We start from the raw sequence: 115,343 nt of genomic DNA on the forward strand, positions 1-115,343 counted from the left end.
CAAGCCCAGAGATATGTAACCGGCCAGCTCGCCCCGGTCGAACAGCCACAAGTCGCGTATCCCCTTCTCCTGCAATAATCTGCGATTGTCGCGCCCCGCCTCGATATTCGCCGCTCTGGGGTAAAGCAGCCAATAACCGTCTGCAACGCCGACTGAACGGTTCACCAGTGTTGTCTGTGGAACCTTGCGCGCAATACCCTCCTGGGCTATCCGGGCGTTCATATCCGTAACAAAGGGTCCGACCAGCCAGCAGCCCGGAGCATGCACCGGCGGCGCCGGCTGCACGTTCGCCGCTGCGATTACCGCCTGTGTGGGTTGCTGCAACGATATTTTCAGCTTTGCGCCTTTCGCCGGCGTTATCGGAGCAGGCGCGGGCATGAGTTGTTCGGCCGGCAGCGGAGGCTGTTCTGCCTGGGGTGGCGGTACTTCCGACAGCAGCTTGATATGTTCGGTCGCATTCGGCAGGTCCAACGCGATGTGCCGGACGCCGTCTTCGCTGTGTTGCGAGCGCACTTCCCACACGTAGAACGCAATATTGGCCGTCAACAATATAAAGAAAATTACTCTCATGTCGCATCCGATACGGCTATCGACAATCCCATCAACACCAGATTCGGTTCCAGACGATGCGGGAGGTTCAATCCGGCAGCGATATGCGGCGCATCGCCTCCGGTCAGAAACAGCGCGCAGTCACGTCCGTATTGTTGCATGAAATGCTCGATCAGTCCTATAGCGGCTCCCGATACCCCCGCGGCTATCGCGTCGGCAGTGGTTTTGCCCGGCCCTTGATGGCTGCCATGATGCGCCATCGACAGTCTGTCGGCGCCCTGGGCCAGCGCCGTCCTCATCATGTTCAGACCGGGTGCGATGACTCCGCCTCGATGCTTTCCGTCCGCATCCAGCCAATCCAGCGTAATCGCGGTTCCGCAATCGGCCACGCATGCCGGACTTGCCGGTGACAGACGGTGCGCCGCAAGCAGGCCCAGCCAGCGGTCGACGCCCAATGCGGAAGGGTCTTCATAGCCGTTGATAACGCCCGACATTTGTTTGCACGCGCTAATCCTGCGCACTTCGAGCCGCCAGCGCTCCGCTACCCAGGCGATGACGGCGTCATCTATCCGTCTCGCGGCTACACTGGCCAGCGCGACTGCCGACGGACGCGCCAGCTCGCCCCAATGACGATCCAGCAGTGCGTGCGAGAACGGCAATCGGGCGGGTATTGCTTTGCCGGCTTCTATCTGTTGCCCTTCCCGCGCAAAGCCCCATTTGATGCGGCTGTTGCCCGCATCCAGTAACAGTATCCGGTCAGCCGTCATGTTGTCCATTCATGCGCAGCGACACTTCGCCGGAGGCGAAGTGTCGCTGCCCGTCCGCCCCGCAGTCGAGAATCAGCAAACCGTCTGCTGAAATCCCGGCGACTCGCCCGGAAATGGAGCGGTCGCCCTGATAAAGCTGCACGGTTTCTCCGTGGTAATGGTGGTACGCCTGCCATTCGTCGCGCAACCCCTGCAATCCGGATACGCCGTACCCGCACAGCAGCGGCAATAATTCATTCAGCGCCGCCGCGAGCAAACGGTTTCTATCCGGCTGAGCGCCGCCGGTGATTTCGGCCAGATCCGCCCAGGGTTGATCGATTTCATGTCCTTGTGCCTGCGCCATTTGCAAGTTCAGACCGATACCGATTACGCACGCCTGCCGCCCATGCACTTCGCCGGATACATCCAGCAGGATGCCGCCCAGCTTGCGCCGCCGCCAGATAATGTCGTTCGGCCATTTGAGTCCCGCATCCGTCACCCCTAATCCGCGCAATGCGCGGATAATGGCGACGCCCACCGCCAGACTCAGACCGCTTAGCGCGGCATGATCGGCAAAATGCCACAGCACGGAAAAACAGAGACTGCCGCCCGGCGAAGACAGCCACGAGCGCCCCATGCGTCCCCGCCCGGCGCGCTGAAATTCCGCCGTCGCGACGGTACCCGTCGCCGCTCCCGCGCGCGCGCTTGCCGCGAGATAGGTATTGGTGGAATCGAGCGCGTCGTGACACTCGATAGCCGATAGCAGCGTAAGGGCATCCGCTTGCAGCGCCGCCCGAACCTGGTCCGCATCCAGCAAATCGAAGCGATGCGCCAAACGGTAGCCTTTGCGCGGAAGCGCGTTGATTTCAAGCCCCAGCGCCCGCAGGTCGTGCGCCAGCGCCCAGATCGCGGAGCGCGTAACCGCCATGGTTTTCGCCAGCTGTTCGCCGGAATGGAATCGGCCGTCGCCGAGATGCCGCAACAGGGTTTTATGGTTGGCGTTAAAACAAAAAGAGGCGCCGGATTTCATGGAGCTGCCCTGTACCGACTATTTACCGGTTGCGCGTTTATCGAGCTCGCGCAACTGCGTCAGCTTGTCGGCGATTTTGCTTTCCAGCCCGCGCGGTACGGGCTGATACCAGCCGGGTTCGTCCAGGTCGTCCGGAAAATAGGTTTCTCCCGCGGCATAGGCGTTCGGCTCGTCGTGCGCATAACGGTAAGCGTGCCCGTAGCCCAATTCCTTCATCAAGCGCGTGGGCGCATTTCGAAGATGTACCGGCACCGGACGCGAGCGATCCTGTTTCACGAAGGCCGAGGCCTGATTGTAGGCCATGTAACCGGCATTGCTTTTCGCCGCCACCGCCAGATAAATAGTCGCCTGCGCCAGCGCCAGTTCGCCTTCGGGAGAACCCAGGCGCTCGTAGGTTGCCGCCGCGTCGTTGGCGATCTGCATCGCCCTGGGGTCCGCCAAACCGATATCTTCCCATGCCATGCGCACGATGCGGCGCGCCAGGTAGCGCGGATCGGCGCCGCCGTCGAGCATGCGCGTCAGCCAGTATAGCGCGGCATCGGGGTGCGAACCGCGCACCGATTTGTGCAGAGCGGAAATCTGGTCGTAGAAATTATCGCCGCCCTTGTCGAAGCGGCGGCTGTTCAAGGTCAGCGCATTGTCGAGAAAGGCGGCATTGATGGTGTCGATTTCGCTGGCCTCGGCTGCGGCCTCCACCTGTTCCAGCAGATTTAAAAAGCGTCTGGCGTCGCCGTCGGCATAGCCGATCAGCGTGTCGAGCGCCGCCTCGTCAAAATCAAGGTGCGCCAGCGTGGATTGATGCGCGCGTTCGAACAGCGCTTTAAGATCGGATTCGTCCAGCGGCTTCAGCACATAAACCTGGGCGCGCGACAACAGCGCCGCGTTGACTTCGAACGACGGATTTTCCGTGGTGGCGCCGACAAACACCACGCGCCCGGATTCCACGTAGGGCAGCAGCGCATCCTGCTGCGCTTTGTTGAAACGATGTATCTCGTCGATAAACAGCAGCGTGGAGCGGCCCTGTTCCTCGAAGTTCAGTCTGGCCTGCTCCATGGACTGGCGGATATCCTTGACGCCGGAAAAAACCGCCGAAAGCGCGATAAACTCGGTATTGAAGCTTTGCGCCATCAAGCGCGCCAGCGTGGTTTTCCCAACTCCGGGCGGCCCCCACAGTATCATCGAGTGCGCTTTGCCGGCATCGAAAGCCAGTTTCAGCGGCTTGCCCGCGCCGAGCAGATGACGCTGGCCGATCACCTCGTCCAGTACGGACGGACGCAAGGCTTCGGCCAGCGGCGCCGCCGGCTCTGCGGAAAAAATACCGGGAGCAGCGCTCCTGTCATTTGTCATCGAAAACGTCCACGCCCGCCGGCGGCTTGAATTCGAACAGAGCCGGATTCAGTTTCTGCCCCAGCTGCAGATGCGAGAAATAAATGCGCGTCAGCTGGCCGAAATTGTCGCTAAGTTCCATGCCGGATAATTGATCGTCTTCCAGTCCGATCAATACCTGCTTGAAACCGTTGTCTTCATCCCTGGGCGTCAGCTTGATCCAGTAAACGCCGTCTTCCAGCCCCTGGCTTTCTATCGTGAAGTTTTTATCCAGCGCGACATTGCCGCTGAGCAGCAACGCCGGCGTGGAGCCGATCGCGGAGTTGAGCTTTTTCGCGGTGACCTGCGCCAGATCCTCGTCGTAGAACCAGACCTTGTTGCCGCCGGATACGATCTGCTGCCGGTAAGGGGTTTGATAGTCCCAGCGAAATTTACCGGGCCTTTGCAGGTAAAACACCCCGGAAGACTTCATGCCTTCATCGCCTTTTTCATTGATTACGATCTGGGAAAAGTCGGCCTGCAGACTGCCTGCACGCGCCAGAAACGCATGCAGGCGGTCTACCGGCGTCTGACCGGCTGACGACGCCTGTCGGGGCGCATCGTGCATTTGAGGCTGCGCTTTGTGATCTGCCGGTTTTTTGGCTGCGGCTGATGCCGCATGCGTGGACGTATCGCTCTTGTGCGCCTGTCCCTTGTTATCCGGCTGTTTATTGTCAGCGGCTAATGCCGCATGGGTCAACAGCCCCAAAATACCGGCTAATACGATGACACGGTTTTTTTTCATTTCAGATCCTTGCTCAAGCGTTCGGCAACGCCGGTATAAGTGCGCGGCGTCAAGGCCAGCAGGCTATCCCTGGCCGCGGGCGGCAGCCCCAGGTTTTCGATAAAACGGCGCATCGCTTCCGGTTCCAGACGTTGCCCGCGCGTCAGCTCCTTGAGCTTTTCGTAGGGTTTCTCGATGCCGTGGCGGCGCATCACCGTCTGTATCGGTTCCGCCAGCACTTCCCAGTTGGCGTCGAGATCGGCCTCCAGCGCAGCGCTGTTGATCTGCAGCTTCGACAGGCCTTTCAGCGTGGACTGCAGCGCTATCAGCGTATGCGCCAGTCCGACGCCGATATTGCGCAGCACGGTGGAATCGGTCAAATCGCGCTGCCAGCGCGAAAGCGGCAGTTTCGCCGCCAGATGTCCCATCAGCGCATTGGCGACGCCCAGATTGCCTTCCGAGTTTTCGAAGTCGATCGGGTTGACCTTGTGCGGCATCGTCGACGAGCCGACCTCTCCGGCCACCGTCTTTTGCCGGAAAAAGCCCAGCGAGATATAACCCCACACATCTCGGTCGAAATCCAGCAACACCGTGTTGAAACGCGACAAGGCATGAAAAAACTCCGCCAAACCGTCGTGCGGTTCTATCTGGGTGGTAAAGGGATTGAACACCAGCCCGAGCGATTTCACGAAACGCTGCGCAAAAGCGGGCCAATCCACATCCGGGTAGGCAACCGCGTGCGCATTGTAATTGCCGACAGCACCATTGATTTTGCCGGGTAATTCCACGGCGGCCAGACGCTCAAGCTGCCGTTGCAGGCGAGCGGCGACGTTGGCAAACTCCTTGCCGACCGTGGTCGGCGTGGCGGGCTGGCCGTGCGTGCGCGACAGCATCGCTTGACCGGCATAAGCATGCGCCTGGCTGGTGACGGCTTCGATCAGCTTCGCCATTTCCGGCAGCAGCACGCGGTCGCGAGCCGATTGCAACATCAGGCTGTACGACAGGTTGTTGATGTCCTCGGATGTGCAGGCAAAATGGATAAACTCGCCTACCGCCGCCAGTTCCGGCGTCCCGGCGATTTGTTCCTTCAGAAAATACTCGACGGCCTTGACGTCGTGATTAGTGGTGGCTTCTATGGTCTTGATGCGCTGTGCGTGCGTTTCTGAAAAGCCGGTGACGATCTTGTCAAGAAACGCTCCGGCCTCCGCCGAGAATGCCGGAACTTCGGGGATGCCCGGCTCTTCCGACAGCGCAATCAGCCAGCGGACTTCAACCAGCACCCGATAATGCATTAAACCAAATTCGCTCAGCAGAGGCCTGAGCGCATCGACCTTGGCGGCGTAGCGTCCGTCGACGGGAGAAAGACTGAGTAGGGACATCGTGTCAACTATATGCTTCGCAAAAGCACCAGTTTAACCGGTCATGACGAAAATGCCACCCCCTATCATGCAACCGTTTGCCATGACCGGCTTCCCTCACCCCGCCTCTCCCAGAAGGAGAGGCGGGGCAGGCGTTCGCTTCGCGACTTGCACGGTAAAGGAAACGGCGCGGTTCGGTATCCGTTGTCGAACGCCGCCGCCAATGATGCGGAGGTTCATCCGTATTGCGGCCCTCGCGCCGGGTTTTATTTCAATTGGAAAACGGAAACCAGATTGCGCAAGTTGCGCGCCTGATGTTCCAGCGTTTCGGCCGCTCCGGCGGCTTCTTCGACCAGCGCCGCATTTTGCTGGGTTACCGCGTCCATCTGCGAAATTGCCAGATTGATCTGGTCGATACCGGAGCTTTGCTCTGCGGAAGCTGCGGAAATTTCAGACATGATATCGGTAACCCTGCGCACCGAAGTCACGATTTCATTCATGGTATGCCCGGCATCTTCCACCTGCCGGTGACCGCTCTCCACTTTTTCAACCGAATCGGATATCAGCTGCTTGATTTCCTTCGCCGCTTCCGCGGAACGCTGGGCGAGGCTGCGCACTTCGCTGGCGACTACGGCAAAGCCGCGCCCTTGCTCGCCGGCGCGTGCGGCTTCCACTGCGGCGTTCAAGGCCAATATATTGGTCTGGAACGCCAGACTATCTATTACGCCGATGATGTCGACCACCTTGTTCGAGCTTGCCTGGATCGAGTTCATGGTGCTTACGACTTCGCCCACCACTGCTCCGCCTTTGAGCGCAACGGCGGAAGTCTCCATCGCCAGCTGATTGGCCAGTCTGGCATTGTCGGCGTTTTGCTTTACAGTCGAGGCCAGCTGTTCCATGCTGGATGCGGTCTGCTCCAGACTGGCCGCGTGCTGCTCGGTGCGTTGCGACAAGTCCAGGTTGCCGGTGGCAATTTCCACGGCGGAATTGTGTATAGTGTTAACGGAGTCGTTCACATCGCTTATCATTGATGATAAGTTATCGCGGGTTGAGTTGATGCTGTTGGCGGTTTTGCCGAACAACCCCGGATAGTGTTTGTCGATGCGTTGCGTCAGATCGCCTTGCGCCAGCGCGTCTGCAAGACGCGCGACATCGCTCAATCCTTCGTCGGCGGTCCGGCACAGCCGATTCAACAGCTCCGCCAGCGTTTTGGCGTAGCCTTGCCTGCCGGTTTCATCAATGCGGGAGCTGAAGTCGCCGATTACCGTGGCCTCTACGACTTTGCGCACATCATCGATTATCATTTGCAAATTATTCCGCATCGCCGACATTTCGGCCAGGATACTGCCGTTGTCGTCGGCGCGAACCGGGACATGCGATTCCAGGTCGCCGGCGGCGATACGCGATGCGGCCATCACCGCTTCGTCGGGATTGCCGCCGATTTTATCCAGCAGGCCGGCATTGAGCAGGTTAAGCGACTCGCTGATTTCCAGCTCGAAACCGTATTTTCCGGACAAATCGATTTGTTGCGTGAAGTCGCCCCGCACCGCCTGCCCGACATAGTTGCGTATGTCGAATATGACCTGGAGCTTTTCCTGCACCGTTTTTATCGAAGCGAGCAGGCTGCTGTTGTCTCCGGGTTTTAATTCGATCGTGGTCGATAAGTTGCCGTTGGCGATTTGCCGGGTAATTTCCGTCGCATGATAAGGGTCGCCCCCCAGCCGTTGAAACAGCAGGCGGAGAATCATGATGCCGACGAAGGCACCGACTATCGATCCGAGCACGGACAGCGTGCTGATAACATAAGAGTTTACAGAAATAGAGGCGTCGGTATCCTCTATGCTTTGTTTGACGTGATCAGTGATATGCTGCTTGAGCGCTCCGGCGCTTTTCTCGTATTCGTGCTGTATGGCGCGAAAATCCACGGCCAGATACTGCAGCGCGTCCTCTTTTTTAGCCGGATTTTTTGCCAGGGCGATAAAGTGTTCCAGCGCCGCGGTGTAGTTTGTTTGAGTTGCCGTCAAATTATTGAAAAGCTGCCGTCCACCGTCGGTATACAGCGACTTGTCCAGCTCGGCTGTGGCGTTCGCGATAATTTTCTGTGATTCGGCAATATCGTTATATTGCTTTGCGATCTGCGTTTCATCCTTCAGCAGCAAGGCGCTACGCACGCATTTTGAGTTGTTTCCCAGACTTATCAACAGGTTGTTTATATTCTCGAACTGCTGGAATCTGCGTCCCGCCAGATCGGCAACATGACTGTTGATGTCGTTCAGTAAATACACAGCAAGGGCTCCGACACTGATCAGTAAAACCAGTAACAATCCTATGGCCAGCTGCAGCTGCTTTTTAATCGACAGATCCGAAAAACGCATAGTTAATTCCACTCGTTCCATTTGGGGCTCAAAAATGGAATTATATGAATGGATTATTATTATTTTATGTATTTGTCAGGGGAGGGGCAGTTTTAATTCTTCGGCAGGCTCAGCCTGCGCTGCGGTCGAGCAAATGAGCGCTGCTGCGATGCTGAACGCTGACAATGCCAAAGTGACCGACGACGTGGTCGCCAACACTGCCAGGGAAGCGGAATAAGGCGACCGGCGTCAACCAGGTCAACAGTTTTTGGCAACCATTCAGCTAATGGAACCTGCGCGAGTTTCCGGCGGAAAAATTTTGTTTGTAGGAGCGGGCTTTAGCCCGCGATCGGTCTGCCATTCGCGGGCTAAAACCCGCTCCTAACACAGACAGGAAACGGTAATTGAATAGTTACCAAATATCTTTAAATTTGACGGCATGGCTCTGGAATGAAGGCCCCGGTTGCCGCGTCATTCGCTTCTGCGCGGGTCGAACGCATCGCGCACGCTGTCGGCGAAAATATTGGCCGACAGCACCAGTACGAACATAAACAGCAGCGCCGCGCTCAGCGACCACCAGACCACCGGTTCGCGCGCCAGTTCAAGGCGCGCGCTGTTGATCATATTGCCCCAGCTCTGCATGGTGGGGTCGACGCCGATGCTGACATAGGACAGCACGGCTTCCGCAAGAACCAGCGAACTGAAGTCCAGCACCACGGAAATCAGCACCAGATGAAAAACGTTCGGCAGTATATGCCGGAACAGGATGCCTGACCGGCTGACGCCGAGCACGCGCGCCGCCTGCACATACTCCATCTCGCGCAGCTTCAGGGTTTCGGCGCGCAGCAGGCGGCAGAGCCCGGTCCAGCTGGTCATGCCCAGAATCAGGCACAGAAACAGCAGGCGGAAATCCGCTCGTAAGGCAAGACTGGTAAACGCATCCTCATGGCGCGCCATGTAGGACTGCATCAACAGCATGGAGGCCGCGATCAGCAGCACGCCCGGTATCGAATTGAGCGTGCTGTATAGATACTGGATGACGTCGTCCACCCAGCCGCGAAAATATCCGGCCATGATGCCGAGCAGCAGCGCCAGCGGCAGCGTGGCGAGCGTGGTCAGCGTGCCGATCAGCAAACCGGTGCGTATGCTTTTAACGCTTTGATAGAGCACATCCTCGCCGACCTTGTCGGTGCCGAATACATGATAGTGAGCGCTCAGCTCGCCGATGACGCCGCTGACTGCGCACAGCAGCAGCAGCGTACCGATAATCGCCGTCGGCTGCCGTTTGCGCAACAGGCCGGTTAATGCTGCGAGCGCCAGCAGACCTACCCCCAAACCCTGGAGCAACCCCCGGAACCCGGACCGTAACAGGTCGGACGCCAGCTCCTGCTCCGGGTTGACCAGGTGCGCGCCGCCATACTGTAGCCGCGCGTGGATGCGATGCGGAACGCCGGCGGCGTCGCGTATGCTTTCGCGCGACCAGGCTTGCGTTGCAAACGGAGCGGAATAAGTCTTTTCGACATGGGTGCGCATCGGCGTCGTCCACCAGTCCAGCACGCTCAACGCTTCGCCCGCATGGGTGTTGCCGGAGGGTTGCCGTTCGTCCGTGGGGTAAAAATGGATCGAATCGAGCAACGCGAGAAATAAAAAAAACAGCAGCACTACCAGGGAAATCAACGCCGGGGTGCTGTTGGCCACCTTTTGCCAGGGGCGGCGCAAATGTTCGCGGCTGCGCATGCGCCATGCCGCCGCCCCGAGCATCAGCAGCACCAGAAAAAACAGGGCATCGGTCCAGAATAGAGTGGGCATGGCTAGATGTTGCGGATAGCGGAATGATATATGATGCGCTGTGCTTGACGCGGAAACAGTTTTTCAAACATAGGAGCGCGAGAATAACCGATGCCTATTACAGCGACTCAGATTAACACTTTTATCGCGGCGGCTGCAAAAAGTATCCGCGACCACGAAAACGAAATTACCGCGCTGGATCAGGCCACAGGCGACGGCGATCATGTCTACAATCTGCAGCGCGGCTTGGCGGCCCTGGAAACGCTGGACGATGAACTGGAAGGTCTGGACTGGTCCGATGCGCTGCAAAAAATCGGCATGAACCTGATGAGCACGGTAGGCGGCGCATCGGGTTCGTTGTTCGCTACCTTGTTTATAGCGATGAGCAAGGCCTTGCGCGGCAAGGAGATGAATGCGGAGCATTTTGCCGAGGCTTTCAAGCAGAGCGTCGATGCGGTCAGAAAGCGCGGTAAAGCCGATGCGGGAGACAAGACCATGCTGGATGTGCTGATTCCGGTGGCGGCGGTTTTGCAGGAAGCGGCGCGCGAAGCCGCCGGCTTGACCGAAACGCTCCAGCGCGTCGAACAGGCTGCGGAAAAAGGCTGCGAGTCCACGCGCGATATGATCGCGAGCCGCGGGCGCGCCGCTTTCCTGGGCGAGCGCTCGCGCGGACATCTCGATCCGGGCGCCCGCAGCAGTCAGGCGATAATCGCGGCGGTTTGCGCCGCGCTGTCTGCTTTACAGACGGGAGCCCGGCTCAGTTGACAACAACGCGAACCATTAAATGGCGGGCAGGCGTCATGCCGTCAGGTTTTTTTTTTGGCTTTGACGAATTGTCCCGTTATCGGACGTCCGGATTCCATCCTGATTGCCACATCGTGGAACTCTGGCGTGTCGAATCCGTATTTGTTTAACAAACAGGCCAAATAACTTTGGCCATGGCTGTATCTGCCGCTCGTATTTAATTGATATGTTTTCGCTCCGGATGTTTCATCCAGTTTTTCAGTGCTGAAAAAAAACCAGCCATCCGCTTGCAGACTTCTGGAAATCAGCGAAAAAACAGGTTCGAGACCGCCAAAGTAAACGAAGGTGTCGGTACAGAGAATTAAATCATACTGATCTTTCGACTGCTCCAGAAAGTCACTTATTTCCGATTGATGCAGCCGGCCGTAAAGATTTTTTTCGCGTGCCAGACTCAGCATGCCCTGGCTGATATCGACACCTACCAGCGTGCTGGAAACCGGTTTCAAACTGGCGCCATTCAAGCCGGTACCGCAACCCAGATCCAGTGAGCGCTTGCTGTTTGCCGGAAAATTCAACAGCGCCAGTTCGGACCGAACCCGTTGCGGAATGCTGTATTTCAATCTTTCCAGGGTCGAATCGAAGCTGGGCGCGAACTCATCGAAAGTAGTTTCCAGATACCGGTCGGAACAGCGCTCCGGAATTTGATGCAGCGCATGGGTTGCCAGCAGATGAGCTGCTGTCGGGTTGTCCGGCTCATCTTTCAGCCAGTTTTGAAGCAGAACGACCGCTTCCTGAGTGCGCCCAAGTCCGTGATAGGCATGGATTAAGCGGATTCTGGAGGCGGGCTCCACCGGCTCTGTGGTCAGTCCGCAAAAGTTGAAATAATTGGCTTCCTCGAACCGCTCCTGCCCGAGATAAAGCACGGACAGCAAATAATAGGCGTCTGCGCACGCCGGATTCAGTTGCGTTGCCGACAGGTAACACTGCTCGGCTTTCGCCGGTTCGGCTGTTTTTTCAAAAACGGAGCCCAGGTTGGTCCAGCAGTAATAATTGCGGGGATTAAGCGTCAGAGCTTGTTGAAATGCGGCAATCGCGTCGGCGTATTTTTGCTGCTTCACCAATACAATGCCGAAATTGAAGTGCCATTCGGCGCGCGTGGCGTCCAGCCGGATCGATTCGGCGATCAATGCGGTGGCTTCGACGATATCGCCGCTCTGCTGCAATAAAAAGCCCAGGTAATATCTGGGTTCGGCTGCATCGGGGCGAGCGGCGATGATGGCCCGGTAGCGTTGCTCGGCATCCGCATGCTTTCCGTCAACATGCAACTGCATTGCGGATTTCATCGCCTCGTCCAATGACGGGTACATAACGGGAGATATCTCAGGCGCTACGGCAGTGTTGGAGGGCATGCGTGTCCATTATCGCAAGCGGCGTACCGGACAATCAGCAATTCCAGCGTAACGCGGCGGTATGCACCGGCGCATCCCAAAGCCGCGTCATTTCATCATCCAGCAGCGTCAGCGTGATCGAACAGCCGCTCATGTCGAGCGAGGTGGTGAAGTTGCCGACCAGCGAGCGGGTGACGGAAACGCCGCGCTGATCCCAGAACAGGCGCGCGAGATCGTAAATCAGGTACAGCTCCAGCAACGGCGTAGCTCCCAAGCCGTTGATGTGCAGCAAGGCTCGCTGGCCCTGGGCGGGTTTCAGTGCATCGTCTATGGTGCTTGCCAAGCGCTCGACGATATTGCCGGCTGTGGTCAGCGCGATGCGCTCGCGCCCTTTTTCGCCATGGATGCCGACGCCCAGCTCCAGCTCGTCGTCGGCCAGCTCGAAGCTGGGACGGCCGAGCGCCGGAACGGTGCAGCTTTTCAGGGCCACGCCCATCGATGCCGTCGCCTTGACTACGCGTTCGCCCAGCATTCGGCACTCCTCAAGCGTCATGCCCGATTCCGCAGCCGCGCCGACAATTTTTTCGACGATAGTTGTGCCGGCGACGCCACGCCTTCCGCTGCTGCTGTGTTCCGGTATGGAAACGTCGTCATCGACCAGGATGCCGGCGTTAGGGATATCCAGCATTTCCGCCGCCATCTCGAAGTTCATTACATCGCCGGCGTAATTTTTGACGATGAACAGAATGCCGCCGCCCTGATCGACCGCCTGCGCCGCCGCCAGCATTTGATCCGGGGTCGGGGAGGTAAAAATCTGTCCGGGACAGGCGGCGTCGAGCATGCCGTGTCCGACGAAACCGCTGTGCAAAGGTTCGTGTCCCGAACCGCCGCCGGAAATCAGCGCGACCTTGCCGGGCTGCGCGGGCGCGGTGCGGCAGACGAAGCGCGGCGCCGGATTCAGCCGGACGATATCGGCGTGCGCCAGTGCAAAGCCCCGCAGACTCTCATCCAGCAAGGTATCGACGCTATTGATGAATTTTTTCATGATACAGCCTCATTCCCATAACCATGCCGCGCCTCGCACGCCGCTGGAATCGCCGTGCGTCGGCGCGACCAGCCGCGTATCCACGCGATCCGAAAAAACAAAATCGCCCCAGTAATGCGGTACATTCTGGTACAGCCGCGCCAGTTTGGACAGTCCCCCGCCCAGCACGATCACGTCGGGGTCGAGGATATTGATTACATGCGCCAGCGCGCGCGCCAGACGCTCTTCGTATTGTTGCAGCAGAGTTTCACAGGCGGCGTCTTCTTGAAGCGCGTTTTCCGCGATGGCCGCGGCATCGAAATTGAAACCGGTAGCGGATGCACAGGCGCGGCTCAGACCGGGGCCGGACAGAAAGGTTTCGATGCAACCAGACCTGCCGCAGTAGCAGGACGGCCCCGGACGCTCATCGTCGCGCGGCCACGGCAGCGGGTTATGTCCCCACTCGCCTGCAATCGCGTTCGGCCCGCTCAGCGGTCTGCCGTTGACGATGATGCCGCCGCCGACGCCGGTCCCCAGTATCACGCCGAACACCGTATCCGCCCCGCTTGCCGCGCCGTCCACCGCCTCGGACAGTGCAAAGCAATCGGCATCGTTGGCGATGCGCACCTGACGATGAAGCAGCATTTCCAGATCATAATGTATCGGTTTACCGTTCAGACAGGTCGAATTGGAATTCTTCAGACTGCCGTTGACCCTGGAAAAAGCGCCGGGCGTGCCGATGCCGACTTGCCGGATAGCGCCGACGATTTGTTCGGCGTTTTCGATCAGATCGCGAATTGCAATCAAGGTCGCGCGATAGTCGCCCTGCGGCGTAGCCACGCGCCGGCGAAACAAAGCGTTGCCGTCACCGTTCAGCGCCAGTAACTCAATCTTGGTTCCGCCCAGGTCGATGCCGCATTTGATAGTCATGGTGATATCGGATAGAAATAGTTTCGGGTTGGTCAGGCCGCAACGCGGTGAACGCTCAAGGTCTCGCGGCGGTTTTCCAAACGCCGCAAGTCGTAAGCAGCCTGATGCGCGAGCCAGCTTTCCGCACTTTTTCCGAATGCCAGCTCCAGACGTAGCGCCATTTCTGCGCTCACGCCGGATTTACCGTTCACCGGTTCTGAAACCGTCTTGCGTGTAACTTTCGACTGCGCGGCGGCATCTTTAATTGTCAGGTTCAAAGGGGTGAGCCACAATTCAAGCAGGATTTCCCCTGGATGGGGCGGGTTGTTCATGCGCATGACGCGCCTCCGTTGATGGTAGTCCGGATAATCGACAACGTAAGCGTCTCCGGCTTCGAAACGAAAAACAACGCGCCGGTAGGCCTGAACTGTCAGCGCCCAAAGCCCATTCCTGTCGCCTTTCAGTGGATGAAGATGCAAGCCTGGAGCGTCTATGACCTCCACGCACATCGCCTTGTCGATCAAGGACACGGCATGCCGTGTCCCTACTGCGCGAAGGATTTTATCATGGAAGTCGAGTGTAACCCTGAACGGAAAATCCTTCTGAAGCAGTTTACTAATCAGGAGTCATAAAGAGGCCTCTTCATGGCTGCCGCCCGAATCCCCGGAAAAACAGCGACCAATATCGTTCTTTGAGGCGAATACGTTCTGCAAACGGCCAAGCCCGCCGCCTAAAAACCGAAGTTTTTACGGACAGGCATGGGCAAAAACGACTTCGAAGAGTAGTATTCCATTAAAGAAACAACGCATTCTGTGGTCAAAATTCATATGGCAACAGCGAATCCTATCGTTCTGACTCAATTCCGCGCCGCGCTTGACGGTCTGTACGGCAATCGGGTCGAGCGCGTGGTGTTGTATGGGTCACGGGCACGAGGCGATGCGCAAGACGATTCCGATTACGATGTGGCCGTGTTTCTGAAAGACCTTAACGACCGATGGGAGGAAGCCGACAAAATCGCTCTTGCTGCCATGGATATTTTCGATGAAACGGGCGCCCTGATCCATGCCATGCCTTACAGTGAAGGTGCTTACCAAGAGCGTACCCCCCTAATGCACGAGGTCAGGCGGGAAGGGGTTGATCTTTGACACCGGAAGCCGATCGCTTTCTTCGGAAAGCGCGGGAACATCTGAATCGTGCCGACATCATGCTTGGCGTTGACCTCCACGAGGATGCAGGGCGCGCGCGGCCTGCCTTGCCGGTTTTCATGCGGCGCAAGCCCTGATCTTTAAAAAGATAGGCAAAGTATTAAAGACCCATCACGGCGTTCAATCGGAATTTTTACGTCTGACAAAAGACGACACGCGATGGCGTTCCGATCTTCGTGTTTTTCTATCGCAAGCCTACAACCTCAAGGCCATCGCAGATTACGAGGAAGGCGAAGACTTGCCTTTGTTCGCCGCACGTTCTGTGGCAGCCAGCAAAACAGCCGCCCTCTTCGTTGATTGCATCGCCGGATTACTCTGCGATGGTGCTTAGGCGTGTATCGGCCGCTACGGCTTAGGACATGGCAGAAAATAACTTCCCGAATTTACAACATCCCCCGTTCGCCCTGAGCTTGTCGAAGGGCTCTCCAGCCGCATTCGCGGCGCTACGCCCACGAACGGGAAGTTATTTATGACCATATCCTTAAAGCTGACTTCTGTCTAAAACCGAGAAGCATTCCGTTCGTCCTGAGGCTGGCGTAGGACTTAATCAGCGTTTCCTTGGGTGTTTTCCTTGAAAGATTATCCCGGAATGACGGGATAAAGAAGGGACTGGTATTCCGGTATGTTTCTTCCTGAAAAGGAAGGATTAAAAGTCGAAGTCGTTTAACGCGTTTCGGCAACCTCTTTGAGCGCCTGCGGACATTGTTCGGCGATTCTGATCAGCGTTTTGGCTGCGCCGGACGGTTCGCGTCGGCCTTGTTCCCACTGTTCCAGCGTGCGTCTGGAGACGCCCAACAGCGCGGCGAATTCGGTTTGGGATAATCCGCTTTTCAAGCGGGCGCGAGCCGCGCTGGTCAAGGTCGTTACTGTATAGGTTGTTACGTTGCCTTGCTCTATGTCTGCGATGGATGCCTCCAGTTCGGCATTCAAATCCCTGTCCGCTTCCCAGGCTTTAATGGTTTTTCCGGTTAATTTCGGCATGGATGCTCTCTGTCAGTCGTTTGAGTATTTGCGGCTGGATATTGTCGGCGACATTTTTGCTGTACAGGGTCAGTAACCAGATTTGTCCGATGACGTCAACGTAGTAATAAATAACGCGCAGGCCTCCGCGTTTGCCCATGCCGGGGCGCGACCAGCGCAGTTTGCGTGCGCCGCCCGTTCCGGGAATGATGTCGCCTGTTTCCGGCGCACTGATCAGCGTTTGTTGCAATTCGCGAAATGCGTCATCGGACAAATATATTTCGCGTGCTTTGCTGAAAAAGGGCAGTTCGATAAAAGTTAAGCTGAATATATTATGCGTCAATGGCGTATATCCTTCAAGCCGAGAGTCGAAGAAAACTGCGGGTAAGAGTACCCGCAGTCAGCCCCGCTGAAGCGGGGAACATGTCAGTGCTGAGTCTCCATTGGAAGAGCAACCTGGTTCATCCCCGTTACGGGGAACTTTTATATGATAACATCGAGCATTGAGTCTCGACAATTATTGAATCCCCATTGGAAGATCAACCCTTTTAATTGTGTTGCGTTAAGCCTAAGTCCCCGCTATGATGTCGCCACTCATCACACTGCGAGGCGGAATCTATGGAAAAATTTGTGCGGCTCATTGCTTGGTTTCAGTCTGTGACTGTCAATAACGGCGTATACGGGTTGTTCGCAATGAGCCTGCTTGCGTTGATTCTGGCGCTGAGTCTGAGTCTAGTGCTGGTAATCAAATTATGATTGATCGAGTGTCGCTGACGCGCTCCGCGACCGGCCAATTTAAGTATACCTGTCAAAGTTGACAGGTATCGTGGCAGCTTGAAGTGCATTACCCTTACCCGGTTAAGCGCTCAGCAGACGATTGAGTGACCGAGATCAACAATATGGATAAAGGGAATGACGTATCAAGACCGCGCGTATTTTTACTACTGGGGTAAGGCTGATCCAGTTTGCCGGCTCGAACAAAAATGGCACCCACTTGCCTATCACTGCCTGGATGTGGCTGCTGTGGGCGTGGCGTATCTTGAGAAGTCTTCTCTACTTAAATCCTGCTGTGAGTTATTGAACTGTTCGGAACCGGCATTTTGGTCATGGTCGGCCTTTTTCCTGTCCTTGCACGACTTGGGCAAATTTAGCGAGGCGTTTCAGGCTCAGCGGCCGGATTTGATTCTGGAACTGCAAAAACGAGAACCGCACCCGAGCAAAATATACAGCGAGCGCCACGATTCTCTGGGCTTTTGGTTATGGGATGAGTATCTTGTTGATGAGGTGTTACTGAAAATAGGCATTGACGATACGCGTAGCACTCAGCGCGGCCTTAAGTGCTGGCTGTTGGCGGTAACCGGGCATCATGGTATGCCGCCGAAACCAAGCGGCAATGCAGACAGTTTTTTTCGCAGGGAAGACAAGCAAGCTGCAGCCGACTTTGTGCAAGCGATGGCGGAGTTGTTACTCACAAAAGAAGCACGGTGTATTCCTTCCAGTCAGAATTTTAAAACAGCCGGCGAAATGCTGTCGTGGTGGTTTGCGGGAGTCACGGTACTGGCCGACTGGCTCGGTTCGAATATCCGGTTTTTTCCCTATAGAAACCAGCCAACGGATTTGGAGCAATACTGGAAATATGCGCAAGGTCAGGCCACTGAAGCATTGGCCCATGCCGGGGTTTCACCCTCCGCTATCGAAAAAGGGCGTTCTCTCAATGATTTGTTTCGGAAGATTCAAGACGCATCGCCATTACAGCAATGGGCAGTCTCGGTAGAAATTCCGCAAGCCCCGCAAATTTATTTGCTGGAAGATGTGACAGGAGCCGGGAAAACCGAAGCCGCGATGATGCTGGCTTATCGGTTGATGGAGCAAGGCTTCGCGGAAGGCTTTTTTATTGGCTTGCCGACGATGGCGACAGCCAATGCCATGTACAAGCGCGTGGCCGAGGTCTATCAAAAGCTCTTTGCCGACAAAACCCATTTAGTGCTCGCGCACGGTCATAAAAAACTGGTGGAAGACTTCGCCGCATCAATCTTACCCCCTGATACCCCCGAACAGGATCGTGCGCAGCTTGATGAAACCGCTTCGGCACGTTGCAGTGCGTGGCTGGCTGACCATAGCAAACGTGCATTGCTGGCATCAGCCGGAATAGGAACCATCGACCAGGCTCTGCTGGCTGTTTTGCACAGCAAACACCAGTCACTCCGCCTGTTGGGCTTGTTCAACAAGGTGCTGATAGTCGATGAGGTACATGCCTGCGATGCCTATATGCAAGGCGTGCTGGAAGTATTGCTGGAGTTCCATGCGCGCACTAACGGCCCGGTGATTTTATTGTCAGCCACATTGCCCAGTCGCATGAAACAAGCCTTGCTCAACGCCTATGCCAAAGGGCGCAATCAAGTCTCCGCGCCTGCGTTGCAGTCAGCGGCCTACCCGCTGGCGACATGCTGGCATGAGGGGCAAACCCTATTACGGGAGGATGCCCTGGCATCCCGCTCCTGCGTTTCCCGCACAGTGCAGGTACATTACGAAGCCGATGACAAAAAGGTTTTTGCGCACATCATTACAGCATTGCAACAAGGACTATGCGTGGGATGGATACGCAATACCGTAGCCGATGCGATGACCGCCTACCAGCGCCTATCCCAAACAATTTCGCCCGAAAAAATAACGCTGTTTCATGCACGTTTTGCGCTGGCGGATCGATTGGGCAAAGAAGAGCAAGTGCTTTCGTTTTTTGGTGAAAACAGTCAACAGCAGGATCGGCAAGGACGCTTGATGATCGCCACCCAGGTTGCAGAGCAATCCCTGGACGTGGATTTCGATGTGCTGATTACCGACCTTGCACCGATAGACCGTATCCTGCAACGGGCGGGACGTTTACAGCGTCATGTACGCGATGTGCAAGGCAATCGGCTGATTGCAGCGGATGCCAGGGATGAGCGGTCGGCCCCCTGTCTTTGGGTCTATGCTCCCGTCTGGACGGAACAGCCAAAGTCAGACTGGTACAGTGCCGTATTCGAAAAAGCGCAATATGTTTATGGTCATCATGGGCAACTGTGGCTAACGGCAAAGGCGTTACAGAAAGGCAGCTTCACCATGCCGGTTGATGCCCGAAATCTGATTGAGGCCGTGTTTTCGGAAACAGAAATACTGCCCGTATCCCTCACGAAAAGCGCCTTGAAAGCAGAAGGGCAAGAAAGGTCCGAAGCCAGTTTGGCGCAGCTCAACACTTTGAAAATCGTCGGGGGTTACCAGCGCGGCGAAATTAACGACTGGTGGAGCGAAGCCAAAACACCCTCCCGCCTGGGCGAAGAAACGATGGAAGTCATGCTGGCAAAATGGGCCGATGGCGTGTTGCAGCCTTGGGCGGAAGGCGTGTGGACATACAGCATGGTAAAAGTTGCTGCCCGATGGCTGGCAAAGGTAGATCCTCCAGCCGATGAGAAGCAAAAAGCGGCTTATTTACATTTGCAGCAGACCTTGCCCAGCCAAGGTAAATGGTGTGTGTTGCTGCCATTGACGCAGCGTGCGGATGGCGTGTGGGAAGGTCAGGCGTGGACAGCCGGAAAGGAAAAATCGGAGAAAAAGCCGGAGCTTCTAAGCTGGCTTTACGATACGGATTTTGGTTTGCGGCTGGCGGAAGCTCAAAACGGAGAGGCGGAAGAATGAATTTACTGGAAGAAAAATGGTTGCCTGTTCGTCGCAGCTCAGGGCAAGTGGACTGGATCGCGCCGCATCAAATCAGCGAGCCGGATATTGTGGCATTTGCAGCCAATCGGGCCGACTTCAACGGCGCACTGGCGCAATTGATGATCGGTTTGCTGCAAACCACCACGCCGATTGATGACGAAGATGTTTGGGACGGCTTTCTGGATAAACCGCCTACGACTGAAGTCCTGCAAAAATGGTTTGAACCTGCTGCCGAAGCGTTTTTGCTGAATGGCGAAGGTGCGCGATTTATGCAGGATTTTAGCTTGACCGCAGCAGAAGGTGCGGAATGCACGATAGATGCGCTATTGATTGACGCTGCCGGTGGTTCGGCGATCGATAAAAACACTGACCACTTTGTCAAACGTGACACCATCAAGGCAATGTGTCCGCATTGTGTGGCGGCGGCTTTATTCACCTTGCAAACGAATGCGCCGGCAGGCGGCGCTGGACATCGCACCAGTTTACGCGGCGGCGGCCCTTTGACTACGCTGCTGGTTGCTACGCCATCACACTGCTTATGGCAGGATTTATGGCTCAATATCAAACCGCAACGAAATTTCCTGCAACAGGGTGGCGATGCGCAAAAAACGGCAAAGCACTTTACCTTTCCGTGGTTGGCAGACATCAACCGGATACAACCCGCAGGCGGTGAAACGCAACCGCTGCAAGTGCATCCTCATCATGTGTTTTGGGCGATGCCGCGCCGCATTCGTGTTGATTTCACAGAGGTACAAACGGGGCAGTGCGACGTCTGCAAACGCGATTCGACACAACTGGTGCATCGTTATGTCACCAAACCACAGGGCTTGAATTACAAAGGCGTATGGCGGCATCCGTTTTCACCCTATTACGAAATCAAGGGCGACTGGTTACCTATGCATCCTCAACCGGGCGGCTTTAGTTATAAAAACTGGCTGGCGTGGGTGCTGGGGGTAAAGCAAGGGAAGAAATCAGTTCAAGCCGCCGGTATCGTTAATTATTTTTTGCAAGAGCGAAAAAAATATCAAAAGTCAGGTCAGTTCAGGCTTTGGGTGTTTGGCTATGATATGGACAATATGAAACCCCGTTGCTGGTACGAAACCACCTTTCCTTTGTATGGCTTGGCAGAGGCCAAGCGAGCCACCCAGATTCAAAATCTTATCGCCAATAGAATCGAAGCCGCAGAACAAGCCGTTTTTTATGTGCGGCAAGCGGTCAAGCAGGCATGGTTTGGCGAGAGCGATCTGCGTGGCGATTTAAGTTTTGTGGATAAAGCATTTTGGGATGGCACGGAACCTGATTTTTATCGACAGCTAGAACACCTAATGAGTCAGGCGCGTACTGAATCCGGCATTGATCTGGATGATGACAAGTTCATTATCGCCGTAGGCGAAACGTGGCTCAAAGTGCTGACCCAATGTGCGACGAAATTGTTTGATGTGGATATTGTCGGCGCAGGCCCTATCGATCAGCAAGACCCGCGCCGTATTGCCGAGGCCTATAACGGGTTGCAAAGAAATTTAAAGGGCGATGCAATAAAAATCATCCTGCGTTTGCCTGTGAGCGAAAAGAAAAACAAGAACGCTAAATCAACCGCCAAGCAACAAGTTCAATCGTCACCGTAGAAGGAAAAATAATGGAAGATAAAAAATCAACGCCGATCGAAGTTATTTTTGCCAAACCGTTATTTAATTGGTGGCAAGGTTTGGACGAAGATCGTGCCAGCCGTGCGGTGTTGCGTCGATGCGCGACGCTGGATGCCGTGACGTTAAGCGACGCTTACCAGCATTTTTATCGTTATATGGTGGCTTGTGGCTGGCCTGAAAATGCCAGTGAACGGCAGAGGGACAAGCTGGCGGCCATTGCCGGATTATTGGCGCATGTTAAAACCGAAGACACGCAACGCCTGCCGATTAAAATGTCTGAACTGGCGGGTGACAGGCCTCTGGTATCGGAACTGCGTTTCCGCGATCTGCTCAAAGTTGAAACCACCGATGAGTTGTTTGATAGTTTGCGCCGTGTGCTACCGCTGATAGACAAAAAAGCGAATATTTATCTGCTGGCTAACGACGTCTATTTTTGGGGAGACAAGATCAAAAAGGACTGGGCCTACAGCTATCGTTGGCCTGTTAAACAGTCCGCCTGATTTCACAATCATGCCCTTTACGAAATAATGCCCAAGGAGAAAAACATGTCCCGTTTTGTGCAATTACATATTCTGACCAGCTACCCGCCATCAAACCTGAACCGCGATGATACCGGTCGCCCCAAAACTGCGGTGATTGGCGACTGCACCCGTTTACGCATTTCTTCGCAAAGTCTGAAACGGGCTTGGCGTACTTCCGATATTTTTGAATCCGTGCTGAAAGGACATATTGGCACACGCACCAAAGAGAAGGGTGTCAGCGTTTATCAATCCCTGATCAAACAAGGCGTCAGCGAGAAAAATGCGCGTGAATGGGCGAAACTGATTGCCGGCCGGTTTGGCAAATTGAAGTCCGATAAAAAGACCGAAAACAACGAAGACCTGCACGTTGAACAACTGGTGCATTTCAGCCCTGAAGAAGAAAAAGCGATTGACGATCTGGTTACCCGATTGGTGGAGACAGCGACAGAGCCAACCGAGGATGATTTGAAACTGCTGCGCAAGCAGCACACCGCTGCGGATATTGCGATGTTTGGCCGTATGCTGGCTTCATCACCGGCCTTTAATACCGAAGCCGCCATACAGGTAGCGCATGCCATTACCGTACATAAAGCCGCCGTCGAAGATGACTATTTTATTGCCGTTGATGATCTCAATAGCGGCGAAGAGGACAAGGGAGCAGCGCATATTGGCGAGCTGGGTTTTGGCGCCGGCGTGTTTTATTTGTATATCTGCATTGACCGTGAACTGTTACAGAAAAACCTGGGGGACGACGCAGAGTTAACCCAAAAAGCCTTGACTGCCTTCGTGCAGGCAGTCGCCAAGGTATCGCCCACAGGTAAGCAAAACAGTTTTGCTTCGCGTGCCTATGCCGGTTTTGTGTTGGCGGAAAAAGGCGATCAGCAGCCGCGCAGTCTGGCGCAGGCTTTTCTCAAGCCGGTAAAACCCAATCCGGAAAAAGGCGAAGATACGATGACGCGCGCTATTAAAGAATTAACAAAACGGCGCGACAACTTCAATGCCGTTTATGGCGATTGCGCCGATACCGCCGTATACTTTAATGTGGAAACAGGCGAAGGAAGCCTGAGCGATATAGCCAAATTCATCGCGGAATAATCGCTATGGAAACCCTGGTTTTTCAACTGCAAGCGCCCTTGTCCTCGTGGGGCGACGTGGCCGTGGGTGAATATCGCCCTAGTGCAGAATATCCGAGCCAGTCCGCGATACAAGGCTTGTTAGGTGCCGCATTGGGCATAGTGCGCGACGACGATGCGGCACAAACCTCATTGCGTACCGGCTATCGCCTAGCTGTGGGGGTACTGAGTCAGGGGCGGTTGTTGCGCGATTACCATACTGCACAGGTTCCCGGACGTTCCGATCTAAAAAAGCGACCGCACTCGACGCGGCGAGACGAACTGTCATTACCTAAAACAGATCTCAACACCATTTTGTCGAGCCGAGATTATCGGCAGGACGCCGCCGCATTGGTGGCGGTGCAAACGGTGGCAAACGCGCCTTATTCATTAACGCAGTTAGCCGAGGCGTTAAAGAAACCCAAATTTGTGCTGTATCTGGGGCGCAAGTCATGCCCGGTTGCAGCGCCGGTTTATCCGCGCGTGTTAAGCGCACTGACCATCAACGCGGCATTTACGGAGTACCTGCAACAATTGGCTGACTTGTGGCGACAGCAATTACCGAAATATATTGAACCAAACCATTTGGCAGTACAGAAAATTGCCTGGAGCGATGATTTCGGAACGGATGACTTATCGGTCATCGGTGTGCAGCGCAATTTTAGCATCACCCGTAAAGACCAGGTGATTACGCGCCAAGGCTGGCAGTTTGCAGACCGTAACGAACATATCGCTTTGCTGATGAAGGGATAAACGTCATGTATTTTAGTGTTATAACCCCAGAAGAACGCTTGTTGCGACAAGCCGCGCATGAATTGGCGCAATCTGCCGTGCATCAATATGCCGTGCATCAATGGATATGGAAGTTTTTTCCGGGCAGCGCAGACAAGAAGCGCGATTTTATTTTTCGCCGTCATGAGCTTGACCAGATGCCGCGTTTTTATGTGGTGTCGCAACGTCCACCCACCGCATTTAGCGAAGCGTGGCAGGTACAAAGCCGCGTCTACGATCCGCAATTGCAGGAAGGGCAACGCTTGTCTTTTCAGCTCCGCGCTAATCCGGTTGTTGAACGCCCAGGCGACCCGGTTCTGGACGAGGAGGGCCAGCCGAAGAAGCGGAATTCAGGAAAGCATGCCGGTAAGATCAAGCGCAAGGTAATCCGTCATGACGTGGTGATGCAAGCCAAAAAACAGTTGCTGGCAGAACATGGATGCAGCAAAGAAGCGAGATGGTCGGACTGGGAGGACGAGATCAACAAGCCGTTGCTATATGAGTTGGTACAAAAGCATTGCGGCGAATGGCTCGACGCGGTAGCGAAAAGAAGTGGCTTTGAAATCGCGCTAACGGATGAAGAAGAACCGCAACGCAAACTGCAAGTGGATGCCTATGAACAAAGCAAGGCAGGCAAGCGCGATCATAATATTCGTTTTAGTACCGTGGATTTTTCAGGCGAGCTGATTGTGACTGATTCTGAATTATTCCATCTGGCGCTATGTAACGGATTAGGTCACGCCAAAGCCTTTGGCTGTGGACTGATGCTGGTTCGACGCGCATGATTAATACGATTGACAGATACCTTGAACAGGAGCCATCTCATGCAGGCAATCCTCACCAGTAAAGGCCAACACCCTGCCCAAACCGTTGCGGGACAGCTGCATCTTCAGTCGGGAGACCGGGTCGATTTTGTGATTGACCAGGCCGGCTGTGTGCATTTGGTACCAGTAACAATGCCCATCACTCGCCTGAAAGGCATGACGCCGCCGCCGGACAAATCGCTCAGTCTGGAAGAAATGGATAGCGCTATCGCCAGCGGGGCGAGCCGGAAATGATGGATTTGGACTGCCCGCTGTGCGGAGGAAAAAAGGCAGCCGGTACTACTTCGTTTACCGTCGATCTCGGTTTTGGCGTCGTGGTAGTAAGGCATGTACCCGCGCAGGTTTGTTCATTATGCGGGGAGGCATGGATTGAGGATGCGACTGCCGAACAGTTGGAAACGGTTGTCGAAAGTGCGCGTTTGTCTCATCAGGCCGTGAAAGTAGCGGAATTTACCGATATTGCAGCCTGATTGCCATGCTTCCGCCTTCAACGCCCATTCCGGGGAAATACTCCTGTTCTCAAACACCGACCCAAGGGTTGAGCGTCGGAACGCCGGTAGGCTCAAAATCCGCCACGTTACGCGTTACCACGACCATGCCGTGTACCAGCGCCGTCGCGGCTATCAACCCGTCGCGAAGCGGGCGCGGGTCAGGCACATGGAGCCGGGCGCTACGTTGGGCGACAGCGCTATCGACAGTCAGTATGCGACCGGCGAAGGCGGGCAAAACATGGTGATCCAGCCATGCCCTGAATACCGTTCCCTGCGACGGGTCGCGGCGCTCAGCCAGCAATATGCCAATCTCCAGCTCCTGAATGCTCATTGCGGAAAGATACAAATCGTTGGCATCTACACTGTCGGCCCAATTGGCGACGTGAACATCCGCTTTTCCCATCCGGACTTTCCTCAGTTCGGATACGACATTGGTATCGAGCACGTACATCAGGAGAGATCGGCCGCCTGTGCGGGATCGCGTAATGGCGCTATCTCAAGCTCAATGTCTTCGCTGCCGGGCAGTGCCAGCAGGTCGGCAATCTTCGTGCGTCCGCCAGTGATTTTCCTGTACTCGTCAAAGGTCAGCAGCACATGCGCCGGTTGACCTCGATCAGTGATAAATACCGGGCCGACCAGTGCGGCTTTCTTGGCTCTGCCGGTATCCTGATTAAACTCGCGGCTTGATAGCGTTGTAATGGTCATGACCACGCTTCGTATTTGTGAATAATGTTGCTACGTTACTACAATCTATACTTTCCATGCAAGAGGATGTAGGCTTATCTATATGATGCCGACTGATCGATTACCAAGGCCATTGCAATGCTCCCGCCACTGAAACCCATCCCGATGAAAGAGCGCGTCTCCCTGCTGTTTATCGAATACGGCGAAATCGACGTGCTGGACGGCGCGTTCGTGGTGATCGACAAAACCGGCGTGCGCACGCATATCCCGGTGGGCAGCGTCGCCTGTCTGATGCTGGAGCCGGGTACGCGGGTTTCGCATAAGGCGGCGGCTTTGGCGGCGCGCGTCGGCACCTTGCTGGTCTGGGTCGGCGAAGCGGGCGTGCGCTTGTATGCGTCGGGACAGCCCGGCGGAGCGCGCTCGGACCGGCTGCTGTATCAGGCCAAACTGGCGCTGGATGACGGCCTGCGCCTGAAAGTCGTGCGGAAAATGTACGCGTTGCGCTTCGGCGAAGAGCCGCCGCAACACCGTAGCGTCGAGCAGTTGCGCGGCATCGAAGGCGCGCGCGTGCGCAAAACCTACGAGCTGCTGGCGAAACGCTACGGTGTGAAATGGAAACATCGCAATTACGACGTGCAGGAATGGGACGCAGGCGATTTGCCGAACCGCTGTTTGAGTTCGGCAACGTCCTGCTTATACGGCATCACCGAAGCGGCGGTTTTGGCGGCGGGCTATGCACCTGCGGTGGGCTTTATTCATACCGGCAAACCGCTGTCCTTCGTTTACGATATCGCCGATGTTTATAAATTCGACACCGTGGTGCCGGTTGCCTTCAAAATTGCTGCCGCCGAGCCGGAAAACCCTGAGCGGGCGGTGCGTCTAGCCTGTCGCGACGTATTCCGCGAGACGCATTTGCTGAAAAAGATCATCCCCGGCATAGAGGAAATACTGGCCGCAGGCGAAATCGAACCGCCGCAAGCGCCGGAAGACGCCGTGGAGCCCGCCATTCCGAACCCCGAGAGCCTGGGCGATGCTGGTCATCGTAGTTGAAAACGCGCCGCCGCGTTTGCGCGGGCGTCTTGCGGTTTGGCTGATAGAAATCCGCGCCGGTGTTTACGTGGGCGACTTGTCGAAAAAAGTGCGGGAAATGATTTGGTCGCAAGTTGCCGGAGGATTGGAAGATGGGAACGCCGTTATGACCTGGAGCACCAACACCGAGTCAGGCTTCGATTTCGCCACGCTGGGTAAAAACCGGCGCATGCCGGTTGAGCTTGACGGCATCAAATTGGTATCGTTCCATCCGCCCGAACCGGCCGATAATCCTAAAACCTGATAAATGAATAAAAACCGTTTGGTAAAATGCATAAACGGCTCTTTAAAAAAATGCAAGTTATTGATTGATGGCGCTATTGTTTTTGCGAAATATGGGGTTTTATTCGGTAAAATCTGAAAGCGTAAAATTTTTAGTTGTGCCAATAGTTTACAATTAGTGCGTTCCCCACGCCAGTGGGGATGAACCGGCTAGTGTGGCGTTTGTTGCTGTTACCCCAAAGCGTTCCCCACGCCAGTGGGGATGAACCGCGTGTCGCCATCTTTCGTGAAACCTGCCGGGAGCGTTCCCCACGCCAGTGGGGATGAACCGTTATCCCACACTCAATGGAAAAGGCGACAGTCGCGTTCCCCACGCCAGTGGGGATGAACCGGCCGACGTGGTACACGCGATTATCGCGGCAGGGCGTTCCCCACGCCAGTGGGGATGAACCGTTATCCCACACTCAATGGAAAAGGCAAATCTAGCGTTCCCCACGCCAGTGGGGATGAACCGGCATGTCGATGTATCCGCTCGCCAGCGCCATCGCGTTCCCCACGCCAGTGGGGATGAACCGGGGCTTTATCCCAGAGACGAGAAACGAATTCAGCGTTCCCCACGCCAGTGGGGATGAACCGTCGTCGGCCCGAAGCCGGCGCGGCGTATGACGGCGTTCCCCACGCCAGTGGGGATGAACCAGAACCAGGAGGATGCCGCAGCTTATCGTTCTCGCGTTCCCCACGCCAGTGGGGATGAACCGGCTGGCAGCCGGTGAAAACGAATAGAATGCCGGCGTTCCCCACGCCAGTGGGGATGAACCGTATGGGTATGAGGTTAATAGAACTAATCCACAGCGTTCCCCACGCCAGTGGGGATGAACCGAACATACACTTCTGGTGATATTCACATCAGAAGCGTTCCCCACGCCAGTGGGGATGAACCGTCATCAATTCTACATGTGAGATCATCTAATGTGCGTTCCCCACGCCAGTGGGGATGAACCGGTTGAGGCTATCATAATGATAGCCTCCCGAAAGCGTTCCCCACGCCAGTGGGGATGAACCGAATGCCATTGAATGGTTTCAAAATACGCTTGAGCGTTCCCCACGCCAGTGGGGATGAACCGCACATGGAAAGCCGCAGGAGACCATAGAAAAAGCGTTCCCCACGCCAGTGGGGATGAACCGAAATGCGCGTGTCGCCCACCATTCAATATCAAGCGTTCCCCACGCCAGTGGGGATGAACCGACCTGATGCCTGCTCTCGCGTCCATCCCATAGGCGTTCCCCACGCCAGTGGGGATGAACCGTTGATTGCTGGCGAAATACCAGAGAAAGAGCGGCGTTCCCCACGCCAGTGGGGATGAACCGTGGCATCCGACATAAACCCAGCATCAACAGATGCGTTCCCCACGCCAGTGGGGATGAACCGCCCCTCAAGCGTTTTATTCGGGTCGAGATATAGCGTTCCCCACGCCAGTGGGGATGAACCGGATTCGCAATGAAAACTCACGATTTAATACAGGCGTTCCCCACGCCAGTGGGGATGAACCGATTCCCACGCAGCGTCAGTCCAATCAAAACTTGCGTTCCCCACGCCAGTGGGGATGAACCGGATTGCTGTCGGCGGAGGCGCTGATGGCGGCGGCGTTCCCCACGCCAGTGGGGATGAACCGCCTCCCGTTCCTGGGCAAGATCAATGCTGTCCGCGTTCCCCACGCCAGTGGGGATGAACCGTCGATGCCGGGCGTGGGCGATGCCGATGGCGGGCGTTCCCCACGCCAGTGGGGATGAACCGATCGAGCGGCTCTGTCCGCATCCAGATCCAACGCGTTCCCCACGCCAGTGGGGATGAACCGGGAGGATTGGTCATGGATGACGCACCCTATCAGCGTTCCCCACGCCAGTGGGGATGAACCGCTAACCGGCCCGTCTTGCGACGGCCCCACGCCGCGTTCCCCACGCCAGTGGGGATGAACCGATTGTCAGCCATGCCGGAAGACGCAGAGGTTAGCGTTCCCCACGCCAGTGGGGATGAACCGCAAACGGCGCGGGGTGAACTATGACCGAACAAGCGTTCCCCACGCCAGTGGGGATGAACCGCACCTCGATTTATACCAACGACCGCGATACCTGCGTTCCCCACGCCAGTGGGGATGAACCGTAATAGCACACAACCGGCATCGTATAGCCGTCGCGTTCCCCACGCCAGTGGGGATGAACCGGCGACTCTTGCTGGAGCAACAGATGAGCCTGTGCGTTCCCCACGCCAGTGGGGATGAACCGTCATCGTTTGATTAAAACCTAGTTATGGCGCTGCGTTCCCCACGCCAGTGGGGATGAACCGAGTTGAAAGAGTTGTGGCGCGGGCTAAATGAAGCGTTCCCCACGCCAGTGGGGATGAACCGCCATTGCTTCCTCTTCTGTTGGATTCTCTGGAGCGTTCCCCACGCCAGTGGGGATGAACCGAGTGTGGTTATGATTTTGTTGTTAAACTGAATGCGTTCCCCACGCCAGTGGGGATGAACCGCTGTGAATGGGATTGCGACAACACCAGCTGGAGCGTTCCCCACGCCAGTGGGGATGAACCGGTCTATGGCGGGCGCATGGGCAATTCCGGGCCGCGTTCCCCACGCCAGTGGGGATGAACCGCTTGCGCGAGTATCCACATTAATGCGCGAATCGCGTTCCCCACGCCAGTGGGGATGAACCGAACACTGACGGTGCAACGGGACGAATCGACCGGCGTTCCCCACGCCAGTGGGGATGAACCCCATAATGACCGCCCGTTAAATAGTGATCGCCCGCGTTCCCCACGCCAGTGGGGATGAACCGTTATCCTACCCCTCCGTTCGGAGTCGGTTAACGCGTTCCCCACGCCAGTGGGGATGAACCGGCGTCCGCCAGTCCGTGGGCGTGTTTTCCCAGGCGTTCCCCACGCCAGTGGGGATGAACCGCCGCACGTTCTTCATCGCGCTGGATCGTCCAGGCGTTCCCCACGCCAGTGGGGATGAACCGCTGGGATGAATCGTCATGGCACCCGATTGATCCGCGTTCCCCACGCCAGTGGGGATGAACCGGCCATTATTGATGCGGGGCGCATCAATAAAACGCGTTCCCCACGCCAGTGGGGATGAACCGGCATGGAGGCAGGATCATGCGGCGTGAAGATCGCGTTCCCCACGCCAGTGGGGATGAACCGACTGGATTTGCTGCACGCGCTGGTTTGTCAGCGCGTTCCCCACGCCAGTGGGGATGAACCGCATCCGCCCATGACGACGGTTGCGCGGATGAAGCGTTCCCCACGCCAGTGGGGATGAACCGGGTAAGAACAAGGATCAAATCAGACAATTGGTGCGTTCCCCACGCCAGTGGGGATGAACCGCCACCATGCTACCCGATATTCCCATGGGTGGAGCGTTCCCCACGCCAGTGGGGATGAACCGCATCATCTTTTCCCGGCGGCGCTTGAATAATCGCGTTCCCCACGCCAGTGGGGATGAACCGCGCAGCGCCGTTTCGGCATATCGCGTTCGCGCGCGTTCCCCACGCCAGTGGGGATGAACCGCGCAGCGCCGTTTCGGCATATCGCGTTCGCGCGCGTTCCCCACGCCAGTGGGGATGAACCGCAACCCCCTATGTTCAAACGGGATGGACGCGCGCGTTCCCCACGCCAGTGGGGATGAACCGAGCATGGAAAAGGAGAGCGTCGATGGCTCGTAGCGTTCCCCACGCCAGTGGGGATGAACCGTCGGATCACCCGGCGTTCACCGGTTTGGTGATGCGTTCCCCACGCCAGTGGGGATGAACCGGTTATGGTTTCGTCCACAATCGCGTGCAACGCGCGTTCCCCACGCCAGTGGGGATGAACCGACGCGTCCGCCATCGCTGCTACTGCGGCTCCTGCGTTCCCCACGCCAGTGGGGATGAACCGTCCGAAAAAATCTCGCGCATCTCTGGAATATCGCGTTCCCCACGCCAGTGGGGATGAACCAGCGGCGCATATGGGTTTCGAACTCGCGGTAACGCGTTCCCCACGCCAGTGGGGATGAACCGTTGACGAGCAGATTGCGGAACTGCACCGCCAAGCGTTCCCCACGCCAGTGGGGATGAACCGGGTTCAGCCATTACGTTCCTCTGTTGTGCAGCGCGTTCCCCACGCCAGTGGGGATGAACCGACGTATAGACAATCATATGCCCAATGTCAAAAGCGTTCCCCACGCCAGTGGGGATGAACCGACAGGGCAGCAAGCGCCCTGTCCTTCTACTTCGCGTTCCCCACGCCAGTGGGGATGAACCGCTACAGATGCGGTAAGAAATATTTTGTCTCAAGCGTTCCCCACGCCAGTGGGGATGAACCGGAGAAAACATGGTTACTGAAACTCAACGTAAAGCGTTCCCCACGCCAGTGGGGATGAACCGACCATCGACAAACTTTATGCGACCGTTCAGAAGCGTTCCCCACGCCAATGGGGATGAACCGGCTAACCGGAACCTGAGACGGGTCAAGGTAAGGCGTTCCCCACGCCAGTGGGGATGAACCGTATGATTGTAAGCTGTACCGCTTGTTCCAGATGCGTTCCCCACGCCAGTGGGGATGAACCGACTTGATGAGTATCGGTGAGGACTAAGCCAGGGCGTTCCCCACGCCAGTGGGGATGAACCGGCCCGTTCAGCATGAAAAACCTCATGATTATCGCGTTCCCCACGCCAGTGGGGATGAACCGCGTTCTTACCCGTTTTCGTGGTCCAGCTATGCGCGTTCCCCACGCCAGTGGGGATGAACCGCAACTGCCGCAAGAGAAAACAATAGAACTTTAGCGTTCCCCACGCCAGTGGGGATGAACCGGTGTTAGGGTCTACCGTACAGAAAGATAAGCGGCGTTCCCCACGCCAGTGGGGATGAACCGTAAAATCATATTATACAAGAGTTTAAAAATATGCGTTCCCCACGCCAGTGGGGATGAACCTGCTATGAAAATAGCCCCTACCGGAAGTATCAAGCGTTCCCCACGCCAGTGGGGATGAACCGGGTATCGGCTGCGCGAATGGCTGCTGCCTATGGCGTTCCCCACGCCAGTGGGGATGAACCGCTTCCGCATCCATGCGCGTGAAGAATGCGATGGCGTTCCCCACGCCAGTGGGGATGAACCAGAATTCGGCGCTGCGTCGGCCGTTGAGGTTGCGCGTTCCCCACGCCAGTGGGGATGAACCGGCGGATGGTGGTGACCGCGCCGCCGTTGGGCAGCGTTCCCCACGCCAGTGGGGATGAACCGGTTTCATTCCCGCCCAAGGGTGCGACGCTGCAGCGTTCCCCACGCCAGTGGGGATGAACCGCTGAACCTGCAGTTGTCAAAGCGCCTGTTGATGCGTTCCCCACGCCAGTGGGGATGAACCGTTTCAAATCAGTAGCAACAGCGCTTTATTTATGCGTTCCCCACGCCAGTGGGGATGAACCGACATCGCCATCATCGCCGCCTACATGGATCAGGCGTTCCCCATGCCAGTGGGGATGAACCGCCGGGTAATCATCGGCGGTCTGGGGCCGGTGAGCGTTCCCCACGCCAGTGGGGATGAACCGAGGTAGAAACATCGGCTAACGGAAGTATGCACGCGTTCCCCACGCCAGTGGGGATGAACCGCCCGTGGAATCGTGCAAAATTGGCCAACTGTGGCGTTCCCCACGCCAGTGGGGATGAACCGGATGATGACGATAAACAACAGCAATCGATACAGCGTTCCCCACGCCAGTGGGGATGAACCGCGACAAACACGCCGAAAAAATAGTGCTGCACGGCGTTCCCCACGCCAGTGGGGATGAACCGCAAATGGTACGCGGGCTGCTTGGATTAGTTGTGCGTTCCCCACGCCAGTGGGGATGAACCGCTGGATGGTGGTTCAGCGGCGGCGCTGATCGCGCGTTCCCCACGCCAGTGGGGATGAACCGACAGTGGCGTTCGAGTGGCTTACCGGAAGTGAGCGTTCCCCACGCCAGTGGGGATGAACCGAATATTTGAGAGTCGCGCAACTTACCAGCGGCGCGTTCCCCACGCCAGTGGGGATGAACCGCAGCAGAGGCGTTTCTCGACTCTCAAGCGTCCGCGTTCCCCACGCCAGTGGGGATGAACCGTTATCATCAGATCCAGAATCGCCCTATGACGGGCGTTCCCCACGCCAGTGGGGATGAACCGCGGCACTATCGCCCTCTATATCGGCGGTCAGCGCGTTCCCCACGCCAGTGGGGATGAACCCGGAGAACATGCCGGACGCAACCCGCATATTCTGCGTTCCCCACGCCAGTGGGGATGAACCAATTGCTTTTGTTGTATCGGCAACAATCGGAATGCGTTCCCCACGCCAGTGGGGATGAAGCGATTTGCAGCTCTGTCATGCTGTGCTCTATTCCGCGTTCCCCACGCCAGTGGGGATGAACCGGCCCAATATGGCAGTTCTAACCACCTCCGGGCGCGTTCCCCACGCCAGTGGGGATGAACCGGGCGATAGCAGCGGCGTCAGTCAAATACTCGCGCGTTCCCCACTCCAGTGGGGATGAACCGTCCAGCAAGATGTTGCGGTACTTTTTGTTGGAGTGTTCCCCACACCATGGGGATGAACCACTGTTCATCAGTGTTGCGAATCAGCTAAGGCTCAATACGGATATCAGCGGCTTGGGAGACAAGCGTTTGCAATAGCGCATGCAGTAAAGATTTTCCACGTTTCTTCATGTTATGCACAAATTCGAAAGGTTCAGTCGGCAGGCGAGACCGGCTGTTTTCTGCATACCCTGAAACTTAGCCGGTATGCTATGCGGGCGGCTTCATCTATCGTTTCGGTATTTGCGGAACCGGCCCGCGTTTTTCAATATCCCAATCAACACTTTCCAAAACATCGATTAAACGTGTCTGGTATCATCCTCTTCAGCCGATAATATCGAAACGGAGAATACGTCATGACCCGAGTTTTAGGCCTGCTGGTTGCCACCTTTATTGCTTATTTGTTGTATCACCTGTCGCGCGTTGCGACGCGCCCGGACGCTGAAAATACCGTAGCGGACGCTGTTGCGTTGCCGCCGGCAGCGAAACCGGAACCTGTCGAGCAAAGCGCGGCGGTCGAATCTCCCGTCGCGGCGAAGAAGCCGGTCCCGGCGGCGACCGTGGCTGCGGAGAAAGCGGTATTGTTGCGTAACCCGGTTGACGGGGAAACGGTATCCGCACCGGGCAATTACCGTTTTGCCAAAAAGTGGATCAAGGAAGCGCTGGTGGCGGAAGGTTTGCTCGATAAAATCTACAAGAATTCCGAACTTGGCGACGCCAATGCCCTCAAGGTAAAAGCGGCGCTGGAACAGTTCAGACAACTCGAAAAATACCGCGCCTAGCGTGGAAAAGATATAGACCATGAATCTACACGAGTATCAGGCGAAACGCCTGTTTTCAAACTATGAAATCCCGGTCCCGGACGGACTGGCCGCCGACAGCGCCGAAGCTGCCGTTGCCTCCGTGCGGAGCCTGGGCGGCGCGCAGTGGGTGATTAAAGCGCAGATCCATGCAGGCGGGCGCGGCAAGGCCGGCGGCGTCAAACTGGTCAGCGACACTGAGCTGGCGGGAGCGTTCGCCGCCGCATTGCTGGGCGCGCGTCTGGCAACGGCGCAGACCGGCGCGCAGGGACTGCCGGTTTCCACCGTGCTGATTGAAAGCGTGCATCCGATAGCGCGCGAACTGTATTTGGGCTGTCTGGTCGATCGCAGCAGCGAAAGCGTGCTGTTCATGGCGTCCGCCGAGGGCGGCGTGGATATCGAAGAAGTTGCGCGAGAAGCGCCGGAAAAAATTCTCACGCTACGCATTAACCCTGTGCTGGGCGTGCAAGGCTGGCAATGCCGGCAACTGGGTTACGATCTCGGTTTGAGCGGCGCGCAGATCGAAAGTTTCGGACGCATCCTGTCCGGGGTTTACCGGCTGTTGATCGAAAAAGATGCAAGCCAGGTCGAAATCAATCCGCTCGTTGTGACCGTGGACGGCAGATTGCTGGCGCTGGACGCCAAGATCAATCTGGACGACAACGCGTTGTTCGCTCACCCCGATCTGGCCGCGCTGCGCGACGAACAGCAGGAAGACGCCAGGGAGAATGCCGCGCGCCTGCACGGTCTCAGCTATATTACCCTGGACGGCAATATCGGCTGCATGGTCAACGGCGCAGGGCTGGCGATGGCGACGCTGGATTTGATCAAGCTCTATGGCGGCGAACCCGCCAACTTTCTCGATGTCGGCGGCGGCGCTACCCAGGAAAAAGTGGCCGAGGCGTTCAAGCTGATTTTATCCGATGCAGCGGTGCGCGCGGTGCTGGTCAATATTTTCGGCGGTATCGTGCGCTGCGATCTGATTGCGGAAGGCATTATCGCCGCGGTGCGCGAAGTGGGCGTGCGCGTGCCGGTGGTGGTGCGGCTGGAAGGCACCAATGCGCCGGAGGGCCGGACATTGCTGGCGGCGTCGGGTCTGGAAATTCTGGTGGCGGAAGGCTTGGACGAAGCCGCGCGCAAAGTGGTGGAGGTGGCGGCATGAGCATACTTGTAGACGCCGGTACACGCGTGCTGTGCCAAGGGTTTACCGGCAAACAGGCCACTTTCCATTCGCGTCAATGCCTGGATTACGGCACGTGTCTGGTAGGCGGCGTAACGCCGGGACGCGGCGGGCAGACGCATCTGGATTTGCCGGTATTCAACACCGTGCGTGACGCGGTTGACGCGACCGCCGCGACCGCCAGCATGATTTACGTGCCGCCGCCATTCGCTGCCGACGCGATAGTGGAGGCCGCCGATGCCGGTGTCAAGGTCATCGTTTGCATTACCGAAGGCATACCGATATTGCAGATGCTGCGCGTGAAGGCGGTTTTGAAGTCTTACGACAGCGTGCTGATCGGTCCCAATTGTCCGGGCGTGATCACGCCCGGACAATGCAAGATCGGCATCATGCCCGGCTTTATCCATCAGCCGGGCTGCATCGGCGTGGTGTCGCGCTCCGGCACGCTGACCTACGAAGCCGTGCATCAAACCACTCAGGCAGGTCTGGGACAAAGCACCTGCGTCGGCATCGGCGGCGACCCGATACACGGACTGGATTTTATCGATGTGCTGAGCCGCTTCGAGGACGACCCGCAGACGCGCGGCATCATCATGGTCGGCGAAATCGGCGGTCAGGCGGAGGAGGAGGCGGCCGAATATATCAAGGCGCATGTCAGCAAACCGGTAGTTGGCTATATCGCCGGAAGCAGCGCGCCGCCGGGAAAACGCATGGGTCATGCCGGCGCGATCGTTACCGGCGGCAAAGGCACGGCCAAGGGCAAATTCGCCGCGTTGCAGGCCGCCGGCGTGCATATCGTCGATACTCCGGCGAAGATGGGCAGCGCGATGGCGGCAAGGCTGCAGGAAGCGAAATGAGGCTGCGCATCGCGATTGCCCAGGTCAACCTGCTGGTCGGCGCGATAGCGGGCAACGCCGAAAAGCTGATCCGCCGGGCGCAGGAAGCCCGCGACCGTCATCAGGCCGATGTCGTGGTGTTTCCCGAACTCAGTCTGACCGGATACCCGCCCGAGGATTTGTTGCTCCGGCCCGATTTTCTCGATCAGATCGATGCGGCTTTGCAGCAGGTGGCCGCACAGACCCGCGGCATCGCCGTGGTGCTGGGCTTTCCCGAGCCGGCCGGCGACAAGCTTTATAACAGCGCTCTGGTGATACGCGCGGGCGAACGTATCTGCGTTTATCGCAAGCATGCGTTGCCGAACTATGGCGTTTTCGACGAGAAACGTTATTTTGCCGCCGGCAGCGAAGCGGCCGTATTCGAATTGCAGGGCGTTACGCTGGGTCTGACCATCTGCGAAGACGTGTGGGTGGGCGGCGTGGTGGAACAGGCCGCCGCCGCAGGTGCGCAAATCGTGCTGAATCTGAACGCGTCGCCGTTCAGCATCGGCAAGGACCGGGAGCGCGAGGATGTGGTGGCGCAGCGCGTTGAGACGGCGCAAGTTCCGGTGGTCTACGCCAATCTGGTAGGCGGACAGGACGAATTGATTTTCGACGGCGCGTCGTTTGCGATGAATGCCGACGGAACCGTGGTTTTTCGCGCGCCGGCATGCGAAGAACATTTGGGTTTGATCGATTTTGACGGACGTGCGCTGTTGCCGGGCTTTTGCGCTCCGGCATTGCCCGAGGCCGAGCTGGTTTACCGCGCGCTGGTGCTGGGCATACGCGATTATGTGGCTAAAAACGGCTTCGAGGGCGCGGTGCTGGGCTTGTCCGGCGGCATCGATTCCGCGCTGACGCTGGCGCTGGCGGTGGATGCGCTGGGCGCGGACAGGGTGATGGCGGTGCTGATGCCGTCGCGCTATACCGCCGATATCAGCATCATCGATGCGCGCCTGGAGGCCGAAGCGCTTGGCGTCGCCTATCACCAGATTCCGATCATGCCGGCAGTTGACGCATTCACGCAGATGCTGGCCCCGGTTTTTGCCGGCGCCGCGGCGGATGCCACCGAGGAAAACCTGCAGGCGCGCGCGCGCGGCGTGCTGCTGATGGCGATCTCGAACAAAACCGGACGCATGCTGCTGACCACCGGCAACAAAAGCGAAATGAGCGTCGGCTACGCCACCCTGTACGGCGACATGGCGGGCGGTTTTGCGCCGTTGAAGGATATTCCGAAGCTGCTGGTTTACCGGCTGTCCGAATACCGCAATACGCTTGCACCGGTGATTCCGCTGCGCGTGATCGAGCGTCCGCCGTCGGCGGAGCTGGCCCCGGATCAGAAGGACGAGGACTCGCTGCCGCCTTATGCGGTGCTGGACCCGATACTTGCGCTGTATATCGAAGAAGATCAATCCATCGAAGCCATCATAGCGCTCGGATTCGAACGGCGCGATGTCGAACGCGTGGTGGCGATGGTGGATCGCAACGAATACAAGCGCCGCCAGGCGCCGCCCGGAATCAAGGTGAGTCCGCGCGCATTCGGCCGCGACCGCCGCTATCCTATCACCAGCGGGTTTATTCACAAAAAAGCTTAGGCCGGATTAGCGGCTTTATCGCGCAACCCGTGGTTTGAAGATAAAGAAATACATCGCAACTACTTGACTTATACAGTTCGTCATGCGTGCATGGATTGCCGGTAACCAATCGGCAAGGACGTTGCTCCGGCGTCATGCCTTAGGTTTTGATCGGCTACGCTCAGGGCAGCAATTTTAGCTTGGGTTGGGCCCCGGGGCAGGCCGTAACCCGACATTCCGCCTTCCGCTACGCTCCAGGCTAACCCAGGCTGCATCTTTTACTAAAGATAACTATTCAATGAGTGCTTTGGAATCATGACCGAAGCGGTCGGGTTGAGGCAAGCCAGTCGAGACAGGCGGCAAGTCCATTCCCGGAAGCTCTCCGCGCCCATCCGTGGGCGCAGAAGGTATCGCCTGACTCACCTCACCGGTAACATGCTTTGATTGATGACCATTGCAATCTTTCTGATTGCAGAGAGTGATTTCAGCATATTGATGTGCCTACTGATGACGGGAACCCTGATGACGTTTCGGCAGTAGTGGCTCCACCCGGAGAGCGCCTGGTCACGTTCGGAAGAGGGACTTTCTTCAGTTGCAACGAAAAGTGTTGCGTCGAACTGACCTTTATTCATGCGATGCGCTGAGGCGCGCTCATCGCTTCGCAGCGTTTCTGCCGCCAGACACAGCAAATACTCAGGAGGAGTATTCCGAGGGACGAGCTGCTGTCTGATTGCCTCTGTCAGAATTTCTTCTATCAACTCAGAGTCCGCGGCATCCGGGTTAAATGCTAGATCGAAGTCTTCCGCGTAAGCCCGGATAATATCATGCATTTTTTCATGCGGTTGGTCAGAAATCATGTTCTTTGGCCTGTCGTCCTGATTAGGACACCCAGAGTCGAGGAGGCCGAGGAAGTTGATTTTCTGTCCCTGCATTTCAAGCTGGCAGGCGAGTGCGTGAGCGATCAAGCCGCCCGCAGAGTAGCCGATAAGATGATAGGGTCCTTGCGGCTGTAGGGATTGTATGGCTGTGAGATAAACCGAAATCATTTCATCGAAGGATTCGAAGGGTATCTCTCCGGCTTCAATGCCCCGGGATTGCAGACCATACACAGGTTGTTCCGTTTGTATGTAGTTTGCGAGATCGCAAAAGATTAAAGAATTACCAGTCGCCGGATGTATGCAGAACAGTGGGGGCTTGCATCCTGATGTTTTGATGGGCAGGATTGGCGAATAGGGTTTGTGGCCATTCGAAGTTCTAAGCAGGCGGGCAAGGGCTTCGACGGTGGGATGCTCGAACAGCGCCCGGAGCGGCAGTTCGAGAGCGGTCGCCTCGCGCACCCGTGCGATCAGGCGCATCGCCAGCAGCGAATGTCCGCCGAGGGCAAAGAAACCATCGTCGACGCCGACGGGTGACGCGCCGGTCAGTTCGGCGTAAAGCGCGGCCAGCAAGGCCTCTTTTGCATCCCTGGGCGGGCGGTAAGCCGCATCGCCCCGAATCTCCGCTTCGGGCAGGGCGCGGCTATCGAGCTTGCCGTTGGGGGTGAGCGGCAGGTGATCGATCGCGACAAAGGCGGCGGGAATCATATAGTCTGGCAGGGAGCGGGCCAGATGCGCGCGCAGCGCCGAAGCGGAGGGCGGTTCAATGCCGCCTTTGTGAACGCAATAGGCGATCAGGCGCCTGTCGCCCGGTGCGCCGTGCATGCCCTGAACCGGGCGCGCCTGTACGGTGACCTGAGCAATGGCGGGGTGAGAAGCGAGCGCGGCCTCGATCTCGCCGGGCTCGATGCGGAAGCCGCGGATCTTGACTTGAAGATCGCAGCGTCCGAGGTAATCGAGGTTGCCGTCGTCACGCCATCGGGCGAGATCGCCGCTGCGGTACATGCGGGCGCCGGGCGGGCCGAAGGGACAGGCGATGAAGCGCTCGGCGGTCAGTCCGGGGCGGTGTGCGTAGCCGCGCGCCAGGCCTGCGCCTGCGATGTAGAGTTCGCCGGGGACGCCGACCGGGACCGGGTTCAGGGCGGAATCGAGAAGATAGATCCGGGTGTTCCAGATCGGAGCGCCGACCGGTGGTGTCTGGTCGCCCTCCTCGGGCCGACACAGCCAGGCGGTGACATCAATCGCCGCCTCTGTGGGGCCATAGAGATTCCAGAGCCGGGCACTGGGTAAAACGTCATGTATCCTTTCCTTAAGCCAGCCAGTCAGCGCTTCGCCGCTGGTTACGATCTGTCTTATGCTGGGCAGGCTATTTTCATATCCCTGCTCGACAAAGACGACCAGCATGGAAGGAACAAAATGCAGGGTGGTAATGCCGAAATCGGCAATGACGCCGGCCAGATACCCGGGATCCTTATGTCCATTCGGTTTGGCGATGATGAGGCGTGCCCCGGTGAAAAGCGGTAATAAAAACTCCCAAACCGAGACATCGAAACTCCAGGGTGTTTTCTGCAAAATGCGATCTTTCGCATCAAGCGACAGTAGCTCCTGCATCCAGGCAAGGCGGTTATGGAGCGCCGCATGCGTATTGCCCACCCCCTTTGGCGCGCCGGTACTGCCCGAGGTATAGATCAGATAGGCGAGATGCTGCGGAGAGAGGGGGCGAACCCGCTCGGCCTGGGTGAGCGCCTCGGGGCTGAACTGGGCCAGCTGCGCCTGGGTCGCGGGATCGTCGAGGCACAGCGTCTGCCGGGTTGAGGCCAATCCCTCCGCCGGCGCCGCACTCTCCGGACTGTCCAGACGCGCGTGAAGAATGTCCGTTGAGGTAATGAGCAGGCGCGCCCGGCTGTCCTCGATCATGAAGGCGAGACGGTCTTTCGGGTATTCGGGATCGAGCGGCAGATAAGCCGCGCCGGCCTTGAGAACGGCGAGCAGCGCAACCACCATCTCGATCGAACGTTCGAGGGCGATGGCGACGATATCCTCGGGGCCGATGCGCAGCCGAACCAGATAGCGGGCGAGGCGGTTGGCTTTACTGTCCAGTTCCCGGTAGCCGAGCTCGCAGTCGCCGAAGACCAGGGCGACGGCCTCGGGCGAGGCGTTGACCTGCGCCTCGAACAGCGCGGGCAGGGGGGTCTCGGGCAGGTCATGGGCGGTGGCGTTGAAGTCCTGGAGAACCTGGCTGCGCGCCGGTTCTCCCAGCAGCGGCAAGGCGGCCGGCGGTAAAGCCGGTTGCTCCACCATTCCGGTGACGAGGTTGAGAAAAGCGTCACGCCAACGCAGGACGCTGTTCTCGTCAAAGAGATCGGCGTCGAACTCGAAGCCGCCGGCAATCGCGCCATCCGGCGTCGTCGCCAGGGAAAGGGTAAGATCGAACTTGGCCCGATCGGGCGAGAGCGGGAGGCACTCAACCTGCAGTCCCTCCAATGCAAAAGTTTCATCGCTCTGGTGCTGCCAGGCAAACATCGCCTGGAACAGCGGGGTGTGGGACAGCGAGCGTCCCGCCGCGAGCTCCTCGACCAGACGCTCGAAGGGCGCGTCCTGATGCGCGAGGGCATCCAGGACACGGTCCCTGACCTGGGCGATGAGGTCATCGGCGCTGAGCGTTCCCACAAGCGTGATGCGCAAGGTCAGGGTGTTGACGAAGAAACCGATCAGGTATTCCAGATCCGGCAGGGCGCGTCCGGCGACCGGGAAACCGATGACGACCTCGTCCTGGCGGGCCAGCCTTGCGAGAAGCGCGGCATAAGCGGCCATCAGCACGGCAAACAGGGTCGAGCCGTGGCGGTGGGCGCATTGTTCGAGCGCGGCGCGCAGTGGTGCGGAGCAGCGGAGCGGAATACTCCCTGCCCGGCGGGCGCGATGCGCTTCGCGGGGGCGGTCGGCGGGCAGGGAGAGCAACGCGGGTGCGCCGGTCAGACGCTCGCGCCAATGGGCAAGCTGACGATCGAGCTCGCCTGAGCCTTCGAGCCAGCGTCGCTGCCAGGCGGCATGATCGGCATAGGCAAGCGGCAGGGACGCGCAGGCCGGGGGAACGCCGCGTACGGCGGCGGCATAGCCTTCCCGCAACTCGCGCAGGATCACCCCGACCGAGACGCCATCGCCGGCGGCATGATGCAGAACGACCACCAGGACGTGCTCGCACGGGTCACAGCGGAACAGCGTGGCGCGCAGCAGGAGATCGCGGGCCAGCTCGAAGGGGCGAACTGTCTCGCGAACGATCGCGTCATGCAGCGCGGATTCGCGTTGGCCGGAATCCGGAGCGGAGAGGTCATGGACAGCGATCAGCGTCTCGGCCGGGGGTACCGGCAACAGAAGGCCGGTGGGCTGACCGTCGCGTTCGACGATAACGGTTCTGAGCGGTTCATGGCGAAGGATCAGCGTTTCGAGCGCGGCGGCCATGGCCCTGCTATCGAAAGCGCCGTGCAGGCGGAATGCGCCGGGCATGTTGTAGCGGGAAGAGGGGCCTTCAAGCCGGTCGAGTGCCCAGAGGCGCACCTGTCCGAAGGAAAGGGCGCGGTACTCGCCGTCAGCGCCTTCGCCTGGGCGAATCGGCGGACGGGCATCGCGGGCCAGGGAATCGAGGACCTTCGCGAGCGCTTCGACGGTGGGGTGCTCGAACAGCGCCCGGAGCGGCAGTTCGAGAGCGGTCGCCTCGCGCACCCGTGCGATCAGGCGCATCGCCAGCAGCGAATGTCCGCCGAGGGCAAAGAAACCATCGTCGGCGCCGACGGGTGACGCGCCGGTCAGTTCGGCGTAAAGCGCGGCCAGCAAGGCCTCTTTTGCATCCCTGGGCGGGCGGTAAGCCGCATCGCCCCGAATCTCCGCTTCGGGCAGGGCGCGGCTATCGAGCTTGCCGTTGGGGGTGAGCGGCAGGTGATCGATCGCGACAAAGGCGGCGGGAATCATATAGTCTGGCAGGGAGCGGGCCAGATGCGCGCGCAGCGCCGAAGCGGAGGGCGGTTCAATGCCGCCTTTGTGAACGCAATAGGCGATCAGGCGCCTGTCGCCCGGTGCGCCGTGCATGCCCTGAACCGGGCGCGCCTGTACGGTGACCTGAGCAATGGCGGGGTGAGAAGCGAGCGCGGCCTCGATCTCGCCGGGCTCGATGCGGAAGCCGCGGATCTTGACTTGAAGATCGCAGCGTCCGAGGTAATCGAGGTTGCCGTCGTCACGCCATCGGGCGAGATCGCCGCTGCGGTACATGCGGGCGCCGGGCGGGCCGAAGGGACAGGCGATGAAGCGCTCGGCGGTCAGTCCGGGGCGGTGTGCGTAGCCGCGCGCCAGGCCTGCGCCTGCGATGTAGACTTCGCCGGGGACGCCGACCGGGACCGGGTTCAGGGCGGAATCGAGAAGATAGATCCGGGTGTTCCAGATCGGGGAGCCGATGGTCACCGCACCAGGGTAAACGCCGCCATCCAGAACCGGATCCAGTGGCCGGCTCATTGTTGCACAAACGGTAGCCTCGGTAGGTCCGTAGGCGTTGATCATCCGTCGGCCCGCAGAAAACCTTGCAGCGAGGGAAGGCGGGCAGGTTTCGCCTGCCACGACGAGGGTTTCGATATCCCTAAAAGCTTCTGGTTCAAGAGAGCACAGAACGGCCGGCGGCAGGGTGATCACTGACGCGTTAATACTTTTTGTTATTGCCTGACTCCCCACGGCAAACAAAGCATGATTGGATTGAGGGATAATCAGGCACGCTCCAGCGTAAAGCGCAGAAAATATTTCCCAAATACTGGCATCGAAAGCCGAGGATGCAAACTGCAAAACGCGCGAGGAGGCTCCGATTCCAAGTGCTTGTTTTTGGAAGCTGATCAAATTAAGTATGCCGACATGCTGGACATACACTCCCTTTGGCGCGCCGGTGCTGCCCGAAGTATAGATCAGATAGGCGAGATGCTGCTGGGTGAGGGGGCGAACCCGCTCGGCCTGGGTGAGCGCCTCGGGGCTGAACTGGGCCAGCTGCGCCTGAGCGGAGGGATCGTCGAGGCACAGCGTCTGCCGGGTTGAGGCAAAGTCCTCCGCGGGCGCCGCACTCTCCGGACTGTCCAGACGCGCGTGAAGAATGTCCGTTGAGGTAATAAGCAGGCGCGCCCGGCTGTCCTCGATCATGAAGGCGAGACGGTCTTTCGGGTATTCGGGATCGAGCGGCAGATAAGCCGCGCCGGCCTTGAGAACGGCGAGCAGCGCAACCACCATCTCGATCGAACGTTCGAGGGCGATGGCGACGATATCCTCGGGGCCGATGCGCAGCCGAACCAGATAGCGGGCGAGGCGGTTGGCTTTACTGTCCAGTTCCCGGTAGCCGAGCTCGCAGTCGCCGAAAACCAGGGCGATGGCCTCGGGCGAGGCGTTGACCTGCGCCTCGAACAACGCGGGCAGGGGGGTCTCGGGCAGGTCATGGGCGGTGGCGTTGAAGTCCTGGAGAACCTGGCTGCGCGCCGGTTCTCCCAGCAGCGGCAAGGCGGCCGGCGGTAAAGCCGGTTGCTCCACCATTCCGGTGACGAGGTTGAGAAAAGCGTCACGCCAACGCAGGACGCTGTTCTCGTCAAAGAGATCGGCGTCGAACTCGAAGCCACCGGCAATCGCGCCATCCGGCGTCGTCGCCAGGGAAAGGGTAAGATCGAACTTGGCCCGATCGGGCGAGAGCGGGAGGCACTCAACCTGCAGTCCCTCCAATGCAAAAGTTTCATCGCTCTGGTGCTGCCAGGCAAACATCGCCTGGAACAGCGGGGTGTGGGACAGCGAGCGTCCCGCCGCGAGCTCCTCGACCAGACGCTCGAAGGGCGCGTCCTGATGCGCGAGGGCATCCAGGACACGGTCCCTGACCTGGGCGATGAGGTCATCGGCGCTGAGCGTTCCCACAAGCGTGATGCGCAAGGTCAGGGTGTTGACGAAGAAACCGATCAGGTATTCCAGATCCGGCAGGGCGCGTCCGGCGACCGGGAAACCGATGACGACCTCGTCCTGGCGGGCCAGCCTTGCGAGAAGCGCGGCATAAGCGGCCATCAGCACGGCAAACAGGGTCGAGCCGTGGCGGTGGGCGCATTGTTCGAGCGCGGCGCGCAGTGGTGCGGAGCAGCGGAGCGGAATACTCCCTGCCCGGCGGGCGCGATGCGCTTCGCGGGGGCGGTCGGCGGGCAGGGAGAGCAACGCGGGTGCGCCGGTCAGACGCTCGCGCCAATGGGCAAGCTGACGATCGAGCTCGCCTGAGCCTTCGAGCCAGCGTCGCTGCCAGGCGGCATGATCGGCATAGGCAAGCGGCAGGGACGCGCAGGCCGGGGGAACGCCGCGTACGGCGGCGGCATAGCCTTCCCGCAACTCGCGCAGGATCACCCCGACCGAGACGCCATCGCCGGCGGCATGATGCAGAACGACCACCAGGACGTGCTCGCACGGGTCACAGCGGAACAGCGTGGCGCGCAGCAGGAGATCGCGGGCCAGCTCGAAGGGGCGAACTGTCTCGCGAACGATCGCGTCATGCAGCGCGGATTCGCGTTGGCCGGAATCCGGAGCGGAGAGGTCATGGACAGCGATCAGCGTCTCGGCCGGGGGTACCGGCAACAGAAGGCCGGTGGGCTGACCGTCGCGTTCGACGATAACGGTTCTGAGCGGTTCATGGCGAAGGATCAGCGTTTCGAGCGCGGCGGCCATGGCCCTGCTATCGAAAGCGCCGTGCAGGCGGAATGCGCCGGGCATGTTGTAGCGGGAAGAGGGGCCTTCAAGCCGGTCGAGTGCCCAGAGGCGCACCTGTCCGAAGGAAAGGGCGCGGTACTCGCCGTCAGCGCCTTCGCCTGGGCGAATCGGCGGACGGGCATCGCGGGCCAGGGAATCGAGGACCTTCGCGAGCGCTTCGACGGTGGGGTGCTCGAACAGCGCCCGGAGCGGCAGTTCGAGAGCGGTCGCCTCGCGCACCCGTGCGATCAGGCGCATCGCCAGCAGCGAATGTCCGCCGAGGGCAAAGAAACCATCGTCGGCGCCGACGGGTGACGCGCCGGTCAGTTCGGCGTAAAGCGCGGCCAGCAAGGCCTCTTTTGCATCCCTGGGCGGGCGGTAAGCCGCATCGCCCCGAATCTCCGCTTCGGGCAGGGCGCGGCTATCGAGCTTGCCGTTGGGGGTGAGCGGCAGGTGATCGATCGCGACAAAGGCGGCGGGAATCATATAGTCTGGCAGGGAGCGGGCCAGATGCGCGCGCAGCGCCGAAGCGGAGGGCGGTTCAATGCCGCCTTTGTGAACGCAATAGGCGATCAGGCGCCTGTCGCCCGGTGCGCCGTGCATGCCCTGAACCGGGCGCGCCTGTACGGTGACCTGAGCAATGGCGGGGTGAGAAGCGAGCGCGGCCTCGATCTCGCCGGGCTCGATGCGGAAGCCGCGGATCTTGACTTGAAGATCGCAGCGTCCGAGGTAATCGAGGTTGCCGTCGTCACGCCATCGGGCGAGATCGCCGCTGCGGTACATGCGGGCGCCGGGCGGGCCGAAGGGACAGGCGATGAAGCGCTCGGCGGTCAGTCCGGGGCGGTGTGCGTAGCCGCGCGCCAGGCCTGCGCCTGCGATGTAGAGTTCGCCGGGGACGCCGACCGGGACCGGGTTCAGGGCGGAATCGAGAAGATAGATCCGGGTGTTCCAGATCGGGGAGCCGATGGGGACGTCGGTGCCGCCTGATTCCGCCCCGGTCGCCTCATATATAACACAGCCTACAACCGTTTCAGTGGGTCCATATTCGTTGATTAAGCGCGTATCAGGGGCATAGGTACGCCAGATATCCAGATGATTCGAATTAAGCGCTTCACCGCCAATGACCAGAACTTGAATCTGCCTCTCCAGCGTCGTTGACTCCAGTTTCTCTGCAAGTATTCCAAGATGAGCTGGAGTTACTTTGGCAAGCGATAGGTTCTGTCTTCTGGATAGAAGATCAGCCAGCTCGTCTAATTCCCGATCAGGGTCGAGGAGATAAACAGTTCTGCCGACAGCCAAGGGCAGCCAAAGGCTGGTTGCGGTGGCATCGAAACTGATGGAGGTATTGATCGGAGCGCCGGTTCCGTGTTCCGGGTGATAGAAACGAATGGCCCAGTGAACATAGTTATAGAAGCCCTCATGATGAATCGCGGAAGCCTTCGGTTTTCCGGTGCTGCCCGAAGTATAGATCAGATAGGCGAGATGCTGCGGAGAGAGGGGGCGAACCCGCTCGGCCTGGGTGAGCGCCTCGGGGCTGAGCTGGGCCAGCTGCGTCTGGGTCGCGGGATCGTCGAGGCACAGCGTCTGCCGGGTTGAGGCCAATCCCTCCGCGGGCGCCGCACTCTCCGGACTGTCCAGACGCGCGTGAAGAATGTCCGTTGAGGTAATGAGCAGGCGCGCCCGGCTGTCCGCGATCATGAAGGCGAGACGGTCTTTCGGGTATTCGGGATCGAGCGGCAGATAAGCCGCGCCGGCCTTGAGAACGGCGAGCAGCGCAACCACCATCTCGATCGAACGTTCGAGGGCGATGGCGACGATATCCTCGGGGCCGATGCGCAGCCGAACCAGATAGCGGGCGAGGCGGTTGGCTTTACTGTCCAGTTCCCGGTAGCCGAGCTCGCAGTCGCCGAAAACCAGGGCGATGGCCTCGGGCGAGGCGTTGACCTGCGCCTCGAACAGCGCGGGCAGGGGGGTCTCGGGCAGGTCATGGGCGGTGGCGTTGAAGTCCTCCAGCACCTGTTGGCGCTCCGCCGGCGTCAGGACGTTGAGCTCCGCGACGCGGGTAGCCGGGTTTGCCTCCGCCATCCGGCCCAGCAGCACCGTGAGCTGCTCGAGAATGCGGTTTGCAGTCTGCGCATCGACCCGCGAACGGTCATGACTGAGGCGCAGCCGCACGGATTTACCGGGGATCACCGTCAGTGAAAGCGGATAATGGGCGGAGTCGAAGCCGTTGACCTCACCGATCCGCAGACCTTCGGCAAAGGTTTGCAGCGTCTCATCGACCGGATAATTCTCGAAGACGTAAAGCGCCTCGAACAGCGGAGCGCCGTCGCCGATGCCGGCGAGGCGCTGCACGGTACTGAGCGGGAGATGGGCATGCGGCTCCTGTTCGGCCTGGATGAGCTGCAGCTCGCGGAGCCAGGCCGCCAGATTGTCTCCCGGGCGTAGCGAGGCGTGTAGAGGCAGGGTGCCGATATACAGCCCGACTGCCTGGTCGACGCCTTCGCGCGCGGCGTTGCGGCCGCTGCGGGTGATGCCGATAGTGATCGCGGACAGCGCATTCAACTGGCCGAGCAGGCGCATGAAGGCGCCCTGGAAAACGGTGGAAAGGGTTAAATCGTTCGCGCGGGCAAAAGCCTCCAGATCCCTGCCGAGATCGGCAGAGAGGGCGCTATGGCATTCGCCGATACCGGATAGCCGCTTGGCGGGTGCGGGGAGCGCGGCGAGGGCGCCGCCTTCGTGTACCTGGAGATGCTTTCGCCAATAGGCGCCGGCGGCATCCCGGTCCTGTTGCAGCAGCCAGGCCAGATGCCGGCGCCAGTCATAGGGCGCGGGAAGGACATCACCCCGGTACAGCGCGGCGAAGTCGGCGAACAGGATCGGCATGGACCAGCCATCAAGCAGGGCATGGTGATTGGCGATCAGCAGGGTATGGCGATCCGGTCCATGGCGGACGAGCCTGGCGCGCAGCAGGGGGCCGTGCTCGAGATCAAAGCACTCGGCCTTGTCTTCGGCGATGATACTTTCCAGTATCGCGGCCCGTTCCTCAGCGTTCCGGACCGGCAGCTCGCAGTAGCGCCAGTCCGGGCCGGTATGCGACAGCAGGCCCAGCCCCTGAACCAGGGCCTGCGCAGGCAGCGCGAGGCGGAGCACGGCGTGACGTTCGATCAGTTGCCCGAAGGCTTCCCTGAGCCGCCCGGCGTCGAGCGGGCCGCGAAGATCAAGGGCGATCTGGACATGATAGGGATCGTCCCCCCGCTCGGGGTCAAGCGCCAGACTCTCGAAGGCCAGTCCGGCCTGAAGCGGCGCCAGCGGGATGACCGCCTCGAAAGCGGGTTCGGCGGCCAGCCGGTCCAGCAGCGCCTGATCCAGCCCCGCCTGTCTTGCCAACGGGAAATCGGCCGGAATCCTGCGCTGCGCCAGGGGCGCCTGCTGACAATGCCGGCATAGCGCAGCGAGCGCGGCTTCGAAATACCGGGCCAGAGAAGCGATGGCCGCTTCGTCATGGACCTCGGGCAGATAACACCAATTAACGCAAAGCGCGCCGTCCGCATTGAGGAAAGCGTTCACGTCGATGAGATGGGTGCGCGCCCTGAGCGGATCGTCCTGACCGCCGCCCAGGTCATCCGGTGCGAAACACCAGCCTTCGGAAGCGGGAGTCTGCTCGAAGCGGCCGAGGTAGTTGAACAGAATGCCGGGCCTGGGCAGCGCCGCGAGAAGTGGCGCGGTATCGGGATTGAGGTGGCGCAGGATGCCAAAGCCCAGGCCTTTGTCGTCGGTGATGCGCAGCGCCTCCCTGATGCGGCGCAGCAGCAGACCTGCCGCCGCGCCGCCCTGGAACGCCTCGCCGAGCGAGAGGCCTGCGCAATCGAGGCGTACGGGATGCACGCTGGTGAACCAGCCCACGGTGCGGGTGAGATCGAGTCCGCTGGCCTCGTCCTCGCGGCCATGGCCTTCGCGATCCACCAGCAGCGGAGCGTAAGAGCTGAACGCTGCTCCGGCCAAATCCGGCCGCCATCGTTCGAGCGCCATGGCCAGCGCCGCGAGCAGGAAATCGTCAATGGTCGCGTCATAGACGCCCAGCGCCGCGTGCAGGCTGTAAAGGGTCGCGGCAGCCACGGAGCCGGAAAGGCATTTGGCCTTGCCAAGCGTATTCCCGATCGGATGCTCACCGGGGAGGGAAAGGCGTTCTTCACCCGGGAGCGCAGCAGCGCCGTGCAGCACGCGCTGCCAGAGCGGCAGTTCGGCCAGCCTTGCCGGGGATGAGGCTTCATGCTGCAGGTAATCGGCCCAGTCGCGAAGGGAATGCGTCCGGGACGGCAGCGGTCGTCCGGCGCACAGCAGTTCAATATCCTCCAGCAGAATACGCCAGGAAACGCCATCGACCGACAGATGATGAATGGCGAGCAGCAGCAGCGGGCGTTGCGAAGCACGGGCCACCCAGAGGGCGGCGACCATGCGTCCCGCGGCCGGATCGAGCTGTGCCGGAAGATCGCGGTAAGCGGCGCGGATAAGGGCGACGGCGTTGTCGGTGGAGGCGGCTGAGGCATCAAGCAGCGAGAACGCCGGCGCCGTGCCAGGAGGATCGAGGATCAGCGCCGGCGGTTCTCCCGCCTCTCCCGGTAAGATCCGCAGGCGCAGCGCATCGTGATGCTTGATGAGCGAAAGCAGCGCGTCCTCGACGGTGGCGGGAGAGAGGCAGGCGGGAACCTCGAGGGCGACGGCCTGGTGGAAGCGGTCGAGGTGGCCGAGTGCCAGGAACTCCCGGGCAATGGGTGTCAGCGCGACCGGTCCCGGAAGGGGCGGCAAACAGGGCGGAATCAGCTCGGAAACCGTGTCGGCGATGGCGGCGAGCGCCTCAACCTGCGGATGCTCGAAGATATCGCGAACGGTAAAGGCCAGTCCTGCACTGCGCGCCTTGCTGACCAGGCGGATGGCGGTGATGCTGTCGCCGCCGAGGGCAAAGAAACCATCGTCGGCGCCGACGGGTGACGCGCCGGTCAGTTCGGCGTAAAGCGCGGCCAGCAAGGCCTCTTTTGCATCCCTGGGCGGGCGGTAAGCCGCATCGCCCCGAATCTCCGCTTCGGGCAGGGCGCGGCTATCGAGCTTGCCGTTGGGGGTGAGCGGCAGGTGATCGATCGCGACGAAGGCGGCGGGAATCATATAGTCTGGCAGGGAGCGGGCCAGATGCGCGCGCAGCGCCGAAGCGGAGGGCGGTTCAATGCCGCCTTTGTGAACGCAATAGGCGATCAGGCGCCTGTCGCCCGATGCGCCGTGCATGCCCTGAACCGGGCGCGCCTGTACGGTGACCTGAGCAATGGCGGGGTGAGAAGCGAGCGCGGCCTCGATCTCGCCGGGCTCGATGCGGAAGCCGCGGATCTTGACTTGAAGATCGCAGCGTCCGAGGTAATCGAGGTTGCCGTCGTCACGCCATCGGGCGAGATCGCCGCTGCGGTACATGCGGGCGCCGGGCGGACCGAAAGGGCAGGCGATGAAGCGCTCGGCGGTCAGTCCGGGGCGGTGTGCGTAGCCGCGCGCCAGGCCTGCGCCTGCGATGTAGAGTTCGCCGGGGACGCCGACCGGGACCGGGTTCAGGGCGGGGTCGAGGACATAAGATTGATATCCGGGTAATGGTTTGCCTATGGAAACGATAGCGGTCGTGTTATTGCCATCAAGCTGAACACTATAACCCGTCGCATCAATCGTGGTCTCGGTAGGACCGTAAAGATTAAAGATGCGGGCATTGGGAAAGATGGACGAAACGGTCAGGGCCGTTTCAACAGAAAGCGCTTCACCGCCGACCAGTAGCTGCGTGAGGTTCGGACAAATGAACGTATCAGGAATCGATGCTGCGAAGAGGGGCGTGGCATCCAGAACGGCAATAGCATGCCGGTTTACTATGAGGACTACTTCATCGGGATTGCGTCTTTGGTTTTCATCGAAAACAATGAGTGTGTGACCGAGTAGGCCGAGGAGTAATTGCTGAATTGAAGGATCGAAACTAACACTCGTGAGCCAGGCGATGCGGCTGCCTGGTTTTAGATCAAGCCAAACAGCGAGGGTTTGGACCTTTCTGGAGATTGATCCTTGCGAGATGCCCACCCCCTTTGGCGCGCCGGTACTGCCCGAAGTATAAATCAGATAGGCGAGATGCTGCGGGGTGAGGGGGCGAACCCGCTCGGCCTGGGTGAGCGCCTCGGGGCTGAGCGGGGCCAGCTGCGCCTGAGCGGAGGGATCGTCGAGGCACAGCGTCTGCCGGGTTGAGGCCAATCCCTCCGCCGGCGCCGCACTCTCCGGACTGTCCAGACGCGCGTGAAGAATGTCCGTTGAGGTAATGAGCAGGCGCGCCCGGCTGTCCGCGATCATGAAGGCGAGACGGTCTTTCGGGTATTCGGGATCGAGCGGCAGATAAGCCGCGCCGGCCTTGAGAACGGCGAGCAGCGCAACCACCATCTCGATCGAACGTTCGAGGGCGATGGCGACGATATCCTCGGGGCCGATGCGCAGCCGAACCAGATAGCGGGCGAGGCGGTTGGCTTTACTGTCCAGTTCCCGGTAGCCGAGCTCGCAGTCGCCGAAAACCAGGGCGATGGCCTCGGGCGAGGCGTTGACCTGCGCCTCGAACAGCGCGGGCAGGGGGGTCTCGGGCAGGTCATGGGCGGTGGCGTTGAAGTCCTCCAGCACCTGTTGGCGCTCCGCCGGCGTCAGGACGTTGAGCTCCGCGACGCGGGTAGCCGGGTTTGCCTCCGCCATCCGGCCCAGCAGCACCGTGAGCTGCTCGAGAATGCGGTTTGCAGTCTGCGCATCGACCCGCGAACGGTCATGACTGAGGCGCAGCCGCACGGATTTACCGGGGATCACCGTCAGTGAAAGCGGATAATGGGCGGAGTCGAAGCCGTTGACCTCACCGATCCGCAGACCTTCGGCAAAGGTTTGCAGCGTCTCATCGACCGGATAATTCTCGAAGACGTAAAGCGCCTCGAACAGCGGAGCGCCGTCGCCGATGCCGGCGAGGCGCTGCACGGTACTGAGCGGGAGATGGGCATGCGGCTCCTGTTCGGCCTGGATGAGCTGCAGCTCGCGGAGCCAGGCCGCCAGATTGTCTCCCGGGCGTAGCGAGGCGTGTAGAGGCAGGGTGCCGATATACAGCCCGACTGCCTGGTCGACGCCTTCGCGCGCGGCGTTGCGGCCGCTGCGGGTGATGCCGATAGTGATCGCGGACAGCGCATTCAACTGGCCGAGCAGGCGCATGAAGGCGCCCTGGAAAACGGTGGAAAGGGTTAAATCGTTCGCGCGGGCAAAAGCCTCCAGATCCCTGCCGAGATCGGCAGAGAGGGCGCTATGGCATTCGCCGATACCGGATAGCCGCTTGGCGGGTGCGGGGAGCGCGGCGAGGGCGCCGCCTTCGTGTACCTGGAGATGCTTTCGCCAATAGGCGCCGGCGGCATCCCGGTCCTGTTGCAGCAGCCAGGCCAGATGCCGGCGCCAGTCATAGGGCGCGGGAAGGACATCACCCCGGTACAGCGCGGCGAAGTCGGCGAACAGGATCGGCATGGACCAGCCATCAAGCAGGGCATGGTGATTGGCGATCAGCAGGGTATGGCGATCCGGTCCATGGCGGACGAGCCTGGCGCGCAGCAGGGGGCCGTGCTCGAGATCAAAGCACTCGGCCTTGTCTTCGGCGATGATACTTTCCAGTATCGCGGCCCGTTCCTCAGCGTTCCGGACCGGCAGCTCGCAGTAGCGCCAGTCCGGGCCGGTATGCGACAGCAGGCCCAGCCCCTGAACCAGGGCCTGCGCAGGCAGCGCGAGGCGGAGCACGGCGTGACGTTCGATCAGTTGCCCGAAGGCTTCCCTGAGCCGCCCGGCGTCGAGCGGGCCGCGAAGATCAAGGGCGATCTGGACATGATAGGGATCGTCCCCCCGCTCGGGGTCAAGCGCCAGACTCTCGAAGGCCAGTCCGGCCTGAAGCGGCGCCAGCGGGATGACCGCCTCGAAAGCGGGTTCGGCGGCCAGCCGGTCCAGCAGCGCCTGATCCAGCCCCGCCTGTCTTGCCAACGGGAAATCGGCCGGAATCCTGCGCTGCGCCAGGGGCGCCTGCTGACAATGCCGGCATAGCGCAGCGAGCGCGGCTTCGAAATACCGGGCCAGAGAAGCGATGGCCGCTTCGTCATGGACCTCGGGCAGATAACACCAATTAACGCAAAGCGCGCCGTCCGCATTGAGGAAAGCGTTCACGTCGATGAGATGGGTGCGCGCCCTGAGCGGATCGTCCTGACCGCCGCCCAGGTCATCCGGTGCGAAACACCAGCCTTCGGAAGCGGGAATCTGCTCGAAGCGGCCGAGGTAGTTGAACAGAATGCCGGGCCTGGGCAGCGCCGCGAGAAGTGGCGCGGTATCGGGATTGAGGTGGCGCAGGATGCCAAAGCCCAGGCCCTTGTCGTCGGTGATGCGCAGCGCCTCCCTGATGCGGCGCAGCAGCAGACCTGCCGCCGCGCCGCCCTGGAACGCCTCGCCGAGCGAGAGGCCTGCGCAATCGAGGCGTACGGGATGCACGCTGGTGAACCAGCCCACGGTGCGGGTGAGATCGAGTCCGCTGGCCTCGTCCTCGCGGCCATGGCCTTCGCGATCCACCAGCAGCGGAGCGTAAGAGCTGAACGCTGCTCCGGCCAAATCCGGCCGCCATCGTTCGAGCGCCATGGCCAGCGCCGCGAGCAGGAAATCGTCAATGGTCGCGTCATAGACGCCCAGCGCCGCGTGCAGGCTGTAAAGGGTCGCGGCAGCCACGGAGCCGGAAAGGCATTTGGCCTTGCCAAGCGTATTCCCGATCGGATGCTCACCGGGGAGGGAAAGGCGTTCTTCACCCGGGAGCGCAGCAGCGCCGTGCAGCACGCGCTGCCAGAGCGGCAGTTCGGCCAGCCTTGCCGGGGATGAGGCTTCATGCTGCAGGTAATCGGCCCAGTCGCGAAGGGAATGCGTCCGGGACGGCAGCGGCCGTCCGGCGCACAGCAGTTCAATATCCTCCAGCAGAATACGCCAGGAAACGCCATCGACCGACAGATGATGAATGGCGAGCAGCAGCAGCGGGCGTTGCGAAGCACGGGCCACCCAGAGGGCGGCGACCATGCGTCCCGCGGCCGGATCGAGCTGTGCCGGAAGATCGCGGTAAGCGGCGCGGATAAGGGCGACGGCGTTGTCGGTGGAGGCGGCTGAGGCATCAAGCAGCGAGAACGCCGGCGCCGTGCCAGGAGGATCGAGGATCAGCGCCGGCGGTTCTCCCGCCTCTCCCGGTAAGATCCGCAGGCGCAGCGCATCGTGATGCTCGATGAGCGAAAGCAGCGCGTCCTCGACGGTGGCGGGAGAGAGGCAGGCGGGAACCTCGAGGGCGACGGCCTGGTGGAAGCGGTCGAGGTGGCCGAGTGCCAGGAACTCCCGGGCAATGGGTGTCAGCGCGACCGGTCCCGGAAGGGGCGGCAAACAGGGCGGAATCAGCTCGGAAACCGTGTCGGCGATGGCGGCGAGCGCCTCAACCTGCGGATGCTCGAAGATATCGCGAACGGTAAAGGCCAGTCCTGCACTGCGCGCCTTGCTGACCAGGCGGATGGCGGTGATGCTGTCGCCGCCGAGGGCAAAGAAACCATCGTCGGCGCCGACGGGTGACGCGCCGGTCAGTTCGGCGTAAAGCGCGGCCAGCAAGGCCTCTTTTGCATCCCTGGGCGGGCGGTAAGCCGCATCGCCCCGAATCTCCGCTTCGGGCAGGGCGCGGCTATCGAGCTTGCCGTTGGGGGTGAGCGGCAGGTGATCGATCGCGACGAAGGCGGCGGGAATCATATAGTCTGGCAGGGAGCGGGCCAGATGCGCGCGCAGCGCCGAAGCGTTGGGCGGTTCAATGCCGCCTTTGTGAACGCAATAGGCGATCAGGCGCCTGTCGCCCGGTGCGCCGTGCATGCCCTGAACCGGGCGCGCCTGTACGGTGACCTGAGCAATGGCGGGGTGAGAAGCGAGCGCGGCCTCGATCTCGCCGGGCTCGATGCGGAAGCCGCGGATCTTGACTTGAAGATCGCAGCGTCCGAGGTAATCGAGGTTGCCGTCGTCACGCCATCGGGCGAGATCGCCGCTGCGGTACATGCGGGCGCCGGGCGGACCGAAAGGGCAGGCGATGAAGCGCTCGGCGGTCAGTCCGGGGCGGTGTGCGTAGCCGCGCGCCAGGCCTGCGCCTGCGATGTAGAGTTCGCCGGGGACGCCGACCGGGACCGGGTTCAGGGCGGAATCGAGAAGATAGATCCGGGTGTTCCAGATCGGGGAGCCGATGGAAACAAAAATCGAATCTGAGTCTGCATCTTTTTCGATTATTTCATAGGCTGTACACGCTATAGTCGATTCAGTTGGACCGTATTGGTTGACAAAGCGAGTTTTTGGATTGTTTTTCCACCACAAATAAACAGCATCCTGTCGAAGCGCTTCACCACCGATGACCACCAGCTGGGCAGAAATTGCCGCCGTTTCAGATTGTATTGAACTTCCGAGGATGTCAAGGTGAACTGGATTCAGCTTGATCAAGGAATAGTTTTCCCTGGATGAAAGATTCGTCGCTAAGTTATCGAGCTCGGTCTGTGGATCAATAAGCCTGACCGAACGTCCTATAATCAGAGGGAGCCACAGACTTGTGCCTGTTGCATCAAAAGCAATGGAGGTATTGATCGGGGCCCCTCTACCACTGTCCGGCCGGTAGAAGTGGATGCCCCAAAAGAGATAATTACTTAATCCCTGATGTGTGACAGCGACCGATTTCGGCGCGCCGGTACTGCCCGAGGTATAAATCAGATAGGCGAGATGCTGCGGAGAGAGGGGGCGAACCCGCTCGGCCTGGGTGAGCGCCTCGGGGCTGAACTGGGCCAGCTGCGCCTGAGCGGAGGGATCGTCGAGGCACAGCGTCTGCCGGGTTGAGGCCAATCCCTCCGCGGGCGCCGCACTCTCCGGACTGTCCAGACGCGCGTGAAGAATGTCCGTTGAGGTAATGAGCAGGCGCGCCCGGCTGTCCTCGATCATGAAGGCGAGACGGTCTTTCGGGTATTCGGGATCGAGCGGCAGATAAGCCGCGCCGGCCTTGAGAACGGCGAGCAGCGCAACCACCATCTCGATCGAACGTTCGAGGGCGATGGCGACGATATCCTCGGGGCCGATGCGCAGCCGAACCAGATAGCGGGCGAGGCGGTTGGCTTTACTGTCCAGTTCCCGGTAGCTGAGTTCGCAGTCGCCGAAAACCAGGGCGATGGCCTCGGGCGAGGCGTTGACCTGCGCCTCGAACAGCGCGGGCAGGGGGGTCTCGGGCAGGTCATGGGCGGTGGCGTTGAAGTCCTGGAGAACCTGGCTGCGCGCCGGTTCTCCCAGCAGCGGCAAGGCGGCCGGCGGTAAAGCCGGTCGCTCCACCATTCCGGTGACGAGGTTGAGAAAAGCGTCACGCCAACGCAGGACGCTGTTCTCGTCAAAGAGATCGGCGTCGAACTCGAAGCCGCCGGCAATCGCGCCATCCGGCGTCGTCGCCAGGGAAAGGGTAAGATCGAACTTGGCCCGATCGGGCGAGAGCGGGAGGCACTCAACCTGCAGTCCCTCCAATGCAAAAGTTTCATCGCTCTGGTGCTGCCAGGCAAACATCGCCTGGAACAGCGGGGTGTGGGACAGCGAGCGTCCCGCCGCGAGCTCCTCGACCAGACGCTCGAAGGGCGCGTCCTGATGCGCGAGGGCATCCAGGACACGGTCCCTGACCTGGGCGATGAGGTCATCGGCGCTGAGCGTTCCCACAAGCGTGATGCGCAAGGTCAGGGTGTTGACGAAGAAACCGATCAGGTATTCCAGATCCGGCAGGGCGCGTCCGGCGACCGGGAAACCGATGACGACCTCGTCCTGGCGGGCCAGCCTTGCGAGAAGCGCGGCATAAGCGGCCATCAGCACGGCAAACAGGGTCGAGCCGTGGCGGTGGGCGCATTGTTCGAGCGCGGCGCGCAGTGGTGCGGAGCAGCGGAGCGGAATACTCCCTGCCCGGCGGGCGCGATGCGCTTCGCGGGGGCGGTCGGCGGGCAGGGAGAGCAACGCGGGTGCGCCGGTCAGACGCTCGCGCCAATGGGCAAGCTGACGATCGAGCTCGCCTGAGCCTTCGAGCCAGCGTCGCTGCCAGGCGGCATGATCGGCATAGGCAAGCGGCAGGGACGCGCAGGCCGGGGGAACGCCGCGTACGGCGGCGGCATAGCCTTCCCGCAACTCGCGCAGGATCACCCCGACCGAGACGCCATCGCCGGCGGCATGATGCAGAACGACCACCAGGACGTGCTCGCACGGGTCACAGCGGAACAGCGTGGCGCGCAGCAGGAGATCGCGGGCCAGCTCGAAGGGGCGAACTGTCTCGCGAACGATCGCGTCATGCAGCGCGGATTCGCGTTGGCCGGAATCCGGAGCGGAGAGGTCATGGACAGCGATCAGCGTCTCGGCCGGGGGTACCGGCAACAGAAGGCCGGTGGGCTGACCGTCGCGTTCGACGATAACGGTTCTGAGCGGTTCATGGCGAAGGATCAGCGTTTCGAGCGCGGCGGCCATGGCCCTGCTATCGAAAGCGCCGTGCAGGCGGAATGCGCCGGGCATGTTGTAGCGGGAAGAGGGGCCTTCAAGCCGGTCGAGTGCCCAGAGGCGCACCTGTCCGAAGGAAAGGGCGCGGTACTCGCCGTCAGCGCCTTCGCCTGGGCGAATCGGCGGACGGGCATCGCGGGCCAGGGAATCGAGGACCTTCGCGAGCGCTTCGACGGTGGGGTGCTCGAACAGCGCCCGGAGCGGCAGTTCGAGAGCGGTCGCCTCGCGCACCCGTGCGATCAGGCGCATCGCCAGCAGCGAATGTCCGCCGAGGGCAAAGAAACCATCGTCGGCGCCGACGGGTGACGCGCCGGTCAGTTCGGCGTAAAGCGCGGCCAGCAAGGCCTCTTTTGCATCCCTGGGCGGGCGGTAAGCCGCATCGCCCCGAATCTCCGCTTCGGGCAGGGCGCGGCTATCGAGCTTGCCGTTGGGGGTGAGCGGCAGGTGATCGATCGCGACAAAGGCGGCGGGAATCATATAGTCTGGCAGGGAGCGGGCCAGATGCGCGCGCAGCGCCGAAGCGGAGGGCGGTTCAATGCCGCCTTTGTGAACGCAATAGGCGATCAGGCGCCTGTCGCCCGGTGCGCCGTGCATGCCCTGAACCGGGCGCGCCTGTACGGTGACCTGAGCAATGGCGGGGTGAGAAGCGAGCGCGGCCTCGATCTCGCCGGGCTCGATGCGGAAGCCGCGGATCTTGACTTGAAGATCGCAGCGTCCGAGGTAATCGAGGTTGCCGTCGTCACGCCATCGGGCGAGATCGCCGCTGCGGTACATGCGGGCGCCGGGCGGACCGAAGGGGCAGGCGATGAAGCGCTCGGCGGTCAGTGCGGGGCGGTGTGCGTAGCCGCGCGCCAGGCCTGCGCCTGCGATGTAGAGTTCGCCGGGGACGCCGACCGGGACCGGGTTTAATGCTGGGTCGAGAATATAAGCACACTCATTGCCAAGCGGTTTTCCAATGATGCCAGCATCATTGCCAGAAACAACAGCGTGCTTGCTTGACCAGATTGTGGTTTCGGTCGGACCGTATACATGAGTTACGCTTCCGAAGTACAACAGCCGATCCAGAAGATGGCTGGATGCGGACTCTCCACCGATGACGATTCGAACAGGAAGGTTGAAGTCTGATTCCAACAGCGCGCTCCACATGCTTGGAGTCGCCTGCATGAAGGTGGGCTTGATTCGTCCAGCTATTTTCCTGATGGCATCCGGCGTGCGACTTTCTTCGCTTGGTAGGATATGTACAGAAGCTCCTGCTGTTAAAGGAAGAAAAATTTCCAATCCTGCAATATCGAAGGAGAGGGTTGTCAGCGCGAGTAAGCTGTCTTTAACACCCAGGTCGTTTTTAAAGGATGAAAGCAGTCCACACAAGTTGAGTTGAGTGATGCCCACCCCCTTTGGCGCGCCGGTACTGCCCGAAGTATAGATCAGATAGGCGAGATGCTGCGGGGTGAGGGGGCGAACCCGCTCGGCCTGGGTGAGCGCCTCGGGGCTGAGCTGGGCCAGCTGCGCCTGGGTCGCGGGATCGTCGAGGCACAGCGTCTGCCGGGTTGAGGCCAATCCCTCCGCCGGCGCCGCACTCTCCGGACTGTCCAGACGCGCGTGAAGAATGTCCGTTGAGGTAATGAGCAGGCGCGCCCGGCTGTCCGCGATCATGAAGGCGAGACGGTCTTTCGGGTATTCGGGATCGAGCGGCAGATAAGCCGCGCCGGCCTTGAGAACGGCGAGCAGCGCAACCACCATCTCGATCGAACGTTCGAGGGCGATGGCGACGATATCCTCGGGGCCGATGCGCAGCCGAACCAGATAGCGGGCGAGGCGGTTGGCTTTACTGTCCAGTTCCCGGTAGCCGAGCTCGCAGTCGCCGAAAACCAGGGCGATGGCCTCGGGCGAGGCGTTGACCTGCGCCTCGAACAGCGCGGGCAGGGGGGTCTCGGGCAGGTCATGGGCGGTGGCGTTGAAGTCCTCCAGCACCTGTTGGCGCTCCGCCGGCGTCAGGACGTTGAGCTCCGCGACGCGGGTAGCCGGGTTTGCCTCCGCCATCCGGCCCAGCAGCACCGTGAGCTGCTCGAGAATGCGGTTTGCAGTCTGCGCATCGACCCGCGAACGGTCATGACTGAGGCGCAGCCGCACGGATTTACCGGGGATCACCGTCAGTGAAAGCGGATAATGGGCGGAGTCGAAGCCGTTGACCTCACCGATCCGCAGACCTTCGGCAAAGGTTTGCAGCGTCTCATCGACCGGATAATTCTCGAAGACGTAAAGCGCCTCGAACAGCGGAGCGCCGTCGCCGATGCCGGCGAGGCGCTGCACGGTACTGAGCGGGAGATGGGCATGCGGCTCCTGTTCGGCCTGGATGAGCTGCAGCTCGCGGAGCCAGGCCGCCAGATTGTCTCCCGGGCGTAGCGAGGCGTGTAGAGGCAGGGTGCCGATATACAGCCCGACTGCCTGGTCGACGCCTTCGCGCGCGGCGTTGCGGCCGCTGCGGGTGATGCCGATAGTGATCGCGGACAGCGCATTCAACTGGCCGAGCAGGCGCATGAAGGCGCCCTGGAAAACGGTGGAAAGGGTTAAATCGTTCGCGCGGGCAAAAGCCTCCAGATCCCTGCCGAGATCGGCAGAGAGGGCGCTATGGCATTCGCCGATACCGGATAGCCGCTTGGCGGGTGCGGGGAGCGCGGCGAGGGCGCCGCCTTCGTGTACCTGGAGATGCTTTCGCCAATAGGCGCCGGCGGCATCCCGGTCCTGTTGCAGCAGCCAGGCCAGATGCCGGCGCCAGTCATAGGGCGCGGGAAGGACATCACCCCGGTACAGCGCGGCGAAGTCGGCGAACAGGATCGGCATGGACCAGCCATCAAGCAGGGCATGGTGATTGGCGATCAGCAGGGTATGGCGATCCGGTCCATGGCGGACGAGCCTGGCGCGCAGCAGGGGGCCGTGCTCGAGATCAAAGCACTCGGCCTTGTCTTCGGCGATGATACTTTCCAGTATCGCGGCCCGTTCCTCAGCGTTCCGGACCGGCAGCTCGCAGTAGCGCCAGTCCGGGCCGGTATGCGACAGCAGGCCCAGCCCCTGAACCAGGGCCTGCGCAGGCAGCGCGAGGCGGAGCACGGCGTGACGTTCGATCAGTTGCCCGAAGGCTTCCCTGAGCCGCCCGGCGTCGAGCGGGCCGCGAAGATCAAGGGCGATCTGGACATGATAGGGATCGTCCCCCCGCTCGGGGTCAAGCGCCAGACTCTCGAAGGCCAGTCCGGCCTGAAGCGGCGCCAGCGGGATGACCGCCTCGAAAGCGGGTTCGGCGGCCAGCCGGTCCAGCAGCGCCTGATCCAGCCCCGCCTGTCTTGCCAACGGGAAATCGGCCGGAATCCTGCGCTGCGCCAGGGGCGCCTGCTGACAATGCCGGCATAGCGCAGCGAGCGCGGCTTCGAAATACCGGGCCAGAGAAGCGATGGCCGCTTCGTCATGGACCTCGGGCAGATAACACCAATTAACGCAAAGCGCGCCGTCCGCATTGAGGAAAGCGTTCACGTCGATGAGATGGGTGCGCGCCCTGAGCGGATCGTCCTGACCGCCGCCCAGGTCATCCGGTGCGAAACACCAGCCTTCGGAAGCGGGAATCTGCTCGAAGCGGCCGAGGTAGTTGAACAGAATGCCGGGCCTGGGCAGCGCCGCGAGAAGTGGCGCGGTATCGGGATTGAGGTGGCGCAGGATGCCAAAGCCCAGGCCCTTGTCGTCGGTGATGCGCAGCGCCTCCCTGATGCGGCGCAGCAGCAGACCTGCCGCCGCGCCGCCCTGGAACGCCTCGCCGAGCGAGAGGCCTGCGCAATCGAGGCGTACGGGATGCACGCTGGTGAACCAGCCCACGGTGCGGGTGAGATCGAGTCCGCTGGCCTCGTCCTCGCGGCCATGGCCTTCGCGATCCACCAGCAGCGGAGCGTAAGAGCTGAACGCTGCTCCGGCCAAATCCGGCCGCCATCGTTCGAGCGCCATGGCCAGCGCCGCGAGCAGGAAATCGTCAATGGTCGCGTCATAGACGCCCAGCGCCGCGTGCAGGCTGTAAAGGGTCGCGGCAGCCACGGAGCCGGAAAGGCATTTGGCCTTGCCAAGCGTATTCCCGATCGGATGCTCACCGGGGAGGGAAAGGCGTTCTTCACCCGGGAGCGCAGCAGCGCCGTGCAGCACGCGCTGCCAGAGCGGCAGTTCGGCCAGCCTTGCCGGGGATGAGGCTTCATGCTGCAGGTAATCGGCCCAGTCGCGAAGGGAATGCGTCCGGGACGGCAGCGGTCGTCCGGCGCACAGCAGTTCAATATCCTCCAGCAGAATACGCCAGGAAACGCCATCGACCGACAGATGATGAATGGCGAGCAGCAGCAGCGGGCGTTGCGAAGCACGGGCCACCCAGAGGGCGGCGACCATGCGTCCCGCGGCCGGATCGAGCTGTGCCGGAAGATCGCGGTAAGCGGCGCGGATAAGGGCGACGGCGTTGTCGGTGGAGGCGGCTGAGGCATCAAGCAGCGAGAACGCCGGCGCCGTGCCTGGAGGATCGAGGATCAGCGCCGGCGGTTCTCCCGCCTCTCCCGGTAAGATCCGCAGGCGCAGCGCATCGTGATGCTTGATGAGCGAAAGCAGCGCGTCCTCGACGGTGGCGGGAGAGAGGCAGGCGGGAACCTCGAGGGCGACGGCCTGGTGGAAGCGGTCGAGGTGGCCGAGTGCCAGGAACTCCCGGGCAATGGGTGTCAGCGCGACCGGTCCCGGAAGGGGCGGCAAACAGGGCGGAATCAGCTCGGAAACCGTGTCGGCGATGGCGGCGAGCGCCTCAACCTGCGGATGCTCGAAGATATCGCGAACGGTAAAGGCCAGTCCTGCACTGCGCGCCTTGCTGACCAGGCGAATGGCGGTGATGCTGTCGCCGCCGAGGGCAAAGAAACCATCGTCGACGCCGACGGGTGACGCGCCGGTCAGTTCGGCGTAAAGCGCGGCCAGCAAGGCCTCTTTTGCATCCCTGGGCGGGCGGTAAGCCGCATCGCCCCGAATCTCCGCTTCGGGCAGGGCGCGGCTATCGAGCTTGCCGTTGGGGGTGAGCGGCAGGTGATCGATCGCGACAAAGGCGGCGGGAATCATATAGTCTGGCAGGGAGCGGGCCAGATGCGCGCGCAGCGCCGAAGCGGAGGGCGGTTCAATGCCGCCTTTGTGAACGCAATAGGCGATCAGGCGCCTGTCGCCCGGTGCGCCGTGCATGCCCTGAACCGGGCGCGCCTGTACGGTGACCTGAGCAATGGCGGGGTGAGAAGCGAGCGCGGCCTCGATCTCGCCGGGCTCGATGCGGAAGCCGCGGATCTTGACTTGAAGATCGCAGCGTCCGAGGTAATCGAGGTTGCCGTCGTCACGCCATCGGGCGAGATCGCCGCTGCGGTACATGCGGGCGCCGGGCGGACCGAAGGGACAGGCGATGAAGCGCTCGGCGGTCAGTGCGGGGCGGTGTGCGTAGCCGCGCGCCAGGCCTGCGCCTGCGATGTAGAGTTCGCCGGGGACGCCGACCGGGACCGGGTTCAGGGCGGAATCGAGAAGATAGATCCGGGTGTTCCAGATCGGGGAGCCGATGGGGACGTCGGTGCCGCCTGATTCCGCCCCGGTCGCCTCATATATAACACAGCCTACAACCGTTTCAGTGGGTCCATATTCGTTGATTAAGCGCGTATCAGGGGCATAGGTGCGCCAGATATCCAGATGATTCGAATTAAGCGCTTCACCGCCAATGACCAGAACTTGAATCTGCCTCTCCAGCGTCGTTGGCTCCAGTTTCTCTGCAAGTATTCCAAGATGAGCTGGAGTTACTTTGGCAAGCGATAGGTTCTGTCTTCTGGATAGAAGATCAGCCAGCTCGTCTAATTCCCGATCAGGGTCGAGGAGATAAACAGTTCTGCCGACAGCCAAGGGCAGCCAAAGGCTGGTTGCGGTGGCATCGAAACTGATGGAGGTATTGATCGGAGCGCCGGTTCCGTGTTCCGGGTGATAGAAACGAATGGCCCAGTGAACATAGTTATAGAAGCCTTCATGATGAATCGCGGAAGCCTTCGGTTTTCCGGTACTGCCCGAAGTATAGATCAGATAGGCGAGATGCTGCGGGGTGAGGGGGCGAACCCGCTCGGCCTGGGTGAGCGCCTCGGGGCTGAGCTGGGCCAGCTGCGCCTGGGTCGCGGGATCGTCGAGGCACAGCGTCTGCCGGGTTGAGGCAAAGTCCTCCGCCGGCGCCGCACTCTCCGGACTGTCCAGACGCGCGTGAAGAATGTCCGTTGAGGTAATGAGCAGGCGCGCCCGGCTGTCCTCGATCATGAAGGCGAGACGGTCTTTCGGGTATTCGGGATCGAGCGGCAGATAAGCCGCGCCGGCCTTGAGGACGGCGAGCAGCGCAACCACCATCTCGATCGAACGTTCGAGGGCGATGGCGACGATATCCTCGGGGCCGATGCGCAGCCGAACCAGATAGCGGGCGAGGCGGTTGGCTTTACTGTCCAGTTCCCGGTAGCCGAGTTCGCAGCCGCCGAAAACCAGGGCGATGGCCTCGGGCGAGGCGTTGACCTGCGCCTCGAACAGCGCGGGCAGGGGGGTCTCGGGCAGGTCATGGGCGGTGGCGTTGAAGTCCTCCAGCACTTTCCGATGTTCACTTTCATCCATAATCCGGAGTTCTGCCAGGTTCTTTAGGGTTGAGTCCTGCACCGTGTTTACGATGAATAGAATAAAACGGCTCAGATGACCAGCAAGGTCCGTTTCCGTGTAAAGTTCCTGGTTTCCGTTAAGATTGATGCGAAGAGATTGATCTGCCCGATCTTCATAAAACACCAGGCTGAGATCCTGTACCGGTCCATTCGAGAGATTCATGGTTCGGGTATGAATGTCGCCCATATCTCGATCCGCCTCAAACGCCATGTAGTTGACCGTAAAGGTCGCCGGATCATTAAAATCCATGAACTCACTCAGCATTTCTTCATGGCGATAGCGTTGGTGAGGCAGCACCCGCCGCATTTCCTGAGCCACCACCTGGAAGAGCTTCCGCAGGGTCATCAACGGAAAAAGCGTTAACCGGAGCGGCAGGATGTTGGATCTCATGTCGGCACACAGCTTGTCCTCCTCATTCAGACGTCCCGCAATTGGGAGATTGATCAAAATCTCCCAATGCCCCGTCATCCTCGCGTAATAAACACTGGTCAAGGCAATCATCAGGCGTGGCAGAGCGACACGATGCTGTCTGGCAATTTGCCTCAGACTGTCGACCAGGTCCTTGCCCAGGGTAAGCGTGCTACGAACGAACGATCGTCCTGCGGCAGGCCGTTGACCAGAAAGGCTTGGTCGGGCCGTAACGCCTTGAAGATAGTCCGCCCAGAAACGACGGTCTTCTTCAAAGGCAGGAGAGGCGCGATAGCTTGTTTCGGCTTGAAAAGCGTTATCCGGCAAGCACAGATCAGCTACCGCGCGCCCTTCAAGCAGCGCCTGATACGTTTCGAAAATAGCGTGCTGACAGTAACCGGTTGCGAAACCATCAAGAATGAGGTGGTGACACGATAGGTATAGAATGAAGGATTCTTTTTCTATCAGCAGCAGGGCTGAATTGAAAAGCGGTCCGGTATGAAGGTCAAAGGGTGTGGATCGCGCGCGCTCCATCCAGATGGCAGCAGCCACTTCGGGATTGGCCGCCGTGCGTAGGTCGATCTGGTCCAATCTCCAATCGGAATAGTCGTCGATCAACGCATAGGGGTGTTCATCTACGAGCGTCAGCCGGGAATGCAGGCAGGGGGCCGCTTTAACCACGCAACCGACAGCGGCAGAAAAGAGCGTTGTATTAAGCGGCCCTTCAATTCGAGTGTATTGGGCAATAGTGTAGCTGGAAGCGGAAGGATCATGCAGAAAGTGACCGACATAGATGGCTTGTTGAGCAATCGTCAGCGGTCGAAGCTGTAATGCCTGCTGATCCTTTGCGTGGTGGATAATGTCATCCATATTTTTTAGCGTCGGGTGGTGTTCCAGGAGGAAAGGCTTTCGTCCCTACCTAGTCGCTCCCTCCGTCCATCGCTTTCTGAAGGCTGATAGGCCGCATATCGAGCCAATTCGCATCGACATACGCCAGACATTCTGCCTTGGATCCCTGACAGCCGGCCGCTGCCCAGCCAGCGGGAGCAACTTGGCCTGCCGGCCAGAGAGAATGCTGGCCTTCTGCATTGATAAGCACTTTGAAAAGGTCACCGTCAATGGTGAAATCATCCGGTCGATTCTGTTTCTCAGACATGGAAAATGCTCAAGCTATCATAAGGGGTAAAGCTAAATTTAAGATTTAGATGAGAAGGGTCTTGATTTTAACGCGTCAACAACGCTGAGTAAAAAGGTAGAAGACAATCATGTTGACATGAACTTCATCAAATCCATCGCCGTCTTCGTCGTTCGCCTATTATTCCCATAGTCTTAACAAGGGAAGCCGATTATAAATTACCCTCACAAACAGGCGCGATTTTTATTCTTGATGAGTACCTCCCTCGCGGGTACCATTGAGGCATACTACCGGGAAAACCGATTTCAGGAAGCTATTTTTTAACCCTATCCTTAGTTTGCATCCCAGCCTTGCGCAGAGTTGACTGGTGACACGAGCAGATATTTCCACGCCTGTCAGGCCGATACACTTAGCTTTGCTTTCCGCTTTCAGCCTCGCACTGATTTTGTTTCTCCCGGGATGCGGGCTTAAGGGCGGTGTCTTTGACACGGTTGGACCTGATTACATTGCGCCCAGCCTTGAAAAACAGACTGAATGGGCGCTGCCTGCCGATTCAGCAACTCGGGTCGCGCATCGCGGCGCTACTTCAGACCTTCGTCGCTGGTGGCTTCAGTTTCAGGACCCGATTCTGATCCAACTGATGGATGCCGCACAAAGCGTCAACGCCAACACGCGCCTGGCGAAAGCCAGCGTCAATCAAGCTCGTGCCTCCTTTATTGATGCGAATATTATCTCTATACCCAGTCTGTCGGCTGCCAGTCGGGAAAACACTCAGGGAACATCGTATGATGAGGTACTTGACAATTTGATCACTCCCGGTACGCCTGGTGAAAACGGCTACGAATCCGTGTACGCCACAGCGGGTGGTAGCCTGCAGTCCAGTTGGGAGATAGATCTTTATGGAGGAATGTCTCGTCAGCTTGAAGCGTCTGAAAGTCAGATCCAATCGAAACTGGCGGGATGGCATGATGCCCGTGTTTCTGTCGCGGTTGAAGTAGCCAATAGCTACGCGGGTTATCGGTTTTGTGAATTGCAGCGAAATATTGAAGCGAAGGATGCAGCGTCACGGAAAGAAACTGTTCGAATGGTCGATATTCTGGTTGAGGCGGGTTTTTCCTCTCCCAGAGACGCATCCCTTTCAAGGGCAACGGCAGACGAGGGTATCCGGAACCTGGAGGTCAGAAAGGCACAGTGTGAGCAAAGCTTGAAATCGTTGGTCGAGCTTACAGGACTCAGCGATTTCGATATAAGAAAAATATTGAACAGCGAGCCCGCGAGAGAGGGGAGGATACCCACGCCCGCTCCGTTTCAGGTAGGGCGAATTCCCGCAGAGGTTTTAATGCAGAGACCCGACTTGATCATGGCTGAGAGAAACCTTGCCGAAGCCAGCGCGAAGATAGGTGTCGAACGTTCTCAACAGTACCATCGACTAACAATAATCGGCAACATCATGGCAGGGTTGGCTAATATTAACATCAGTAGCTTTAATGCAATTGGCGCCGCCTTTCATTTTGGTCCTTCATTGACCTTACCAGTATTCGAGTCCGTCAAGCGCGAGGCAAACACCGACGCGGCCATCGCGCGATATGAGGCCGCCTTGGCTGCGTTTTATGCGAGGGTGCGGCTGGCGGCAAAGGAAGTGGAGGGCGCGCTGATTCAACTGGACGCTGTAGATAAACAGCATCCTACGGCATCCTCCGCCGCCTCTCACTACAGAAAATATCTTGATTCCATGCAGGAAGCTTATCGCAAAGGCATTGCAAGCCTGATCGAAGTGGAAACATCACGGCGGTATGTTTTGGCAGCCGATCTTGCTTTAGCAAGGCTTGATCATAAAAAGGTTACTGCCTGGATTTCGTTATACCGAGCTGTCGGTGGAAGTTGGGAAGCAGGGCACAAGCGGTCTATCGATGATCACGGTCAACCAGCTGTAAATGATTAAATGCAGCGTGTCTCTCAGTCGATCTTCGAGCGTAGCGTTCACTATTTCTTCCTTTAGGCTCAACATTCCTTCATCATGTTGACATGAACTTCATCAAATCCATCGCCGTCTTCGTCGTTCGCCTATTATTCCCATAGTCTTAACAAGGGAAGCCGATTATAAATTACCCTCACAAACAGGCGCGATTTTTATTCTTGATGAGTACCTCCCTCGCGGGTACCATTGAGGCATACTACCGGGAAAACCGATTTCAGGAAGCTATTTTTTAACCCTATCCTTAGTTTGCATCCCAGCCTTGCGCAGAGTTGACTGGTGACACGAGCAGATATTTCCACGCCTGTCAGGCCGATACACTTAGCTTTGCTTTCCGCTTTCAGCCTCGCACTGATTTTGTTTCTCCCGGGATGCGGGCTTAAGGGCGGTGTCTTTGACACGGTTGGACCTGATTACATCGCGCCCAGCCTTGAAAAACAGACTGAATGGGCGCTGCCTGCCGATTCAGCAACTCGGGTCGCACATCGCGGCGCTACTTCAGACCTTCGTCGCTGGTGGCTTCAGTTTCAGGACCCGATTCTGATCCAACTGATGGATGCCGCACAAAGCGTCAACGCCAACACGCGCCTGGCGAAAGCCAGCGTCAATCAAGCTCGTGCCTCCTTTATTGATGCGAATATTATCTCTATACCCAGTCTGTCGGCTGCCAGTCGGGAAAACACTCAGGGAACATCGTATGATGAGGTACTTGACAATTTGATCACTCCCGGTACGCCTGGTGAAAACGGCTACGAATCCGTGTACGCCACAGCGGGTGGTAGCCTGCAGTCCAGTTGGGAGATAGATCTTTATGGAGGAATGTCTCGTCAGCTTGAAGCGTCGGAAAGTCAGATCCAATCGAAACTGGCGGGATGGCATGATGCCCGTGTTTCTGTCGCGGTTGAAGTAGCCAATAGCTACGCGGGTTATCGGTTTTGTGAATTGCAGCGAAATATTGAAGCGAAGGATGCAGCGTCACGGAAAGAAACTGTTCGAATGGTCGATATTCTGGTTGAGGCGGGTTTTTCCTCTCCCAGAGACGCATCCCTTTCAAGGGCAACGGCAGACGAGGGTATCCGGAACCTGGAGGTCAGAAAGGCACAGTGTGAGCAAAGCTTGAAATCGTTGGTCGAGCTTACAGGACTCAGCGATTTCGATATAAGAAAAATATTGAACAGCGAGCCCGCGAGAGAGGGGAGGATACCCACGCCCGCTCCGTTTCAGGTAGGGCGAATTCCCGCAGAGGTTTTAATGCAGAGACCCGACTTGATCATGGCTGAGAGAAACCTTGCCGAAGCCAGCGCGAAGATCGGTGTCGAACGTTCTCAACAGTACCATCGACTAACAATAATCGGCAACATCATGGCAGGATTGGCCAATGGTAAAATCCTTGGTCCTTCATTGACCTTACCAGTATTCGAGTCCGTCAAGCGCGAGGCAAACACCGACGCGGCCATCGCACGATATGAGGCTGCCTTGGCTGTGTTTTATGCCAGGGCGCGACAGGCAGTGAAGGAAGTGGAGGTCGCGTTGATTCAACTGGATGCTATAGATAAACAGCAACCCGCTGCTGCTTCCGCAGCCTCTCACTACAGAAAATACCTTGATTTCACACAGGAAGCTTATCGCAAAGGCATTGCAAGCCTGATCGAAGTCGAAACATCAAGGCGGTATGTTTTGGCAGCCGATCTTGCTTTAGCAAAGCTTGATTATGAAAAGGTTACAACCTGGATTTCGTTATACCGAGCTGTCGGTGGAAGTTGGGATGCAGGACTCAAGCGCTCTATCGATGATCACGATTATCCCGCTGTAAAAGACTAAAAACATGAGCCCAAGAGTTTCATTTAATTTAACCTGGTTTACCAAAACGTTAAAAATTCGTCTTTTGATTGGGTTGTTGATTGCGGCTTTGGCCATAGCGCTCTCACTCAGGTGGATCGTTTTTTCAAAATCAAAAAATGGAGATGAAACCGTCAATTCGGCTACCGCGCTTAGTGTACGGTCAATAAACCCCGAGCAGCGAGAGTTTTCTCTTGGGTTAAAAGCTAATGGCACTGTTGAAATATGGCAAGAGGTCATCGTCGCGACAGAGATTTCAGGCTCCAGCGTCACCAAAGTGCTGCATCATGTTGGCGATCATGTGAAAAAAGGTCAGCTCCTTCTGGTCTTTGATGATAAGTCGCTACTCTTGGAGATCGAGCAAACTCGCGCAGAGTTGGAGCAGGCAAGGCTTTCGTTACGTGATGCTGAACTTAAATCCAGAGCGGTGAAGCAGGTAAAAGAAACCGGTGCATTAAGCGAACTTAAGATTGCCGAATTGGCAATGGGAGAAAAGACGTCAAGAGTGCGAATGGCGGCTGCCAAGGCAAAGCTGGATCTCCAGTTACTTCGCTTAAAAAATACCAAAGTTGTTGCTGCGGAAGAAGGGGTCATCACACAGCAAAATGTGAAGCTTGGATCTGTCCCGTCTTTAGGAGCAGACTTGTTTCACATGATACTCAAGGGGCAGCTTGAGTGGCTAGCCGTGATTCCATCTGAAGAACTCAAGGAGATCAAGCCGGGCGTAACCGTTTTACTGAGTGCTGCGGGACTCCCTGATGTGCGTGGAACAGTACGATCCATATCTCCAGAGGTCGATAGCAAAACACGTCAGGCAACAGTTTTCGTGGATATGCCGGTTCTGTTCTCGAACGGGTATCGACCGGGAATGTTTGTGCAAGGAGAATTCCAGCTCGGTATGAAACTATCACTCGCCGTCCCGAGTGGAGCTGTATGTTCAAAAAATGGATTTCAGCATGTATATCGGCTGGATAAATACCGAGGTGATATTGCCAAGGTTACAGAGTTGCAGGTTTCAATCGGGCGACAGAGCGGAAACTATCAAGAGATCAAATCCGGTATCAATGCAGGCGATGACATTGTGGCTACCGGGGCCTGCTTCCTCGCGGATGGCGATAGCGTTAACGTTGTTGAGCCATGAATATTTCAGCCTGGAGCATCGACCGCCCCATTCCCATTATTCTTTTCTTTATCATCTTATCCTTGGGCGGCCTTATTGCGTTCGAATCGCTTGCTGTTCAGGATTATCCCGATGTCGATCTCCCAGCCATCACAATAAGCACCGCTCTGCCCGGAGCTGCCTCGGAACAGATAGAGGCGGAAGTAACAGAAAGGATAGAGAACGCAATATCAACACTCAGCGGGTTAAAGCATATAAGTTCCGTGGTTAATGACGGCAGTACCGTTACGACGGTAATCTTTCAATTGGAAAAACCTTTGGAGCAGGCTTATCAGGAGGTATCTGCCGTTGTCTCTGGTGTTCGATCCAAGCTGCCAAATGATGCTACCGATTCCAGGGTCAAAAAAATTACGAGTTCATCGCAACCGATTCTCATCTTTTCTGTGCGTTCGGAGAGCATGAGTATGGTAGAGCTTTCCTGGTTTGTTGATCACAACATCATTAACCGGATTTCGGTTTTGAATGGCGTCGAGGAAGTAAAGCGGATTGGAGGGGGCAATCGTCAGATTCATGTGGAACTCAATCCAGTTCGATTGAATGCATTAAATGTGACTGCCTCAGCAATCACACAGCGACTACGAAAAATTCAAATTGAAAGCTCCGGAGGGGTTTCTACTCTGAACGGTACGGAGCAAGTGATCCGCACGGATGGCAACGTTCATAGTCTCGATGAACTTGCTGCAATAGAAATACCATTTATCGACGGCAGGAGTTTCAGACTCGATCAATTGGCTGATATTCGGGATACAATAGAGGATAATCCCTCTATTGCTCTCCTGGATGGTAAGCCCGTCATCGCCTTTCAAATTGCAAGAAGCAAGGGCGCCGGTGTTATAGAGGTTGCCAATCAGGTCGACCAAGCGATTCGAAACCTCCGCGCTGATTTTCCGAACATTCATATCGCACGAATAACTGATTTTGTTTCCCCGGTAGAAGAGTCTTTCTCCGGCTCCGTGCGTATGTTTGTGGAAGGGACATTCCTGGTTATTTTTGTCGTATGGTTATTTCTGCGCAACTCAAGGGCGACCCTGATCTCTGCATTGGCACTACCACTGTCAGTGCTGCCTGTCTTTATCGGCATGTATTTTCTTGGGTACACCCTAAATCTTGTGACGCTTCTTGCGTTGTCTTTGGTAATCGGAATACTGGTGGATGATGCAATTGTCGAGATTGAGAATATTATTCGATATTTACGTATTGAACATTCGCCACGTACCGCTACCATCAATGCGACGCAGGAAATAGGACTTGCAGTGATTGCGACAACCTTCGCAATGATCGCTGTATTTTTCCCCACGGCCTTCATGAAGGGTATAACAGGACTCTATTTCAGACAGTTCGGTGTGACCGCAACAATTGCTGTGTTCTCATCGTTGGCGGTTGCCCGTCTTCTGACACCGATGATGTCGGCTCATTTATTGAAATTATCGCCCGAGAAGGAAACGCGACAGAATAATATAAAAATGGTTTATCTCCGGTTTGTGGAGTGGTGTCTGGATCATCGGATCTGGACTCTGGTTGGTGTTTTACTGTTTTTTTTCGGTTCGCTTTTTCTTTCTGGTTTTCTCGCCAAAGATTTCATGCCAAGAATCGAGGATCCACAGACGCAGGTTATGATCGAAATGGCTCCGGGTGCGCAGGAATCTGAAATCCTCGCGCTCTCCGAGGAGGTTCGCCAAAAAATATCCAGCATTCCAGTGGTCAAGGCGGTATTTTCCGTCATCGGTGCGCCCGTATCCAGTGAAAGCGGGCGGAATAGTATGGAGACATACCGTAAGGCCACGTTGAATGTCATTCTAGGCCCCAGTAAAGATCGTGAAAAAAGTAATGAAGAAATAGAGTCCGAAATCAGTAGGCTTCTGAGTCGGGTTCCGGGGGTCAGAATCAAGGTTGGCCCGAGGGGTTCACAACGACATGTTTTTGCCTTTCAGTTGATGAGTGCGGACCCGCATCTTCTCTCATTAACGGCACGAAAAGTTGAAGGCGAACTGAAAACCATCCCGGGTTTCGGATCAATTACTTCGACTGTTTCTGAACTAAGACCAGAGCTCTTGATCCGGCCTGATTTTGCGAAAATAGCAGACCTGGGGGTCAGCACACAGGATATTGGAGATACCTTGAGGGTCTCAACAATCGGCGATTATGAGGCGTATCTTCCCAAGCTCAATCTAGGGCAACAGCGGATTCCCATCGCCTTGATCATTAAGCCTGAATCCTTAAGTCAAATTCAGCTTGTCAAAATGCTCAGGGTACCTTCAGCCAATTCGAAGACTGGTACTGTGGAGCTAGGGCAGGTCGCGGAGGTTCGGCTCACAACAGGCGTTGGCTCAATTAACCGATTCAATTATAGCCGCGTCGCGAAGTTCGAAGTGGAGCTCATTGGCGTCGATCTCGTCGACGCTGCCGATTCTGTCGCTCGTATGCGGTCTATCCAGAGTCTGCCCAAGGGTATTACGAGATTGGATATTGGAGATGCCGAGGAGTTGAATGACCTTTTTCATGGGTTTGGTTTCGCGATGCTTGCTGGTGTGGTTGTAATTTATATTATTATGGCACTGCTATTTACCGACTTCCTACAGCCTATAACAATTCTTTCAGCCCTACCTTTATCATTTGGGGGGGGATTTATTGCCTTGCTGTTAACGGGCAAGGCACTCTCCATGCCCGCATTGATTGGGATGGTGATGCTGATAGGTATTGCAACCAAGAATTCGATTCTTTTAGTTGATTACTGTATCATATATAAAAATGGTCGTGGTGCAACGTTTCGCGAAGCCATTATAGATGCTTGCCGTCATCGGGCTACGCCCATTATCATGACATCAATTGCGATGGCGGTGGGCATGCTGCCAATTGCCATTGGAACGGGTAGTTCTGATTCTGAATTTAGAAGCCAAATGGCGATTGCAGTAATCGGAGGGTTGTTCACGTCAACGTTTCTGAGTCTGCTCGTGGTGCCCGTGGTTTATTTAACCATTGAGGATTTTCGCTCATATATCATGAGTCGCTTTCGTAAATAAATGTGACTGGTTATTAATGTTGGACAGTCCTTGCTGAAGTAATGGAATGGTCGCCCTCCCTAAGGAAGCTCTGATTAAGTGCCGTTTTTAACGGTTTCAAAATTCCAATATAATGAATATACAGTCAATAATGTTTGCGCTATGGGTTTGATCAGAGGTTCCCTGAACGGCATCGAATGTAGAAAAGTGGATAAAAAAAATAAAATCCCAAGCGGCTTGGGTTACCCATTCTACTTTCTGTGGTGCGGAGAGACCGTTTCCCTTATAGGAACTTCACTGATGAAGTTTGCCTTAGGCGTATGGGTTTACCAAAAAACCGGATCGGTTATTGATTTCTCAGCGGTGATCGTTTCAGTGGTTTTGCCCCAATTGCTTGTCATGCCGTTTACAGGAAGCATCGCTGACCGTTTTGACTTTCGTTATGTGATCATTGCGGCTGATGTCGCCACTGCACTATTGACGCTCATGCTGGCTTGGTTTTTGTGGCGCAACTTTCTTGCGATTTGGCATCTTTATGTCTTCAACATGCTGTTCTCCCTGGTCGGCGCATTTCGAATGCCTGCTTATAGCGCATCGGTGAGAAAACTCCTGTCTTTAGATAAATTGGCCCAAGCCAGTGGGTTGATGGGGATCAGTTTGAGTCTGTTGACCATGTTTGCGCCAATGGCGGCAGGAGGGCTAATGGCAGCAGTCGGTTTACCTGGAATTGTCTGTATTGACCTCATCGCCTTTTGCATAGGCTCCCTGTTTGTCCTGAAGGCGTTTTTACATTTGGATAAATATGGGAATAAGCAAGAACCAGCAGACTGTTCCTCTAAAAGCAGTACTTTTTCGGTTGCCAAGGATTTTTTTAAGCGAGAACCGATTATGTTAGGCTTGCTTTTTTATTCAATTGTTCAACAAGGTTTGATCGCACTCGTATCGACAATGATCATGCCAATGGTTCTTTCTAACTATTCTGAGAAAGATCTCGGAATCATTCTGAGCTGTGGAAGCCTTGGCGGTCTGCTTGGTGCCGCGCTGCTGACAGCCATGAGCCACATAAGCCATTTGATGATCGGTGTTCTTATAGGTGATGCCGTTTTGGCATTTTGCATCATGTTGGCTGGTATCAGCACCTCTTTTGTTTTTTACTGCGTGTGCGCTTTTGTGGCTCTTTTCGCATCAGGTTTCGCCGAGGGCTGCGGTCGCACGCTGTGGATGAAAAAAGTACCAAACCAATATCAAGGAAGAATATTTTCCATCGGGGGTGGGCTCGTGCTTTTAGTATCGGCTTTAGTCATTCTCTGCGGGGGAGTTATTGGAGAAAAGATTCTCGAACCTGCGTTCACAGAAGGCGGAGGGTTAGGAATGACTGTAGGATCGTGGATAGGAACAGGCAAGGGCCGTGGGATGGGATTCATGTTCATCGTTTGCGGGTCCGTGGGATTTTTTGTGGCCTTGAGCGCCTTTGCGACAAAATTGCGCCGGCTCGATTTTTTAGTACCCGATTCGCGATAAGCCAAAAGGGGGCTCGGCGGGTCTTGGCCGGCCACAAGCTTATGCCCGCCATAGTGTTTCTTCGGCTCGCAAGCAATCTGGCCGATTATTATGTTCTTGATACCTAGCGGCATCACCCAGAAAGCGCGATGGTTGCAATCGTTCCGTAACGCATGCGCCACACACCATTTTCCCGGCTGTGCTGGCATAAACCGTTGCCGGCGCGATAACATATCCGTCCTGGCGCCATAGCCCGAGTCTTAACATGCCTATCGTACTTCAGGAAGCCCACCATGCACTGTGACGTACTCATCGTCGGCGGCGGCCCGGCAGGGTCTACCGCCGCCGCCCTGCTTGCCGAACGCGGTTACAGCGTTACCCTGCTGGAAAAAGCCCGCCACCCGCGTTTCCATATCGGCGAATCGCTGCTGCCGGCCAATTTGCCGCTGTTCGAACGTCTCGGCGTTGCCGAACAGGTGCGGGCGATAGGCATGCGCAAGGAAGGCGCCGAATTCGTTTCTCCCGATCATGAACTGGCTCAAACTTTCCCGTTTGCCGAGGCCTGGGATAAGTCCATGCCGTTTGCCTATCAGGTCAGGCGCTCGCAACTGGATGAAATACTGATACGCAATGCGGCGCGCAAGGGCGCTGAGGTGCTGGAAGGCTGCCGGGCGCGGCGCGTCGATTTTCCCGAAAATCCCGGCGAACCGGTCGGCGTTCATGCTGAAACCGAAACGGGAGAAATGCAGCTGTGGCAAACGCGTTTCGTGATCGACGCTTCCGGGCGCGATACCTTGCTCGGCGCACAGTTCAAGGTAAAAAAGCGCAACCCGCTGCACAACAGTTCGGCTTTGTACGGTCATTTCGAAGGCGCGCGCCGTAATCCTGGGCAGGCGGAAGGGAATATCAGTATTTTCTGGTTCGAACACGGCTGGTTCTGGTTTATACCGCTCGCCGGCGGGGTGACCAGCATCGGCGCGGTTACCTGGCCTTATTACATGAAAACGCGCGCGCAGCGCTCGCCGGAACAGTTTTTTCTGGATACCGTGGCGGCCTGCCCCAAGCTGTCCGAACGCCTGAGCGAAGCGCGTCTGGTTTCCGAAGTCCATGCCACCGGCAATTACTCCTACGTTTGCGATCGCACTCATGGCGAGCGCTATTTATTGCTGGGCGACGCCTACGCCTTTATCGACCCGGTGTTTTCATCAGGGGTGATGCTGGCCATGCACAGCGCCTTTGCCGGCGCGGAGGCGGTGGCTACCTGTTTGAGCCGTCCGGAACTATCGAAACAGGCGCTCGAACAGTTCGATCGCGTGATGCGCAGGGGACCGCGTATCTTTTCTTGGTTTATTTACCGCGTATCGTCTCCGGCCATGCGCGAACTGCTGATGCAGCCGCGCAATATGTTTCGCGTCAAGGAAGCCTTGCTGTCGGTGCTGGCCGGCGATATATTCGGAAACACGCCGATCTGGGGTTCGGTGTTCGTATTCAAGTGCATCTACTATTTAAGCTTCATTGTGCACTGGAAGTCCTCTTTTGCGGCCTGGCGCATGCGCAAAAACAATATCAGGCCGGTGGAATTGCACTGAAGCCGCCTTTTCAGGGATTACAGGATGGAAAATCTCTACCTCAATGCGCAAGACTTCGCAGCCCGGCAGGCCCAGCCGTACGATAACGTGCTGGGTCTGGTCCGGTTTTCCGATCGACCGGACCCTTCCCCGTTACATCCGGACATACCGGTCCTTCATGTTCCGGCGAAACCGCTTGATGGCGGGGATGAGGTTTACAACATCTGGCGCAGCGCCGATCCGCCCAGTTACCGGCGTCAGGATGCCATCAGCTACAGCATCACGGAGTCGTTGCTATGGGGGTGCCTGAGCCTGAGCGAGACCGGCGGTTTGACGCAGACAGCGCGTTTCGCCTACGATGAAATCCTGAAGCTGCTGGCGCGGCAGGGCATGCCCCATTTTTACCGGATCTGGCACTATATTCCGGATATCAATCAATCGGAAAACGGTACCGAACGCTACCGTTTGTTCAACCAGGGCCGGCAGGCGGCATTACAGGGCGCCGGCCTGTTGGCGCGGCATAGCGCCGCGGCCAGCGCGGTCGGCATCGGCGGCGCTGCGTTGTGCATGAATTTCCTGGCCGGCAAACGGCCGCCGCTGCCTATCGAAAATCCGCGCCAGGTCAGCGCCTATCGCTATCCTCCGCGATATGGCGCCAGTCCGCCGTTGTTTTCCCGCGCCAGCCTGGTTCGTGCGGAAGGGCAAAGCACCCTGTTCATTTCCGGCACCGCCAGCATCGCCGGTCATCTCAGCCTGCATGCCGGCGATGTCCGCGCACAAACCCGCGAAACGCTGGCGAACATCGGCGCATTGCTGGACGAGGCCAATAGACTTGTTGGCGGCAAGCGTTTAAAACTTGCCGATCTCGAATTCAAAGCCTATCTGCGCCATGTCGATGACGCCGCGCTTGTTGCTGATGAGTTGCGCGGTCTGCTTGACGCTGCGGCGCGGGTACGGATGGTGCAGGCGGCGATATGCCGCCTGGAACTGCTGGTGGAAATAGAGGCCGTGGCGCGCTGGGATCCCGCAGATGATACAGCCCTTTGATCGCAGCCGTAGGGCGCGGTTCTTCAGCCGGCTGCGCGCGCGCGCGCTATTGATTTTCGGCTTGTCGACGCTGGCGATTCTTTGTCTGCTGTGGTCGATTATCGCCATTCCGTTACCGAGGGTCATGCCGATGCCGCAGGCCAGACGGCTGGGGCGCCTGGCGATTACCGGCGGGTTTCGCTGGTATATTGATGTATTGACGCGTCTGGGCGCATTCCGTTTCGATCTGAGCGAGCTTGATGCCTTGCGCCAGGCGCCGCCGTTGATAATCGCCGCCAATCATCCCTGTTTGCTCGATGCGGTGATGATCTTGTCGCGGCTGCCGAACGTAAGCTGTATCCTGAAGGCCAAACTCTGGAACAATCCGTTGTTTGGAGCGGGTGCGCGACTTGCGGGTTATATTCGCAACGATGCGCCGGTAGCCATGATAAAAGCCGCTGTTCAGGAGTTGAAAAACGGCAGCCATATGCTGGTGTTTCCGGAAGGCACCCGCACCACGCACCCGCCGCTGAATCCGCTCAAGAGCAGCACCGGTTTGATTGCGGTAAAAGCCGGCGTGCCGGTGCAAGTAGTGTTTATCGAGATCAATTCGCCGTTTTTGGGAAAAGACTGGCCGCTGTTGCGCTGTCCGTCGGTGCCGATAGTATGCCGCGTGCGCTTGGGGCGCAGGATAACGCCGCCTCATGATGTCAGAGGTTTTATGCACGATCTGGAAACCTGTTTTCAGGCGGGCTTAAGCGCGGTCGAGTCTGACGGAGGGTGCGAAACCGGCGCCCGCCTTGAAAAACATGGCGGACGGACTTAAAGCTTATGGCTCAATGCGCCGATAAGGATATGAGCGATAACTATTCGGCTGCCGTTGTATATCACTGTAGGAGCGGGCCTTAGCCTGCGAAAGAGACGGAGCGAGAGCAAAAGCCCGTTCCGGCAAAGTCGTTTCATTTTAATGATGCGTTTCCGTAGAAGGCTCTTGAGCTGAATGGTTACAATTAAAAACGCATCGTTCCGGCTGAGCGCGCCGCATGCATGATCAGAGGGGGTAATAAGTCGGTACCCAGCGTACATGGCCTGCCTTGGGCATCGCCGCAGGGATGGCTACCAGGCAGCGCCCCTGCCGACTGAAACCGGCAACGCCCTGCCAAGCCTAACCGGTCATGGCGCAAGCGTCGCCCCGTATCATGCAAACGCATGCGCCAACGCCCGGTTTCCCTCACCCAGTCTCTCCCGGCGGCAGAGGGGGTCAGATGTTCGCTTCGCGATTTGCACGGTAACGGTTTTTCTTCATACAGGGTCGATCAAGCTGAATAGTTACAGGAATTGATAATTTGATAAAACATCACCGAGAGATACAAACATGCCTCTGGTTAACCAATTAGCAGACTTTAACCGCCGGTTTTCATTCTCATGCGATGGACTGAGTTCCGGTGCTACCTTGGAAGTGGTGAGTTTTGAAGGCGAAGAATCTCTGGGCCGGCTTTACCGCTTTGAGATTTTACTGGTTTCCGCCAGCAACGATATCGACGAGCAAATGCTGTTGGGGCGGCACGCCGAATTTCAACTGAGTGACGGGGCGCCGGGGGGCGAGCCAACCCGTTATTCCGGACTTGTTACCCGCTTCGAGCAACAGCACCAGGTTACCGGCTGGACTTTTTACAAGGCTGTGCTGGAGCCTAAAATGTGGCGGCTTGGAAAATTCCATCTGACCGAGGTGTATCTGAATAAAACGCCGCGGGAACTGCTGGAAATAATTCTTGATGCAGGCGGGTTGAGCAGTAATGATTACACTTTATCCTATCTGCAGCCTGCGGCCTATCCGCAGCAGAGATTCATCTGTCAGTATCGGGAAAGCTACCTCAGTTTCTTAACGCGCTGGTGCGAGCATCTGGGCGTCTACTGGTGGTACACGCAGCAGCAGAACGGCGAGCAAATCGTGTTCGGCAACAGCTGCCTCAACCATGATCCGCATGTGGTCGGGCTGGCCTATCAACCCGCAGGCGAGCTGGACGCCGATGTACCCGGCGCGCGCCGCGTGCAGCATTTTAGTTTATCTTCGCAGCCGCTGCCCAGGCAGGTGACGGTGACGAACTACTTCTATCAGAAAGCTTCGTTGCAAATCAAGGGGACCGCCATGGTCAGCGAGCACGGCATCGGCGAAGTGAACTATTACGGCATGCATGTTGAGTCCAACGAAATTGCCCGGGAAGTCGCCAAAATCCGCGCGGAGGGTCTGATTTGCCGGGGGCGGCAATTCAGTGGAGAATCGACGGCCACCGGGTTGCGTTGCGGACATTTTCTCGAACTGTCCGGCCATTATCGCGCAAGCTTCAATCGGAAGTATCTGCTTACCGGGGTAAGCCATCGCGGCTCGCAAGCGGGCCTGCTGCTGGCGGGGTTGGGAGTGCAAACGGCTGAGCCGGAGCAGACGTTTTATCGAGCCGAGTTTTCGTCCATCCCCTCCGATGTGCAGTTCAGGCCCGAGCTTGTTCAACCGTGGCCGAGGATCGAAGGCACGCTGAACGCATTTATCGATGCGGAAGGTGATGGAAAATACGCCGAACTTAACGAGAAAGGCGAATATAAGGTGCAGCTGCCCTACTACCTAACCGAAAAAGACGCCACCAAGGCCTCCGCCTGGATACGCAAGGCCAGCCCTTACGCGGGAATGGACGATAACGGCGTGGCTCACGGCATGCATTTCCCTCTGCATAAGGGTGCTGAGGTATTGCTGTCGTTCCACAACGGCAATCCCGACAAACCGGTTATCATCGGCGCCGTCACCAACTCGCAAACGCCGAATGTGGTGACCAACGACAACCAGACGCAATCGAAGATCCGTTCTGCGGGAGGTAACGAAATCACCTTGCAGGATGAGCAGGGCAAGCAGCAAATGCTGTTCAAGACGCCGACCGGCGATACCTGGATGAGCATGGGAGCTACGGGTAAACCATCGTTATCATCGGGATTGAGGCAGGCCCAGGACAGCAATATCTCGAACCCGGAAACGGGTGGAGAGGGCGTCTGGATTAATGCGGGCAACGGCAACTTCGGTGTGACAACGGGATCGTCATCGCCTACGCAGCCGCCGGACGGCATATCGCTAACGGCTTACACGGCCAATATCACGTTGACATCTACCTTGGGCAACATAACCCTGAATACGCTGAATGGAGATATTAATCAGAATATTAAAGGGAATTCGAATACGAAAGTGGAGGGGAGTTCGTCTATATGGCGGCATTCGGATTCGACGTCATTCAATTATGGCGACACAACCTCAATTTTCGGAGGAGATAAAAATCAGGTCATGATGGGTGTGCAACTGAGTGGTTATGCAGGATTGGTGTTGAATTTATATGCGGGGCCGGCTGTGAATTTTTATGGGTTCAAGCTGGATAATTCGTTGATAAAAATGGAGAAGGTTTATGGAGCTCATCTTGAGAAGAAGGGGCTTCATTTTACGGCGGCTGCCGCCAAGCTTGCGAAAAACGAGGTGAAGTTGACTCAGGATGAGATCAAGGTTCTAAAGCAAGGCGCAAGCGTTATTAACACCAGTACCGCTGAGATAAAACAGGCAACGGCTACGATTGATGAGTGTGAAACCAGGATGGAGGATTATGCCACGGCGCTTATGCAGGGAAGTATTTCCTTTCGTGAATTTGATGTTCTAATTAATAGCCGTCAAACAGAAATAGCGCAGGCAGAAACCAAAATAGCGAATGCGCAGGCTACCTTGTCTTCCGGCACGCAAATATTCATACCCGCTTGATGAGCAGTCGATCACGCGGCGTCCAGTGATCATTTATTGGTCCGTACGGAATAGCATATAACCCGACAGGCATTTCATAAGCCGTTATATCGGCGCGTTTAGCAATTTTTGCTGCGTTACTGCGGTGGCTTCCTGTAAAATCGCAATTATTCTGGAATTTCAGCGAAGTTTGTTTGTGCTTGGGAAAACCATGGGTTGTACATTTGCCGCACTGCTGCTTTCAGCCTGCGCTCCGGCGCAGCTTAATGCGGGCGCACAGCGCATCAGGATAGTTAGCAGGGAACCGGCGCGCGCAACGAAATGAAAAACGCAGCAGCTAGGCTACGCGCCGATACCATACAGTTACTCGCTACGCGTAGCGGATTAAACTCCAGCGCAGGCGCAACCGAAAAACCCGAGCCGAGCGGTTATGTGCCGAACCGACTACGATCGCTTATAGCGGCGCGCAGCCTATAAGTGTCCGAAAAAGCAGGAAAGTTCGTTGTAACGCTATGATAGCGCAGTCACGGCTCAGGGCCGCTGTTTTTGCCGGCGTTATCCATAAAGCCAATTTCCTTAAGCGGGCCGAATATTTTTGACGATAGGTAGTTTAATGAGCAAGAAAAAAAATCTGTATGTTTTGATGGGCGCGATTTTGCTGCCGGCATGTTCTGCAATACCGCTGAATCCATCCGCGCAACATATCAGGATCGTCACCGGCGACCCTGCCGGTTGCGAATATCTGGGAGAAGTTACCGGCAACCAGGGGGATTTTTTTACCGGAGATTGGACCAGTAACGCCAACCTGGAAACCGGTGCGCGTAACGCCATGAAAAACGAAGCGGCCAGGCTGGGAGCGGATACCGTTCAAATGCTGGCTACGCGCGGAGGGCTAACTGCGGGAGGAGGTTCCATGCAACAGACCAATGTGACTTATACCGGCATGGCTTACAGGTGCAATAAAAAATAATGACCAGCAGGGTTGGGAGCGCCGAATTTGCGTTTGTTCTCGCGTTTTCCGGACATTCAGGCAGCAAGCAGCAAACAAGAGGACGCGCCGTTGCATAATCCGTTGATACTGATACCGAGCTACAATCCCGGCCGCAAGGTTTATGAAACCGTTGCCGCCGCCCGCCGTCAGCAAGTGCCGGTATGGATTGTGGTAGACGGCAGCACCGACGGAACGATCGAGACTTTGCAGTCCATGGCGACGGAAGATCCGGATCTGCGCGTTATCGTACTGCCTCGCAATCAAGGCAAGGGCGCAGCAATACTGCATGGCGCCGGATTGGCGCTGCAGGCGGGTTACACCCATGCTTTGACCATGGATTCGGATGGGCAGCATCCGGCGGATAAAATCCCCGAATTTCTGGCGGCATCCAGGGCAAACGCGGATGCGATGATACTGGGAGTTCCGGTGTTTGCTGCCGACGCCCCCGCTTTGCGCGTGCACGGCAGAAAAATTTCCAACGCCTGGGCGAATCTTGAAACCCTGGGCGTAGGCATAGGCGATTCCCTGTTCGGCTTCCGGGTTTATCCGCTGCAAGCGCTGCATGGCGTCTTATCGACGCATCGCTGGATGCGCCGATTCGATTTTGATCCCGAAGTGGTCGTACGCTTGAGCTGGCGCGGCGTGAAACCGGTTAATCTGCCCGCACAAGTGAGTTATTTCCGGCCGGAACAGGGCGGTGTTTCGCATTTTCATTATGTCAGGGACAATGTGCTGCTGACCTGGATGCATACGCGTCTGTTCCTTGAATTCCTGGTGCGTTTGCCGGTGCTGATGGCCCGGCGATTCATCAGCGGAAGCTGACGGGTTCAAGGCGCTTCAATGATAGACGATTTCTCCCGGAAAGCCGCGCTTTCTATACTCCTTGACGATGGCCTGCTTCAGACCGGCCGGTGATCTGGACAGTTTCTGGCAATCCAGCTCGCTTGCCAGATAATAGCAGGCCGCACGGGGATCGCCTGCGACATAATACTCGACGTAGCGTTTTGCTATCCGCGACCATAGCCGGACGTCGGGAAACGGGATGATTTGGCATGGTCTGCTTGGTATGCTCATATCGTCACCTCCTGATACTTTAAATAATCGTAACTATTCAGCGTCCTTTGAATTTTGTCTGGAGCCGTTAAGTTAATTCGTTCGTGGGCGCAGCGCCGCGAATGCGGCTGGAGAGCCTGTCGAACCATGAACGGATTAACTATCAAGACCGTAGGATTTTCCATTCATCCTTCGACAGGCTCAGGACGAACGGAAAATCGGGACGCTGAATAGTTACAGATAGTCAATAAATGTGCCATGCCAGCGCGGTGTTGACGCTATTGAAAACTGAAGGTAACTATTCAGCTAGCGTTGTATATCACTGCAGGAGCGGGCTGCAGCCCGCTCCTGCAAAGCTATTCCATCCGTAAGGTTGCATTGCAGTCCTGTTTAGGGAAGCGCTGATCAAGTCCTTTAAACACTCGAAGGTTGGACCTCGTAATTGCGGGAAAGTGCGCGTAGAGCAGCAAAGTGCGTTTTTTCTGCTTTCCTCCCAGCATGACGGCAAACCGGGGGTTATCGAAGTTTATTATTGCTGCGTAGTGTATTTCCGAGAATAATGGCGGAGATGATCGATTAACCAAGCCGGCTTTTTACATGATGAAGGGTACGTTATTTGTGGTGTCCGCACCTTCCGGGGCGGGTAAGACCAGTCTGGTCAATGCATTGCGCGCACGCGTGAGCGGTTTCACCGTATCGGTTTCACACACTACGCGTGCGTGCCGGCCTGGAGAAACTCATGGGCAGGATTATTACTTTGTGGAGCGCGCCGTTTTCGACGAAATGGCCGCGCGCGACGAGTTTCTGGAATATGCCCAGGTTTTCGATAATTGTTACGGCACCGCGCGCAGTTCTGTGGAAGATGCGCTGAGCAGTGGAAGCGATGTGTTATTGGAAATTGACTGGCAGGGCGCGCGTCAGGTGAAGCGGCTGATACCCGAATGCCAGTCTGTATTTATTTTGCCGCCCTCGCGGCGAGCCTTGGCGGAGCGCCTGCGCGGGCGCGGTCAGGACGGCGAGGAGGTGATTGCGCGGCGCATGCGCGACGCCGTGTCGGAAATGTCGCATTACGCGGAATACGACTACCTGATGGTGAATGACGATTTCGAAACGGCGCTGAACGAATTATGCGGCATAGTGATTGCCCGGCGTCTGCTCATTGGCCGGCAATCGGCTCAGTTGCAAGCGCTGATTGAGGAGTTGCTGGCATAGATCCGTGCATCCAATGAGCTCTGACCGGTCATGGCGCAAGCGTCGCCCTCTCGTGCAAGCGCTTACGCCACGGCCTGTTTCCCTCACCCCGCCTCTCCCATAGGGAGAGGCGATTTAGCGTTCGTCATGCGATTTGCACAGTAATGGAGTTGCAAGAAATCTTGAAGTTAAAAAAAATAAGCTGCCATCCGTTGTCAACTAACCGGTCATTGATATTGATCTGTTTGTTTCTGGCCGTCGCCGGAGCGCAGTCCGCTTACCCGGCTCCGCCGCCGGCAGCGCCTACCGCGTTATCCCTGGCGGTGGATGCCATTGCCGGCAAGAATTATACGGCGGCCTTGAAGCTGCTGACCCCGATTGCGGAGTCGGGCAATGTTGCCGCGCAAATCAATCTGGGCAACCTTTATATGAAAGGCCTGGGAACCGAGCAGGACTATGCGCAGGCCCTGCGCTGGTACCAGCGCGCCGCCGACCGCGAAGAACGTCTGGCCATGAGCAAGGTCGGCGTGCTGCATTATTACGGTCTCGGCGTGCCGCGCAACCCGCGCGAAGCCGTGTACTGGTTCGAGCGCGCGGCTGAAAAAGGCGATCCCTCCGCGCAGGCGACGCTCGGAACGCTGTATGCCCAGGGCGAGGACGGCATCAAACACGATCCCGCGCGCGCGTATTACTGGTATACCCGTGCCAGGGAAGGCGGCGACATGGAAGCGGAAACCGGGCGCAAAACCCTGGAGGAAGAGTTGACGCCGGGGCAGCGCGACGAAGCCGCGCGTCTGCTCAGTGAAGCGCACAAGCGCATCGCCGAGCAGGAAGAGCGCGAGTTCGAGGCGGCTACGGCAAAAATCCAGGTACCGGCAGTGGCGATCGATAGCCCGCAGGTGGAAGGCGACGCGAAAAAGAAATCGAAAGCGTCTCGCCGCAGAAAAAAATCGAAAGCGGACGAAGCCGTAAAGACCGGAAAGCCGGAAGCGCAGCCTCAGATCGCGCCCGCGCCGCTAACGTCAGGCTGAGCCTCCATCAACTCCCGTATCACCACCGAAGCGCAAACGCCGCCAAACGCCGCCGGAAGATAGGAAATCGTGCCGTAAGCCGATTTCTTGAAGTTCGCGCCATCGGTCATCATCAGCGATTCCCTGATCGGCGCTTCCGGCGAGAACACGGTCTTGACCCCGCGCACAATGCCGTAGGCCTTCAGCCGGTGACGCACATATTTGGCGAACGGACAGCGATAGGTTTTGGAAATATCCACCACCTGGAGCTGGGTCGGATCCAGTTTCGCGCCCGCGCCCATCGAACTGATCAGCCGCACCTTGCGCTGATGGGCGGTGCGGATAAACGTGATCTTGGGCGTGATACTGTCGATGGCGTCGACGACATAATCGTAAGGTGACGCCAAAATTTCGATACTGCGCTCCGGCGTAATGAATTCCTTGATAACGTTCAACTCCAGATCGGGATTGATCGCCAGCAGCCGCTCGGCCATCACGTCCGCTTTAGCCAGACCGTGCGTGGTCGCCAGCGCCGGCAACTGGCGGTTGCGGTTGCTGGGATCGACGACATCGCCGTCCACGATCGTCATCCTGCCGATGCCGCCCCGGCAGATGAACTCCGCCGCATAGGAACCGACGCCGCCCATGCCCACGATCAGCACATGCGCGCTTTGCAGGCGCGCCAGCCGATCTTCACCGACCAGCAATTGCGTTCGTATCAGCCAGGAGGTGTCGGCCATTATGAGAAGCGGACCGGGTAAAGGCCGATATGGTAATGGCTTCGGTTAATGCAACTGGACATGGTTTGATGGCTTCAAGCGGGAACGACTGCCTGTGCTGGTTGGTTGTGATCGGCCTGATCTTAGCAGACCAGCGCAAACTATTTACCGAAAAAAGGCCTGATCCGACAGGCATACAGGCCGTTTTTTGACTGGTGCAAAGCGAATAGCGCTTCATCGGTCAGATTGTGCCGTGCTTTTAAAAAATCAGGCAATGGTAGTCCCCGTTATCCCCAAAATGCAATGGTCGAAATCGTTTTGTGCGCTGTTCAGGTTGGAATCATTAGCTGCTTGGCTGTCAACACCGGCAGGCCAATCATCAAATGACACTTGACCCTGGCATGTCCGCGTACGTTGATTGCGGATAAAGCCGATTCGGCGTAATCCACGCCGAATCAGCGATTTTTTGGCGCGGAGAAAGTAGAGGTTTTATGTTCTTTCGGAGTAATCTGTAATTTGTCTCAAGCTAAATTCACGCATATCGGCGCCTGCGCGATGCGCCTTATGCCAGGAGACGATATTTTCCAGCGTTATAGCCAGCCGCCATCGCGGATGCCAGTTTAAACGCATTTTCGCTTTGGAGCAGTCGAGTTTAAGATAATGCGCTTCATGCGGATGTTCTGCCGTGTCCAGTACCCAGCTTGCTCCGTCGCCCCAATGCGCTGCAAGTTTTTCAACGATCCACTGTACAGGTTTTGCGTCTTCGTCACTGGGACCAAAGTTCCAGGCTTCGCCGTGGCCGCTACCTGCCTCATAGAGGCGTTGAGCGAGCAATAAGTAGCCGGAAAGCGGTTCCAGTACATGTTGCCAAGGCCGGATGGCATGGGGGTTGCGAATTACGACCGGCGTTTTTTCGGATATGGCGCGCACCATGTCGGGAATCAGGCGGTCTGAAGCCCAGTCGCCTCCGCCAATGACGTTTCCTGCTCTGGCGCTGGCGATCGCCACGCGATGTTGCCCATATCGCGATGGATCGAAAAATGACAAACGATAAGCCGCAGTGACCAATTCCGCACATCCTTTGCTGCTGCTATAAGGATCATGGCCGCCCATGGCTTCGTTTTCACGGTAACTCCACGCCCATTCGCGGTTTTCATAGCACTTGTCGCTGGTAACATTGATAACCGCGCGTACGCTGGGAGTCTGTCTGACCGCTTCGAACAAATGTACAGTTCCCATTACATTGGTTGAATAGGTTTCAACCGGGTTGGCGTATGAGTGGAGCACCAAGGGCTGTGCCGCCATATGGACAACAATTTCAGGTGCGGCCAGCTGCATGGCTGCAGTCAACTGTTCGCCGTTTCGAATATCGGCGATAATCGATTTTAAACCATCCGCAACACGCGCTGTTTCGAATAAGTTTGGTGTTGTTGTGGGCTGCAACGCATAGCCGGTAATTTCCGCCCCCAGCTTCTGCAGCCATAAGCTCAGCCAGCTACCTTTGAAACCGGTGTGCCCGGTGATAAAAATGCGTTTTTTTGCCCAGAAGTCGTTGTTGTTAGTCATATTGTTTTCTGAATTATGCCGACAGCCTTTTGGCAGGCTCCAGTTGAAGAATGGGTAAGGAATGATATATGATATTCTATTGGGCGCGATGGCGGGTGTTCAATGTTTTCCCGCCTGCCAGACCGAAACCAGACTGTAGCGAGGGGGCGCAAATGAACGATATCCCTTTTGGACGGAGCGTTATCATATTATGAAAGCTGTCATTCTGGCGGGCGGGTTAGGCACACGCATTAGCGAAGAAACAGGGGTTAGACCCAAGCCGATGATCGAAATTGGCGGTAGACCTGTCTTGTGGCATATCATGAAAATCTATTCCTCGCATGGGGTAAGCGATTTTGTAGTTTGTTGCGGCTATAAAGGCTATGTCATTAAGGAATATTTCTCCAATTACTTTCTGCATATGTCGGACGTGACGTTCGATATGGTAGAGAATACCATGCAGGTACACCACCGCAAGGCTGAATCATGGCGGGTCACCCTGGTGGATACAGGCGAATCGACGCAGACTGGTGGTCGTCTAAAGAGGGTTGAACCTTATGTAGGCGATGATGATTTTTGTATGACTTACGGTGATGGCGTTGGCGATATTGACATTGGCGCGACGCTGGAATTCCATAAAGCGCATGGCCGGTTGGCCACTGTTACGGCAACCCAACCGCCGGGCCGTTTTGGGTCTTTAGATCTGGAAGGGACTTCGGTGCATAGCTTTCTTGAAAAGCCACATGGCGATGGAGGATGGGTTAACGGTGGTTTTTTTGTGCTTTCGCCAAAAACGCTTGACCTGATCGAGGGGGATGACACAGTATGGGAGCGTGGTCCCCTGGAAGAATTGGCGCGTAAAAATCAGCTTGAGGCTTATCGTCATCATGGTTTTTGGCAGCCGATGGATACCTTGCGTGATAAGGTTCACCTGGAGGAACTTTGGGCGTCCGGCAGGGCTCCGTGGAAGATATGGTCATGATAGCTTTATATTTGGCGATATACTGAAAATTGCTGATTACCAGGCCTCATGTAATATTGAGATATGTTATTTAAATGAATAAACGTGAAAGCGAGATGCTGGACATTCTGAAAATGTTGCGGCAAGAGTATGGCGCAGTATCTGTAAAGGCTGAATTCGAGGCTGAAGGTACGCGCACAGACGAGTTATTAAGACTGATTGATCTTGCCCGTCGCGCCGACCTTAAGATAGGTTTGAAAATTGGTGGATGTGAGGCGGTCAGGGATCTGATAGAGAGTAAACAATTTGGGGTTGAGTATATTATCGCCCCGATGGTTGAAACGCCGTATGCGCTGAAAAAGTTCATAGAAGCAAAAAACAAGGTTTATACAAAAGAAAATCAGGAGCACACCGACTTTTTGTTTAACCTGGAAACGATAACCACATTCGGCTCTCTGGATGAACTGGTCAATGTCGCGAAACTACAGGGGGGAGTCAAAGGAATCGTTTTCGGTCGCGTTGACTTTGCCGGATCCAGCGGATTGGATAGATCGGCCATTGATGCGGACAATATTACCCAATATATCATTTCAACTGCGGAAGCATGTAAAGCCAGCAACCTGGACCTGGTGGTCGGTGGTGCGGTTTCAATCGATTCCCTGCCGGCGTTGAGAAAGGTTAAAAACGTACATCTGACACGCTTTGAGACGCGGAAGGTCATTTTTGTCGCAGATGCGCTCGATAACCCGGTTATGGAAAATGGACTCAAGGAAACCGTTTATTTTGAATTACTGTGGCTGAAAAATAAACGCGACTACTACGGAAGCATGCAGGGAGAAGACTCGGACCGTATCGCAATGCTTGAAACGCGGTGGAGCAACTTGAGTGCGGCATAAGCGGTGCCAAATCCAGTGACAATACATAAGTAGATGCTTGATTTTTCAGTGGCGGTTTTTGGCGCAAGCGGATCGATTGGGCAGGCCGTCTGTAAATGGCATCGTGCCAAAGGCCATCGGGTGGTAGGTATTAGCCGTGCCGGCGCGCCCACGGATCAAAGATCTGCGGGAGATTGGCTGGAGTGGGATGGCGGGGAGGATACGGAAGTTTTTTCTATTCTCGAAGGGGGTCGGCTGAATGCTGCCGTATGGGCTCAGGGCGCAAACGGCAGTGATAATATCTACAGTTTTGATCTGAAAGCACATGAAAAGATGTATGCAGCCAATGTAACCTATGTGCTTCTTAGCCTGCAGGCCTTGCTGCGACGGGACTTGCTTGGTCCTGCGGCGCGTCTTTGCATCATCAGTTCGATTTGGCAGAATATCGCCAGACAAAACAAGCTGTCCTATTGCGTTAGCAAGTCGGCTTTGCAAGGGCTGGTTCAGTCTTTGTCGATTGATCTCGGCGCCTCCGGTTACATGGTAAACGCGGTTTTACCCGGTCCGCTGGATACGCCCATGACTCGCGCGAACTTAAGCGCTGAGCAATTGCAACATCTCGAGAAGTCGACTCCACTGCTCTCGCTTCCCTGTCTGGACGATGTGTGCAATCTGGTCGGCTTTTTGTGTTCCGGAGATAATACCGGGATTACCGGGCAATTCATTGCAGCAGACCGAGGGTTTTCTTATGCGCGATTCGTTTGAGGTTTCCTCCTCTTCGGGAAACTATGCCATAGTTTCAGGCGCAGGTTTGCTGGCTGATATTGTCGAGAAAAATCCGGATGCCGTTTTTATTGTCGATGGAAAGCTGGTTCGTCATATACCGTCGCATATATCCAGAGTAGTCGTTATCGAAGCCGTTGAGGCTAATAAATCTCTGGAAGCCATGTCGAACATAATTTTGCAGCTTAGAAATTATGGGGTTAACCGCGACAGTCATTTGGTTGCAGTCGGCGGCGGCGTTATTCAGGATATTGCTACCTTTGCTGCGTCGATCTACATGCGAGGGATCACCTGGACCTATATGCCAACAACGCTGCTGGGTATGGCTGATTCCTGTATAGGCGGCAAATCATCGATAAATGTTCTGGGATATAAAAATCTGGTTGGAAACTTCTACCCGCCTGAGCAGGTATTGATCGACCTGGATTTCGTTGGGAGTCTTGATGAAGAGCAAATTGTTGGCGGTTTGTATGAGGCCGTCAAGATTTGCTATGCGCGCGGTTACAAGGCATTCCAGGAGTATCTTTCCGATGCGCCTGCGCTGCCCATCTCCTCGTTTGGCGCGCAACGTGTGGTTATGCGTGCATTACGTGCCAAAAAATGGTTTATAGAAAACGATGAGTTCGATCAGAAGGAACGGTTGCTGCTCAATTTCGGGCATACTTTTGGGCATGCGCTGGAAGCGGGTACCGGGTTTGGCGTGAGTCACGGTATAGCGGTCGGTATTGGAATGTTAATCGCTATAGAATACGCCGATCGGCGCTTGTGGCTATCTCCGCAGGGGGTGGACGCCACCCGCCAGTTAACTAACTACGTTCGAACCTTGCTTGGTGAAGGCGAAAATTGCGCTGTTAACGGCCCTGAACAGATTGATCTGGTGCTGGTGCTGGAAAAGTTCAACAATGACAAGAAACATCGCTCCGATAGCTATCGCATGGTTGTACCTCGTGGCGACGGTGCATTGGAACTGGTATCCGAACCGCGCACCGAAGCAGTGCGGATGGATATAACTGCTGTATACCGGAACGTGCTGAAGAGCATAGGCTGGGATGTTCGTTACCAGGCATATCGCGAAGCGAATACCAATCCTCCTCTCCCGCCGGGAGAGGCTGGGTGAGGGAAACCGGGCGTGGGCGCATGCGTTTGCAAGATACGGGGCGGCGCTTGCGCCATGACCGGTTAGGCTGAACCCGGTAAGTCAACCAAGCCAATGCGGAATGAGGCTGTGTCGAAGCGCGTAGGATTTATCTGATGTCGAAATGGTCGCTGGAACAAGATCTGGATGCGGTTTTCGATGCATGCGGCAGCATATGGCCGTCATTGCACGGCGCAAAACTGTTTATTACCGGAGGGACTGGTTTTATCGGTTGCTGGCTGCTGGAGAGTCTTCGCCATGCGGACCAACGCCATGGTTTGGATGCGCAGGTCACCGTCCTGACGCGGAATCCTCAGGCTTTTAAGGATAAAGCGCCACATTTGGCCAATTACCCCATGTTCGACTTTATCGCAGGCGATGTGTGTAGTTTCATTACGCCGGCCGGCGAATATACCCATCTCATTCATGCCGCTACCGACGCCAGTGCCGATCTCAACGAAAATGATCCCCGGCGCATGTTCGATACCGTAATCCAGGGTACCCGCAGATCCCTGGATTTTGCAGTGGAAAAATCGGTGGATCGCGTGCTTTTTCTGAGTTCCGGGGCTGTTTACGGTCAGCAGCCGTGGGAAATGGAGCGGGTTGCGGAAGAATGGAACGGTTCACTGTGTTGCACCGAGCCTCGCAGCGCTTATGCCGAGGGTAAGCGGGCAGCTGAGATGCTTTGCTCCATATACGCAAAACAGTTCGGCGCCAGGATAGCCATTGCCCGCATTTTTGCCCTGCTTGGTCCCTATTTATCCCTGGATATACATTTTGCCGCAGGAAACTTTATTCGCGATGCGATGCAGGGGAAACCCGTTATTGTAAATAGCAGCGGGTTGGCGTGCCGCTCTTATCTCTATGCGTCCGATCTGGTTGTCTGGCTTTTGCACATGCTGGTGCGGGCGGAGTCCGGAAAACCGTATAACGTTGGATCCGATGAGTCCGTTGCGCTTAAAGATCTGGCGCAAAGAGTGGCCTCTACGCTGGGAAATGGCGAATACGAGGTTCGGGGCGCCGTTGATACCGGATGGAACCCGGGCCGTTATGTGCCGGATACCAGTCAAATCGGCCGCGATTTAGGGCTGCACAGAACTGTCTCGCTGGATGATGCGATACTTAGAACCGCGCTTTGGCATGGTTGGAATGGGAAGTGACGAAAATGAAGTTATCTGAATTATTTGTCGAAAAAACGGGTGAGAACAGCATCGTCATCAGCAATTCCCAATTCTAGACTTATATATATAAAAGCAATAGCTTAAAGAAGCAACTTTTTGCGGGCAAACGCGGAAGTTCAATAGCGTGGCGGCGTCGGGTACGCGTTCATGCGTGAGGTCTATACCGACAAAGCGGCAGAGTATCGGCATGTCATAAAGCGCGTCTTCCGTTCCTTCGTCTGAAAAGCCGTACCGTTGCTGGATGAAATACAGCCGCAGCATCCTTTCGATCCCGATAGGCGGGCGGTCTCGCCCGGAAGCAGGATACACCGGCTGAATGGTCTCAATCAGCTCAGACCAGGGAACTACCTGATCCATCGCGTTCAAAAAAGTCTCGCGCCGCGTGATGCGGGATTTCTGCTGGAAAAGCACGTCAAGGAAAGTGGTCTGTTTCATCATGCGCCGGGTACCGTTACAGTATAATATATTGATTATTATATCATGATTAAATATTATCCATAATATATAAATGGAAATAGGCAGCGATTAAATCAGTGTTTCCTTAATTGAAAGTTAGGTTTTGGGTTTGTATATCCGAAACCAGCGGAAATGAGCTTAATAGAACACTTTGCGACACTTGAAGACCCGCGAATCGAACGTAAAAAACTCCTTGGCCTAATCGATCTGATAGTACTGAGTGTATGCGCGATCAGCAGCGGCGCAGAGTGGTGGCAAGGGATTGTGTAGACTTTGGGCATGAAAAGCTGGAATGGCTCCGCCGTTTTGTTCCGTTGAAAAGTGGGGTGCCGTCGCGAGACTGTATCGCCTATGTGTTTTCTGGAATCCCCACTGAAGATTTCCGGTCTTGTTTTATGGTGTGAGTTGAAGGCGTTAGAGAGAAAAGCGGAGGAGAAGTGATAGTGGTAGATGGCAAGACTTCGCGAGGATCGAAGGACCGCAAACAGGGGAAATCGCCCTTGCATCTGGTCAGTTCGTGGGCTTGCGCCAATCGAATGGTGCTTGGGTACGAGGCCACTACCGGGAAGTTGAACGAAATCACCGCCATTCCCAAATTGCTGGAACTACTGAAATTGAAAGGCTGCATCGTCACGATAGATGCCATGGGCTGTCAAACAGCGATTGCCAGGCAAATAATTGAACAGAAAGGTGAATATGTGTTGGGTCCCAAAGAGAACCAGCCTTTGTTGTACGAAGCGGTGGATGATTATTTCACGATTGCGCGAAACGATGGCTTCAAAAACATCAAGTATGGCTATGCCGAGGAAATAGACAAAGGGCATGGGCGAATGGAGATTCGTCGCCACTGGATTTGCGAAAACCTCAGCACCTTGCCACACCCTGAGCGCTGGGAAGGATTGCGTAACATTGGCATGGTAGAGCGGGAGTGGGAGAGGCCCGCATGAAACAGGGGCGCAACGCCTCGACAAGCTTTTTGATCGTCGATGCGCAGAGCGTCAGGAACACGGATAGCGCGCGGCATAAAGGCTACGGCGCGGGCAAAAAAGTTTCAGGCATCAAGCGGCATAGTGCCGTGGACACGCAGGATCTGCCGCATGCGATTGCGGTCAGCACGGCGGAAGTAACCGATCGCCAGGGAGCGCTGGCGGCCTTCGATCGATGTTTCTCGAATCTTCAGCAGGTGCGTAGCGTATTGGTGGATGGCGGTTACAGCGGACAACCGTTTGCCCGGGCGGTTAAAGAGAAACCGGGGGCAGCCAGGCGTAACGAGCTACATACCTTTGCGGTGATACCTCAACGCCGGATGGTTGAACGTTCATTCGCCTGGTTGGAAAAATGCCGGGGTTTATGGAAAAACTGCGAGCGCGAGTTCAATACCGGCTTGCAGTTTATCCATTTGGCCTTTCTGGCGTTATTACTGAAAAGATTATGAACAGCTTCTAAGGAGAAAGTAGATCAGCGCCGGACGTTCCGGCATCCAGACGCCTCACCCAGTAGTTGAAGGTAGCCGGCTTTGGATCATTTCGACGGCTATTTTCGACCTGATTCAAGCCGCTGGCGCGCCACTACTCGATATGACGTATCTGCTCTGCTCGCTTGTTATCCATGCTTCGACTCCCCAGAGAAAGATTAAAGAATGAAGGATGCGGTATTTTTATGTGGACGGGACGGCTGGACGTTTACCTATGAGCGGCCCTTTGACAAGCTCAGGACGAACGGGTATATAGTCAAGCTGGGAAGTTCTTTCAGCCGTATTCTAATAACTTAATGGGGTAAAGCTATGACAGACTCGACATTAGCAGGCACTTCTTTCGCTACAGTTAAGACTTTCGGTGCGGTTGGCGACGGCATTACTGACGACACATCTGCAATTGGTAGCGCGATTATAGGTTCGCCGGGCGGCGTCATATTTGCGCCGGGGACGTATCTGGTGTCCAGTAATTTGACTTTCAATCAGGGGGTGGGATTTCTCCCAAGTGCCAGCATCAAAGTTAGTTCCGGCGTCGTCATTACTTTCAACGGAGCAATCAACGCAGGAGTACAGCAGATATTCCAATTGCTTGGGACTGCCCGGATCGTAGCCGCATCTGGGTACAATAGCATTGGATACGCGGAATGGTTCGGTGCAGTTACCAGTACGGGTATGGATTGTCTGGCGGCGATTACTGCATGCTATACCACTTTTCCGCTTACTCAATTGCAGGCTGGTGGATATACATTAAGCGGAACTCTTCAATTGAATGTGAGTGGTCATAAATTGGCCGGTTATGGTCGCGACTGGAGTACAGGGGCAGGTAGCGGTACGATACTTGTAGCTAGTCACAATGGCGATGTGGTATTACTTGGCACAAATACATTCCCTGGATCAATTAACAATATGACGCAGGATTTGAGTATCCGAGACTTGGAAGTCGCAAGAGCGTTACAGCCGGTCATCGCTTCGGGGTGTGCGGGTATTCGATCTTCCTATAACTTATACGCAACGATCGACAACGTTCGCTCGGCGGAATCCATGATCGGATTCATATTCGTAGGTACAGTATCTAACCGTGTTGATAGATGCTATGCCTCTCGCACTGTGGCGGGCAGTGGTTTGGGCACTGACTCATGGAAGGGGTTCTATGTTGACGGCACCTCATCCCTTGGTGCTGCAGGCGGCAACGCTTCGATTTATTTGACCAACAATTCTGTCGGTATAGGCGCACTCACCCCTGGGCAAATGAATCCCGGTTTTCAAGGCCTAGTGCTGGATAATCAGTTTTCGGACACCTATGTTGACCGTTTTGAATCCGCAGGCGTCCCTGTCGGCGTCGCGATTTATGGCGACAGCGGATCAACCGGCTCATCATTTACGAATAATGATTGTTTCCTTGACCACCTGATTATCGATCAGTTTCTATACCAAGGCGTGTACATAACGGGAATGGCGTATAATGGGTCGATAACACTGAGTAACAGTTACTTCGCTCCGGTGAATGCGACGGGTCCCAACGCCTGCGTACAGATAGAAAGCAATTATGGGTCTGTCGGGATAGATGGGTGTCAGTATGTACTGGATAATTCTAGTGGCTGTATCGGGCTGTACGTGCATAACTCTACCAATGTTACCAGCGGTTCACGCAATGTGATTCTTGAGCCGTCTGCATATGGTATCTACTTGAATGGGGTATCTGATAGCCGTTTTTCAGATCGTATCAAATCTATCGGAAACAATGCTGTTGCCGGGGTGTGGATCACTGGCACCTCTACTCGATGCAAATTTGACTGCTCCATGAATGGGGTAGCTGGTAAAATCGGCGTAGGGTATGAGACTAATGATACCGGATCATTTAATGAATTCAATTGTTCAGGCATAAATCCGTATGTACTGACCGGAAGCTCTTCAGCTAATAAGCTCATCCTCAACGGCACTCAGATTACATCCGTAGGACCGACATTGTATGGTAATGTCGCGTCAGGTGTCATGAACTAGCCAATATCTGCAGACAGGGTGCGCGCTATCTTTTTGAGACGGAGTTATCCCCATTACACATTACAGGTTTTGTGCGGCAAAGTGTGGTTGTTATTGCGTGGTGCGATATAGTTTTTTACCAGAGGAGCGTGGGCAGGAAAGTTACATCTGTTGACCTGCCACTTGGCCTTGGTATACAGGTTGTCGTTTTGGAGCGAAATCCTCGGGGTTTCGTTGTAAAGACGTGCGGTTCGGTTGGTTGTCCCAGATTTTGTTTTATCAGGGGTGATGTTAGTAACTTCGATATACCATCGGATGAGTTTGCACTTCTCGTCCATGATTCAACTGATGCTCGCGAGAAGCTCAACGAAAAAGATCTACGGTGAATGTTTGATACCGTAATTCAGGCAACCCGCAGATCGCAGGATTTCGCGGTGGAAAAAGTGTGGGCGGGGGCCTTTCCAAATGAGATGCCTATGTATTGAGAAATGGCGAATACGAGGTTCAGGCACCTCTGGCACTGAATGAAACCCTGATCGTTAATGTGCCGGATATATCTCGAACCGGTCGTAACTTAGGACAATGCAGAACTGTCTCGCTGGACGAGGCAATACGTATAACCGCGATCAGCATGGTTGGAATGGGAATTGAGAAAATGAAACTGTCGGATTACGTAGCCCAAAAGGTGGCTTCTCATGGCATTCGCCATGTCTTCATGGTCACCGGAGGGGGGGCCATGCATCTTAACCACTCCCTGGGTACTCACCCGGAACTCGAGTGCGTGTTTAATCACCATGAGCAGGCTTGCGCTATTGCGGCAGAAGCGTATTACCGGCTTACCAACCGCTTATCGGTAGTCAATGTCACGTCGGGTCCCGGCGGCACCAACGCCATCACCGGCGTGTATGGCGCCTGGGTGGATTCCATCGGCATGCTGGTGCTGTCCGGTCAGGTAAAATGGGAAACCACCGTGCGCAGCACCGGATTACCTCTACGCCAGTTTGGCGATCAGGAACTCGACATTGAAGAACTGGTGCGCCCCGTCACCAAGTACTGCGTTATGGTAACCGACCCGCGGACGATCCGTTACCATCTGGAGAAAGCCATTTATTTAGCGGTTTCAGGGCGCCCGGGTCCTTGTTGGCTCGACATACCGTTGAATGTGCAGGGCGCTCAAATCGACCCGGAAACCCTGGCCGGTTTCGACCCGTCCGAGCTCAATGAACCTTGGCGGCAGACGGATCTCAACGCCGCCGCCGCTGAAATCCTTGAAAAGATAGCTACGGCAAAACGCCCGGTAGTCTTCGCAGGCGGCGGCGTGCGCTTGAGCGGGCGGCATGACGCCTTCATTCGACTGGTTAATAAACTGGGCATTCCAGTAGTAACGGGCTGGAACGCCCATGACGCCATTTGGGATGAGCACCCGAACTATGTGGGGCGTCCCGGCACGATCGGCGATCGCGCCGGAAACTTCGCGGTGCAGAACGCAGATGTGCTTCTTATCCTGGGGAGCCGGCTTAATATCCGGCAGGTGAGTTACAACTGGCAGTCGTTCGCGCGCGAGGCCTATAAAATATGGGTTGACATTGACCCAGTCGAACTACGGAAGCCTACGGTGAAGGCCGACCTGCCGGTGCTGGCCAGCCTGACCGATCTGTTGCCGGTACTGGCCGATCGGTTCTACGCCGGTCCCGGCCAGGAGCACAAAGCCTGGTTGGCATGGTGCAAGGAACGCCGGCAACGCTTCCCCGTGGTGCTGCCTGAATACTGGAACAACGAGCGAGTCAACCCCTACTGTTTCATTGATGTTCTGTTTGACCTGTTGCAGGAAGGGCAAACCGTGGTAGCGGGGAATGGTTCTGCGTGCGTGGTAAGTTTTCAGGCCGCCAAACTGAAGCCGGGACAGCGGCTTTGGACCAATTCCGGTTGCGCTACCATGGGTTACGATCTACCGGGAGCTATAGGCGCATGCAAGGCTGCGGACAATAAGCCCGTCGTTTGTCTTGCCGGGGATGGCAGCATCATGATGAATTTGCAGGAACTGCAAACCATCGCCGGAAACCGGCTGCCGATTAAAATATTCATCCTCAATAACAGTGGATATGTGTCAATCTTTCAGACCCATCGTAATTTTTTCGGCGGGGTGGAGGTTGGCGGCGGCCCCAGGAGCGGCGTGACTTTCCCCAATTTTGGCCGTTTGAGCGCCGCTTTCGATTTACCCTATAAACGCTGCTCGCGTCACGAGGATTTAAATCAAACAATATCGGACACCCTGGCGGTGGATGGTCCGGCGGTATGCGAGATTATATTGGACGAGAACCAGCCGTTCGCGCCCAAGCTGGGATCGAAACCGTTAGCGGATGGACGTATAATTTCACCTGCGCTTGAGGACCTCTCACCGTTTCTATCTCGTGATGAACTGCGTGATAATATGCTGATTGATTTGATGGAGGAACCATAATAATGGGGCGAAGGCGGCGGAGTCGAAGTAAGTCCGGCCGCAGAGCAGAGCTAAAAAGAAACGTAGCGGATTCGCAACGGTCGGCGCACGGAAGAAGAGTAAAACAAAATCATGGCCGGCAGCCAAAGAAAAGCGGGACATTGGATTTTGCCAAACGGCATCAGACGAAGATAAGATATCTGCTGGCCGGCGCATTCAATACCGCCGTAGGCCTTGCTGTCTACCCTGCCCTTTATTTTCTAGCGTTGCCGCTGAAGCTCCATTATCTGATGATTCTGACTATCAGCCAGATAATATGCGTGACCGTCGCTTTTTTGACCAATAAGTTTGTGGTGTTTCGGACTTCCGGGAATTTTCTGCGAGAATTCCTTAAATTTGTCTCGTTTCATGTATCCTATTTTCTGGTAAATTTAGCCGCTTTACCGGCTCTGGTGGAACTGGCCGGAATGAACCCGGTTTGGGCACAGACCATTTTTGCCGTTCTGGTGATAATCACCAGCTACTTCTGGCATAGTCGTATCACATTTTCTTCAACCAAGGTAGCGAGTTAATGCAGCAAAATGATTTTCTCAGCCGCGTTTGCCCGGTGTGCGGCAGTAAAACGCTTCAGTCACCCGCCATCCATTCGGAAGTACGGGCGGAGTCCCTGGGCTTCGAGGCGCTGGTGCGCCACTGGAATGGATTCTTCAAAGAGAAGATATTTTTCACCTATGCGCGCTGCGGCGGTTGCGGGTTGTTATACGCGCCGGTTTTTTTCAATGAGCAGCAGCTGGAAAGCCTCTACGGACAGATGCCGCCGAACATGTCCGACGTGCCGATTGATGCCTTGCGCCGTACTCAATACGGCTATTTTACGGAACTGAAAGCTGTTTCCGAATTGAAGGGCGGATTTATCGAAGTGGGGCCGGATATCGGGTTATTTACCGAAAATTGTGTACGCGAAGGGCGGTTTGACCAATACTGGCTGTTCGAGCCGAACCGGGATGTGCTTCCGGCGCTGAGTCAAGTCGTATCCGGACGGCAGTTCCACGTCATCCATGACATGTTCGGCTTTGCCAATGTGCCGGATAGCTCAGCTTCGGTAGCGGTGATGATACAGGTTCTGGATCACCTGCTCGATCCGGTGTCAACGCTTGCCGAACTTCGGAGAAAGCTGGCGCCCGGGGCTCATCTGTTACTGGTAACCCATGATGAAGCATCGCTTTTACGGCGTATTACCGGCTGGCGATGGCCGGCGTTCTGCTTGCAGCACCCTCAGGTATATAACCCAAAAACGCTGCAAGCTTTGCTGGAAGCGGCCGGCTATAAGGTATTGCGGCAGACTAAAACAGTTAATTACTTTCAGGCCGACTTTCTCCTGAAGCATCTGCTCTGGGCGTTCGGCATTAAAGCTCGGACAGTGCCTGACCTGGGCCATCTCACGCCCGGTCTTAAACTAGGCAACCTGCTTACCATTGCAACACCGACAGTGGATGAAAAATAATGCGCGAAAACCGCACGCTGCTCAGCATCGTAACACCCTGCTACAATGAGCAGGACAACGTGGATGAGCTGTATAAGAGAATAAAAGCCGCAGTTGCCGGTCTCACGAAATATAATTTCGAGCTGATTTTTATCGACAACCATTCCGAGGATGACACTGTGTCCAGCCTGAAGGCGCTGGCGGCGGCCGATCCCATGGTCAAAATCATCGTCAACACGCGCAACTTCGGCCATATCCGCTCGCCCTATTACGGCATACTTCAGTCCAGCGGAGCAGCCACCATCTATCTGGCTTCCGATCTCCAGGACCCGCCGGAATTGATTCCGGAATTTATCGAACATTGGGAGGCGGGCTACAAACTGGTCATGGCCACAAAGCCGGTGAGTAAGGGTACCGCCTGGGTTCATGCCTTGCGCAAAGCCTATTACCGCTTTCTGGATGACATTTCCGATATATCGCTGGTGGCGGACTCAACCGGTTTTGGACTTTACGACCGGGAGGTGCTGGATAATATACGGAAAGTTGACGATCCTTACCCGTTTTTGCGGGGTTTAATATGCGAACTGGGTTACGAAATAAAGACTATCCAGTTTACGCAACCCAGACGATTGCGCGGCATATCGAAAAACAACTTTTATACCTTGTACGACATTGCCATGCTCGGCATAGTCAGTCATTCGAAAATGCCGATTCGGATAGCTGCATTTATGGGTTTCGCGCTGGGGGCGATGAGTGTCATTGTCGCCATGGTTTTCCTGTTTTTAAAACTGATGTTCTGGGATATGTTTTCCGTAGGCATGGCGCCGCTGGTTATCGGCCTGTTTTTTCTGTTCGGAATCCAGCTGCTGTTTATCGGTATCCTGGGTGAATACATCGGTTCAATACACACCTATCTTCAGCGTCGCCCTGTCGTTGTGGAAAAAGAGAGAATCAACTTTGATTGATCGTACAAAAAACGGTGGCACGTCTAGGGAGACGCTGAATAAGGAGTTACCGCTCATGGTTCTACAAGACTCTCCTGAGCGTAGTCGAAGGGGTCACCATGAACGGAAACAGTCATTTGCCGTTCGTTCTGAGCCTGCCGAAGGACTTAATCAGGGCTTTCCTGGCAGGAGGGTAATATACGCAGGTGTAATTGCACTGATCAATGTTGCGGGTTTTATCTATTTCATACTGTATTTTATGGAAAACGGATATTTGCCGAGTCCCTTTATATACGATAAGGCCAATACATTTATGGATCTGTTTAATCCGATGTATTGGGCATATGATAGCGGTCGTTATACCGAATGGGGCTCCGTCTACCCCCCGTTAAGCTTTTTGGTTCTGAAGTTGATTAATATTGCCCTGGCTGGGGCCGCGCCTGACGGCGGGCCGTTGGCAATGCGCGACGATTCTCCTTTTGTAATTGCGGGTTTCTGTTTTATATGTCTTGTTGCTCCCGCCATAATAATGCATGCAAGGCAATGGAAATCGGTTGCTAGCGTGGAAAAAGTTCTGATCTATGTCGCGATAATACTCAGTGCCCCCATGCTTTTTTCCATGGAGAGGGGAAATATCGTCGTGTTATGTCCGGTATTGTTGGTTGCCGCAATATCTGAAATTGGTTTTAAACGGATTCTGTCCATTGCGCTGCTGATTAATATCAAGCCGTATTTTGCAGTGCTGATGGTTTATTTTCTGATAAGAAAAAACCTTAAGGGATTTTTGTTCTGCTCGATTGCCGCATTCATGGTTTTTTTGGCGACAGGGCTGGTTCTCGATGAGAACTTCCTGTGCTTTTTCACAAATATCATAGGATTTGGGCAGGCAAAGGATTTATTTACTGTGGGCGAGGTGATGGCGTTGCCGTCGAGCGTGTCCGCTTTTTCGTATGTATTGCAGGATCCGGAAGGAAGTGCCTATGCTTTATCTTATGCCGTATTTGACGTGGTGTTGGCCGTTAATTTAATTGAAGCAACGAAATGGGTTTTGATCATTGTCTCTGTGGTTGCAGTATTTCTGAAGGCTCAGAAAATGCGCGACGGGGAAATATTTGCTTTGCTTGTGGTTGTTACAACTAATCTGGGTGTTTCGGTTGGCGGCTACACGTTGATTTTGTATATCGTATTGATTCCAATTTTTATTAAGATGCGTTTTTCATGGTTGTATATTGGGATACTGTCGATGATGTCGATGCCATTGGATATTATCGCGCTGGCGAATATGAATTTTGGAATCCATTATGCATATTTATCCGGCTCGAATCGTTACATAGACTGGTCGCTTGGGCTAGGCAGCATAGTACGTCCTGTTGCGAATATCATGTTGCTAGTTTTTCTAAATTATGAGTTTTTTACTAGAAAATTTTCAAATCGGACTGTCGAAGCTATGCGTAGCGCTAATTTGTCGATAAAGGAAGATGAAGTATGTCTGATCTGAACAACAAAATAGCAAAGTACGTGATAAGCGCTCTGCTGGGGACATTAATCGGCTCGGTGGCATATTTTGTCCAGCCGGTTAGATGGGAAGGGCAGGCGCTGATAAAAGTAGGTTCTGTGCTGGTTAAAGGCTCGCAAAAAACAACAAGTATTACGGTAGGGTTGGAAAATGCGAGTATTGAAGAAATGCAAGTAGTAATTGAACGGTTAAAATCCCCATCTTTTGTGCAGGCTGTTGTAAAAAAACTGGAAAATGAAAAAGCAGCGGAGCTGATATATAGCAAGGGCGATTTGGGCTTCAAGACTAGAAGCATCAGGAATTCAGACGCTCTGGTGATCACTTTGAATGGTACATCGCCAGCGCTTGTTCGATCCGCGCTTGACGCAGTGGTTGGAGAGCTATTGTATGTGCATGGAAATATTTTTTCCGAAGATGTGAGCAGCATTCAACGCGAAATTACCGCGCTTGAGTCTGAAATCGATATGATTTCAAGACGTTTGGATACGATAATTAATGCGAATGCTCATAAAGGGGAAAATCCTGATGATGAAAAAAACCTAATAGCGGGACTGGCGACAGTGGTCATATTGCATGATATGGATGTTAAAAGTGACCATCTTCGCGCGCTTCGAGAAAACATTTCCAGCCTAAACTCCAAACCTACCCGATTAGCGCAACCTGTTTCTGTTATGGAGTGGCGGATGTTTAAACAGCTTTGGCAGGCTTGTATAATTGGAGCTTTTTTGGGTGCCTTCTTGAGTTTTATCTGGGCAAGATTTGGAAAAATAAGGATAAAATAAGAAATCACTGCCGGATGAAGCTGGAATCCAGACTACTACGATGAAACGTGTAACTAAAACAGTCAGCGCATGTATTGCCACTTTGATATTTGTTATTACTGTTTATTCGGCTTTCCCCGGTGCGCTGATACGCTTTTTTTCCCAGCTTGAAACCCAGACCGTTATGGCAGAAAATTTGCTACCGGGGCAAGTAGTAGAGATCAGGCTGGGCCGCAAATATGTGCGGCCTCATCTTTGGGTTGCAGCCGCATATACCATGATACCTCCTTCAACTGGATATCCAAATTTATTTCAAACGGCCGATTTAAATGACGGTATTCGGCTGGAGTTTAGCGCTCAGGATGCGGCCGTTATTTATGCGACTGAACAAGGGAATTCTCCCGGCGCAGTTGTTTTACCCCAGTTATCGAAATCGGAAAAAATGTACCGAATCAATATTGAGGCTGTTTATGGTGAGTATATCAATATAAGGACAAATGGAACCTCCTTGGTGAAAATAATGAAGCCAGCGCCAACATTTCTGTTAAACCATATTTTGGTTGGGCAGGGATTTGATTCCGGAAGAAAATTCACCGGTAGTTTGCTGGAGTTCAAACTGTTTGTCGTTGAATATTCATACAATGAGATTTTTGTTTATGTCTTGCTGTGGGGAATTTTTCTTGGGGTTATTGCTGCGTTGAAAATCATACCCACAAGAAGTTAAGTATTGTGCAATAAATGAAGTAAATTATGAAGATTTCAGCCAGCTTGGTGTCCGGTTTTACAGGTATAAAGACTGAATCGAAGCCATACAGACTTGCGGTCCTGGGCGATAGCGCAACCCAGCTGTTGGTCAAAACCCTGACTCGAGAAGGGCAGGCATGGGGGGGCGGTTTAGAAATATTTGAGAGCGATATTAATCAGATCGATCATATGGTGAGGAATCCCAACTCGGATCTCTATGTATTTTCTCCTGAAGCTGTACTTCTTCTTTACTCTGCTGAGGAATTACAAAAGCAATATTATGCCGCCAACCACAGGATCGGAGAACAGTTTGTTTCTGACAAAATTACGGAAATACGGCAGATAGTTTCATGTCTGAAGGCAGATGCTGTAGGCCGTAAAATTATTGTTTCGAATTACGCCGAGATTAATGACGGCGTATATGGCAATAATGCCAATAAATATCGTGCATCGTTCTTGTCCAGCCTGCGCCGCATCAACATTGCGTTAATGGATATGGTTGAGGGTGACAGCAGCGTTTATATTCTTGATCTAGCTCTTATGCAAAGCCGGATTGGCCGCAGCAAATTGTTTGATCCCCGTTTATACGTAACATCATCCATGGTTTATTCTGTTGAAGCGTTACCGGTAATCGCCAGAAATATAATCGAAATACTTGCCTCAGTTCAGGGAAACGCGCGCAAATGCCTGATCCTGGATCTGGATAATACGATATGGGGCGGGGTGATCGGTGATGACGGGGTGGAAAAAATAGAGCTCGGGGAGCTTGGTATTGGGAAGGCATTTACCCGAATACAGCGCTGGGCTAAGGAGCTTCGGTCAAGAGGCATATTACTTGCCGTTTGCAGTAAAAACAGTGACGAAATTGCGAAAGAGCCGTTTTTAAAACACCCTGATATGGAGTTGAGGCTTGAAGATATTTCGATTTTTATCGCCAACTGGGATGATAAGGTAACTAATATAAGATATATACAGTCGATGCTTAACATTGGCTTTGATTCAATGGTATTTATCGACGATAACCCGTTTGAACGTGAACTTGTCAAATCGGCGTTACCCGAAGTTGCTGTTCCAGATCTCCCTGATGATCCTGCAGAATATATGGATTTTTTGCAAGAGCTGAATTTATTTGAAGCTGGTACGCTGTCCGATCTGGATGCTGACAGAACGTTAATGGTTCAGCGGGGAATTGAAACGCGCCAGCTTCAAAGTAAATTTGAAAATGAAGGCGATTTTCTGCAGAACTTGAACATGATATGTAAAGTTTCAGGTTTTAACAATTTTAATACGCCTCGAGTCGCTCAACTTAGTGAGCGATCAAATCAATTTAATTTGCGGACGATACGCTATAGTGAGCAGGAAGTGAGGGCGATCAGCCAGAATCCGGACTTTGCCGGCATGGCCTTTAGCCTGGAGGACAGGTTGGGCGATCATGGTCTTATAAGTGCAGTCGTTCTGAGTCAGAAGGGTTCGAGTCTGTTTATTGACAACTGGTTCATGAGTTGCCGTGTGCTTAAGCGGGGCGTTGAGCATGTAGTGCTGGATAAAATTATCTGTTTAGCCATAGCTCGCGGCTGCGAGGTGGTAGTAGGTGAGTATATCCCAACAAGAAAAAATGGTTTGGTTAGTAATCATTATGAAAATCTAGGTTTTCATTCGCGAGCCGATGACGGTTTATGGGTGTTGCCCGTCACGGATTTTATTAAAGTTGAGCACTTTATTGAGGTTGTGCGGCATGATTAGGAAGGAAGTTTTAAATAACATAAATGATATATTCAACGATATATTCAATGATGAATCAATTGTGATTACCGAAGCATCTTCAGCCAAAGATATTGATGAGTGGGATTCCTTGAATAATATTCAGATTGTCGTAGCCGTGGAAAAAAAATTCAAAATCCGCTTTAAGGCGTCTGAAATATCAGGATGGAATAATGTTGGTGAGATGTGCGACTCGATTGAGACGCTGCTGCAACAAAAATAAGTATGATATTAGGCCAAGAGTTCACTGTTGACTTCCAGATTAGCGAAAAAATATATTCTGGATTTATCAATATTTTTGATGACAGAAATGCGCTGCATATAAGCGATGAATATGCACGGAGCAAGGGATTTGAATCCAGGGTTATGCACGGGAACATACTTTGCGGATTTCTTTCACGTTTTGTTGGAGAGTTGTTGCCGGTAGAAAATACGGTCATTCATTCCATTGCAATCAATTTTCGCAATCCTTGCTATCTGGAGGAAGTTGTCACGCTTAAGGCAAGGGTTGAGGAAGTGCATGAAAGTGTATCGGTTTATGTCTTTAAATTTTCCTTTATTATCGGGAGCCGGACTGCTGCAACGGGAAACTTACAAATAGGTCTGTTAAAATGAATATTCTCATTACTGGAGGTGCATCCGGCCTGGGCAGTCAAATTCTTTTGAAACTGGCGAAATCGGGGCATACTGTGTACTTTACCTACAATAAGTCTGCCAACGAAGCGGGTGTTCTTGAAAAGGAGAATCCAGGGTGCCGTGGTTTCCAGTGTGACTTTCATGATGCGGCAAGCATCGACGGGTTATTGTCGGCATTAAATGGTTTAACACTGGATGTGTTGATTAACAATGCTCTGCCATCATTGAAGGCGGTCCAGTTTCAAAGAACAAATGTTGATGATCTGGTGTCCAGCTTCGCGCTTAATGTTATTCCGATTTTACATATTACCCAGGCGTGTCTCTCAATATTTAGAAAACAACGTTCAGGACGAATAATAACGATTTTGACTTCCTATCTGATCAACCGGCCCCCTGTTGGGTATTCAGAATATGTTGCAAACAAGGCGTATCTCCATGCAATGAGCAAGGCGTGGGCAGTAGAAAACGCGAAATTTGGCATTGCGGTTAATTGTATTTCCCCGTCAATCATGCGTACCGGTCTGACTTCCGACACTGACGATCGTGTGCTTGATTCTCTGGCAGCTTCAAATCCATTTGGACGATTGGTAGAACCAAGTGAAGTGGCTGAACTGGTAGAATTTCTCGTCAAAGCACCGTTGCAATTGAACTCATCGAATTTCATTCTAAACGGTGGGGCGGATGTTATTTAATTCCTGGGAATTTCTGATATTCTTTCCCTTGGTCGTAGTGCTGTTTTATTGTTTGCCTGATCGCCATCGCTGGAAGTTATTGTTATTTTCCAGTTGTTTATTTTATATGGCGTTTATCCCGTATTATATATTAATCCTGTTTGCAACCATTGTCGTAGACTACTTCGCGGGAATACAAATAGAACGTAGTACAGGACGTACCAGGGTTTTTTATTTATTCGCAAGTATTGTGACAACCTGCATGATTCTTTTTTTCTTCAAATATTTTGATTTTGTAGCTAGAAATGTAAGTTGGATTTCGAATGTATGGGGTATTGGCATTACCATGAATCCGCTTGGACTGGTTTTGCCGATAGGTTTGTCATTTCATACTTTTCAGAGTCTGAGCTATGTAATTGAGGTTTACCGAGGAAAACAGAAGCCTGAATATCATTTCGGTATTTATTCGCTTTATGTCATGTTTTTCCCACAGCTGGTTGCGGGGCCAATAGAGCGACCGCAAAATATGTTGCATCAGTTTCGCCGAAGCGTTCGGTTCGATAGTGAGCGGTTTAGGTCAGGGTCTATGTTGCTGGCTTGGGGATTATTCAAGAAAGTTGTGATTGCCGATCAACTGGCAACCTACGTTAACCCCGTTTTTCAAAATCCTGATAATTTTGATGCAGCCTCTATCGCCATTGCTGTATTCTTCTTTTATTTTCAAATTTACTGCGACTTTTCAGGGTATTCGGATATCGCGCTCGGAACCGCACGTATGCTTAGTTACGATCTGATGCGGAATTTTAATTTACCTTTTCTTTCCAGGACCATGTCGGAATTCTGGAAACGATGGCACATCTCACTTTCTACCTGGTTGCGTGACTATATCTATGAACCGCTTGCGCTTAATTGGAGGGATCGCGGTTTAATTGGTATTTCATTCGCGTTGATAGTAACCTTTTCAATAAGTGGTGTATGGCATGGCGCCGAATGGACTTTTATCGTATGGGGGTTGTCGCACGGAGTGGTATTGACGCTTGAGCTTGGAGCCTCCAGGATATTCAAGGCACGAAATCGAATATTCCCTCCTGTTATAGGTGATAAGCTTGCAATGCTTCGCACGTTTTTTCTTGTCAGCTTGAGCTATGTGTTTTTTCGCGCCAGCAATATTGACGATGCCTTATTGATACTTCAAAAGCTCTGTGGTGGTTTGGCCGTATTGCCATGGAGCCTCGATAGGATTTTATATCATGACATCGGTGATTATAAGATCATAGGGCATACGCGTAATGAATTCATATTTTCAATTGTTCTAATTGCAACGCTGATTACGCTCGAGAAGATACATTCAGAAAACTTATTGACTCCAGCGCTTAAATCGCTGCCGCGCTATGCTCGTACCCTTATTTACCAGGCGTTTATCTTGTTTATGGTTGCATATGGAACGTGGTTTACCAAGCACAGCTCTTTTATATATTTTCAGTTTTAAACATCATGGCTAAAGTATTATTGCGGATAATTGTTGTCGCCTTGCCGGCATTGGTGCTGCTTGCTTATGTTGAGTTTGGTCTTTCGCAATTGGATACGCACTATCTATCCAAAAAAAACTTCTTGGAAAAGCAGAAAAACGATATTGTAGTTCTGTCGCTGGGTTCATCAAATGCTTATTATGGCATTAATCCGGAAACGTTCTCTTGTACAGGATTTAATTTGGCCTATAACGCACAGAGTATGTATTATGATCTGCAGTTTGTTGAAAAATATATCGATGAACTTCCCAGGCTGAAATTGGTTGTGCTCCCGATCATTTATTATACAATGGGTAGTGATCTTTTAAATACTTCACAGGATTGGAGGGTTTTTTTTTATAAGCAATACTATGGTTTACCTTTACAAAGACCTGATGATGGTGTTTTTTCAGTAATTAAGCAATTAATAGATGCGCGTAATTACACAAAAATTGCATTATACGGCGATACCTTGTACGCTCATTTCAAAAGCGGTTTCAGCGGTCATGTCGACTATGTACCGGAACGTACGGGATGGTACAATTCTTCGTCTGTTGATAAGGCTGATTTGAATAAATTTGTTGGTCGAGATGCTGCAGTAGCGCATAGCCGGGATTATGATCCTAATACGGCTAAACGCAATATCGCTTATTGGCAGGTCTTGGTTGATTTATTAAACGAAAAACATATTCAAGCTGTTATTGTTCATTTGCCTGAGCACGAAACCTATTACAAAAATCTTGATCAGTCAAAATTGGCCGATTTCAATATGACGGTCAATACCTTTGCAAGAAAGAACGGCTTGGCTTTTGCTGACTATAGCCAGGATCCCCGCTTTAATTTAGATGACTTCACCTTCATGGTGGACCATTTGAATCCGCATGGTGCTGCTAAATTAGGTGAAATCCTGGATCAGGATTATATTAAAAAGCTTTGCCGGTAAATTTAACCTAGAACAGATATTTGGCTTCGATAATTGCAAGTCTGTTGGCAGTTGACAGAAAAATTCATTATTATTATGAGCGCTGCTGCCTCACTATCGATAGGAGCTCTGTTGTGCATAAGTGTACAAGACTAACTGATGTGGAAGACACTTTGGCTCGTTTTCCAGCCCTGAAGCGTGTTGCCGGCGAGACAAGCGCATATTTCACTATGCTTAGACAGACACACTTATCTACATCATGTATATTTTATCTGTATCTCGAAACACAATTGGATTCTATGCGAACCGCTGCAAAATATTTTTTCTGCCCTGTAGCTGTTTGACGGGTTGTTTCCGTTTGCGAATATTGCACAGTGCGTAGATGTTCACATGGTTTAAGGTCTGAACGGCTGTTGCTTGCGGGGTTACTCATGTTATTCCTGCTTGCGGCTCTCTTTGTTTGGTCTGTCATGCCCATTTATCCTGACGAAATTGCATTCCGTATGCAATTGGGACGATATATTCAGGATGGGGGAGTTGTACATGGCTTATATACGCTTTGTGAATCCAACATCAAGGGTACCCCATTACTTTTTTTGATTCCTGCGTGGATCTTATCCTGGGTGGATCTGACCTTTTCACCAGTGGAGATGCGTCTATTCCCATTTGTCACGACTGTGACAGCCATAATGTTCGCAGTGTGGTATGCGGTGCGTGGTATTAATTATTATGCTGCTATGCTTGCTATCACTTCTTTAGTAGGCGTCGCCGGCTCTGGTTTAGTCCTGGCTCGTTACGAATATATCCATTCACTGAATTTGGTTTGCTGTTTGGCGGTATTAAATTTTCACCCATCTACTACTCTCACGCGCCCGAATGTGCGCTATGTATTAATCATCCTGCTTCTAATTAGTTGCTTGTTTTCATTGTATGTTCACATTCAGGGTCTATTGTTCCTGCCTCTCACGCTCTATCTGACATATCAGCTCGTTCGTTTGGACGTCAGCAAGTCACTGGCCAAGGTTATCATGTTAATTTTGTTAGCGCTTATGGCACTTACGGGTATCAGGTTTCATCATACGACCTGTGCTGGGTTTCCTGAAATTGAGAGCTTCTGGGCTAATATGACGTTTAATCAGCGTGATTTGTTATCGGCTACGCTGAGCGATTGGTTTGTAGATAAACTGAGTAAATATCTCCGCTCTTTTTTATACAATAAAAATTATGCAGTTGATTACCTGCCGGGTATCAGTATCGATAATGATTGGCTGCAGGGCATGCTTAATTCCCTCAATTTATGTATTATTTTCGTATTGACGACAAATTTGCTGCTTACGGCGTGTGTTCCTGTTATACACGCATTCCTTGCGATCAGGTGGCGATATGCGCCGGGGTATTCATTACGCGTAGCTGAAGAGACATCCCGACGAAACTGCGAACAAGCGCTCGTATTGGTACTGTTTGCGTTACCGGTAATTTTTTTGTTTATTTACGATAAAGCGCAAAACTTCTATCGCTCATTCTTTCTCAACTTCGTAGTGGCTATCCTGTTGACTTTATACTTTTCTCGTAAAGTCTTTGTACGCGCGAAAGGGTTGGTCCTGTTGTATTATGGCCTGTGCGGGTTGGTGGTGCTTGCCTCCCTTCTAGTTAATGCAATGTGGTTTATGGGAAAATTGCAGGCTGACTACGAAGGTCCATCGCTCTCGTTAGGTCGGGACTGGCGAGGCATTGATGGCGACGCGCTGGCGTTGGTTCGGGACTGCGGCGTGGATTTGACCAAGGGAGGTATTGTCGTTGATGATATGACCTACAATAGCCTCAAATATTATCCTCGTATTTCTGCTATAACTTATGTCGGCTTATCTGCGACGGTTATTGGATCTACAATTCCAAGCGCGATTGAGCAATCACGAATCAATGCTGCAATCACCAGTTGCAAAACGCTGCACGCGGTTGGAATAGATGCTCAGCACTCCAGAAATCTTTTGTGCTGTGCCGACTTTTCAGGGGTAGAGAAATAACAAGATAAATTAATTTATTTTACTACCTTCTACCCCTGGCGACGCGAGGTTTGATAGAACGTTACGCCTGTATTTACTAGTTGGCAGTAGTTGGTAATAACGATTTTAATTCATTAATATAAGCCATTTGCGCTGTTTTGAACACGGCAATCTGTGCTTCAAGACGCTGTAATTCAGTCTCAACAAATTGCAAACTGAGAATCTGGCCTTTCTGTTCGTTCGAAAGATCGTCAAACTCGTATTCCTTGCCATCAATATTAATTTTTGCCATTGTGTACCTCGTTTAATAAATAGTAGAAAAACGTCTGTTTATGGTAGCATGCGGAATATTAGGAAGATAGTAACAAATATATGAAAGTTTGCTACTATTCCGCCTATCCGCAGGAGAGGAAGATAGAGGGTGAGTCAGGCGAGACCATCAGCTTATTATTGGATGGGCGCAGAGAAATCTTCCTGTGTCTGTTCTGAGTGCGCGGCTTTCCCTGACGTGTAGCCCCCTCCCCCTGCGAAGGGGCGGATTTGCGGCCCGGTAAAAGCCGACACGCTTCCGCGTATCTCGACTGACTTGCCTCGTTTACTACTGTTTCGGTCACGTCTTAAAAAATCTCATTGAATAGATAAAAGGTTTGCATAAACTTCTATTTATTTTTCTAATTCGCTGACGATGAGCAGAAATGATTGATTATCTATTCTTCTTTGTCCTGCGGAAGAGGACACATCAGCGTTGAACACCTTTAAGATTTTGTGTACTGCCTTGGAGTCACCATGGTCGTTTGTTATTTCCGAGCTTACTTTACATCTTGCTTAAAAGAAGTAATTGGATAAGTGGCTTCGCGCCGCGTTCCAAACCATGGCGCTATGGCTTCCAGGTCTAGGTCGGCTAATGAGCCGGCGTTAAGGCGTAAGCGAATCAAGCTGCGGATAAACTCGTATCGAGCCTTGTAGTGGTCGGTATTAGCTTTCATTAAACGTCGATGGGCGTCCAGTACATTGACAATGGTAGCAGCGCCGACTTCATAACTTTTTTCTTGCGCGATTTTTGCCTTTTCGCGAAAGCTTAGTTCTTGGCGGCTGGATTCTATGCGCGCTCGCCCGGATGTAGCGTTAAGCCAGGCGCTACGTGTCTCCTTTTCGATATTGCGCCTGGCTTCCTCGATTTTTTCCCGCGACATCTGGTATTTGCTCACGGCCTCCCGTCCTGCCGCTTCCACGCCGCCGCCAGCATAAATAGGAATGCTTATGTTTAAATACAGCGATGCAATATTATAATTATTTGGATATTGCAGGTTGTTGTATCCGGTATTACCGTACATTTCGCTGGCAGTGACATTTGCTGTCGGTAAATGTCCTGCTTTTGCACTAGCAATCATTTTTTGAGCAGTTTCCGATGCATATTGCAGCGATAGCAGCGTCGGATTGGAGCTTAAGGCCTCTTGAACCCATTCATCGGCACTGCGTTGTATCTCGGGAAATGTATCCTGCGTTAGCGGGTCGGATTCGTGTAGCAAAATTCCACTCAGTTCGCGAAGCTTTTCGGCGGCTATGGCTTTCTGATGGCTGGCCTCAAGTTGCGCGGTTTGTATTGATTGTGCATAGGCTTCAACTTCGTATAGATCCGTGGCCTTGGCCATCTGCCGTTCATGCATGTGGCGCAGACGGTTAATCTGGGCATCAGTGGCCGCCTGTTCAGATTCCAGCTGGACTATGGTGTCGTTGGCTTCCAATATGCCAAGGTATTGATCGACAAGGTCATAGGCAACTTTCATTCTTAGCGCCAAAGCCTGCTGTTCGCTCTGTTTGGCCTGTTTTTCGGTTGCTTCCAATTGAAAATAGGAAGGTAAATCGAATAGTGGCTGCACAATTTGTAAACTTCCGCGAAAACCGGGGTAGTATGCGTTGCCCTGACCGCCGAAAGGATTAAACCCGTTAGCGGAGGCATTCTGATTATAATTATTATAGGAATAATAGCCGCTGATGCCGATATTCGGCAGCAATTTTGCTAATACCTGGTCTTGTTGAGCACGC

The 115,343-nt window shown here is 55.5% G+C and carries 78 protein-coding genes, 2 pseudogenes and 1 CRISPR repeat array (2 of these 81 only partly in view); of the genes and pseudogenes, 55 read left to right on the forward strand and 25 right to left on the reverse strand.

Annotated features, from left to right (window positions below; translation table 11 throughout):
* The 7 genes from F6R98_RS00690 to F6R98_RS22585 all read right to left on the reverse strand — a co-directional run.
* On the reverse strand, positions 1 to 570 hold the 5' portion of the coding sequence (locus tag F6R98_RS00690) for a hypothetical protein (protein ID WP_153247294.1). Its footprint begins 198 nt before the window's first position; 570 of the gene's 768 nt are visible here — the first part of the coding sequence; it begins with the start codon at positions 568 to 570; its stop codon lies off the left edge, out of view.
* On the reverse strand, positions 567 to 1,316 hold the full coding sequence (locus F6R98_RS00695) for a type III pantothenate kinase (RefSeq protein WP_194270075.1): 750 nt from the start codon (positions 1,314 to 1,316) through the stop codon (positions 567 to 569). The genes F6R98_RS00690 and F6R98_RS00695 overlap by 4 nt, the downstream gene beginning before the upstream one ends.
* Entirely contained in the window at positions 1,306 to 2,325 is a 1,020-nt protein-coding gene (locus tag F6R98_RS00700; RefSeq protein WP_153247296.1) for a biotin--[acetyl-CoA-carboxylase] ligase, read from the reverse strand. The genes F6R98_RS00695 and F6R98_RS00700 overlap by 11 nt, the downstream gene beginning before the upstream one ends.
* A gap of 18 nt (positions 2,326 to 2,343) precedes the next feature.
* Entirely contained in the window at positions 2,344 to 3,672 is a 1,329-nt protein-coding gene (locus tag F6R98_RS00705) for a replication-associated recombination protein A (RefSeq protein WP_153247297.1), read from the reverse strand.
* Entirely contained in the window at positions 3,662 to 4,435 is a 774-nt protein-coding gene (gene lolA, locus F6R98_RS00710) for an outer membrane lipoprotein chaperone LolA (RefSeq protein ID WP_228125014.1), read from the reverse strand. Before lolA ends, F6R98_RS00705 begins: the two co-directional genes overlap by 11 nt.
* Complete coding sequence (gene purB / locus F6R98_RS00715; protein WP_153247298.1) at positions 4,432 to 5,793, reverse strand: adenylosuccinate lyase; 1,362 nt, start codon at positions 5,791 to 5,793, stop codon at positions 4,432 to 4,434. Before purB ends, lolA begins: the two co-directional genes overlap by 4 nt.
* Positions 5,794 to 6,038: 245 nt before the next feature.
* Entirely contained in the window at positions 6,039 to 8,147 is a 2,109-nt protein-coding gene (locus tag F6R98_RS22585; RefSeq protein WP_194270076.1) for a methyl-accepting chemotaxis protein, read from the reverse strand.
* 34 nt (positions 8,148 to 8,181) lie between these two features.
* Between F6R98_RS22585 and F6R98_RS00725 the strand changes: the two genes are divergently transcribed.
* Positions 8,182 to 8,364: a hypothetical protein gene (locus F6R98_RS00725; RefSeq protein ID WP_153247300.1), complete on the forward strand. Its 183-nt coding sequence runs from the start codon at positions 8,182 to 8,184 to the stop codon at positions 8,362 to 8,364.
* Positions 8,365 to 8,597: 233 nt separating this feature from the next.
* Here F6R98_RS00725 and F6R98_RS00730 read toward each other — a convergent pair whose 3' ends face one another.
* Positions 8,598 to 9,935, reverse strand: coding sequence for an ABC transporter permease (locus tag F6R98_RS00730; protein ID WP_153247301.1), 1,338 nt, complete (start codon positions 9,933 to 9,935; stop codon positions 8,598 to 8,600).
* Between the two features lie 90 nt (positions 9,936 to 10,025).
* On the opposite strand from F6R98_RS00730, the gene dhaL reads away from it, so the two are divergent.
* The gene (gene dhaL, locus F6R98_RS00735; RefSeq protein ID WP_153247302.1) at positions 10,026 to 10,679 is read left to right on the forward strand and encodes a dihydroxyacetone kinase subunit DhaL; all 654 of its coding nucleotides are present in this window, start codon (positions 10,026 to 10,028) and stop codon (positions 10,677 to 10,679) included.
* A 41-nt stretch (positions 10,680 to 10,720) separates the two neighbouring features.
* Here dhaL and F6R98_RS00740 read toward each other — a convergent pair whose 3' ends face one another.
* The 4 genes from F6R98_RS00740 to F6R98_RS22590 form a co-directional block, all read right to left on the reverse strand.
* Positions 10,721 to 12,025, reverse strand: a complete 1,305-nt coding sequence (locus tag F6R98_RS00740) for a tetratricopeptide repeat protein (RefSeq protein WP_194270077.1) — start codon at positions 12,023 to 12,025, stop codon at positions 10,721 to 10,723.
* Positions 12,026 to 12,101: 76 nt separating this feature from the next.
* Positions 12,102 to 13,091 carry a dihydroxyacetone kinase subunit DhaK gene (gene dhaK / locus F6R98_RS00745; RefSeq protein WP_153247304.1) on the reverse strand — a complete coding sequence of 330 codons (990 nt, stop codon included), beginning with the start codon at positions 13,089 to 13,091 and terminating at the stop codon, positions 12,102 to 12,104.
* Between the two features lie 9 nt (positions 13,092 to 13,100).
* Positions 13,101 to 14,000 carry an ROK family protein gene (locus F6R98_RS00750; RefSeq protein ID WP_153247305.1) on the reverse strand — a complete coding sequence of 300 codons (900 nt, stop codon included), beginning with the start codon at positions 13,998 to 14,000 and terminating at the stop codon, positions 13,101 to 13,103.
* Between the two features lie 32 nt (positions 14,001 to 14,032).
* Positions 14,033 to 14,509 (reverse strand): HigA family addiction module antitoxin, encoded by a 477-nt coding sequence (locus F6R98_RS22590; RefSeq protein WP_153247306.1) that lies wholly within the window; start codon positions 14,507 to 14,509, stop codon positions 14,033 to 14,035.
* Between the two features lie 297 nt (positions 14,510 to 14,806).
* On the opposite strand from F6R98_RS22590, the gene F6R98_RS00760 reads away from it, so the two are divergent.
* Entirely contained in the window at positions 14,807 to 15,124 is a 318-nt protein-coding gene (locus F6R98_RS00760) for a nucleotidyltransferase domain-containing protein (RefSeq protein WP_153247307.1), read from the forward strand.
* Between the two features lie 723 nt (positions 15,125 to 15,847).
* On the opposite strand, the gene F6R98_RS00765 is transcribed toward F6R98_RS00760, so the two are convergent.
* A complete protein-coding gene (locus tag F6R98_RS00765) occupies positions 15,848 to 16,165 on the reverse strand; it encodes a helix-turn-helix domain-containing protein (RefSeq protein WP_153247308.1) in 318 nt (105 codons plus the stop codon).
* Positions 16,137 to 16,418, reverse strand: a complete 282-nt coding sequence (locus F6R98_RS00770; protein ID WP_228125015.1) for a type II toxin-antitoxin system RelE/ParE family toxin — start codon at positions 16,416 to 16,418, stop codon at positions 16,137 to 16,139. Before F6R98_RS00770 ends, F6R98_RS00765 begins: the two co-directional genes overlap by 29 nt.
* A gap of 344 nt (positions 16,419 to 16,762) precedes the next feature.
* Between F6R98_RS00770 and F6R98_RS00775 the strand changes: the two genes are divergently transcribed.
* The 9 genes from F6R98_RS00775 (at position 16,763) to F6R98_RS00815 (ending at position 25,181) form a co-directional block, all read left to right on the forward strand.
* Complete coding sequence (locus F6R98_RS00775; RefSeq protein WP_153247309.1) at positions 16,763 to 16,900, forward strand: hypothetical protein; 138 nt, start codon at positions 16,763 to 16,765, stop codon at positions 16,898 to 16,900.
* A 156-nt stretch (positions 16,901 to 17,056) separates the two neighbouring features.
* Positions 17,057 to 19,816: a CRISPR-associated helicase Cas3' gene (gene cas3 / locus F6R98_RS00780; RefSeq protein ID WP_153247310.1), complete on the forward strand. Its 2,760-nt coding sequence runs from the start codon at positions 17,057 to 17,059 to the stop codon at positions 19,814 to 19,816.
* Positions 19,813 to 21,462, forward strand: coding sequence for a type I-E CRISPR-associated protein Cse1/CasA (casA, locus tag F6R98_RS00785; RefSeq protein ID WP_194270078.1), 1,650 nt, complete (start codon positions 19,813 to 19,815; stop codon positions 21,460 to 21,462). The genes cas3 and casA overlap by 4 nt, the downstream gene beginning before the upstream one ends.
* 11 nt (positions 21,463 to 21,473) lie before the next feature.
* Positions 21,474 to 21,983 carry a type I-E CRISPR-associated protein Cse2/CasB gene (gene casB / locus F6R98_RS00790; protein WP_153247312.1) on the forward strand — a complete coding sequence of 170 codons (510 nt, stop codon included), beginning with the start codon at positions 21,474 to 21,476 and terminating at the stop codon, positions 21,981 to 21,983.
* A gap of 45 nt (positions 21,984 to 22,028) precedes the next feature.
* On the forward strand, positions 22,029 to 23,099 hold the full coding sequence (cas7e, locus tag F6R98_RS00795) for a type I-E CRISPR-associated protein Cas7/Cse4/CasC (protein ID WP_153247313.1): 1,071 nt from the start codon (positions 22,029 to 22,031) through the stop codon (positions 23,097 to 23,099).
* Between the two features lie 5 nt (positions 23,100 to 23,104).
* Positions 23,105 to 23,869, forward strand: coding sequence for a type I-E CRISPR-associated protein Cas5/CasD (gene cas5e, locus F6R98_RS00800; RefSeq protein WP_153247314.1), 765 nt, complete (start codon positions 23,105 to 23,107; stop codon positions 23,867 to 23,869).
* Positions 23,870 to 23,874: 5 nt separating this feature from the next.
* Entirely contained in the window at positions 23,875 to 24,672 is a 798-nt protein-coding gene (gene cas6e / locus F6R98_RS00805) for a type I-E CRISPR-associated protein Cas6/Cse3/CasE (protein ID WP_153247315.1), read from the forward strand.
* Between the two features lie 39 nt (positions 24,673 to 24,711).
* Positions 24,712 to 24,945: an AbrB family transcriptional regulator gene (locus F6R98_RS00810; RefSeq protein WP_153247316.1), complete on the forward strand. Its 234-nt coding sequence runs from the start codon at positions 24,712 to 24,714 to the stop codon at positions 24,943 to 24,945.
* A complete protein-coding gene (locus F6R98_RS00815) occupies positions 24,942 to 25,181 on the forward strand; it encodes a type II toxin-antitoxin system MqsA family antitoxin (RefSeq protein WP_153247317.1) in 240 nt (79 codons plus the stop codon). Before F6R98_RS00810 ends, F6R98_RS00815 begins: the two co-directional genes overlap by 4 nt.
* Positions 25,182 to 25,230: 49 nt before the next feature.
* On the opposite strand, the gene F6R98_RS00820 is transcribed toward F6R98_RS00815, so the two are convergent.
* Positions 25,231 to 25,653 (reverse strand): type II toxin-antitoxin system VapC family toxin, encoded by a 423-nt coding sequence (locus tag F6R98_RS00820; protein WP_153247318.1) that lies wholly within the window; start codon positions 25,651 to 25,653, stop codon positions 25,231 to 25,233.
* Entirely contained in the window at positions 25,653 to 25,907 is a 255-nt protein-coding gene (locus F6R98_RS00825; RefSeq protein WP_153247319.1) for a type II toxin-antitoxin system Phd/YefM family antitoxin, read from the reverse strand. Before F6R98_RS00825 ends, F6R98_RS00820 begins: the two co-directional genes overlap by 1 nt.
* 117 nt (positions 25,908 to 26,024) lie before the next feature.
* Between F6R98_RS00825 and cas1e the strand changes: the two genes are divergently transcribed.
* From cas1e to F6R98_RS00855, 6 genes are all read left to right on the forward strand, one after another.
* A complete protein-coding gene (cas1e, locus tag F6R98_RS00830) occupies positions 26,025 to 26,936 on the forward strand; it encodes a type I-E CRISPR-associated endonuclease Cas1e (protein WP_153247320.1) in 912 nt (303 codons plus the stop codon).
* A complete protein-coding gene (cas2e, locus tag F6R98_RS00835) occupies positions 26,917 to 27,219 on the forward strand; it encodes a type I-E CRISPR-associated endoribonuclease Cas2e (RefSeq protein WP_153247321.1) in 303 nt (100 codons plus the stop codon). Before cas1e ends, cas2e begins: the two co-directional genes overlap by 20 nt.
* A gap of 158 nt (positions 27,220 to 27,377) precedes the next feature.
* Positions 27,378 to 33,751: direct repeats of the CRISPR family, unit length 29 nt; unit sequence GCGTTCCCCACGCCAGTGGGGATGAACCG.
* 392 nt (positions 33,752 to 34,143) lie between these two features.
* Positions 34,144 to 34,569 carry a hypothetical protein gene (locus tag F6R98_RS00840; RefSeq protein WP_153247322.1) on the forward strand — a complete coding sequence of 142 codons (426 nt, stop codon included), beginning with the start codon at positions 34,144 to 34,146 and terminating at the stop codon, positions 34,567 to 34,569.
* Positions 34,570 to 34,588: 19 nt separating this feature from the next.
* Positions 34,589 to 35,749: an ADP-forming succinate--CoA ligase subunit beta gene (sucC, locus tag F6R98_RS00845; RefSeq protein ID WP_153247323.1), complete on the forward strand. Its 1,161-nt coding sequence runs from the start codon at positions 34,589 to 34,591 to the stop codon at positions 35,747 to 35,749.
* On the forward strand, positions 35,746 to 36,624 hold the full coding sequence (sucD, locus tag F6R98_RS00850) for a succinate--CoA ligase subunit alpha (RefSeq protein ID WP_153247324.1): 879 nt from the start codon (positions 35,746 to 35,748) through the stop codon (positions 36,622 to 36,624). The genes sucC and sucD overlap by 4 nt, the downstream gene beginning before the upstream one ends.
* Entirely contained in the window at positions 36,621 to 38,237 is a 1,617-nt protein-coding gene (locus tag F6R98_RS00855; protein WP_153247325.1) for an NAD+ synthase, read from the forward strand. Before sucD ends, F6R98_RS00855 begins: the two co-directional genes overlap by 4 nt.
* A gap of 398 nt (positions 38,238 to 38,635) precedes the next feature.
* Here F6R98_RS00855 and F6R98_RS00860 read toward each other — a convergent pair whose 3' ends face one another.
* Together F6R98_RS00860 and F6R98_RS00865 are read right to left on the reverse strand one after the other, a co-directional pair.
* Positions 38,636 to 66,436, reverse strand: a complete 27,801-nt coding sequence (locus F6R98_RS00860; protein ID WP_153247326.1) for a non-ribosomal peptide synthetase — start codon at positions 66,434 to 66,436, stop codon at positions 38,636 to 38,638.
* Positions 66,437 to 66,485: 49 nt separating this feature from the next.
* A complete protein-coding gene (locus F6R98_RS00865; protein WP_153247327.1) occupies positions 66,486 to 66,722 on the reverse strand; it encodes an MbtH family protein in 237 nt (78 codons plus the stop codon).
* Between the two features lie 346 nt (positions 66,723 to 67,068).
* On the opposite strand from F6R98_RS00865, the gene F6R98_RS00870 reads away from it, so the two are divergent.
* The 11 genes from F6R98_RS00870 to F6R98_RS00920 all read left to right on the forward strand — a co-directional run bounded on the left by F6R98_RS00870 (position 67,069) and on the right by F6R98_RS00920 (position 84,367).
* The gene (locus tag F6R98_RS00870; protein ID WP_194270079.1) at positions 67,069 to 68,643 is read left to right on the forward strand and encodes an efflux transporter outer membrane subunit; all 1,575 of its coding nucleotides are present in this window, start codon (positions 67,069 to 67,071) and stop codon (positions 68,641 to 68,643) included.
* A 312-nt stretch (positions 68,644 to 68,955) separates the two neighbouring features.
* Complete coding sequence (locus F6R98_RS00875; RefSeq protein WP_194270080.1) at positions 68,956 to 70,497, forward strand: efflux transporter outer membrane subunit; 1,542 nt, start codon at positions 68,956 to 68,958, stop codon at positions 70,495 to 70,497.
* Between the two features lie 4 nt (positions 70,498 to 70,501).
* Complete coding sequence (locus tag F6R98_RS00880; RefSeq protein WP_153247330.1) at positions 70,502 to 71,656, forward strand: efflux RND transporter periplasmic adaptor subunit; 1,155 nt, start codon at positions 70,502 to 70,504, stop codon at positions 71,654 to 71,656.
* On the forward strand, positions 71,653 to 74,715 hold the full coding sequence (locus F6R98_RS00885; protein WP_153247331.1) for an efflux RND transporter permease subunit: 3,063 nt from the start codon (positions 71,653 to 71,655) through the stop codon (positions 74,713 to 74,715). The genes F6R98_RS00880 and F6R98_RS00885 overlap by 4 nt, the downstream gene beginning before the upstream one ends.
* Before the next feature lie 78 nt (positions 74,716 to 74,793).
* Positions 74,794 to 76,215 carry an MFS transporter gene (locus F6R98_RS00890; RefSeq protein WP_153247332.1) on the forward strand — a complete coding sequence of 474 codons (1,422 nt, stop codon included), beginning with the start codon at positions 74,794 to 74,796 and terminating at the stop codon, positions 76,213 to 76,215.
* Positions 76,216 to 76,487: 272 nt separating this feature from the next.
* Entirely contained in the window at positions 76,488 to 77,783 is a 1,296-nt protein-coding gene (locus F6R98_RS00895) for an NAD(P)/FAD-dependent oxidoreductase (RefSeq protein WP_153247333.1), read from the forward strand.
* Between the two features lie 24 nt (positions 77,784 to 77,807).
* Positions 77,808 to 78,809 carry a chorismate transformation enzyme, FkbO/Hyg5 family gene (locus tag F6R98_RS00900; RefSeq protein WP_153247334.1) on the forward strand — a complete coding sequence of 334 codons (1,002 nt, stop codon included), beginning with the start codon at positions 77,808 to 77,810 and terminating at the stop codon, positions 78,807 to 78,809.
* Positions 78,793 to 79,614: a lysophospholipid acyltransferase family protein gene (locus F6R98_RS00905; protein ID WP_153247335.1), complete on the forward strand. Its 822-nt coding sequence runs from the start codon at positions 78,793 to 78,795 to the stop codon at positions 79,612 to 79,614. The genes F6R98_RS00900 and F6R98_RS00905 overlap by 17 nt, the downstream gene beginning before the upstream one ends.
* A 549-nt stretch (positions 79,615 to 80,163) precedes the next feature.
* Positions 80,164 to 82,575: a type VI secretion system Vgr family protein gene (locus F6R98_RS00910; RefSeq protein ID WP_153247336.1), complete on the forward strand. Its 2,412-nt coding sequence runs from the start codon at positions 80,164 to 80,166 to the stop codon at positions 82,573 to 82,575.
* Positions 82,576 to 83,167: 592 nt separating this feature from the next.
* The gene (locus F6R98_RS00915) at positions 83,168 to 83,524 is read left to right on the forward strand and encodes a DUF4156 domain-containing protein (protein ID WP_153247337.1); all 357 of its coding nucleotides are present in this window, start codon (positions 83,168 to 83,170) and stop codon (positions 83,522 to 83,524) included.
* Between the two features lie 27 nt (positions 83,525 to 83,551).
* Positions 83,552 to 84,367: a glycosyltransferase family 2 protein gene (locus F6R98_RS00920; RefSeq protein ID WP_228125016.1), complete on the forward strand. Its 816-nt coding sequence runs from the start codon at positions 83,552 to 83,554 to the stop codon at positions 84,365 to 84,367.
* 15 nt (positions 84,368 to 84,382) lie between these two features.
* Here the strand turns inward: F6R98_RS00920 and F6R98_RS00925 are convergent, their stop codons facing one another.
* Positions 84,383 to 84,619: a hypothetical protein gene (locus F6R98_RS00925; protein ID WP_153247338.1), complete on the reverse strand. Its 237-nt coding sequence runs from the start codon at positions 84,617 to 84,619 to the stop codon at positions 84,383 to 84,385.
* Between the two features lie 576 nt (positions 84,620 to 85,195).
* On the opposite strand from F6R98_RS00925, the gene gmk reads away from it, so the two are divergent.
* Positions 85,196 to 85,810: a guanylate kinase gene (gene gmk / locus F6R98_RS00930; RefSeq protein ID WP_153247339.1), complete on the forward strand. Its 615-nt coding sequence runs from the start codon at positions 85,196 to 85,198 to the stop codon at positions 85,808 to 85,810.
* Positions 85,811 to 86,025: 215 nt separating this feature from the next.
* A complete protein-coding gene (locus F6R98_RS00935; protein WP_194270081.1) occupies positions 86,026 to 86,820 on the forward strand; it encodes a tetratricopeptide repeat protein in 795 nt (264 codons plus the stop codon).
* Here the strand turns inward: F6R98_RS00935 and F6R98_RS00940 are convergent.
* Both F6R98_RS00940 and rfbG read right to left on the reverse strand, forming a co-directional pair.
* Positions 86,787 to 87,539 carry a tRNA threonylcarbamoyladenosine dehydratase gene (locus F6R98_RS00940; protein WP_153247341.1) on the reverse strand — a complete coding sequence of 251 codons (753 nt, stop codon included), beginning with the start codon at positions 87,537 to 87,539 and terminating at the stop codon, positions 86,787 to 86,789. The genes F6R98_RS00935 and F6R98_RS00940 overlap by 34 nt on opposite strands.
* 468 nt (positions 87,540 to 88,007) lie before the next feature.
* Positions 88,008 to 89,084: a CDP-glucose 4,6-dehydratase gene (gene rfbG / locus F6R98_RS00945; RefSeq protein ID WP_153247342.1), complete on the reverse strand. Its 1,077-nt coding sequence runs from the start codon at positions 89,082 to 89,084 to the stop codon at positions 88,008 to 88,010.
* 190 nt (positions 89,085 to 89,274) lie between these two features.
* On the opposite strand from rfbG, the gene rfbF reads away from it, so the two are divergent.
* The 5 genes from rfbF to F6R98_RS00970 all read left to right on the forward strand — a co-directional run bounded on the left by rfbF (position 89,275) and on the right by F6R98_RS00970 (position 93,977).
* The gene (gene rfbF / locus F6R98_RS00950) at positions 89,275 to 90,045 is read left to right on the forward strand and encodes a glucose-1-phosphate cytidylyltransferase (protein WP_153247343.1); all 771 of its coding nucleotides are present in this window, start codon (positions 89,275 to 89,277) and stop codon (positions 90,043 to 90,045) included.
* 74 nt (positions 90,046 to 90,119) lie between these two features.
* On the forward strand, positions 90,120 to 90,920 hold the full coding sequence (locus tag F6R98_RS00955; RefSeq protein WP_153247344.1) for an aldolase/citrate lyase family protein: 801 nt from the start codon (positions 90,120 to 90,122) through the stop codon (positions 90,918 to 90,920).
* 33 nt (positions 90,921 to 90,953) lie between these two features.
* Positions 90,954 to 91,664 (forward strand): SDR family oxidoreductase, encoded by a 711-nt coding sequence (locus F6R98_RS00960; protein ID WP_153247345.1) that lies wholly within the window; start codon positions 90,954 to 90,956, stop codon positions 91,662 to 91,664.
* The gene (locus F6R98_RS00965; protein WP_194270082.1) at positions 91,648 to 92,799 is read left to right on the forward strand and encodes a 3-dehydroquinate synthase; all 1,152 of its coding nucleotides are present in this window, start codon (positions 91,648 to 91,650) and stop codon (positions 92,797 to 92,799) included. Before F6R98_RS00960 ends, F6R98_RS00965 begins: the two co-directional genes overlap by 17 nt.
* A gap of 134 nt (positions 92,800 to 92,933) precedes the next feature.
* Complete coding sequence (locus tag F6R98_RS00970; protein ID WP_153247347.1) at positions 92,934 to 93,977, forward strand: NAD-dependent epimerase/dehydratase family protein; 1,044 nt, start codon at positions 92,934 to 92,936, stop codon at positions 93,975 to 93,977.
* 57 nt (positions 93,978 to 94,034) lie between these two features.
* Here F6R98_RS00970 and F6R98_RS00975 read toward each other — a convergent pair whose 3' ends face one another.
* Positions 94,035 to 94,436 (reverse strand): transposase, encoded by a 402-nt coding sequence (locus F6R98_RS00975; protein WP_153247348.1) that lies wholly within the window; start codon positions 94,434 to 94,436, stop codon positions 94,035 to 94,037.
* Positions 94,437 to 94,586: 150 nt separating this feature from the next.
* Here F6R98_RS00975 and F6R98_RS22365 point away from each other — a divergent pair, with 150 nt between their 5' ends.
* From F6R98_RS22365 to F6R98_RS00995, 4 genes and pseudogenes are all read left to right on the forward strand, one after another.
* Positions 94,587 to 94,724 carry a transposase family protein gene (locus F6R98_RS22365; protein WP_153247349.1) on the forward strand — a complete coding sequence of 46 codons (138 nt, stop codon included), beginning with the start codon at positions 94,587 to 94,589 and terminating at the stop codon, positions 94,722 to 94,724.
* On the forward strand, positions 94,679 to 94,858 hold the full coding sequence (locus F6R98_RS00985; protein ID WP_153247350.1) for a transposase family protein: 180 nt from the start codon (positions 94,679 to 94,681) through the stop codon (positions 94,856 to 94,858). The genes F6R98_RS22365 and F6R98_RS00985 overlap by 46 nt, the downstream gene beginning before the upstream one ends.
* Before the next feature lie 39 nt (positions 94,859 to 94,897).
* Positions 94,898 to 95,401: an ISAs1 family transposase gene (locus tag F6R98_RS00990; RefSeq protein WP_265588142.1), complete on the forward strand. Its 504-nt coding sequence runs from the start codon at positions 94,898 to 94,900 to the stop codon at positions 95,399 to 95,401.
* Positions 95,383 to 95,889 (forward strand): annotated as a pseudogene (locus F6R98_RS00995) (IS5 family transposase); the annotation flags it as partial. The gene F6R98_RS00990 and the pseudogene F6R98_RS00995, both read left to right, overlap by 19 nt.
* Before the next feature lie 7 nt (positions 95,890 to 95,896).
* Here the strand turns inward: F6R98_RS00995 and F6R98_RS22670 are convergent.
* Positions 95,897 to 96,010: pseudogene (locus F6R98_RS22670) on the reverse strand (hypothetical protein); the annotation flags it as partial.
* Between the two features lie 227 nt (positions 96,011 to 96,237).
* Between F6R98_RS22670 and F6R98_RS01000 the strand changes: the two are divergent.
* The 15 genes from F6R98_RS01000 (at position 96,238) to F6R98_RS01070 (ending at position 113,318) form a co-directional block, all read left to right on the forward strand.
* Complete coding sequence (locus F6R98_RS01000) at positions 96,238 to 97,929, forward strand: glycosyl hydrolase family 28-related protein (protein ID WP_153247352.1); 1,692 nt, start codon at positions 96,238 to 96,240, stop codon at positions 97,927 to 97,929.
* Between the two features lie 634 nt (positions 97,930 to 98,563).
* A complete protein-coding gene (locus F6R98_RS01005) occupies positions 98,564 to 100,369 on the forward strand; it encodes a thiamine pyrophosphate-binding protein (protein ID WP_153250848.1) in 1,806 nt (601 codons plus the stop codon).
* A gap of 140 nt (positions 100,370 to 100,509) precedes the next feature.
* On the forward strand, positions 100,510 to 100,920 hold the full coding sequence (locus F6R98_RS01010; protein ID WP_228125017.1) for a GtrA family protein: 411 nt from the start codon (positions 100,510 to 100,512) through the stop codon (positions 100,918 to 100,920).
* Positions 100,920 to 101,852, forward strand: coding sequence for a class I SAM-dependent methyltransferase (locus F6R98_RS01015; protein ID WP_153247354.1), 933 nt, complete (start codon positions 100,920 to 100,922; stop codon positions 101,850 to 101,852). The genes F6R98_RS01010 and F6R98_RS01015 overlap by 1 nt, the downstream gene beginning before the upstream one ends.
* Positions 101,852 to 102,796, forward strand: coding sequence for a glycosyltransferase family 2 protein (locus tag F6R98_RS01020; RefSeq protein ID WP_153247355.1), 945 nt, complete (start codon positions 101,852 to 101,854; stop codon positions 102,794 to 102,796). Before F6R98_RS01015 ends, F6R98_RS01020 begins: the two co-directional genes overlap by 1 nt.
* 55 nt (positions 102,797 to 102,851) lie before the next feature.
* Entirely contained in the window at positions 102,852 to 104,273 is a 1,422-nt protein-coding gene (locus tag F6R98_RS01025) for a DUF2029 domain-containing protein (protein WP_153247356.1), read from the forward strand.
* Positions 104,261 to 105,073: a GumC domain-containing protein gene (locus F6R98_RS01030; RefSeq protein ID WP_153247357.1), complete on the forward strand. Its 813-nt coding sequence runs from the start codon at positions 104,261 to 104,263 to the stop codon at positions 105,071 to 105,073. Before F6R98_RS01025 ends, F6R98_RS01030 begins: the two co-directional genes overlap by 13 nt.
* Positions 105,074 to 105,113: 40 nt before the next feature.
* Positions 105,114 to 105,776: a hypothetical protein gene (locus F6R98_RS01035; RefSeq protein WP_153247358.1), complete on the forward strand. Its 663-nt coding sequence runs from the start codon at positions 105,114 to 105,116 to the stop codon at positions 105,774 to 105,776.
* 26 nt (positions 105,777 to 105,802) lie between these two features.
* Complete coding sequence (locus tag F6R98_RS01040; protein ID WP_153247359.1) at positions 105,803 to 107,539, forward strand: HAD-IIIC family phosphatase; 1,737 nt, start codon at positions 105,803 to 105,805, stop codon at positions 107,537 to 107,539.
* On the forward strand, positions 107,532 to 107,780 hold the full coding sequence (locus F6R98_RS01045; protein WP_153247360.1) for an acyl carrier protein: 249 nt from the start codon (positions 107,532 to 107,534) through the stop codon (positions 107,778 to 107,780). The genes F6R98_RS01040 and F6R98_RS01045 overlap by 8 nt, the downstream gene beginning before the upstream one ends.
* Positions 107,781 to 107,782: 2 nt before the next feature.
* Positions 107,783 to 108,172, forward strand: a complete 390-nt coding sequence (locus tag F6R98_RS01050; protein WP_153247361.1) for a MaoC/PaaZ C-terminal domain-containing protein — start codon at positions 107,783 to 107,785, stop codon at positions 108,170 to 108,172.
* Positions 108,169 to 108,885, forward strand: coding sequence for an SDR family NAD(P)-dependent oxidoreductase (locus F6R98_RS01055; RefSeq protein WP_153247362.1), 717 nt, complete (start codon positions 108,169 to 108,171; stop codon positions 108,883 to 108,885). Before F6R98_RS01050 ends, F6R98_RS01055 begins: the two co-directional genes overlap by 4 nt.
* Positions 108,875 to 110,353 carry an MBOAT family O-acyltransferase gene (locus F6R98_RS01060; RefSeq protein ID WP_153247363.1) on the forward strand — a complete coding sequence of 493 codons (1,479 nt, stop codon included), beginning with the start codon at positions 108,875 to 108,877 and terminating at the stop codon, positions 110,351 to 110,353. Before F6R98_RS01055 ends, F6R98_RS01060 begins: the two co-directional genes overlap by 11 nt.
* Positions 110,354 to 110,358: 5 nt before the next feature.
* Positions 110,359 to 111,315, forward strand: a complete 957-nt coding sequence (locus tag F6R98_RS01065; RefSeq protein WP_153247364.1) for a hypothetical protein — start codon at positions 110,359 to 110,361, stop codon at positions 111,313 to 111,315.
* A 410-nt stretch (positions 111,316 to 111,725) separates the two neighbouring features.
* Complete coding sequence (locus F6R98_RS01070) at positions 111,726 to 113,318, forward strand: hypothetical protein (RefSeq protein WP_153247365.1); 1,593 nt, start codon at positions 111,726 to 111,728, stop codon at positions 113,316 to 113,318.
* A gap of 76 nt (positions 113,319 to 113,394) precedes the next feature.
* Here F6R98_RS01070 and F6R98_RS01075 read toward each other — a convergent pair whose 3' ends face one another.
* A complete protein-coding gene (locus F6R98_RS01075) occupies positions 113,395 to 113,589 on the reverse strand; it encodes a DUF6447 family protein (protein ID WP_153247366.1) in 195 nt (64 codons plus the stop codon).
* Positions 113,590 to 114,106: 517 nt separating this feature from the next.
* Positions 114,107 to 115,343: the 3' portion of a TolC family protein gene (locus F6R98_RS01080; RefSeq protein ID WP_153247367.1), read on the reverse strand. The gene runs 152 nt beyond the window's last position; the window shows 1,237 of its 1,389 coding nt (coding positions 153-1,389); its start codon lies off the right edge, out of view; the stop codon is at positions 114,107 to 114,109.

Origin of the sequence: Candidatus Methylospira mobilis, assembly GCF_009498235.1 — a bacterium.
Lineage (GTDB): Bacteria > Pseudomonadota > Gammaproteobacteria > Methylococcales > Methylococcaceae > Methylospira > Methylospira mobilis.

Bases quoted from the DNA above. Each gene is read 5' to 3' on its own strand.
- F6R98_RS00955 (WP_153247344.1), top strand. From the start codon at position 90,120: ATGAATAAACGTGAAAGCGAGATGCTGGACATTCTGAAAATGTTGCGG.
- cas7e (WP_153247313.1), top strand. From the start codon at position 22,029: ATGTCCCGTTTTGTGCAATTACATATTCTGACCAGCTACCCGCCATCA.
- F6R98_RS00860 (WP_153247326.1), bottom strand. From the start codon at position 66,436: ATGGATGACATTATCCACCACGCAAAGGATCAGCAGGCATTACAGCTT.
- F6R98_RS00960 (WP_153247345.1), top strand. From the start codon at position 90,954: ATGCTTGATTTTTCAGTGGCGGTTTTTGGCGCAAGCGGATCGATTGGG.
- F6R98_RS00725 (WP_153247300.1), top strand. From the start codon at position 8,182: ATGGAATTATATGAATGGATTATTATTATTTTATGTATTTGTCAGGGG.
- F6R98_RS22365 (WP_153247349.1), top strand. From the start codon at position 94,587: ATGAGCTTAATAGAACACTTTGCGACACTTGAAGACCCGCGAATCGAA.
- cas5e (WP_153247314.1), top strand. From the start codon at position 23,105: ATGGAAACCCTGGTTTTTCAACTGCAAGCGCCCTTGTCCTCGTGGGGC.
- F6R98_RS01045 (WP_153247360.1), top strand. From the start codon at position 107,532: ATGATTAGGAAGGAAGTTTTAAATAACATAAATGATATATTCAACGAT.
- F6R98_RS00925 (WP_153247338.1), bottom strand. From the start codon at position 84,619: ATGAGCATACCAAGCAGACCATGCCAAATCATCCCGTTTCCCGACGTC.
- F6R98_RS01040 (WP_153247359.1), top strand. From the start codon at position 105,803: ATGAAGATTTCAGCCAGCTTGGTGTCCGGTTTTACAGGTATAAAGACT.
- dhaK (WP_153247304.1), bottom strand. From the start codon at position 13,091: ATGAAAAAATTCATCAATAGCGTCGATACCTTGCTGGATGAGAGTCTG.
- F6R98_RS01025 (WP_153247356.1), top strand. From the start codon at position 102,852: ATGGTTCTACAAGACTCTCCTGAGCGTAGTCGAAGGGGTCACCATGAA.
- F6R98_RS00695 (WP_194270075.1), bottom strand. From the start codon at position 1,316: ATGACGGCTGACCGGATACTGTTACTGGATGCGGGCAACAGCCGCATC.
- F6R98_RS00740 (WP_194270077.1), bottom strand. From the start codon at position 12,025: ATGTACCCGTCATTGGACGAGGCGATGAAATCCGCAATGCAGTTGCAT.
- sucD (WP_153247324.1), top strand. From the start codon at position 35,746: ATGAGCATACTTGTAGACGCCGGTACACGCGTGCTGTGCCAAGGGTTT.
- F6R98_RS01000 (WP_153247352.1), top strand. From the start codon at position 96,238: ATGACAGACTCGACATTAGCAGGCACTTCTTTCGCTACAGTTAAGACT.
- F6R98_RS00825 (WP_153247319.1), bottom strand. From the start codon at position 25,907: ATGACCATTACAACGCTATCAAGCCGCGAGTTTAATCAGGATACCGGC.
- F6R98_RS00885 (WP_153247331.1), top strand. From the start codon at position 71,653: ATGAATATTTCAGCCTGGAGCATCGACCGCCCCATTCCCATTATTCTT.
- F6R98_RS00815 (WP_153247317.1), top strand. From the start codon at position 24,942: ATGATGGATTTGGACTGCCCGCTGTGCGGAGGAAAAAAGGCAGCCGGT.
- sucC (WP_153247323.1), top strand. From the start codon at position 34,589: ATGAATCTACACGAGTATCAGGCGAAACGCCTGTTTTCAAACTATGAA.
- F6R98_RS00820 (WP_153247318.1), bottom strand. From the start codon at position 25,653: ATGTACGTGCTCGATACCAATGTCGTATCCGAACTGAGGAAAGTCCGG.
- F6R98_RS00895 (WP_153247333.1), top strand. From the start codon at position 76,488: ATGCACTGTGACGTACTCATCGTCGGCGGCGGCCCGGCAGGGTCTACC.
- F6R98_RS01050 (WP_153247361.1), top strand. From the start codon at position 107,783: ATGATATTAGGCCAAGAGTTCACTGTTGACTTCCAGATTAGCGAAAAA.
- F6R98_RS00940 (WP_153247341.1), bottom strand. From the start codon at position 87,539: ATGGCCGACACCTCCTGGCTGATACGAACGCAATTGCTGGTCGGTGAA.
- F6R98_RS01020 (WP_153247355.1), top strand. From the start codon at position 101,852: ATGCGCGAAAACCGCACGCTGCTCAGCATCGTAACACCCTGCTACAAT.
- F6R98_RS00760 (WP_153247307.1), top strand. From the start codon at position 14,807: ATGGCAACAGCGAATCCTATCGTTCTGACTCAATTCCGCGCCGCGCTT.
- F6R98_RS00750 (WP_153247305.1), bottom strand. From the start codon at position 14,000: ATGACTATCAAATGCGGCATCGACCTGGGCGGAACCAAGATTGAGTTA.
- F6R98_RS00910 (WP_153247336.1), top strand. From the start codon at position 80,164: ATGCCTCTGGTTAACCAATTAGCAGACTTTAACCGCCGGTTTTCATTC.
- F6R98_RS00975 (WP_153247348.1), bottom strand. From the start codon at position 94,436: ATGATGAAACAGACCACTTTCCTTGACGTGCTTTTCCAGCAGAAATCC.
- purB (WP_153247298.1), bottom strand. From the start codon at position 5,793: ATGTCCCTACTCAGTCTTTCTCCCGTCGACGGACGCTACGCCGCCAAG.
- rfbG (WP_153247342.1), bottom strand. From the start codon at position 89,084: ATGACTAACAACAACGACTTCTGGGCAAAAAAACGCATTTTTATCACC.
- F6R98_RS00985 (WP_153247350.1), top strand. From the start codon at position 94,679: ATGCGCGATCAGCAGCGGCGCAGAGTGGTGGCAAGGGATTGTGTAGAC.
- F6R98_RS00915 (WP_153247337.1), top strand. From the start codon at position 83,168: ATGAGCAAGAAAAAAAATCTGTATGTTTTGATGGGCGCGATTTTGCTG.
- F6R98_RS01055 (WP_153247362.1), top strand. From the start codon at position 108,169: ATGAATATTCTCATTACTGGAGGTGCATCCGGCCTGGGCAGTCAAATT.
- casA (WP_194270078.1), top strand. From the start codon at position 19,813: ATGAATTTACTGGAAGAAAAATGGTTGCCTGTTCGTCGCAGCTCAGGG.
- lolA (WP_228125014.1), bottom strand. From the start codon at position 4,435: ATGAAAAAAAACCGTGTCATCGTATTAGCCGGTATTTTGGGGCTGTTG.
- cas1e (WP_153247320.1), top strand. From the start codon at position 26,025: ATGCTCCCGCCACTGAAACCCATCCCGATGAAAGAGCGCGTCTCCCTG.
- F6R98_RS00905 (WP_153247335.1), top strand. From the start codon at position 78,793: ATGATACAGCCCTTTGATCGCAGCCGTAGGGCGCGGTTCTTCAGCCGG.
- rfbF (WP_153247343.1), top strand. From the start codon at position 89,275: ATGAAAGCTGTCATTCTGGCGGGCGGGTTAGGCACACGCATTAGCGAA.
- gmk (WP_153247339.1), top strand. From the start codon at position 85,196: ATGATGAAGGGTACGTTATTTGTGGTGTCCGCACCTTCCGGGGCGGGT.
- F6R98_RS00700 (WP_153247296.1), bottom strand. From the start codon at position 2,325: ATGAAATCCGGCGCCTCTTTTTGTTTTAACGCCAACCATAAAACCCTG.
- F6R98_RS01070 (WP_153247365.1), top strand. From the start codon at position 111,726: ATGTTATTCCTGCTTGCGGCTCTCTTTGTTTGGTCTGTCATGCCCATT.
- F6R98_RS01060 (WP_153247363.1), top strand. From the start codon at position 108,875: ATGTTATTTAATTCCTGGGAATTTCTGATATTCTTTCCCTTGGTCGTA.
- F6R98_RS00965 (WP_194270082.1), top strand. From the start codon at position 91,648: ATGCGCGATTCGTTTGAGGTTTCCTCCTCTTCGGGAAACTATGCCATA.
- F6R98_RS00855 (WP_153247325.1), top strand. From the start codon at position 36,621: ATGAGGCTGCGCATCGCGATTGCCCAGGTCAACCTGCTGGTCGGCGCG.
- casB (WP_153247312.1), top strand. From the start codon at position 21,474: ATGGAAGATAAAAAATCAACGCCGATCGAAGTTATTTTTGCCAAACCG.
- cas3 (WP_153247310.1), top strand. From the start codon at position 17,057: ATGACGTATCAAGACCGCGCGTATTTTTACTACTGGGGTAAGGCTGAT.
- F6R98_RS22585 (WP_194270076.1), bottom strand. From the start codon at position 8,147: ATGCGTTTTTCGGATCTGTCGATTAAAAAGCAGCTGCAGCTGGCCATA.
- cas6e (WP_153247315.1), top strand. From the start codon at position 23,875: ATGTATTTTAGTGTTATAACCCCAGAAGAACGCTTGTTGCGACAAGCC.
- cas2e (WP_153247321.1), top strand. From the start codon at position 26,917: ATGCTGGTCATCGTAGTTGAAAACGCGCCGCCGCGTTTGCGCGGGCGT.
- F6R98_RS00730 (WP_153247301.1), bottom strand. From the start codon at position 9,935: ATGCCCACTCTATTCTGGACCGATGCCCTGTTTTTTCTGGTGCTGCTG.
- F6R98_RS01075 (WP_153247366.1), bottom strand. From the start codon at position 113,589: ATGGCAAAAATTAATATTGATGGCAAGGAATACGAGTTTGACGATCTT.
- F6R98_RS00865 (WP_153247327.1), bottom strand. From the start codon at position 66,722: ATGTCTGAGAAACAGAATCGACCGGATGATTTCACCATTGACGGTGAC.
- F6R98_RS00765 (WP_153247308.1), bottom strand. From the start codon at position 16,165: ATGCCGAAATTAACCGGAAAAACCATTAAAGCCTGGGAAGCGGACAGG.
- F6R98_RS00880 (WP_153247330.1), top strand. From the start codon at position 70,502: ATGAGCCCAAGAGTTTCATTTAATTTAACCTGGTTTACCAAAACGTTA.
- F6R98_RS01030 (WP_153247357.1), top strand. From the start codon at position 104,261: ATGTCTGATCTGAACAACAAAATAGCAAAGTACGTGATAAGCGCTCTG.
- F6R98_RS01005 (WP_153250848.1), top strand. From the start codon at position 98,564: ATGAAACTGTCGGATTACGTAGCCCAAAAGGTGGCTTCTCATGGCATT.
- F6R98_RS01065 (WP_153247364.1), top strand. From the start codon at position 110,359: ATGGCTAAAGTATTATTGCGGATAATTGTTGTCGCCTTGCCGGCATTG.
- F6R98_RS00705 (WP_153247297.1), bottom strand. From the start codon at position 3,672: ATGACAAATGACAGGAGCGCTGCTCCCGGTATTTTTTCCGCAGAGCCG.
- F6R98_RS00900 (WP_153247334.1), top strand. From the start codon at position 77,808: ATGGAAAATCTCTACCTCAATGCGCAAGACTTCGCAGCCCGGCAGGCC.
- F6R98_RS00775 (WP_153247309.1), top strand. From the start codon at position 16,763: ATGGAAAAATTTGTGCGGCTCATTGCTTGGTTTCAGTCTGTGACTGTC.
- dhaL (WP_153247302.1), top strand. From the start codon at position 10,026: ATGCCTATTACAGCGACTCAGATTAACACTTTTATCGCGGCGGCTGCA.
- F6R98_RS00970 (WP_153247347.1), top strand. From the start codon at position 92,934: ATGTCGAAATGGTCGCTGGAACAAGATCTGGATGCGGTTTTCGATGCA.
- F6R98_RS01035 (WP_153247358.1), top strand. From the start codon at position 105,114: ATGAAACGTGTAACTAAAACAGTCAGCGCATGTATTGCCACTTTGATA.
- F6R98_RS01015 (WP_153247354.1), top strand. From the start codon at position 100,920: ATGCAGCAAAATGATTTTCTCAGCCGCGTTTGCCCGGTGTGCGGCAGT.
- F6R98_RS00840 (WP_153247322.1), top strand. From the start codon at position 34,144: ATGACCCGAGTTTTAGGCCTGCTGGTTGCCACCTTTATTGCTTATTTG.
- F6R98_RS00810 (WP_153247316.1), top strand. From the start codon at position 24,712: ATGCAGGCAATCCTCACCAGTAAAGGCCAACACCCTGCCCAAACCGTT.